The 111,198-nt window shown below is 57.4% G+C and carries 114 protein-coding genes and 3 tRNA genes (1 of these 117 only partly in view); 46 read left to right on the forward strand and 71 right to left on the reverse strand.

Annotated features, from left to right (window positions below; all coding sequences use genetic code 11):
* Positions 1-99: 99 nt before the first annotated feature.
* Positions 100-801, forward strand: coding sequence for a glucose-6-phosphate isomerase family protein (locus BP758_RS08365; RefSeq protein ID WP_292370420.1), 702 nt, complete (start codon positions 100-102; stop codon positions 799-801).
* Here BP758_RS08365 and BP758_RS08370 read toward each other — a convergent pair.
* From BP758_RS08370 to BP758_RS08380, 3 genes are read right to left on the reverse strand one after another with little or no spacing between them, the layout of a single operon-like run.
* Positions 798-1,532, reverse strand: a complete 735-nt coding sequence (locus BP758_RS08370) for an NAD+ synthase (protein ID WP_292370421.1) — start codon at positions 1,530-1,532, stop codon at positions 798-800. The genes BP758_RS08365 and BP758_RS08370 overlap by 4 nt on opposite strands.
* A 14-nt stretch (positions 1,533-1,546) precedes the next feature.
* Positions 1,547-3,310, reverse strand: coding sequence for a potassium channel family protein (locus tag BP758_RS08375; protein ID WP_292370422.1), 1,764 nt, complete (start codon positions 3,308-3,310; stop codon positions 1,547-1,549).
* Positions 3,307-4,191 (reverse strand): tRNA(Ile)-lysidine synthase, encoded by an 885-nt coding sequence (locus tag BP758_RS08380; protein WP_292370423.1) that lies wholly within the window; start codon positions 4,189-4,191, stop codon positions 3,307-3,309. The genes BP758_RS08375 and BP758_RS08380 overlap by 4 nt, the downstream gene beginning before the upstream one ends.
* Positions 4,192-4,318: 127 nt before the next feature.
* Here BP758_RS08380 and BP758_RS08385 point away from each other — a divergent pair, with 127 nt between their 5' ends.
* The 5 genes from BP758_RS08385 to BP758_RS08405 all read left to right on the forward strand — a co-directional run bounded on the left by BP758_RS08385 (position 4,319) and on the right by BP758_RS08405 (position 9,868).
* On the forward strand, positions 4,319-5,176 hold the full coding sequence (locus tag BP758_RS08385) for an RIO1 family regulatory kinase/ATPase (protein WP_292370424.1): 858 nt from the start codon (positions 4,319-4,321) through the stop codon (positions 5,174-5,176).
* Positions 5,161-7,143 (forward strand): DUF460 domain-containing protein, encoded by a 1,983-nt coding sequence (locus BP758_RS08390; RefSeq protein ID WP_292370425.1) that lies wholly within the window; start codon positions 5,161-5,163, stop codon positions 7,141-7,143. Before BP758_RS08385 ends, BP758_RS08390 begins: the two co-directional genes overlap by 16 nt.
* Complete coding sequence (gene thiL / locus BP758_RS08395) at positions 7,136-7,999, forward strand: thiamine-phosphate kinase (RefSeq protein WP_292370426.1); 864 nt, start codon at positions 7,136-7,138, stop codon at positions 7,997-7,999. The genes BP758_RS08390 and thiL overlap by 8 nt, the downstream gene beginning before the upstream one ends.
* Before the next feature lie 64 nt (positions 8,000-8,063).
* Positions 8,064-8,537 (forward strand): hypothetical protein, encoded by a 474-nt coding sequence (locus tag BP758_RS08400; protein ID WP_292370427.1) that lies wholly within the window; start codon positions 8,064-8,066, stop codon positions 8,535-8,537.
* Positions 8,538-8,767: 230 nt separating this feature from the next.
* The gene (locus tag BP758_RS08405) at positions 8,768-9,868 is read left to right on the forward strand and encodes a PDDEXK nuclease domain-containing protein (RefSeq protein WP_292370428.1); all 1,101 of its coding nucleotides are present in this window, start codon (positions 8,768-8,770) and stop codon (positions 9,866-9,868) included.
* Positions 9,869-10,030: 162 nt separating this feature from the next.
* Here BP758_RS08405 and BP758_RS08410 read toward each other — a convergent pair whose 3' ends face one another.
* The 3 genes from BP758_RS08410 to BP758_RS08420 all read right to left on the reverse strand — a co-directional run bounded on the left by BP758_RS08410 (position 10,031) and on the right by BP758_RS08420 (position 12,057).
* Entirely contained in the window at positions 10,031-10,600 is a 570-nt protein-coding gene (locus BP758_RS08410) for a diacylglycerol/polyprenol kinase family protein (RefSeq protein ID WP_292370429.1), read from the reverse strand.
* 147 nt (positions 10,601-10,747) lie between these two features.
* A tRNA-Ala gene (locus tag BP758_RS08415) sits at positions 10,748-10,819 on the reverse strand.
* 92 nt (positions 10,820-10,911) lie between these two features.
* Positions 10,912-12,057 (reverse strand): PEGA domain-containing protein, encoded by a 1,146-nt coding sequence (locus BP758_RS08420; protein ID WP_292370430.1) that lies wholly within the window; start codon positions 12,055-12,057, stop codon positions 10,912-10,914.
* Positions 12,058-12,292: 235 nt separating this feature from the next.
* On the opposite strand from BP758_RS08420, the gene BP758_RS08425 reads away from it, so the two are divergent.
* Positions 12,293-12,475: a hypothetical protein gene (locus tag BP758_RS08425; protein ID WP_292370431.1), complete on the forward strand. Its 183-nt coding sequence runs from the start codon at positions 12,293-12,295 to the stop codon at positions 12,473-12,475.
* A gap of 910 nt (positions 12,476-13,385) precedes the next feature.
* On the opposite strand, the gene BP758_RS08430 is transcribed toward BP758_RS08425, so the two are convergent.
* The 6 genes from BP758_RS08430 to BP758_RS08455 all read right to left on the reverse strand — a co-directional run bounded on the left by BP758_RS08430 (position 13,386) and on the right by BP758_RS08455 (position 16,116).
* The gene (locus BP758_RS08430; protein WP_292370432.1) at positions 13,386-13,613 is read right to left on the reverse strand and encodes a hypothetical protein; all 228 of its coding nucleotides are present in this window, start codon (positions 13,611-13,613) and stop codon (positions 13,386-13,388) included.
* A 13-nt stretch (positions 13,614-13,626) separates the two neighbouring features.
* A tRNA-Ala gene (locus BP758_RS08435) sits at positions 13,627-13,698 on the reverse strand.
* A gap of 80 nt (positions 13,699-13,778) precedes the next feature.
* Positions 13,779-14,783, reverse strand: a complete 1,005-nt coding sequence (locus BP758_RS08440) for a transcription initiation factor IIB (RefSeq protein WP_292370433.1) — start codon at positions 14,781-14,783, stop codon at positions 13,779-13,781.
* On the reverse strand, positions 14,720-15,064 hold the full coding sequence (locus BP758_RS08445; protein WP_292370434.1) for an H/ACA ribonucleoprotein complex subunit GAR1: 345 nt from the start codon (positions 15,062-15,064) through the stop codon (positions 14,720-14,722). Before BP758_RS08445 ends, BP758_RS08440 begins: the two co-directional genes overlap by 64 nt.
* A 126-nt stretch (positions 15,065-15,190) precedes the next feature.
* Positions 15,191-15,844 carry a histidinol phosphate phosphatase domain-containing protein gene (locus tag BP758_RS08450; RefSeq protein WP_292370435.1) on the reverse strand — a complete coding sequence of 218 codons (654 nt, stop codon included), beginning with the start codon at positions 15,842-15,844 and terminating at the stop codon, positions 15,191-15,193.
* Positions 15,841-16,116 carry a signal recognition particle subunit SRP19/SEC65 family protein gene (locus tag BP758_RS08455; RefSeq protein ID WP_292370436.1) on the reverse strand — a complete coding sequence of 92 codons (276 nt, stop codon included), beginning with the start codon at positions 16,114-16,116 and terminating at the stop codon, positions 15,841-15,843. The genes BP758_RS08450 and BP758_RS08455 overlap by 4 nt, the downstream gene beginning before the upstream one ends.
* Before the next feature lie 57 nt (positions 16,117-16,173).
* Here BP758_RS08455 and hypB point away from each other — a divergent pair, with 57 nt between their 5' ends.
* The 5 genes from hypB (at position 16,174) to BP758_RS08480 (ending at position 18,973) form a co-directional block, all read left to right on the forward strand.
* The gene (gene hypB / locus BP758_RS08460) at positions 16,174-16,821 is read left to right on the forward strand and encodes a hydrogenase nickel incorporation protein HypB (RefSeq protein ID WP_292370437.1); all 648 of its coding nucleotides are present in this window, start codon (positions 16,174-16,176) and stop codon (positions 16,819-16,821) included.
* Positions 16,822-16,932: 111 nt separating this feature from the next.
* Complete coding sequence (locus BP758_RS08465; protein WP_292370438.1) at positions 16,933-17,310, forward strand: 30S ribosomal protein S8e; 378 nt, start codon at positions 16,933-16,935, stop codon at positions 17,308-17,310.
* Between the two features lie 161 nt (positions 17,311-17,471).
* A complete protein-coding gene (locus BP758_RS08470; protein WP_292370439.1) occupies positions 17,472-17,894 on the forward strand; it encodes a hypothetical protein in 423 nt (140 codons plus the stop codon).
* Positions 17,891-18,352: a DUF2240 family protein gene (locus tag BP758_RS08475; protein WP_292370440.1), complete on the forward strand. Its 462-nt coding sequence runs from the start codon at positions 17,891-17,893 to the stop codon at positions 18,350-18,352. The genes BP758_RS08470 and BP758_RS08475 overlap by 4 nt, the downstream gene beginning before the upstream one ends.
* A 96-nt stretch (positions 18,353-18,448) precedes the next feature.
* Complete coding sequence (locus BP758_RS08480) at positions 18,449-18,973, forward strand: hypothetical protein (RefSeq protein ID WP_292370441.1); 525 nt, start codon at positions 18,449-18,451, stop codon at positions 18,971-18,973.
* 51 nt (positions 18,974-19,024) lie between these two features.
* Here the strand turns inward: BP758_RS08480 and BP758_RS08485 are convergent, their stop codons facing one another.
* The 7 genes from BP758_RS08485 to BP758_RS08515 form a co-directional block, all read right to left on the reverse strand.
* Positions 19,025-20,761, reverse strand: coding sequence for a bifunctional metallophosphatase/5'-nucleotidase (locus BP758_RS08485; protein WP_292370442.1), 1,737 nt, complete (start codon positions 20,759-20,761; stop codon positions 19,025-19,027).
* Between the two features lie 74 nt (positions 20,762-20,835).
* Complete coding sequence (lon, locus tag BP758_RS08490; protein ID WP_349680505.1) at positions 20,836-23,232, reverse strand: endopeptidase La; 2,397 nt, start codon at positions 23,230-23,232, stop codon at positions 20,836-20,838.
* Between the two features lie 50 nt (positions 23,233-23,282).
* The gene (locus tag BP758_RS08495; protein WP_292370444.1) at positions 23,283-23,702 is read right to left on the reverse strand and encodes a MarR family winged helix-turn-helix transcriptional regulator; all 420 of its coding nucleotides are present in this window, start codon (positions 23,700-23,702) and stop codon (positions 23,283-23,285) included.
* Between the two features lie 297 nt (positions 23,703-23,999).
* Positions 24,000-24,548: a cache domain-containing protein gene (locus BP758_RS08500; RefSeq protein WP_292370445.1), complete on the reverse strand. Its 549-nt coding sequence runs from the start codon at positions 24,546-24,548 to the stop codon at positions 24,000-24,002.
* Positions 24,549-24,610: 62 nt separating this feature from the next.
* The gene (locus BP758_RS08505; protein ID WP_292370446.1) at positions 24,611-25,195 is read right to left on the reverse strand and encodes a transglutaminase-like domain-containing protein; all 585 of its coding nucleotides are present in this window, start codon (positions 25,193-25,195) and stop codon (positions 24,611-24,613) included.
* A gap of 47 nt (positions 25,196-25,242) precedes the next feature.
* Positions 25,243-26,355 (reverse strand): CAP domain-containing protein, encoded by a 1,113-nt coding sequence (locus BP758_RS08510; protein WP_292370447.1) that lies wholly within the window; start codon positions 26,353-26,355, stop codon positions 25,243-25,245.
* Between the two features lie 125 nt (positions 26,356-26,480).
* Complete coding sequence (locus BP758_RS08515) at positions 26,481-27,080, reverse strand: nitroreductase family protein (RefSeq protein WP_292370448.1); 600 nt, start codon at positions 27,078-27,080, stop codon at positions 26,481-26,483.
* A gap of 136 nt (positions 27,081-27,216) precedes the next feature.
* Between BP758_RS08515 and BP758_RS08520 the strand changes: the two genes are divergently transcribed.
* A complete protein-coding gene (locus BP758_RS08520) occupies positions 27,217-27,585 on the forward strand; it encodes a type II toxin-antitoxin system PemK/MazF family toxin (protein ID WP_292370449.1) in 369 nt (122 codons plus the stop codon).
* A 6-nt stretch (positions 27,586-27,591) separates the two neighbouring features.
* On the opposite strand, the gene BP758_RS08525 is transcribed toward BP758_RS08520, so the two are convergent.
* The gene (locus tag BP758_RS08525; RefSeq protein ID WP_292370450.1) at positions 27,592-28,482 is read right to left on the reverse strand and encodes an ABC transporter ATP-binding protein; all 891 of its coding nucleotides are present in this window, start codon (positions 28,480-28,482) and stop codon (positions 27,592-27,594) included.
* 149 nt (positions 28,483-28,631) lie between these two features.
* Between BP758_RS08525 and BP758_RS08530 the strand changes: the two genes are divergently transcribed.
* Positions 28,632-30,440, forward strand: a complete 1,809-nt coding sequence (locus BP758_RS08530) for an ABC transporter permease (protein WP_292370451.1) — start codon at positions 28,632-28,634, stop codon at positions 30,438-30,440.
* Positions 30,437-31,522, forward strand: coding sequence for an ABC transporter permease (locus BP758_RS08535; RefSeq protein WP_292370452.1), 1,086 nt, complete (start codon positions 30,437-30,439; stop codon positions 31,520-31,522). The genes BP758_RS08530 and BP758_RS08535 overlap by 4 nt, the downstream gene beginning before the upstream one ends.
* A 14-nt stretch (positions 31,523-31,536) precedes the next feature.
* On the opposite strand, the gene BP758_RS08540 is transcribed toward BP758_RS08535, so the two are convergent.
* Positions 31,537-32,016 (reverse strand): hypothetical protein, encoded by a 480-nt coding sequence (locus tag BP758_RS08540; RefSeq protein ID WP_292370453.1) that lies wholly within the window; start codon positions 32,014-32,016, stop codon positions 31,537-31,539.
* 193 nt (positions 32,017-32,209) lie between these two features.
* On the opposite strand from BP758_RS08540, the gene BP758_RS08545 reads away from it, so the two are divergent.
* Positions 32,210-32,824, forward strand: a complete 615-nt coding sequence (locus tag BP758_RS08545; protein WP_292370454.1) for an RDD family protein — start codon at positions 32,210-32,212, stop codon at positions 32,822-32,824.
* 640 nt (positions 32,825-33,464) lie between these two features.
* On the opposite strand, the gene BP758_RS08550 is transcribed toward BP758_RS08545, so the two are convergent.
* The 5 genes from BP758_RS08550 to BP758_RS08570 form a co-directional block, all read right to left on the reverse strand.
* Positions 33,465-33,719 (reverse strand): SemiSWEET family sugar transporter, encoded by a 255-nt coding sequence (locus BP758_RS08550; protein ID WP_292370455.1) that lies wholly within the window; start codon positions 33,717-33,719, stop codon positions 33,465-33,467.
* Between the two features lie 65 nt (positions 33,720-33,784).
* Positions 33,785-34,198 carry a YybH family protein gene (locus BP758_RS08555; protein ID WP_292370456.1) on the reverse strand — a complete coding sequence of 138 codons (414 nt, stop codon included), beginning with the start codon at positions 34,196-34,198 and terminating at the stop codon, positions 33,785-33,787.
* A gap of 204 nt (positions 34,199-34,402) precedes the next feature.
* On the reverse strand, positions 34,403-35,536 hold the full coding sequence (locus BP758_RS08560; RefSeq protein ID WP_292370457.1) for an ATP-binding protein: 1,134 nt from the start codon (positions 35,534-35,536) through the stop codon (positions 34,403-34,405).
* Between the two features lie 5 nt (positions 35,537-35,541).
* Entirely contained in the window at positions 35,542-36,147 is a 606-nt protein-coding gene (locus BP758_RS08565) for a chemotaxis protein CheX (RefSeq protein WP_292370458.1), read from the reverse strand.
* Between the two features lie 5 nt (positions 36,148-36,152).
* On the reverse strand, positions 36,153-36,515 hold the full coding sequence (locus tag BP758_RS08570; protein WP_292370459.1) for a response regulator: 363 nt from the start codon (positions 36,513-36,515) through the stop codon (positions 36,153-36,155).
* A gap of 164 nt (positions 36,516-36,679) precedes the next feature.
* Here BP758_RS08570 and BP758_RS08575 point away from each other — a divergent pair, with 164 nt between their 5' ends.
* Positions 36,680-37,495 (forward strand): response regulator, encoded by an 816-nt coding sequence (locus tag BP758_RS08575; protein WP_292370460.1) that lies wholly within the window; start codon positions 36,680-36,682, stop codon positions 37,493-37,495.
* Between the two features lie 22 nt (positions 37,496-37,517).
* Here BP758_RS08575 and BP758_RS08580 read toward each other — a convergent pair whose 3' ends face one another.
* Positions 37,518-38,324 carry a class I SAM-dependent methyltransferase gene (locus tag BP758_RS08580; RefSeq protein ID WP_292370461.1) on the reverse strand — a complete coding sequence of 269 codons (807 nt, stop codon included), beginning with the start codon at positions 38,322-38,324 and terminating at the stop codon, positions 37,518-37,520.
* Between the two features lie 92 nt (positions 38,325-38,416).
* Positions 38,417-39,292, reverse strand: a complete 876-nt coding sequence (locus BP758_RS08585; protein ID WP_292370462.1) for a metal-dependent hydrolase — start codon at positions 39,290-39,292, stop codon at positions 38,417-38,419.
* Between the two features lie 109 nt (positions 39,293-39,401).
* Here BP758_RS08585 and BP758_RS08590 point away from each other — a divergent pair, with 109 nt between their 5' ends.
* From BP758_RS08590 to BP758_RS08605, 4 genes are all read left to right on the forward strand, one after another.
* A complete protein-coding gene (locus tag BP758_RS08590; protein ID WP_292370463.1) occupies positions 39,402-40,718 on the forward strand; it encodes a GntP family permease in 1,317 nt (438 codons plus the stop codon).
* 218 nt (positions 40,719-40,936) lie between these two features.
* Positions 40,937-41,650, forward strand: a complete 714-nt coding sequence (locus tag BP758_RS08595; RefSeq protein WP_292370464.1) for a hypothetical protein — start codon at positions 40,937-40,939, stop codon at positions 41,648-41,650.
* A gap of 146 nt (positions 41,651-41,796) precedes the next feature.
* The gene (locus tag BP758_RS08600) at positions 41,797-42,282 is read left to right on the forward strand and encodes a flavodoxin family protein (protein WP_292370465.1); all 486 of its coding nucleotides are present in this window, start codon (positions 41,797-41,799) and stop codon (positions 42,280-42,282) included.
* A gap of 47 nt (positions 42,283-42,329) precedes the next feature.
* A complete protein-coding gene (locus tag BP758_RS08605) occupies positions 42,330-43,412 on the forward strand; it encodes a radical SAM/SPASM domain-containing protein (RefSeq protein WP_292370466.1) in 1,083 nt (360 codons plus the stop codon).
* Between the two features lie 829 nt (positions 43,413-44,241).
* On the opposite strand, the gene BP758_RS08610 is transcribed toward BP758_RS08605, so the two are convergent.
* Positions 44,242-44,315 (reverse strand) — tRNA-His (locus tag BP758_RS08610).
* A gap of 275 nt (positions 44,316-44,590) precedes the next feature.
* Between BP758_RS08610 and infB the strand changes: the two genes are divergently transcribed.
* The 4 genes from infB (at position 44,591) to BP758_RS08630 (ending at position 48,647) form a co-directional block, all read left to right on the forward strand.
* Positions 44,591-46,369 carry a translation initiation factor IF-2 gene (gene infB, locus BP758_RS08615; protein WP_292370467.1) on the forward strand — a complete coding sequence of 593 codons (1,779 nt, stop codon included), beginning with the start codon at positions 44,591-44,593 and terminating at the stop codon, positions 46,367-46,369.
* Positions 46,370-46,532: 163 nt separating this feature from the next.
* Entirely contained in the window at positions 46,533-46,967 is a 435-nt protein-coding gene (locus BP758_RS08620; RefSeq protein WP_292370468.1) for a 30S ribosomal protein S6e, read from the forward strand.
* 158 nt (positions 46,968-47,125) lie between these two features.
* Positions 47,126-48,151, forward strand: coding sequence for a DUF1848 domain-containing protein (locus BP758_RS08625; RefSeq protein ID WP_292370469.1), 1,026 nt, complete (start codon positions 47,126-47,128; stop codon positions 48,149-48,151).
* A gap of 49 nt (positions 48,152-48,200) precedes the next feature.
* The gene (locus BP758_RS08630; protein WP_292370470.1) at positions 48,201-48,647 is read left to right on the forward strand and encodes a hypothetical protein; all 447 of its coding nucleotides are present in this window, start codon (positions 48,201-48,203) and stop codon (positions 48,645-48,647) included.
* A gap of 42 nt (positions 48,648-48,689) precedes the next feature.
* Here the strand turns inward: BP758_RS08630 and BP758_RS08635 are convergent, their stop codons facing one another.
* Positions 48,690-49,262, reverse strand: a complete 573-nt coding sequence (locus BP758_RS08635; protein WP_292370471.1) for a hypothetical protein — start codon at positions 49,260-49,262, stop codon at positions 48,690-48,692.
* A gap of 492 nt (positions 49,263-49,754) precedes the next feature.
* On the opposite strand from BP758_RS08635, the gene BP758_RS08640 reads away from it, so the two are divergent.
* The 5 genes from BP758_RS08640 to BP758_RS08660 all read left to right on the forward strand — a co-directional run bounded on the left by BP758_RS08640 (position 49,755) and on the right by BP758_RS08660 (position 53,822).
* The gene (locus BP758_RS08640) at positions 49,755-50,432 is read left to right on the forward strand and encodes an NAD(P)/FAD-dependent oxidoreductase (protein WP_292370472.1); all 678 of its coding nucleotides are present in this window, start codon (positions 49,755-49,757) and stop codon (positions 50,430-50,432) included.
* A 125-nt stretch (positions 50,433-50,557) separates the two neighbouring features.
* The gene (locus tag BP758_RS08645; protein ID WP_292370473.1) at positions 50,558-51,265 is read left to right on the forward strand and encodes a hypothetical protein; all 708 of its coding nucleotides are present in this window, start codon (positions 50,558-50,560) and stop codon (positions 51,263-51,265) included.
* Positions 51,266-51,282: 17 nt separating this feature from the next.
* A complete protein-coding gene (locus tag BP758_RS08650) occupies positions 51,283-52,344 on the forward strand; it encodes a hypothetical protein (RefSeq protein WP_292370474.1) in 1,062 nt (353 codons plus the stop codon).
* Complete coding sequence (locus BP758_RS08655; RefSeq protein WP_292370475.1) at positions 52,341-52,805, forward strand: hypothetical protein; 465 nt, start codon at positions 52,341-52,343, stop codon at positions 52,803-52,805. The genes BP758_RS08650 and BP758_RS08655 overlap by 4 nt, the downstream gene beginning before the upstream one ends.
* A 21-nt stretch (positions 52,806-52,826) precedes the next feature.
* Positions 52,827-53,822, forward strand: a complete 996-nt coding sequence (locus BP758_RS08660; protein ID WP_292370476.1) for a nuclease-related domain-containing protein — start codon at positions 52,827-52,829, stop codon at positions 53,820-53,822.
* Positions 53,823-53,881: 59 nt separating this feature from the next.
* Here BP758_RS08660 and BP758_RS08665 read toward each other — a convergent pair whose 3' ends face one another.
* From BP758_RS08665 to BP758_RS08675, 3 genes are all read right to left on the reverse strand, one after another.
* On the reverse strand, positions 53,882-54,430 hold the full coding sequence (locus BP758_RS08665) for a GNAT family N-acetyltransferase (protein WP_292370477.1): 549 nt from the start codon (positions 54,428-54,430) through the stop codon (positions 53,882-53,884).
* Positions 54,430-54,582, reverse strand: coding sequence for a hypothetical protein (locus BP758_RS08670; protein ID WP_292370478.1), 153 nt, complete (start codon positions 54,580-54,582; stop codon positions 54,430-54,432). Before BP758_RS08670 ends, BP758_RS08665 begins: the two co-directional genes overlap by 1 nt.
* Positions 54,583-54,794: 212 nt before the next feature.
* On the reverse strand, positions 54,795-55,355 hold the full coding sequence (locus tag BP758_RS08675) for an HNH endonuclease (protein ID WP_292370479.1): 561 nt from the start codon (positions 55,353-55,355) through the stop codon (positions 54,795-54,797).
* 917 nt (positions 55,356-56,272) lie between these two features.
* Here BP758_RS08675 and BP758_RS08680 point away from each other — a divergent pair.
* Positions 56,273-56,614, forward strand: a complete 342-nt coding sequence (locus BP758_RS08680) for an STAS domain-containing protein (protein ID WP_292370480.1) — start codon at positions 56,273-56,275, stop codon at positions 56,612-56,614.
* Positions 56,615-56,682: 68 nt separating this feature from the next.
* Here the strand turns inward: BP758_RS08680 and BP758_RS08685 are convergent, their stop codons facing one another.
* On the reverse strand, positions 56,683-58,434 hold the full coding sequence (locus tag BP758_RS08685; protein WP_292370481.1) for a DUF2070 family protein: 1,752 nt from the start codon (positions 58,432-58,434) through the stop codon (positions 56,683-56,685).
* A 128-nt stretch (positions 58,435-58,562) separates the two neighbouring features.
* On the opposite strand from BP758_RS08685, the gene BP758_RS08690 reads away from it, so the two are divergent.
* A complete protein-coding gene (locus BP758_RS08690; protein WP_292370482.1) occupies positions 58,563-59,228 on the forward strand; it encodes a flavodoxin family protein in 666 nt (221 codons plus the stop codon).
* A gap of 8 nt (positions 59,229-59,236) precedes the next feature.
* Here BP758_RS08690 and BP758_RS08695 read toward each other — a convergent pair whose 3' ends face one another.
* Positions 59,237-63,247 carry a PAS domain S-box protein gene (locus BP758_RS08695; RefSeq protein ID WP_292370483.1) on the reverse strand — a complete coding sequence of 1,337 codons (4,011 nt, stop codon included), beginning with the start codon at positions 63,245-63,247 and terminating at the stop codon, positions 59,237-59,239.
* A gap of 123 nt (positions 63,248-63,370) precedes the next feature.
* Positions 63,371-64,606: a tRNA(Ile)(2)-agmatinylcytidine synthase gene (locus BP758_RS08700; protein ID WP_292370484.1), complete on the reverse strand. Its 1,236-nt coding sequence runs from the start codon at positions 64,604-64,606 to the stop codon at positions 63,371-63,373.
* 43 nt (positions 64,607-64,649) lie between these two features.
* On the opposite strand from BP758_RS08700, the gene BP758_RS08705 reads away from it, so the two are divergent.
* Positions 64,650-65,591, forward strand: a complete 942-nt coding sequence (locus BP758_RS08705) for a transcriptional regulator (protein WP_292370485.1) — start codon at positions 64,650-64,652, stop codon at positions 65,589-65,591.
* 63 nt (positions 65,592-65,654) lie between these two features.
* Entirely contained in the window at positions 65,655-67,319 is a 1,665-nt protein-coding gene (gene thsA, locus BP758_RS08710; protein ID WP_292370486.1) for a thermosome subunit alpha, read from the forward strand.
* Positions 67,320-67,693: 374 nt separating this feature from the next.
* On the opposite strand, the gene BP758_RS08715 is transcribed toward thsA, so the two are convergent.
* Positions 67,694-68,257 (reverse strand): cupredoxin domain-containing protein, encoded by a 564-nt coding sequence (locus tag BP758_RS08715; RefSeq protein ID WP_292370487.1) that lies wholly within the window; start codon positions 68,255-68,257, stop codon positions 67,694-67,696.
* Positions 68,258-68,423: 166 nt separating this feature from the next.
* Between BP758_RS08715 and BP758_RS08720 the strand changes: the two genes are divergently transcribed.
* Positions 68,424-68,828 (forward strand): hypothetical protein, encoded by a 405-nt coding sequence (locus BP758_RS08720; protein WP_292370488.1) that lies wholly within the window; start codon positions 68,424-68,426, stop codon positions 68,826-68,828.
* A gap of 23 nt (positions 68,829-68,851) precedes the next feature.
* Here BP758_RS08720 and BP758_RS08725 read toward each other — a convergent pair whose 3' ends face one another.
* From BP758_RS08725 to BP758_RS08750, 6 genes are all read right to left on the reverse strand, one after another.
* Complete coding sequence (locus tag BP758_RS08725) at positions 68,852-69,574, reverse strand: hypothetical protein (protein WP_292370489.1); 723 nt, start codon at positions 69,572-69,574, stop codon at positions 68,852-68,854.
* Between the two features lie 149 nt (positions 69,575-69,723).
* Positions 69,724-69,984 carry a 4Fe-4S binding protein gene (locus BP758_RS08730; protein ID WP_292370490.1) on the reverse strand — a complete coding sequence of 87 codons (261 nt, stop codon included), beginning with the start codon at positions 69,982-69,984 and terminating at the stop codon, positions 69,724-69,726.
* Positions 69,981-70,508 carry a 2-oxoacid:acceptor oxidoreductase family protein gene (locus BP758_RS08735; protein ID WP_292370491.1) on the reverse strand — a complete coding sequence of 176 codons (528 nt, stop codon included), beginning with the start codon at positions 70,506-70,508 and terminating at the stop codon, positions 69,981-69,983. Before BP758_RS08735 ends, BP758_RS08730 begins: the two co-directional genes overlap by 4 nt.
* The gene (locus tag BP758_RS08740; protein ID WP_292370492.1) at positions 70,501-71,613 is read right to left on the reverse strand and encodes a transketolase C-terminal domain-containing protein; all 1,113 of its coding nucleotides are present in this window, start codon (positions 71,611-71,613) and stop codon (positions 70,501-70,503) included. The genes BP758_RS08735 and BP758_RS08740 overlap by 8 nt, the downstream gene beginning before the upstream one ends.
* Positions 71,610-72,491, reverse strand: a complete 882-nt coding sequence (locus BP758_RS08745; protein WP_292370701.1) for a thiamine pyrophosphate-dependent enzyme — start codon at positions 72,489-72,491, stop codon at positions 71,610-71,612. Before BP758_RS08745 ends, BP758_RS08740 begins: the two co-directional genes overlap by 4 nt.
* Positions 72,492-72,590: 99 nt before the next feature.
* Positions 72,591-75,518, reverse strand: a complete 2,928-nt coding sequence (locus tag BP758_RS08750) for a PAS domain S-box protein (RefSeq protein ID WP_292370493.1) — start codon at positions 75,516-75,518, stop codon at positions 72,591-72,593.
* A gap of 407 nt (positions 75,519-75,925) precedes the next feature.
* Here BP758_RS08750 and BP758_RS08755 point away from each other — a divergent pair, with 407 nt between their 5' ends.
* The 3 genes from BP758_RS08755 (at position 75,926) to BP758_RS08765 (ending at position 78,352) form a co-directional block, all read left to right on the forward strand.
* Positions 75,926-76,411: a cation:proton antiporter regulatory subunit gene (locus BP758_RS08755; RefSeq protein WP_292370494.1), complete on the forward strand. Its 486-nt coding sequence runs from the start codon at positions 75,926-75,928 to the stop codon at positions 76,409-76,411.
* On the forward strand, positions 76,411-77,574 hold the full coding sequence (locus tag BP758_RS08760) for a cation:proton antiporter (RefSeq protein WP_292370495.1): 1,164 nt from the start codon (positions 76,411-76,413) through the stop codon (positions 77,572-77,574). The genes BP758_RS08755 and BP758_RS08760 overlap by 1 nt, the downstream gene beginning before the upstream one ends.
* Positions 77,575-77,644: 70 nt before the next feature.
* Positions 77,645-78,352 carry a DUF5714 domain-containing protein gene (locus BP758_RS08765; protein WP_394339199.1) on the forward strand — a complete coding sequence of 236 codons (708 nt, stop codon included), beginning with the start codon at positions 77,645-77,647 and terminating at the stop codon, positions 78,350-78,352.
* On the opposite strand, the gene BP758_RS08770 is transcribed toward BP758_RS08765, so the two are convergent.
* The 14 genes from BP758_RS08770 to BP758_RS08835 all read right to left on the reverse strand — a co-directional run bounded on the left by BP758_RS08770 (position 78,337) and on the right by BP758_RS08835 (position 92,372).
* On the reverse strand, positions 78,337-78,780 hold the full coding sequence (locus tag BP758_RS08770) for an FAD synthase (RefSeq protein ID WP_292370497.1): 444 nt from the start codon (positions 78,778-78,780) through the stop codon (positions 78,337-78,339). The genes BP758_RS08765 and BP758_RS08770 overlap by 16 nt on opposite strands.
* On the reverse strand, positions 78,781-79,152 hold the full coding sequence (locus BP758_RS08775) for a Mov34/MPN/PAD-1 family protein (protein ID WP_292370498.1): 372 nt from the start codon (positions 79,150-79,152) through the stop codon (positions 78,781-78,783).
* 200 nt (positions 79,153-79,352) lie between these two features.
* A complete protein-coding gene (locus BP758_RS08780; protein ID WP_292370499.1) occupies positions 79,353-80,027 on the reverse strand; it encodes a hypothetical protein in 675 nt (224 codons plus the stop codon).
* Positions 80,028-80,540: 513 nt separating this feature from the next.
* Positions 80,541-81,356: an acetolactate decarboxylase gene (gene budA / locus BP758_RS08785; RefSeq protein WP_292370500.1), complete on the reverse strand. Its 816-nt coding sequence runs from the start codon at positions 81,354-81,356 to the stop codon at positions 80,541-80,543.
* Between the two features lie 16 nt (positions 81,357-81,372).
* Positions 81,373-81,654: a peptidylprolyl isomerase gene (locus BP758_RS08790; RefSeq protein ID WP_292370501.1), complete on the reverse strand. Its 282-nt coding sequence runs from the start codon at positions 81,652-81,654 to the stop codon at positions 81,373-81,375.
* Positions 81,655-82,915: 1,261 nt separating this feature from the next.
* Entirely contained in the window at positions 82,916-83,506 is a 591-nt protein-coding gene (locus BP758_RS08795; RefSeq protein ID WP_292370502.1) for a hypothetical protein, read from the reverse strand.
* Between the two features lie 190 nt (positions 83,507-83,696).
* Positions 83,697-85,397 carry a WD40 repeat domain-containing protein gene (locus BP758_RS08800; protein ID WP_292370503.1) on the reverse strand — a complete coding sequence of 567 codons (1,701 nt, stop codon included), beginning with the start codon at positions 85,395-85,397 and terminating at the stop codon, positions 83,697-83,699.
* A 31-nt stretch (positions 85,398-85,428) separates the two neighbouring features.
* Positions 85,429-86,004, reverse strand: a complete 576-nt coding sequence (locus tag BP758_RS08805) for a hypothetical protein (protein ID WP_292370504.1) — start codon at positions 86,002-86,004, stop codon at positions 85,429-85,431.
* The gene (locus BP758_RS08810) at positions 86,001-87,086 is read right to left on the reverse strand and encodes a hypothetical protein (RefSeq protein ID WP_292370505.1); all 1,086 of its coding nucleotides are present in this window, start codon (positions 87,084-87,086) and stop codon (positions 86,001-86,003) included. The genes BP758_RS08805 and BP758_RS08810 overlap by 4 nt, the downstream gene beginning before the upstream one ends.
* An 8-nt stretch (positions 87,087-87,094) precedes the next feature.
* Positions 87,095-89,065, reverse strand: coding sequence for a hypothetical protein (locus BP758_RS08815; protein WP_292370506.1), 1,971 nt, complete (start codon positions 89,063-89,065; stop codon positions 87,095-87,097).
* On the reverse strand, positions 89,062-89,667 hold the full coding sequence (locus BP758_RS08820) for a hypothetical protein (protein ID WP_292370507.1): 606 nt from the start codon (positions 89,665-89,667) through the stop codon (positions 89,062-89,064). The genes BP758_RS08815 and BP758_RS08820 overlap by 4 nt, the downstream gene beginning before the upstream one ends.
* Positions 89,668-90,054: 387 nt before the next feature.
* Positions 90,055-90,261, reverse strand: a complete 207-nt coding sequence (locus tag BP758_RS08825) for a hypothetical protein (protein WP_292370508.1) — start codon at positions 90,259-90,261, stop codon at positions 90,055-90,057.
* A 57-nt stretch (positions 90,262-90,318) separates the two neighbouring features.
* The gene (locus BP758_RS08830) at positions 90,319-90,897 is read right to left on the reverse strand and encodes a hypothetical protein (protein WP_292370509.1); all 579 of its coding nucleotides are present in this window, start codon (positions 90,895-90,897) and stop codon (positions 90,319-90,321) included.
* 185 nt (positions 90,898-91,082) lie between these two features.
* Positions 91,083-92,372 (reverse strand): TolB family protein, encoded by a 1,290-nt coding sequence (locus BP758_RS08835; protein ID WP_292370510.1) that lies wholly within the window; start codon positions 92,370-92,372, stop codon positions 91,083-91,085.
* A 189-nt stretch (positions 92,373-92,561) separates the two neighbouring features.
* Between BP758_RS08835 and BP758_RS08840 the strand changes: the two genes are divergently transcribed.
* Entirely contained in the window at positions 92,562-93,434 is an 873-nt protein-coding gene (locus BP758_RS08840) for a winged helix-turn-helix transcriptional regulator (RefSeq protein ID WP_292370511.1), read from the forward strand.
* A 152-nt stretch (positions 93,435-93,586) separates the two neighbouring features.
* Here BP758_RS08840 and BP758_RS08845 read toward each other — a convergent pair whose 3' ends face one another.
* Both BP758_RS08845 and BP758_RS08850 read right to left on the reverse strand, forming a co-directional pair.
* Positions 93,587-94,294, reverse strand: coding sequence for a hypothetical protein (locus BP758_RS08845; RefSeq protein WP_292370512.1), 708 nt, complete (start codon positions 94,292-94,294; stop codon positions 93,587-93,589).
* 421 nt (positions 94,295-94,715) lie between these two features.
* The gene (locus tag BP758_RS08850; RefSeq protein WP_292370513.1) at positions 94,716-95,504 is read right to left on the reverse strand and encodes a winged helix-turn-helix transcriptional regulator; all 789 of its coding nucleotides are present in this window, start codon (positions 95,502-95,504) and stop codon (positions 94,716-94,718) included.
* A gap of 213 nt (positions 95,505-95,717) precedes the next feature.
* Here BP758_RS08850 and BP758_RS08855 point away from each other — a divergent pair, with 213 nt between their 5' ends.
* From BP758_RS08855 to rmuC, 4 genes are all read left to right on the forward strand, one after another.
* Complete coding sequence (locus BP758_RS08855) at positions 95,718-97,058, forward strand: hypothetical protein (RefSeq protein ID WP_292370514.1); 1,341 nt, start codon at positions 95,718-95,720, stop codon at positions 97,056-97,058.
* Position 97,059: 1 nt separating this feature from the next.
* Positions 97,060-97,485, forward strand: coding sequence for a hypothetical protein (locus tag BP758_RS08860; protein ID WP_292370515.1), 426 nt, complete (start codon positions 97,060-97,062; stop codon positions 97,483-97,485).
* Complete coding sequence (locus BP758_RS08865) at positions 97,482-97,604, forward strand: hypothetical protein (protein ID WP_292370516.1); 123 nt, start codon at positions 97,482-97,484, stop codon at positions 97,602-97,604. Before BP758_RS08860 ends, BP758_RS08865 begins: the two co-directional genes overlap by 4 nt.
* 777 nt (positions 97,605-98,381) lie before the next feature.
* Positions 98,382-99,539: a DNA recombination protein RmuC gene (gene rmuC / locus BP758_RS08870; RefSeq protein WP_292370517.1), complete on the forward strand. Its 1,158-nt coding sequence runs from the start codon at positions 98,382-98,384 to the stop codon at positions 99,537-99,539.
* A gap of 24 nt (positions 99,540-99,563) precedes the next feature.
* Here rmuC and BP758_RS08875 read toward each other — a convergent pair whose 3' ends face one another.
* On the reverse strand, positions 99,564-100,976 hold the full coding sequence (locus tag BP758_RS08875; protein ID WP_292370518.1) for a dihydropteroate synthase-like protein: 1,413 nt from the start codon (positions 100,974-100,976) through the stop codon (positions 99,564-99,566).
* A 42-nt stretch (positions 100,977-101,018) separates the two neighbouring features.
* Between BP758_RS08875 and BP758_RS08880 the strand changes: the two genes are divergently transcribed.
* Together BP758_RS08880 and truA are read left to right on the forward strand one after the other, a co-directional pair.
* Complete coding sequence (locus BP758_RS08880; RefSeq protein ID WP_292370519.1) at positions 101,019-101,696, forward strand: PHP domain-containing protein; 678 nt, start codon at positions 101,019-101,021, stop codon at positions 101,694-101,696.
* Positions 101,651-102,493 (forward strand): tRNA pseudouridine(38-40) synthase TruA, encoded by an 843-nt coding sequence (gene truA, locus BP758_RS08885; RefSeq protein ID WP_292370520.1) that lies wholly within the window; start codon positions 101,651-101,653, stop codon positions 102,491-102,493. Before BP758_RS08880 ends, truA begins: the two co-directional genes overlap by 46 nt.
* Positions 102,494-102,732: 239 nt before the next feature.
* Here truA and BP758_RS08890 read toward each other — a convergent pair whose 3' ends face one another.
* From BP758_RS08890 to BP758_RS08930, 9 genes are all read right to left on the reverse strand, one after another.
* Positions 102,733-103,965 carry an NAD(P)-dependent malic enzyme gene (locus BP758_RS08890; protein ID WP_292370521.1) on the reverse strand — a complete coding sequence of 411 codons (1,233 nt, stop codon included), beginning with the start codon at positions 103,963-103,965 and terminating at the stop codon, positions 102,733-102,735.
* Between the two features lie 233 nt (positions 103,966-104,198).
* A complete protein-coding gene (locus tag BP758_RS08895; protein WP_292370522.1) occupies positions 104,199-105,149 on the reverse strand; it encodes a DUF4062 domain-containing protein in 951 nt (316 codons plus the stop codon).
* Positions 105,150-105,263: 114 nt separating this feature from the next.
* Positions 105,264-105,692, reverse strand: coding sequence for an arsenate reductase ArsC (locus tag BP758_RS08900; protein ID WP_292370523.1), 429 nt, complete (start codon positions 105,690-105,692; stop codon positions 105,264-105,266).
* Between the two features lie 77 nt (positions 105,693-105,769).
* A complete protein-coding gene (locus tag BP758_RS08905; protein WP_292370524.1) occupies positions 105,770-106,585 on the reverse strand; it encodes a methyltransferase domain-containing protein in 816 nt (271 codons plus the stop codon).
* A 77-nt stretch (positions 106,586-106,662) separates the two neighbouring features.
* Entirely contained in the window at positions 106,663-107,739 is a 1,077-nt protein-coding gene (gene arsB / locus BP758_RS08910; RefSeq protein WP_349680508.1) for an ACR3 family arsenite efflux transporter, read from the reverse strand.
* A gap of 16 nt (positions 107,740-107,755) precedes the next feature.
* On the reverse strand, positions 107,756-108,094 hold the full coding sequence (gene hgcB / locus BP758_RS08915) for a mercury methylation ferredoxin HgcB (RefSeq protein ID WP_292370526.1): 339 nt from the start codon (positions 108,092-108,094) through the stop codon (positions 107,756-107,758).
* On the reverse strand, positions 108,094-109,191 hold the full coding sequence (gene hgcA, locus BP758_RS08920) for a mercury methylation corrinoid protein HgcA (RefSeq protein ID WP_292370527.1): 1,098 nt from the start codon (positions 109,189-109,191) through the stop codon (positions 108,094-108,096). The genes hgcB and hgcA overlap by 1 nt, the downstream gene beginning before the upstream one ends.
* 20 nt (positions 109,192-109,211) lie before the next feature.
* The gene (locus tag BP758_RS08925) at positions 109,212-109,577 is read right to left on the reverse strand and encodes a putative zinc-binding protein (protein ID WP_292370528.1); all 366 of its coding nucleotides are present in this window, start codon (positions 109,575-109,577) and stop codon (positions 109,212-109,214) included.
* A 25-nt stretch (positions 109,578-109,602) separates the two neighbouring features.
* The gene (locus BP758_RS08930) at positions 109,603-109,983 is read right to left on the reverse strand and encodes a cupin domain-containing protein (protein WP_292370529.1); all 381 of its coding nucleotides are present in this window, start codon (positions 109,981-109,983) and stop codon (positions 109,603-109,605) included.
* A gap of 81 nt (positions 109,984-110,064) precedes the next feature.
* Here BP758_RS08930 and BP758_RS08935 point away from each other — a divergent pair, with 81 nt between their 5' ends.
* Positions 110,065-110,448 (forward strand): ArsR/SmtB family transcription factor, encoded by a 384-nt coding sequence (locus tag BP758_RS08935; protein ID WP_292370530.1) that lies wholly within the window; start codon positions 110,065-110,067, stop codon positions 110,446-110,448.
* A 12-nt stretch (positions 110,449-110,460) separates the two neighbouring features.
* On the opposite strand, the gene BP758_RS08940 is transcribed toward BP758_RS08935, so the two are convergent.
* Both BP758_RS08940 and BP758_RS08945 read right to left on the reverse strand, forming a co-directional pair.
* Entirely contained in the window at positions 110,461-110,724 is a 264-nt protein-coding gene (locus tag BP758_RS08940) for a hypothetical protein (protein WP_292370531.1), read from the reverse strand.
* Between the two features lies 1 nt (position 110,725).
* Positions 110,726-111,198, reverse strand: the final stretch of a protein-coding gene (locus BP758_RS08945) for a cobyrinate a,c-diamide synthase (RefSeq protein ID WP_292370532.1). Its footprint extends 883 nt past the window's final position; 473 of the gene's 1,356 nt are visible here — the last part of the coding sequence; its start codon lies off the right edge, out of view; its stop codon occupies positions 110,726-110,728.

The raw sequence follows: 111,198 nt of genomic DNA on the forward strand, positions 1-111,198 counted from the left end.
GCCGGCTTCCGATGCGCTCGGCACGGTGATTGCCGCGATTGTCGTTATCGGGATTATCGCCGCTCTTGCGTACTACTTCCTTGTCATGAGGAGGAAACAGTGAACGTCCCGTGGGACGGGGCGCTGCCGGCGCCCGGGATACGCACGGTCCGGGACATGAAGAGCGTGCTCGCCGATCCTGCCTGTCAGGAGACCGGCCCGCTCTATTACATGTACCGCGACGTGGCACGATCGGATGCAGACCGGCGCTGGCTTGCCGGCCACTCCCTGCGGTACGACATCACGGTCATCCCGCCGCTCGATCTCTGCGGCGAATGCGTCAAGACCAAGGGGCATTACCACCCGGCCGATCCTGCCGGCACAGGATACCCCGAACTTTACGAAGTGCTCGAAGGAGAGGCACAGTTCCTGTTACAGTCGCGGACGCTCGATGACGCCGTTCTTGTCGATGCGCCGGCCGGCTCCTGCGTGATCATCCCGCCCGGCTACGGGCATGTCACGCTCAATCCATCTCCCGATACCACGCTCGCGATGGCAAACCTCGTCTCCACGGCATTTGAGAGCGAGTACGGGGAGTACGAGACCCTCCACGGGGCGGCATACTACGTGATGAGCAGCGGGCGGATCGTGAAAAATTCCCGTTACCCTGACGTACCGGCGCTCCGGAAAATCTTCATGAAAAAAGGACCGGCGCCGGCAGGTGCAATCAAAAGCCCGATCTACGCGCTTATCGGCAACCGGGACGCCCTCGCGTTCCTGAACGAACCGGAAAAATATCCGGCGCTCTTTGGGCTCCTCTAAAGGCTGGGCGCCGCCAGACGCTTGTGGGCGTTCTTCCTGACCCGGGCAAGCACTTTTTCCTCGGCAGGATTTTCCGCCTTCCATTCGTGCGCTTCGAGGGCAACGAGTGCCGCATCGATCTCGGCATAGGAAAGCCCGATCTCGCCCTCGTCGCTCTGGCCTTCCCAGAGTCCGGCGGACGGTTTTTTTGTGAGGATCGGCTCCGGGATACCCAGCTCTTTTGCCATCTCGTACACGTCTTTTTTGTACAGGTGGACGATCGGCTGGACGTCCGCGGCATTGTCCCCGTACTTCGTGCAGTAGCCCAGCAAAAACTCGCTCTTGTTGGAGGTCCCGCAGACGAGCCGGTGGTCGCGGTTCGCATAATAATACAGGGTCGTCATCCGGATCCGGGCCATGAGGTTCCCGAGCAGGTACGGCGTTTCGGTAAATCCCGGCAGGGTCTTAAACGCCGCAAGCATGGGGTCGATGGGCACGACCCGGTGTTCCATTTTCAGGCCGGCGCAGAGTTCTTTTGCATCGAGAAGATCCTGCGGGTTGCTGACCGATGTGGGAAGGGAAAGGCCGAGCACCTTTTCCGGGCCCACCGCCCGACAGCAGAAGGCTGCGGCAAGCGCCGAGTCCACGCCTCCCGAGACTCCGACAATGATGCCCGAACAGCCGCTGTTCCAGTAGGCATACCGGATCATCTGCTCGACCTGTCCCATCCTGCACCCCAGTTCCTGCGCCATGGTATTCTCCGTAATTAGCATTGGCGGATGAATTTTTTTAACTGTTCGGTGCTGCCGGCGGCAACGATCGTATCGCCCGGGTGCACGATCTCGTCTGTGCCCGGTGCAATGATGGCGGTATCCGTCCGCTCGATCCCAAGAACCCTGACGCCGGTTGCCCGGATCTCCCCGACAGAGAGCGTCTTTTTGTGACGGACCTGGCGCAGGATCACCCGTTCGCGGTCCGGGAGGTCGACAAGGACCGTGACCGTATCGGCAAGCACAATCCGCCCGATGGTCTGGCCGCCGATCCGCGGGAGGAGTGTCACGTAGTCCGCGCCGGCCCGGTACAGTTTCTCCACGGACCCGGGCTCGTTTGCCCGGGCCAGGATCCGGATCCCCGGGTTGAGGTTCCTTGCCATGAGCGTGGTAAAGATGTTCACGTGGTCGTCGTTGACTGCCACGATGCAGAACCGTGCCTCGCCGATCCTGGCCTCCCTGAGCACATCCTCGTCCTCGGCATTTCCGATCACTTCGTCGAGATCGTGCTTTTTTGCGTCAACGACCACGCAGGAGATCCCGGAAGCGATCATCTCGGTGCATGCAGCCGAGCCCACGTCGCCATATCCTGCGATGACCGCGTGGCCGATCAGTTCGCGGTCAACCTCCAGTTCCTCGCGGACCGCCCGGCGCAGGGCTTCGGCTGTCCCGAACAAAAAGAGCGAGGTTACCGGATCGATGACCTCGGTCATTGCGGGATCGGCAATGAACTGGGGCGATGCAGCCTGCCGTTTTTCAAACGTCCCCGCTTCGGGGTTATCCGACGGGTGGGTGCGTCCCGCCCTCCACAGGAACGGGGCGGAGATGCCGTACCTGCCGAAAAGATCGAGTTCCCCGAGGGTTTTTCCCACGGCCTTGCTCTCCGGCATAACCGGGATATGGATCAGCCGGAGTTTCTTTTCGCCGGCGTCCTCGTCGCCGATGTGGAGCCGGTCGAGCCCGGGGATCGCCGGTTCGGTCTCGTCGCCGCCCGGGTTTAAGACCGCGTGCCGGGCAAGAATCCTTCCCGTGACATGCTTGGGCGAAACCACGTAATCCGCCCCGGCATACTTCAGGTACAGGTCAAAGGAGATCTTGTCCACGATGGCGATGAGCCGGGCAGCGGTCAGGGCCCGGATCCCAAGGATGATGCTTGCCGTTGTCCGCTCGTCCTCGCAGAGGATCACAAAGCCGGCATTTTTTACACCTGCCAGTTCCCAGGTATGCGGGTCGTCGTATTTACCCCACATGACAAACGCCCGGCGCCGGTATTTTTTTACCACCTGCCGTGCGGTCTCCTCGTCCCCGATAACTATCAGGATATCTTTTTCACAGAGGGCGAGGCTTTCGAGCAGGGCCCGGGTCAGTTCGCCATCGCCGACGATCACCACATGGTGCGAGAGTTTTTTGGAGATTTTTTTTGGCGGGGACGAGCGGAGGACCTCGATGAGGTAGGGGGTGAGGAGAAGGGGGATGACCATGAAAAGCATCACGACCCCGGTGAGCATGGTAACCGAGGAAAAAATGGTCATTTCGTCCGTGGTTATGGGCAGCAGGCTCCCCGTTGTCGTAAAGGTCTGGATAACGTACAGGAACGACTCCGACCAGTCGACCGGGATCCCCTCGTACAGGGGGTACAGGTCGTGGAAGATCACCGTGAAGACGAGGATCATGAGGCAGAACAGGATAAAGTAGATCAGGATACGCATTTCAGACGATGTGCGGAAGATCCGCCAGAGGATGCTTTTCTTGTCGTTCATGATCCGGGCTCCCGGGTATATTTTTTTCTGACCTCGCAGGCAAAACAGCGCCCGGCCTTTCGGGGACTGCCGCAGGCCGGGCAGCGGTCGTGCGTGGCCCGGCCCGTTCCCGCGATTCCGGTCAGGGTCGTGGCAAGGTTTGCGAGCGCAAACTTTGTCGCCGGGTGCCGGGCATCGTAGGATGCAAGTGCTGCACAGGCATCGGAATTTCCGTCCGTTCCGCACGCTCCCGCACCTTCGGGCGAGACGCCGCACAGCTCCGCGTACCGGTACACTTCCGTTGTGGGAATATCCGCAAACGGCCGGATGACCGGGACCCGTGCGGTGCCGAGCGTCTCCGAAACAAACAGGGTCTCTTCAACGGTCCCGCCCAGCAGGTCCGAAAAAAACGATAACGCCCGGTCGTCCACGGTGGTGGCAAGGGCAAGCCGCGTGATCCCGCGGGCGGCGGCGATCTCTGCGGCAAGATCGCCCGCGAGCACGTGGCAGATCCTGCCGGCGGCCTCCGGCCCTTCTGCCCGGAACAGAGCGTCCCGGGTGGTGCCGTACCGCTCCGCAAACGAACCGGAAAAAAGTTCCACGCCGAATTGTTCCGCGACAGTACGGCCTGTGTCCCCGGTCCCCTCATCGATCGCGATCGCGGAGAGCCGGACATCGCGCCGGTCTTTGGTGAGTTTGTGCAGGAAGGCGAGCAGGGCAGCCTCTGCTGCATCTCCCGTGAGCACGACCGCGGTACGGTCGCCGGGCAAAAGCCAGCGGTTCCTGCGGACGGCACGCTTCGCCTTTGCCTCGAAGTCTTTGGTAAAATGCACGGGGCAGAGGTACTTTCCCGAGTAGGGCTGGAAGACAACCGCTTCCCGACGGCACGCTGCGCACTGCATACTGATCTCCCCGGATTTCATTTCGTACTGGACAATGAGAGATGTTTAAGGTTGTGCTCCCCTGCCGGCGGTGAATGTATCGGAGACCATGATTTTATAGTCCGGGACATAACCACTCATAACAACCATGGTCGTCTCACCGGAGCGTATCCGCAGCCTGCACAAATACGAGAAGGCGATCCTTGCAGCGCTCGAGCGCCAGATGAAGCGGTACGAATGGGTGCCGCTCGAAAGCCTGGAGCAGGCGACCGGGCTCTCCGAATCCGAGGTCACCTACCGGCTCTCCCGGCTTATCGCGTGGGGCATGGTCCGGTTCAACCCCGTGCCGTACGACGGCTACGCGCTCGTCTTTGGCGGGTACGACACGCTCGCGCTTACCACGCTCACGAAAAAAGGCACGATCTCCGCGCTCGGTACAAAGATCGGCGAGGGAAAGGAATCGGTCGTGTACGAGGCGCTCGGCCTTGGGCCGGTGGCGATAAAATTCCACCGGATCGGCATGCGGTCGTTTAACACGGCCCGGGTGAACCGCGAGTACCTCCCCGAAAACGGCCACTGCCCGTGGCTGATTGCATCAAAACTCTCTGCCGAGCGCGAGTACCTGGCGCTCACCACCCTCCACCCGAAAGTCTCGGTGCCGCTTCCCGTGGGGCAGAACCGGAACGCGGTCGTGATGGCGTTAATCACCGGCCCGAGCCTCTCGCGGTGCCGGCTCGACGAACCGGACGAGATGCTCGATGCCATTCTTGAAAATGTGCGGGAAGCGTACCGCCTCGGCATGATCCACGCCGACCTCTCCGAGTACAATATCCTAATCGAGGACGGGAAGTGCGTCATCATCGACTGGCCGCAGTGGATGGAGACAAACCACCAGAACGCCGGCACCATCCTCGAACGCGACATAACAAACATCCTTGCCTTCTTTGAGCGGAAGTACAAAATCGTCCGTGAGCCCGGGGATGTACTGCGATGCGTGACCGGCTGAGCGTTTTCGGGATCGATATCGTCAAAGGGTCGGTGAGGTCACGGTCGCGCCGGCCGATGTACGCGCTGGTGCGGATTGTTGACGGCACGATCGTAAGCGAGAGTACGGTCTCGATGTTCCGGCTCTTCCGGCTCCTCTCTGAAGAGCGGCCCGACATCCTTGCGGTCGACAGCATCCAGGAGATCGCAACCGACCAGCACGAGCTCTTCTTCTTTTTGCAGGGCCTGCCCCCGCAGACAAAACTCGTGCAGGTGACCGGCGGGGAAAAGAAAGAGACGCTCGGCAAAGTTGCCGCCCGGTTCAATATCAGTTTCGACCGGTTCGACCCGTTTGCCGAGGCCCGGACCTCGGCCCGGGTGGCATCGCTCGGGGCCGGCGCCGAGGTCATCGCATTCGAGAACGAGAGCGAGGTCGTGGTAAGCCGGCACCGTTCCCCGGGCCGGGGGGGCTGGAGCCAGAACCGGTATGTCCGGAAGATCCACGGCGCCGTCCAGCTCAAAGGACGGGAGATCGAGCAGCAGCTTGCGGCGGCCGGGCTCCGGTACGGTAAAAAGGAGACAAAAGCGTTTGGCGGGTGTAGCCGGGTGGCCTTTACGGTCTTTGCCCCCCGGCGGGAAGTCCCGGTCTCCACGTACCGGGGCGCCGACGTACAGGTCAGGATCAGCGGCAAAAGGCTCGAACGGATCCGGTACCGCCCGCTCTCGGGAAAACCGCGGTACCTGATCGTGGGGATCGACCCGGGCACCACGACCGCGGTCGCGGCGCTCGATCTCGACGGGAACCTCATGCTTCTGTCCAGTTCCCGGCAGATGAACATGTCCGGGGTGATCGAGTCCCTGTACAAGACGGGAAAACCCCTTGTCGTTGCATCGGACGTGCAGGAGATGCCGTACTCGGTCGAGAAGATCCGGCGGGCGTTCTCGGCGATCCCGTATTCCCCCAAACAGGACACGAGCGTGGATGCGAAACTCGCGCTTACCGCAGACTTCCCCTACGAGAACGTGCACGAGCGGGACGCCCTCTCCGCTGCGCTCGATGCCTTCCACCAGTACGATGCCAAGTTCCGGAACCTCCTGCGGCGCGTTCCCCCGGGCCACGACCTTGACGAGGTCCGGGCCCGGGTGATCCGCGGCCAGGCTCTGGACCAGGTGCTCGGCGATCTTGCCGCCGTCCCAGCGCCGGCCCCCGCGCCGGAATCCGCTCCCGCCCCGGTTGTTGCCCGGCAGGACGAGCGGGTGCGGGTGCTCGACGGGATCGTCAAGCGCCTGCGGAGCTACACTTCCGAACTCGAAGAGACGATCAAGGCAAAGGAGTACGAGATCCACCGGCTCCAGGGCCGGCTCCGTGCGGTACATGACAAGCGGGACCTCGAACTCGCGAAAGATACCGAGATAACAAAACGCGACGCGATCATCCAGAGCCTCAAAAAACGGCTGAGAAAAGAGGAGCGCCACAGCCGGACGCTCGCAAAACGCGTGGACCGGATCAAGAGTTTTGCCGAACTCTCGCTCGATGGCGATGCCCTGCCGGTAAAAGTGATGGATGCGCTCACGAGAGAAGGCCTGCGCCGGCTCGCAGAGGATACCGGCATCCGTGAAGGGGACATTGTCTTTGTGCAGAAGAGCGACGGGTGGGGAAAGGGAATTGTAAAAGATATTGCCGATGCGAAAGTCGGCGCCCTTGTCCTCCCGGCCGCAGTCCCCGGGGGCCGCGACCTGCATATCGTGCCGGCGTTTCGTGAAGCCGGTATCCCGGTCATTGCCGCAAGCGATGCCGGCGTGCAGGTGAAGGGAAAGAAGGGCCTTGCCGCAAAGGACCAGTTCGAAGGAGCGCTTTTGCGCTGGAAGGAAGAGCAGGTGCAGTTTGTCCGCGAGAAGGAATCGAGTAAGATCGAGCACATGTTCAAGGAGTACAAGAGCGAACGCGGTAAGGAAGTAAAGAAGGGCGGGGGCCGGGACAATGGATGACCGTGAACTCTTACAGACCGTGATGGGGATTGTGGGCGAAGAGAACTGCCGCGACGACTGCGCGGTCTTTCCCTGCGGAGACCTTGCGATGGTTGCGACCACCGACATGCTCCATTCGACTACGGATTTCGTGGACGGGATGAGCGACTGGCAGATCGGCTGGATGAGCGCCGCGGTCACGATCAGCGATATCGCGAGCATGGGGGCGGAGCCGAAGTACCTGCTCATTGCGGTCGGCCTTGACAAGTGGGAGCAGCTCGCGGGCGTTATGCAGGGGGCAAAGGACTGCTGCACGCGCTTTGGCGCACAGATCATCGGCGGCGACATCGATCGTCATGGCGAGCTCACGGTCGTGACCACCGGCCTCGGGCTTGCCAAAAAAGAATTTCTCGCCCGGCGCGAAGGGGCCCGGCCCGGCGACCTTGTCTGCATCACCGGCACCCCGGGGCAGGCGCAGGCATGGCTCGACGGCTACACGCAGTTCGAGAAGTTCCTGTTCGAACCGCAGCCCCGGGTGGCGGAGGGCCGGCTTCTCGCACGCGGGGGCGTGACCGCCATGATGGACGACAGCGACGGGATCGCCCTTTCCCTGTACGATCTCATGAGCGTGAACGACTGCGGGTTCTCGATCGATTCCTCGTTTGTTCCCCGGCCCGACGAGGTCCCGGAACAGCAGGCTCGCGAGCTCGCGCTCTATGGCGGCGGGGACTACGAGCTGATCTTTACGCTCCCCCCGGGCCGTTACCCGGTAACGGGCGTTCCCTGCACGGTGATCGGCGAGGTCATACAAGAGAAATCCGTGCTCGTTGACGGTGCGCCCATGGAGAAACGCGGGTACCAGCACAGATGGGCCTGATAGGCCCGGCGCATTTCCCTTATATATCAACAATAAAAAAAGAGAATAGAGAGAAATTACCGCCATGGAATCGCTGGAGAGTAAGCTGGACCGTCTCACCCCCGGGGAGCGCCGGGAAGTGGAGGATTTTGTCGATTTTCTCATCCAGCGGGCGGAAGGGATGCGGGCCCCGGCCCCGGTAGTGCCGGCGTTCCGCGACACATCAGCGCCCGCCCGGTCGATCGCCCCGCCGCTGATCACGGCCGACCCGGTGGTGCCCGATGAACCGGTGGCCTATCCCGCGCCCGCCCCGCACGAGATCCCGGCGGCCCCGGAGCTGATCCAGCCGGCTGCCAGCCCTGCGCCCCAGCCCCCGCTTGTCCTGGAGATCGAGACCGATGACGGGTTGCTCGATTACGGCAGGTTCGAGAAGGGCGCGGCGGCAGCAAGGGCACCGCTCCCCCCGTCTCCTGCGGACGCAGCGATCCAGAAGGTAAAGCGGAAACTGATCCAGAAGAGCGAGCCGCCAAAGAACCAGATGCTCGACTGGATTGATTGAGATTTTTTTAATAACCACGCGGGGGCGATTTCGGGAACCGTCGGCTGGTTCTAGGCACGGAGCAACGCCGGGACGTGGCGGGTTTAACCGGAATGCGATCTCTCGGATATTTCATTAACTATATTTCATGCCCGGTCGAACCTCCCCATTAGCACGGCAGAATGTGCCGGGGGGAATTCCTTGTGGGTAAGAAAAAACCGGACCTTGCGATCTCTGGAGAACCGGAAGTTATGGATCTGCCATCGTTGGTCCGGAGAATTGCGGATATCCACAATCACCTGGTCGATCGCGCAACAAAGGCAGTAAACGTAAGCCTGACGTTGCGTAACTGGCTCATCGGTCTCTCGATCCAGAACTACGAGCTTGAAGGGAAAGACCGTGCCACGTACGGAGACCGGTTATTCTCCGCACTTGCCAATGATCTTACTTCACGCGGGGTGTCAAATTGCAGCCCTCGCCAGTTGTACCGGTACCGGGATTTTTACCTCGCGTATCCGCACATTGTGGGTACACTGTCCCCACAATTACGGAACCTGCTTCCGGAAAAAGGCGACTTTCGGGAAATTGTGGGTACGCTGTACCCACAATCCGGGACTGGTTCGCAGGCTCTTCTTCAGTGTCTGTCCTACAGTCATTTCCAGGAACTTGTCGCGATTGAAGATCCCCGAAAGCGAGCTTTTTACGAAGCGGAATGTGCCCGGGGGAACTGGTCTGTCCGGGAGTTACAGCGCCAGATCGCCAGCCTGTATTATGAAAGGACCGCGATGTCGAAGGATAAAAAGCGCCTCGCCAAAACGGTCCAGGGAAAAGCTGAACTCCTGAGTCCTGCACATGTCATCCGGGATCCGTATATCTTCGAGTTTCTCGGGTTGCAGCCGCACGAGGCACTCAGCGAAGCAAACCTCGAGAGTCAGCTGATCGGACGGTTGCAGGATTTTCTCCTTGAGCTCGGCCGGGGTTTCTGTTTTGAAGGGCGGCAGAAACGCATTCTTATCGGCGGAGAGCATTTCTTTGTTGACCTGGTCTTTTATCACCGGATCCTGAAGTGTCACGTCCTGATTGAGCTAAAGGTCGATGGTTTCTCTCACGAGTATCTCGGGCAGCTGAATACGTACGTGAACTGGTTTCGGCAACATGAAATGACCGGCGACGATAATCCGCCGATCGGAATCCTGCTCTGCACCAAGAAGAACGAGGCCCTTGTTGAATATGCACTTGCGGGAATGGATAACAAGTTGTTTGTCTCGAAATACCAGGTCGCACTTCCGGGAAAAGAGGAGATTCGCCGGTTTATCGAGGAGCAGATCCAAACCGAAGGGGATGTGACTTAAGGAGTTTTGAACTTCCTGACGGGGTAATCCTCCGGACCGCCCCCCGGAGTCCCGCCCACCACACCGAGGGCGGGAACCATCGGGTCCGGTCGGGGGACAGGTGGCGCAAGAGGGGGGCTGCACTTTTTTTATTCAGCGTTCTGTGTAAAGCAGATTTTTCCTTCACACCGCCGCAACCAGAACCCCCGGCATAACCGCAAGGAGCACCGCAACCGCGACCGGGATAACGAGATTGTCGTCCACCGGTGAAACAAGTTCGATAATCCCTGCGAGAACCGCTACCGCAAGCGCCCCGGGCAGGCTCATAAAGACCAGCAGCACGATGGCGGTGACAATGATGCCGGCCGCTGTCCCTTCGAACGATTTCCCGTTGTAGATCCGGTGCCGGCCAAGTGCCTGCCCCGCAACCGTTGTCACGCTGTCGAGAACCGCGAGCGTAACGATGGCAGGCACCGCGATGGAGACCGGAAAGAGGATCACGCAGACAAGGGCGCTCACGCCAAACATCAGCGCCCCCTTCCCGGGCAGTCGGTCGTTCCGGTCGAACTGCACAATCAGGTCCGAAAAGATCCAGAGCCGGTGCCCGCGAAGGATCAGGTCGACCATCACAAGGCCGATAAAAATTCCTCCCGCAAGGATCGCGGCTGCATTGGTTTTCCCGGCGGCATAGACCATCCCGGCAATGAGGAGGCCAAAGATGAGGTGGATCAGTTTGCGGAAGATTTCCTGCATGGCGGAGTATCCTGTGCTCTCCCGGTTATGTGGCATGATAAAAAAAGGGCGCTGATACGGGAGCGGTAAAACAAAAACCGTCTCTGGATTTTATTTTTGGATTTCGCGCGGCAAAAAAATCTGCCGGAAAAAAATATCAAAAACGAGTGGACTCGACGGGATTCGAACCCGTGGCCTTCACGTTGCAAACGTGACGATCTACCCCTGATCTACGAGCCCTTGTGCGGCATATACTTTTTCTGCGGCTTACTTATAGTTGTTACTGTTCCGGTCTGTAAAAAAAAAGAACCGGGACGGCCGCCGGACCGTCCTTACTTGTGTTTATGGTAGATGGTAAAGAGGGTGACAATCGCGCCGATGATCGCGGTGATGATACCAAGGACCGCTGCGATAACCGCCGGGCTTGACCAGATGGTGGATGTGGCGTCGGTCGTTGTTACAGCAACCGGTGCTGTTGTGGTCGCTGCTGCCGTTGCACTCTCCCGCGGGGCAAGCGAGCCAAACGCGGTGATGGTGCCGCCGCCCGCGACCGTGATCGTGGTGTCGTAATCATAGTGATCGTCAAGCGCGAGCTTGAGGGCGTGGCTGCCGGCAGGGATGCCGGTCAGGTTGACCGGGGCGATGCCTTTGTACACGCCGTCGATGTACACGTTCGCGTTGAGCGGCGAGGAGTAGACCGAGACGTTCCCGAGGCTGTCCCCGGCCGTAGCGGGTGCGGCGGCGGTCGTGTTCGCTGCAACGGGTGCCGTTGTAGCTTCAGCGGTTGTTGCTGCCGGTGCGACCCGCATTGCCATGAGGTGGGTGATCAGCCGTTCGTTGACGGTATCTGCGGTGGTGCTGTCAAGGTATGCGGTATCTGCGGGGGGCAGCCACGCGGCCACGTACCCGTTCCCGTACGGGACAAATGCGAGGGCCGGGTCCCCGTTCTCGAAGAGGAGGAGTGCGGTGGCGCCGTCACGGATGGTGTACTGGTCCCGGGAAGAAAGCGCCGTGGTGTTGGGGTAGCGGGAGGAGAGCCCGGCAAAGATATCCTTTGACAGGGTCGTGTTCGGGTTTGCGACCACGATAGCGAGGCTGTCCGGCGCTTTCCCGGCTTCCTTTGCCGGCAGGAGATCGGCAAACCGGGAGAGATCCTTTTCGCTTACTACCAGGATCTTGCCGCCCTTGACTGCCGCGGCGATCTTTGCCCCGGAGTCCTGGCTGAACCCGGCGTCCCCGCCCATGATGATGACATCGGTGGAGGCGTTCGTGAAGCACGCGAGAGCGCTATCGAGCTGTGCGCCGTCAGTTCCCGGTATTGTGCAGGCAACTGCGAATGTATCCGGGTGGAGTGCGGGATCGAATCCTGCGGCAGAGCCGTAGATTGCGGTATTGACCGCGGCAGCCGGCATCACCAGAAGAATGGTGGCGCAGAACACTGCCGCACATGCGAGAAGTACATCGGAGTAACGTGCCATAAATGACATCCCCTTTTTGAGCAGAGTACATCTTTGGCAGGGTACGTGTTGAGAGTTTCGCTTCCCTGTACCGGGTTTTACGACGATAGTCGTGGGGTGGATTACGGTCCGGCACAAGGAAATGCCGGGCCTGCGGTGTGCCGGTGCCGGCACATTTTATAAAACACCGGGCCCAAGAACTGATCGTATCCGGGACGACTGCCCGGTTTTTGCTCCAGAAAGGAGTTTTTGCACTATGGTGAAACTGATCATCGAACCAAAGAAGGGAAAGGACGGCCAGATCGAGTTTATTGTGACGTACCACGATGTCAAGACCGACAACCAGTTCGTGGTCACGACAACGAGCGACTTAAACGAGGCCGTGCAGCGCTTAAAAGAGACGCTCGAAAGCGAAGTCAAAGCGTCCGCGCCAAAGTGACCCGGCAAATCTTACTTTTTTAAGGAAGGGTCCGGGATCCCGGGAGGGTATGTTCCCAGGGATCGTTTCTCCGACGGAGGACCGGAACAGGGTGATCCCGTAAAACCGGTTTCCCGTGGAAATTGTGTCCACGCCCATAGAAATTCCTGATATAATCGCGTATTTCTAAAAATGCCGCGATTTTAAGGCTTTTTAAACCTGCAATTTAGCGGGCTTCCTGCGGCAGGGTTTTTGGGATCGATGGAATGGTCATCTGAGCCTGAGATCTGCCAACCGGTGCAATCTGTGAGCGTTTCTTGGATCTACGACGGGGAAATTTATCATAATGATGCAGTATCGACGGTGACTGCCTGGGGGAAATGACGCTCGTGGGGGCTCCGGCAAGCCTCCGCCCCCGCCGCTGGGGCATCCCCCCATTGCGATAGCTCTGTATTACCCGTACCGGGAGCGGTTCTGAATGCAGGTAAGTCAGAGTGCATCGCATGTGCGCCCCGTCCCCCTCGGGGGACTGGTGGCGCAAGAGGGGGGTAGCACGCAGGAAGACCGGCACGAACCGGCCAGCCACAGATTTTTCCTGCAAAATTCCCATCAGCTCCAAAATTTTCCCGGCAATTTTGTTTTTCGTCCGGATTTTTTTTGGAACTTTCAGATTTCAAACCAAAAAAAATACGGCCGGAGAAATTTCAAGCCAAACTTTTTCCGGTTTTTCAACTTTCGACCGGAAAATTTTTAGGATTTTCAACTTTCGCGGCAAAAAAAAGTCCGGGTTTTATGATCTCCGGGTCCCGGCAACCGGCAGCGATTCACGACGGTAATGCCAGTCAGTTGTAGAACTAACACCTTTTTTTCCAACTTTCGCGCCAGCTTTTTTTCTTTTTTTTAACTTTCAATCCAAAGATTTTTAGGATTTTCAACTTTCGAGCCGAAAAAAATTTGCCGGAAAAACTTTTGCGCCAAAAAAATCCGGGCGTACGAACTTTCGAACCGGAAATTTTTGCCCGATAAAACTTTCAGACCGTGCGGGCAGGAACAGATCGGCCGGAAAATCTTCGGCAACCCGCGCAATCTCAGTCGTAGACCCGGCAACAACAGCTGATATTTTTAAAATTTCGCGGGCGTTCCCGGTAAAAAATTCCAAAAAAAGAACGCGATGGACCCGGCGGGATTTGAACCCGCGGCCTCTACGTTGCGAACGTAGCGATCTACCCCTGATCTACGAGCCCAATGGTATTGTGCTTAGTACTTTTCGAGCGGCCGGGATATAGTTGTTGGCGTCCCGGGTACGTCCTGTTAAAAAAATGGTTTAGAGAATGATCTCGATGTCGAGCTTCTCTGCGAGTTCCTTGTACCGGTTCCGGATGGTAACTTCGGTAACGCCGGCCACTTCCGCGACCTCGCGCTGGGTGCGCCGCTCGCCGCCAAGGATGGAGGAGATGTAGATTGCCGCGGCCGCAACACCGGTCGGGCCCCTGCCGCTCGTGAGTTCCCGCTCGCCGGCCTGCCGGAGGATCTCGACTGCCCGGCTCTGGACCTCTCCTTTCAGGGTAAGGCCCGAGCAGAACCGGGGCACGTAGTCGATGGGCGAGGTTGGGAGGAGCTTTAACCCGAGTTCCCGGGAGATGAACCGGTAGGTCCTGCCGATCTCTTTTCTTGAGACACGGGACACTTCTGCGATCTCATCGAGCGTACGCGGGACGCTGCACTGCCGGCAGGCCGCGTAGAGCGCTGCTGCCGCAACGCCTTCAATGCTCCGGCCCCGGATCAGGTTCTTGTCCACCGCATCACGGTACACCACGGCTGCGGTCTCACGCACGTTTCGCGGGAGGCCCAGAGCCGAGGCCATACGGTCGAGCTCCGAGAGTGCGAACGCAAGGTTCCGTTCCGTTGCATTGCTGACACGGATCCGGCGCTGCCACTTGCGGAGACGGTAGAGCTGGGCGCGGTTTTTCGAGGAGATGGCACGGCCGTAGCTGTCCCGGTTTCTCCAGTCGATCATGGTCGAGAGACCCTTATCGTGGATCGTAAAGGTCATCGGTGCACCGACTCTTGACCGCTTCATGCGCTGGTCGTGGTCGAACGCACGCCACTCCGGGCCGCGGTCGATGAAATCGTCATCGATCACAAGACCGCAGTTCTGGCAGACGAGTTCTGCCCGCTCGTAATCGTGGACGAGCTGCCTGCTCCCGCACTCGGGACAGACTGTCTCGGTGTGGTTCTCGGCTTTCTTTTCCTGCTCTTTGACTTTTATACGGGATTTGAGCGCTTCGCGCTCGGTCTGAAGGAGTTTGAGTTTCTCGATTTCCTGCATCCGGCATCACCTGGTTTTCTGAATCTGGGGTACATCCCGTCCGATCGTTCACGGGAGTTTGCGGGGGATGGCGTCACGTCCCTGGCGAATACTTTTTCGCCGGGCGTGACACTGCACGGGCCGCTGGTGAAGACAAGGGCATAGGGCATCTTCACGCTCCCGAAGACATCGACGATTCTGCCAACGGGTTTTGTCCTGCGGTCCGTTACTTCGCTGTACAGTCCGGGGAGCTGGGCTGCGTCGCACTGGAGGATGAGCATCCGGCTTCCATAGGTGCTCATCGCTCGACCAACAACTTTCACGTAAACAACCCCGGGCGAGTATACAAAGTACTAAAGTGGTTTAGTAATCTATATATGTAAGACATTGGGGTATTTAATCGTTGCGTGAAAGTATAAATAGAAATATCAGGAACGGAGGAATGTATCGATATTTAAAGACATTATGCCGTCCGTTTCCGCAGCGGAGAGCCCGGCGCCCCGCGCTACCGTCTCTTTCTCCGTTTTGCCCAGCAGATCGTGGGGTGCGTGCGCATCCGAGTCTACCACCAGCTGGCAGCCGGCTTCGCGTCCGATCCGGGCAACGTGACCGTTCGTGCGGTTGTGTCCCCCGCGTGAAGTTATCTCTAGTGCAATCCCGTTCCCTTTTGCGAGCAGGGCATCCTCTAAGGTGATAAGCCCCGGGTGGGCGAGCACGTTTACGTCCGGGCAGGTGCAGGCCGCGTGGTTGGTGCCGGGCGCTACCGGCTCGACCGTGGTCTCGCCATGGACGACCACGATCTCGGCACCAGCAACCCGGGCCTTGCGGGCCACGATTGCGATCTGGGTCGGGGGCACGTGCGTGATCTCGACCCCGCACAGGAGCCGGACGCCAAAGAGCCGGGCCGATTCTTTTACATCGAGCAGGGTCTTTACGACTGATTCCGCGTTTGATGTGTCCACGTGATCGGTGATCGCGACCGTGGTGTACCCTATTACCGCCATGCGCCGGATCAGTTCCGAAGGCAGCATCTCGCCGTCCGAAAGGATCGTGTGGGTGTGGAGATCGTACAGGCCGGTCACCGTTTCACCGCCAGGTTCCTTGCAACCTTTTTAATGAGCGCCTCTTTTTTCCCGGTCCATTCGGCAACGACCCGCCCTTCGTGCCGGCCCCAGTGGCCCGGGTGGTGGTGCTCTTCGGTATGGCAGGGTATATTGAGACGTTTAAGTGCCCGTTCGAGATCGGCGGCTACCGGGCCCTTTGCGCCGATTGCCCGGGCAACCCGGCGCCCCTCCTCCCGGGTGAGGGCCGCGTTAAAATAGCAGGGATACAGGATGCACTCGCCTTTTTCCATTACAGGAAAATTATGGATCTTAAGGTATAAACACTGTCCGCTCACAATGTATTAACCATGCATCATATCGACGTCAGGATGGAAAAGGATGTATACGACGTCAACAACTCGATTGCCGACGAAAATGCAAGGCACCTGAAATCCCACGGGGTCCGTGCGTTCGACCTGCTCGGCGCGATCGGCTCCGGGAAGACCGCGCTCATCGAGCGCCTTGTCCCGCTCTTAAAGGAACGGGGTCTCCGGGCCGGCGCGATCGCCGGGGACGTGTACGGCGACGACGACTTCCAGCGGATCGTGGCGACCGGGATCCCGGCCTACAATGCAAACACCGGCAAAGAGTGCCACCTTGACGCCCATCTCGTTGAACACGCGATCGACCACCTCCCGCTCGACAAGATCGATGTCCTCTTTATCGAGAACGTGGGGAACATGGTTTGCCCGACCGACTTTAAGCTCGGGGCCGAAAAACGGATCGTGATCGTGAGCTCGACCGAAGGCGACGATGTGGTCAACAAGCACCCGATGATGTTTAGGGACTGCACGATCGGGGTCATCAACAAGGTAGACCTTGCCCCGCTCGTGGGTGCAAACATTGCCCGGATGGAGTCGGACATCCACCGGTACAACCCGAAGATGCCGGTCTTTAAGACCAACATGAAGACCGGGGAGAACATCGCGCCGCTGCTCGATGCGATCCTTGCGTAATTATCCGGGTCTTTGGAAAAGAGTATAAATAACCCGGAAGGGAATATATAGAGCACCATTTCCCGGAAACGAACAGTTTTCGGAAAACAAAAACTACAGGAGTAACACACTATGCTTTGGCAGGGAGAATCAGTCAGGAAGGTATCCGGCGGCAGGCGCCGGCCGGCACAGGGAAAGCGGAGATTTGAAGTCGGGCTCGCACCGGCGGAGACCCATATCGGCGGGGACCGTGCAAAGATCATCCGCACCATGGGCGGGAACACCAAGGTCCGGTCCATGCGTGCAGAGTTTGCAAACGTAACAAACCTTGCAAACGGCGAGACCAAGAAGGTCAAGATCGAGACCGTTGCAGAGAACGGCGCAAACCCGAACTATGTCCGGCGGAACCTTCTCACCAAGGGCGCCATCATCAAGACCGAGATCGGCAATGCCCGGATTATGAGCCGGCCCGGCCAGGACGGCGTTATCAACGCCGTGTTACTCGCATAACTTTTTAAAAATACTTTTTTCGTTTCCGGTTTTCGTTTTCATTCCCGCTACGTGCCGCTGGCGTGTACGCCAAAAATTCCCTGAACAAAAGATCGTGGATCCTTTCAGGAGGGAATAAAAGAGCAATTGATTTTTAGGTCAGGGTCTCTTATAGTGGTACTATGCGACGGATCTATTATCGTTACCCGCAACGGGTGGATCTCTCGTTTGCGATGGGGATGACGTTTCCGGAAACCCTCAGGTATATCGCAGATCTGAACGGACAGGAATCAACGAAAACCACCGGCAAGGAACTGGTCCGGGTCAAGGTCAAGGTTGAGATCGCGGTCAACCGTGCGGAGTTCGGGGATATCACCCCGGACGTCCTCCGGCCCGGCGTTGTCACCGAGGCTGCGGACATCAAGATCTCGGTACTCGCGCTCGCCCTGCGCGGGAGCGGGAAGGTGCCGGTGGCAAACGATGTCTTCTATATCCGGCTCACCGACCGGAGTACCTGCACCGATATCGACATTGCAAAGGAAGCCCCGGGCGAAGGGATCGACGCCCTCGATGTGAAAAATATTATTTTGGGAAAAGCAGAGTGACGCTCGAGATCACGGTGGCCGCACCGTTCAAACACACCCGCAAGACCGGGATGCGCAAGAACGAGCTCGTGTACTACTATGCGCTCGACCGCAAGTGGATGAGTACCGAGCAGGCTGCCGTTCTGTTGATGCGTGGCGAGGAAGCGGGCCTGCTCGGCCTGGAGAACGGCGTGTACACGATCCGCATCGACCCGTCTGCCGTGACAATCCCGATCGGGTTCAAGCCGTCCTCATCGATCTTCGAGGCAAACGATCCGGCACAGGAGCTTATCGGCAGGATCGTAAAGGCCCGGGGCGTGCCCGAGACCGAGGTCGTTGCCGAGATGAACAAGGTGATCCGGGAGCAGTTCGACAACAATCTTCTTCCCCCGGCGGCGCTTGTCCTTCTCGCAAAAAAATACGGGGTGGCGTACGAAGACCTCCGCGACGCGCTCCTGTCGTCGTTAAAAAAAGCATAAGCCGGATCTTTTTTTTCGCCCGGGAGCGGGGGCGGGGCCGGTCAACCGGATCTATTTTAAAAAAACAATATTACGCAGGAGCGGATACAGGTACATATGCATGCAGGTCCGTATGGCAGCAGGAGAAGACGTTCTCCTGATATCCCGTGGCTGCTCGTGGCTACGGTTGCCGGTATTATTGTCGTCGTAATTGTCGCGCTCCTCTTCTTCTCGGGGTTCTTTGGGGCATCGTCCTCCCCGGCATCCGGTACGGTGACGGTTAAGCCGACCTCCGCCGCATCCTCGTCCAGCCCGGCGGGGGCCACAAAGACGCCCACGATCGTGATCGCAACGACCACGCCGGTCACCGTTCCCGCGAGCGGGGTTACGATCAAGGTGGATTATATCGGCGGTTTCTCCGGGACGTATACCACAAACGGGGAAACAACGAAGATAAAGAACTCGGGAACGAAGATCTACACGGTGACCAATGCCACCGGCAGCGTGACGGCCGTTGTCCAGAAGGGCGACAATACCGCCACCCACCCGCTCACGGTGACGATCTACAAGAACGGCAACCAGGTTGCCTCCAACAGCACGAGCGCCGGGAACGGGAAAGTAACGGTTACGGCAACCGTATAAAAAACAAATTTTTCTTTTTTCTTTTTTTTATTGAATCTGCAGCGCCCGGTCTCACACGATCCTGATCCGGCCATCGGTACCCGCGACCACCGGCTGCGGCAGCGTGCCCATGTACGCGGCCAGGGCATCGACATCCAGCGGGCCCGGTTCAAGGATTGTTGCGTTGGCAAATTCTGTGTACCCGTCGCCGCCGTCAAGGAGATACGAGACAATTGCAACGCGGTAGGTTGCTGTATCGTTTTCTGTGGCGCCGCCAATTTTTATTTGAGTGACCCGGTCCCCGGCCGGCCGGTCAGGGTCAAACGAATAGGTCAGCCCCGAGACCCCGAGCCGGTAGGGTGGCCGCGGCTCGGTCCACTGCCGTTCGAGTACGTCCCGTATCTGGCGGCCGGACATTGCGACCGCATAGACCCGGTTGGAGAACGGCTGCACCGCGTAGAGATCGCCCCAGGTGACATTTCCCTTCGCGATATTGGCCCGGAGCGTGCCGATCGTGATGAATGCCGCATCGGCATGCATCGCATCGCGTTCGGAATCCACGAGCAGGTCGCCGAGTACACTTTCCCCGGCAGGGGTTTCGTCGCGGGTGATGTTTTCGGCAGCAACCGCTTCCACCGTGTCGGTTGTTTTGGAGACAACGGCGTCGGCTTCGGCGAGGAGAGCCAGGGCCTTCGGGTCGGGTGTCGTGCCCGGGTACCGGTCTGCATAGGCCGGGACGATCCGTGCGGACTTATTCACGATCTCGTCGGTTGCCGGGTCGATCTCCAGATCGATATCCGCGAACCCCCGGCTGTAACTGTAAGCCTGCGTTACGAGCACCGGCCGGTTACCCGAATTATTGAGATATGCATTGGAAAACTTATGGGTGTGGGCGGAGAGGACGACATCGACGTCCGGATCGAGCGTACTCACGATTCCTGCAATCCTTCCCGAGATCGTTGCATTGTCCCGGGTCGGGCCGGAATACGCGTCCCCGCTCCCGCCTTCGTGGATGAGGGCAACTATTGCATGGACGCCCTGCGCCTGGATCTCCGGAATGTACCGGTTGATCGCTTCGCTCTCGTTTTCAAACGCGATCCCGTTCATGTCCGTGGGGCTGGAGACCGATGGCGTCTGGGCGGTATCGGCGCCGATAAACGCAATCTTTGCCCCGCCCGCATCGCGGATAACGTACGGGGGAAAGAGGGGCGTTTTATTCCCCGTCCAGACCACGTTTGCGCAGACGTACGCGGCCTTTGATCCGGGGTAGGGATCGGCAAGGTGCGTGATACCTGTCGTGCCGTTGCCCCCCTGCACCAGCCGGAACATTGCGGGCACGCCCCGGTCGAACTCGTGGTTGCCCGGTGTTGCGATCAGGTTGCAGGAGACCGTGCAGGTGCCGGCCGTTGTGCCGCAGCACCCGGTGGCAAACTGGTTGGTAAAGAGAATGGCGGGCTCGTCGAGCAGGAGGCCGGACTCCGGGGGCGAAGCACCCACGAGATCTCCCGGGAATGCAAGGAACGTAACCGCATCCGGGCTCTCGTTTTCCGCGGCGTGCAGGTACGAGGCAAGGACCGGGGCGCTTCCCGCGGCTTTCCCGTCAAGGGTCTGGCCCGCCGGCAGCTGGCCGTGGAGATCGTTGACCGCAAGGATCTTCACGTGGACCGGTCCCTGTGGTTCCGCGAACCGGGCCGAGGGGTTCAGCACGAGAAGCGCCAGAATCAAAAGAACGATGCAGAGGACGATACCGACTGCGATATACTGCCGCGTTGAGAGATGATGCCCGGTTTTCTGGCCCGCCGGATCCATGAGGGTAACGGTTGCCGTACCACAATAAAAACCCGGCAGGTCGCCGGTCTAAAAAAAAAGAATGCGGGATCTTTTTAGCAGTTCTTTGCCGGCACGCAGAGGCTGCCGGTGCCGAGCGCCAGGGGCCGGGGCGGGAGGTCGAGACCGAGGGCCTCTTTGAAGACTTCCTCGATTGTTTCGACCTGCACGAAGGCGAGTTCGCTCCGGACATCCTCCGGCACATCCTCGAGGTCCCGGGCATTCTCCTTTGGCAGGATCACCTTTTTGATCCCGGCCCGGTGGGCGGCGATGATCTTCTCCTTTATCCCGCCAACGGGGAGCACCGCACCGCTTAAGGTGATCTCGCCGGTCATTGCGAGCTTCGGGTCGACTGCCCGTCCCGTGACAAGCGAGGCAAGGGCCGTGCAGAGCGTGATCCCGGCCGAGGGCCCGTCCTTGGGCGTTGCGCCCGAGGGCACGTGGATGTGGAGGTCGCTGGTCATGAAGTCAAAGCCGGCGGTCTCTTTGGTGAGCCGGGAACGCACGAGCGAGAGCGAGATGTTTGCCGACTCTTTCATCACGTCGCCGAGCTGGCCCGTGAGCGTGAGTTTCCCGGTCCCCGGCATGAACGTCCCCTCGATAAAGAGGATGTCGCCGCCGACCGGAGTCCACGCTAAGCCGGTCACTACGCCCGGTACCGGGTCTTTCCGCACGCTGTCCGGGTGGTTGACCTCTTTACCCAGGATCCCGGAGAGTTTTTCCGGTGTGACCGTGAAGGGGAGCGCGATATCCTCCGAGACGATCTTCTCCGATACGTGGCGGGCGGCCCGGTCCAGCTGTTTTTTGAGCCAGCGGACGCCGGCCTCGCGGGTGTACTTCTCGATCGTTTCGCGGACCGCGTCATCGGTAAAGACCAGTTTCTCCGCATCGAGCCCGTGCTCTTCGAGCGTCTTTGGGATCAGGTGGTCTTTTGCAATCGCGAACTTCTCGTTTTTCGTGTAGCCCGAGATCTCGATCATCTCCATCCGGTCGAGGAGCGGGGCGGGGATCGTGGCAAGCGAGTTTGCCGTTGCAATGAAGAACACGTCCGAGAGATCGTACGGGACTTCGAGATAGTGGTCCGAGAAGCTTGCGTTCTGTTCCGGGTCGAGGACTTCGAGCAATGCGCTTGCCGGGTCGCCGGCGTACGTAGTCGAGACCTTGTCGATCTCGTCCAGGACAAAGACCGGGTTCTTTGTCCCGGCCTGTTTGATCCCCTGGATGATCCGGCCGGGCAGCGCACCAACGTACGTCCTGCGGTGGCCGCGGATCTCCGCCTCGTCATGCACGCCGCCAAGGCTGATCCGGACGTACTTGCGGCCGAGCGCCTCGGCGATGCTTTTCCCAAGACTCGTCTTCCCGGTGCCGGGCGGCCCCGACAGGAGCAGGATCGAGCCCTGCTTCTCGTGTTTGAGCTTCATGACCGCAAGGTGCTGGACGATCCGTTTCTTGACCTCCGACAGGCCGTTGTGGTTGCGTTCGAGCACGGCCTTTGCCTCCCGGATATCGATCTCCTTTTTCTCCACGGTCTTCCACGGGAGGGCGACGAGGAGGTCGAGGTAGTTTTTGATCACCGGGGTCTCGTGGTTCTGGGGCCCGGCAGCGTCGAGCTTCCCGAGCTCTTCGAGCGCCTTTTTCTTGACCTCTTCGGGCATTCCCGCGGCCTCGATCTTCTCGCGGTAGCCGTCGCCGGCCGGCCCGGTGCCGTCGATCTTTTTGAGCTCGTCCTGGATCACGCGGAGCTGTTCGCGCAGCATTGCCTCGCGGTTTGCCTTGTTGACCTTGTCCGAGACTTTCTGCGCCACCTCGATCCGGAAATCGATGTTCTCGCGGACCCGGGCAAGGAGGGCAAGAAACGACATGGCCCGGACTTTCTCTGAAATGATCTCCAGAAGGCCCTGCTTTTCTGCCACCGGCACCGGGACAAAGGGCATGACAAAGCCCATGACCTCGTCGATGCTCTCCATCTGCTCGATGGGCGCGGTAAAGTGCCCGGAGCCTTCGAACCGGCTGCTGATCCGGCCGATGAGCTCTTTTGCCTCGGCAAGCAGCCGGCGGTGGACGTCTGCGTCGAGATCGTCCTGGTCGGGGATCCGCTCGCAGGTTGCCGTAAGCCGGCCCGGGACCGCGGTGAAGCTCTGTGCCTTTATGCGGGCAATGGCCCGGGCGTTTACAATATATCCGCCATCGGTGGGCTGGATGTTCCGGATCTCAAGCAGGTTCCCGATCGCGTACAGCGATTCGGGCGTCACATCATCGGTGGCGGCTCCCTCTTTTGCGGAAAGGCCGACCGCATACGCTGTGCCGGTCTCGTGCGTCTCGGCAATGAGCGTTGCGGCGGTATCCGTGTCCACCCGGATCTTGGTCCGGGTTTTCGGGAAGAGGACAATCTCGAAGAGCGGGAGGACCGGGTACTCGCGGTCCGTCCGGCTGGTGGGGGGTGTTTCTGTCATCGTCATCGTTTAGTTTGATTTTACCTAACAAATCGGCCGGGCAAAAAAATTTACCCGATCTTTTCCAAAAGACCGATCAGGGTGTCGATCTCTTCGTCGCTCAGCGTTTCCCGGATCCTGTCGACAAGACGGTCCAGCGCTTCTTCCTCCGCACGGGCGATCATCTCGCCCTTTTTCGTGAGGCAGATGTACTGGATCCTGCCATCGTCAGGACATGGTCTGCGGTACACACAATCCATCCGGGAGAACCGGTTGACGAGCTCGGTGATCGTGGGTTTGGAGGTCCCCGTGATCTCGGCAAGCCGGGTGAAGGTCACGTCGCGGTTCTGTTCTATGACCTGCAAATACCGGATCTGTTTTACCGTCAGGTCCGAAAGGCCGCATTCCGAGAAGATCCCGCACGAGCACTGGTGTTTGAGGGTAAAGATGCGGTCAAACGTCTCTTCGAGCTCTTCCTTTCGTCCTGCCATGGATTGTTCTTTTGTTAGTTAGGGATTACCGAATTATAAATGTTGGGATGTGGGCCGGTTATTTTTCCAAAAAACCGGAGATCTCACAGAGGCCCGGGAGTACATCGCGCTCTTTTCCGAACTGTACGAGAAACTCTTCGATACGATCCCGGGGTTCAGGCTCTAGGGTTTGCCGGGGCGGCCGGGACAGGACGGATCCCTTTTTTTTGAATTTTATCGTAGGGAGATGCCCGCTGCCGGCCAGGAATGTTGAGGAACACTAAAAAAAGATGTTCCGTGAATAAGCCCGTTACCGTATCAGGCTGAGCCCTGGTAGATCCCGGAACCGAGCCACCAGGTGTCATCAACCTTTTCCACGTACCCCAGTTTCTTTTCCACGGTCCGGTTGTGGGCGGGGTTGATGTAATAGAATTCGACAAAGCCGGTGCCGTTCTCTGCTGCGTCGCGGAGATCTTTAATGAAATAATTCCCGTGCGCATCGGTCTCGTTCAACCGGTTGATCCCGATCTTTTCCGGGTTGAACGGGTGGGCGATGGTCGTACCGTTGAAGTCGTATGCGTAGAGGTAGAGTTCTCCCCGGACAAACGAGCCGTTCGTTTTATCAAATTCGGCAAGTGCGGCCTCTTTGCCGTTTGTTTTCGCATACGCAACGGCCTCCTTGACAAATGCCACCAGCGTAGCATTCGGGGTCAGGGATCCTGCCGGGGTAATCGCGGCCTGCGTTACGGACGGGGCCGGTGACGGTGCTGCGGCAGATGGCGTACCGGTGCCTGCCTGGGTGCAGCCCATAGCAGCGACAAAGAGTACGATCATCACGAGAAAGAAAGAGAATGCTCGTGCGTTCATAAAAACCGGCAACAGTATTAGCGGTATTCAGGGATTAAGGTTCGGCGGGGCGGTCACGGCGATCAGACATCCGGCAGGTTTTCCCGCACTTGAAGGTAATCCGTGTATTTCGTGAGCACGTCAACGACTGCCGGCAGCGGGTCGGAGAAAATTCCCGTGAGGTCTTCTTCGCCCGGCTCTTGTGGGACAAACGCGAGGCACTCCTTGGGTGGCGTAAACTCTGCGTGCACGTCGTTTCGGTTGCCCCGGGCATCGGCCCGGTACCAGCCGTATTCGTTAAGCCAGACCGCGTTGAGCCCGTGGAGGTAGAATTCCGGCCCGACCGTGCCGTGGTTTTTGAGCCGCTGGTAGCAGAGCCCGGCGGGGATTTTATTTGCCCGGAGCAGTGCGGCAAGGAGGTGGCTCTTTGCAAAGCAGTAACCGGTGGTGTGTTCGAGCACCTGCGATGCGGATAGCGTCACCGGGTTTGCCTGGTAGTCCCAGCTGTGCCGGATTTCGTCGCGGACAAACGCGAAACAGTTCCGTGCAACCGCCACATCGCCAAAGGCTCCTGCGGCAAGGTCCCGGGCCTTCGCCGTTACGGCCGGGTTGTTGCAGTCGATCACCGGTGTCGCCCGGAGGAACTCTTCGAGACCGGAGTGTTTCATATGAGAAATCTGGGGCGGTGAGGGTAAAAAAGGCGGTGGTGGATCGATCAGCAGAAGTTCTCGGTGATGTAGACCTTGTCGTCCGCAGCAATCGCGACCCCTATTCCCTCGCGGTCGTAGGTCGCGGTCAGGATATTTTTCCGGTGGCCTTCGCTGTTCATCCAGCCGGTGACCGACGACCGTGCGATCTCCTCGGGCGCGGTCCAGTCGTAGGTGTACGCACCGTTTGTCTCGGTGACCGAAGTGTAGAGATTGTTCTGGAAGAGGTTCTCCGCGATCCCGATCGTGTAATAGGAGCCGTAGTCCTTTTTACAGGTGTACCCCGCGGCATTTCCCCGGTCTGCCGGGGTCTTGCCGGCAAGGTTGACGTGCGCGAAATAATTGTTGAGCGCCATGTCGTTGCTGTGCGAGAGCGCAATTGATGCAAGGGCCGGGTCGTACGCGAGCGGGGCAAGGCCGTACGACTGCCGCTCGGAATTGATCAGTTCGTGGACCCGGGCTGCGAGACCGGTTGTGGAGATCGTGTACGGGTCTTCTGAAATTTTACCGGGAACGGGTGTGACGGAGGGCGGCGGGATGGGCGTTGCCGAAACTCCTGAGACGGACAGCGTTGCGGTGGCTGCGGCCGTAGCCGTCTTCCCGTCCGCTGTTGTCTGCGTGGCGGAGACAGTCGGGCCGGTGTTCGGCCGTGTTTTGGTGGTGGTCGCGGTGGGCGTTGGCGAGGGAGTGACCGTTGTGGTGACGGTTGTTGTCGGGCCCGGGACCGTGGCCTCCGCTGCGGTCGAGGCCGGGGTTGCGTTCGCACTTCCTGCCACACCCTCATTTGCCGGCTGGACGCATCCCCCGGCAAGGACAAAGGCGATCACGAGCAGGACGATCGCGGCAACAATGACGGCTGCGATCTTCAGGTACGGGAGAGGCTTTTTTGATGGCCGGGCGTTCCGGTTCTCCGGTGCGTTTGCGTATCCCCCGCCGTACGCGCTCGCACCCCCGCTGCCGTACCGGATGCCAACGCCCGGTGCCGGGGTCTTTTTCCACTGGGCAAGGCCGGCGCACGCGTGGTTGGGCGGCAGCCGGTGCTCGTCGCAAAAGTTCCCCCCGCAGTACTGGCAGTGGAAGGGAAGCGAGACGGTTTTTCCACAGGTGTCGCAGCGGGGCATGGGATAGAGATACTCTTTCCCGCAAAAGTGATAATGGCTTTGAAAGCCGGGGGGAGAATCCCGGTCCTTTATAAAGGAAAGCGGGGTGCCGTACCGGGATATTCTCTTTCTAAAAATCCCGGATTTCAGAACACAATCTCGTCCCGCTCGTACCGGATCTTTGGCCCCTGCGTATCCGCCGCGTACCCGATCGGGCAGAGCATCACGGGCACGAGATGCCCGGGGATCTTGAGGATCCGGGTATACCCGGCCGGGTCGAATCCTCCCATCGGGCAGGAATCGAAACCGAGCGCCTTTGCGCCGTTAAGTGCGTTCCCGAGCGCAAGGTAGGTCTGGGCCTGCGACCACGCGGCCCGCTGATCTTTTGCCATGCTGCCGGCAAACATCGCTGCCATGCCGGTAACTTTTCCGATGACCTCGTCCGGAACATGGTTCTTTTTCATGAGAGCCCCGAGCCGCTGTATTAAGGTATCATAATCCGAATCGGCGCAGAATACCAAAAGATGCGAACAGGTCGTCACCTGCTCCTGATCGTTTGATACTTTCCTCAGCTCTTCTTTTGTCTTCTGATCGGTCACGATCCTGATCTTCCAGGGCTGGAGGTTCAGGGCCGAAGGCGCGAACCGCACGAGATCGAGGAGCTCGTCCACCTTTTTCTCGGGAATTTTTTTGCCGTCAAACTTTTTTGTCGCATACCGCTGCATCACGCAGTCTTTCAATTCCATGGTCGTTTTCACCTTCCCCTGTGTGCGATCATGAGCGTTCGGGTGTAAATCTTTTCCCGCCCGGCACATCCCCGCCCGGGTCATTGCACGTGCGATCAATTGCCTTATCGGGTACCGCAACGGAATTTTCCGGCAGATGGGAACCTACCGCAGGGGAGACGTGGTACTTGCCGTTGTGCCCTTCAACGGCTACGATGGCGCCAAGACCCGGCCGGCGATTGTTCTGGCGGTGCGGGAGGACGCCGGGATCGTGGTCTGCCCGGTCAGCAGCCGGCCCGCAACCGATGCCCCGTGCGTCCCGATCGGGCTTGACGATTTTAGCGAAGGCGGGCTCGATCTCTTCAGTGAAAGTTTCGCCCTTGCGACCCGCATCACCGTGATCCCGGCCGGGGCCGTGATTGCAAAAAAAGGCCGGCTCACCGTGGATGCGATCGATGCGGTTGCCGCAGAGGCGCCCCGGGACCCTGCACCGGGAAAGAACCGGAAGGGCGGCCGGCGGAAATGATATTTTTTATTTCCCGATCGTAACGAGCATCTCTTCGAGCGACGGGTACCGCGACTCGATCCGCTCCACCCGGCCGCCCGCTGCCGCAATTGCCGCAGAGATGGCGTTGAGCGACTCCATATCCGGGGCATCGCAGGCAAGCCCGGTCTCGTCCGCCCGGAACGGCACGGCCGCCCGGTCGATCCGGGCCGGGTCGGGCGCGCTAAACCAGACCGTGTACGTGATCGAGCCGAACTGTTCGCGGAGCTCGGCCATGGTGCCGTCCGCCACGATCTTCCCGCGCCGGAGGATCATCACCCGGTCGCAGATCGCCTCGACCTGGTACAGGTTGTGGGCCGAGAGCACGATCGTCTTTCCCGCAGCCTTTAATTTTTTTAAGTACTCGGCAATGAACCGCGAGGTCATCGGGTCGAGCCCGCTTGTCGGTTCGTCGTACACGAGAAATGCCGGGTCGTGGATGAGCGAGCGGGCGATCGCGGCCTTGCGTTTCATGCCTTTGGAAAATTCGCCGAGTTTCTTCCTGTCCGTTTCAAGCGAAAGGGCCGCAAAGAGCCGGCGGGTCCGGGTCGTTATCTCGTCTTTTTTGAGCCCGTAGATCTCGCCGAAGAATGCCAGGTAGTCTTCTGCGGTCATCGTCTCGTAGAGCCGGGACTCTTCGGGAAGGTAGCCGAGCGTGACCTTGAGCGCTGACGGGTCGCGGACCACATCGATCCCGTTTACCATGAGTTCGCCGGAGGTAGGGACGACAAGGCCGGCAACCATCTTCAACAGTGTCGTCTTCCCGGCGCCATTATGGCCGATGACCCCGAGGATCCCCGCGTCGGGAAACTCAAAGCTCACGCTGTCGAGCGCGGCAGAACTGTCGTAGACTTTCGTGAGGCTGCGGGCGGTTATCATGGCAGGGCCGGTCTTTTAATCTAACCTTGCAGGGAGTGCATCATATAGGTTGGGATGGGGGAGTGCCGGTACCGAACAGTATTTGACCCCGGTGCCCGAACTACTGGATATACCCGCGGGAGATCCCTGGGAAAAAAACGGGGGAGATCATGGGCGCTGCACGCGAGATTGCCACCATCGCACGCTGGGAGGTAAAAAAGACCTTCTCGGTCATGTCGCGCGGCCTCCTCCCGGTTGCCATCGTTCTTTTCCTCCTCCTTATCGCGGTCACGGGGTTTGCGGCCCAGAGCGGCCTGCACATCCAGGACGGGATGTACCGGCTCGCCACCGACGACCCGCAGGTCGCTTCCCTGTTTGCGTCCGATGCCCGGTTCGCGGTGTACGTTGTCGATCCCGCAGCCATTCCGCCGGCGATTGCGCCGTACGATCTTGCGATTGCCGGCGGCAGGGTGTACACGGCGCAGACCGAAAAAGGAAAGTCCGCGCAGAAGACGCTCGAACGCGATTACGCAAAGTACAAGGCCGCGGTCTATACCGGTGCGGACGATCTCTTTGCCGCGTACCCGCTCTGGATCGATACCCAGAGCGTTGCAAGCGAGCTCAACTTCTCTGCGCCCGAGGCCGGCCGGTTCGTGCCGGCGCCGCCCGGCCGGGGGCCGCTCGTACCTGCCGGGACAGTGGAAGATGTCCCGACGCCGTCGCCGGCGCTCGGGGTAACAAAAGAGGATATCCGGGCCGGTCTTGTCGCCTCGTCCTCGCAGAACACGCAGGTCTCGCGCTACACGGACGTGCTCTCCACCCAAAAATCCGTGATGGGCACCTTTGTCACCCCGGACCAGCTCTCGCCCCCGCTCCCGTTCGACTCGATCATCCTTGTCTTTGTCTTCATCTTCCCGCTCTACTTCACCTCGCAGTTTTTCATGATGAGCATCATGAACGAGCGGATCGAACGGCAGGGCGAGCCCCTCCTCTCCACGCCGGTAAAAACCGCGTATATCATCACCGGCAAGATGCTCCCGTACTTTTTCGGGATGCTTCTCATCTGCGCCGTGCTCACGCTCTACATCCGCGCCCCGCTCTCCATTCTCCTGCCTCTCGTCCCGGTCATTCTGTTTTTTTTGGCAAGCGCTCTTGTCATCGGGATGCTTGCCCGGAGCTTCAAGGAGCTCTCATTCATCTCGATCTTTTTCTCGACCGTGGCGACCTCGTACCTGTTCTTCCCCAGCATCTTTGCAAACGTGCACGTGATCAGCCTGATCTCGCCGCTCACGCTCATTGTCCTCACGATCGAAGGCACCGCGTGGACGGCGGCGGACTACTGCTACGCGACCGTGCTCTTCTGGCTCACGAGCGCTGTGCTCTTTTACATTGCGGCCCGGAACTTTAACGAGGAACGCCTCTTCTCGGAAAAACCGCTCCTGCCCCGGTGCCGCGAATTTTTGGCCGGCGCCATCTCCCGCGCCCACCCGTATGCCTCGCTCTTCTGCATTGCCCTTGCCACGATCCCGTTCGTCTTCATGGCGCAGATGATGGGCCTTGTCGTGCTCTTCAACCTGCCCATGCCGGTCTCGCTCGTGCTCCTCATCGTCTTTGCGGCATTTGTCGAGGAGGCGGCAAAGGCGGCCGGGATCTACACGTTCTTCCTTTTGGACCCGGCCTTTTTTACCACGAAACGGCTGGTCCTTGCCTGCGCTGCAACGGCGTTCGGGTTTCTCGTGGGCGAGAAGCTCCTGCTCTTTGCAACGCTTGCCGAGATCACCGAATCGGTCTTCGGGAACGTCCTCTTTTTGTCGCTCGGCGTGCTCTGGCTGCCCTTTTTGCTCCACTTCGCCTGCCTCCTCATTGTCGCGTTCTCCCTGAAGCGCTGGGGCCGGATCGGTGCGGCTGCCGGTCTCGTCGCCGCCGGCATCCTCCACTGCGGCTATAACCTGTACTTCCTCAAGGGGTGGCTCACATGAAGGCCCGGCACGTGAAGATCGTTGCAAAAAAAGAGCTGGGCGGCCTTTTTTCAGAAAAGACGATCCTCTTAGCCGTCCTGCTCCAGCTGTTTATCGCGCTCTTCTCGTCATTTTTGATGGTCGGGCTCTCCTCGATGTACGATCCCTCCGCTCTTGCCGGCCGCTCGCACTTCCGCTACGATATCGGCTATGCCGGGAACACGTCGCTCCTTTTGCGCGATCTCGAGAACAGCAACCTGTTCCGGGTCCACCGGGTCGATCTCTCGACCGGGGTAGAGCTCTTGAAAGAACGCCAGCTCTCCGCGGTGGTCTACGCCCCCGACACCGCGCCCGGCGCGGACGAGCCGGTCAAGATCACGCTCTACACGCTCAAGAGCGACATCATGGGCGCGGTCGCCGATGCCCGGCTCAAGAGCGTCTTTTTGAAATACGAGGGCGAGCTCCGCGAGGCCCGGATCGACCGGATCGCCGACCGGCCCGTTCCGCTCGACATCCCGGCATCTTCGGATGCCAGCGGGTACTTCGAGTTCGTGTACGGGCTTTTGATCCCGCTGCTCGTCTTTTTGCCCGGGATCATCTCGGCAGCGCTCGTGATCGATCTCATCACCGAGGAGTACCAGCACGATACGCTGGAGACGCTCGTCTCGACGCCCGTGAGTGTTGCCGAGGCGGTCTGGGGCAAGGCGCTTGCCTGCGTGGTGCTCGTGCCGGTCCAGGCCGGCGCGTGGCTCCTGCTGCTCTCGGCAAACCATATCCCGGTCGCGGACCCGGCCCTCATCCTGCTCCACGTCACGCTCGGGTCCCTTGTCCTGATCCTCATCGCGGCGCTCGTTGCGCTCCACTACCGGGAGCGGACCGCGGCGCAGTTTGTCTTCTCGACCGCGCTTGTGGTCATCATGCTCTTTGTGCTTGCCATCCCGGGGAACCCGCTCAACCTTGTCGCCCGGCTCGCGGTCGGGACCGCGGGAATAGAACAGTGGATCGTGCTTGCCGGCGCAGGTGCGGCAGCGGTCCTGCTCGGGATGGCAGTCGGGCGGTTTGCAGGAACGGCCGGCCGCCAGCTCCATACCGGGAAAAACTAAAAAAAAATGAAAAGTTACTGCATTGCGTACAGGTTCTGGTCCATGATCTTGTAGACCTTGCCTGCCGTGGTGACCCAGACCTCGCACCGGTCCCCGGTCTTTGTCCCCTGCACGATCAGCTCGTCGCCCCGTTTGGGCTGGTTGCCGCCGTCCATGAGGCTGTCGGTGACCGTGCCGTCCGGGCGCGTAACCTTCATCCGTACATTCTGGACGTAAATTTCGCCGGTCCCGCCATTGTAGAGCAGGTGGATCTTGCTCGTGGGCCGGTCCTTGTTGAGCTGGAGGTCCACGTAGATATCGGACGGGATGGGGACAACGGGATCGTACGTGGTAGTTACCGCTGTCGGCGCTGCCGTGGTTGCCACAAGGGTCGTGACCGCCGCGGTCGGCGTCTCGACCGGTTTTATCTCAGCCTGGGTCGGGCTCGTGCATCCGGCAGCGAGCGCACAGAAAAAAAGGACAAGGCCTGCGATTGCAATGATGGCCGTTTTCATGAATACACCTTCTCTGTTTACGGGCTTATTATTTTGCGCCGGATTTGTAAAAAAAACCGGGTACCGCCGGATCCGGCCCGGAATCCCGGTTTTTTCGCGATGCCGTAAGGAAAAAACCCAAAAAATCGCCGCAAAGAACAGTTAAATTAAAAAGGAGTCATGGAGTAAACTTTACGTATCAGGAGTTTGAGGAATGTACTGTCCAAAATGTGGAAAAGAGACTGATACCTCCGGACAATTCTGCCAGTGGTGTGGCACCCCGATCGAAGCCGCCCCGGCAGTGCCGGGCGTTGCTGCCGCTGAGGAGGCCGAGGAAACCCCCGATGTCGGCGTGTACGCCGGTCTCGGGCGGCGTTTTGTTGCTTTTATCGTCGATTTCATCCTTATCGCCATCTTTGGCATCATCGCCGTCTCATTCTTCAACCAGGTCAACGGGATTATGTACCTGTACTATATCGCTTTCCTGCACGCGCCCATCGCCTCCCTCACGACCGCCGGCACGCCGGCAGCGGCCCTCGCCCCCATTGTTGCGGCGCTCGGCCTCCTTGTGATCGTGGTCCCGTGGCTCTACTATGCGGGCTTTGAGTCGTCCCGCGGGCAGGCAACGCCGGGGAAAGTCCTCATGCGCCTTGAAGTGACCGACCTTGAGGGGAACCGTGTCTCCTTTGCCCGGGCAACCCTCCGGTTCTTCGGGAAATTCATCTCGCTTATCATCATCTTCATCGGTTTTGTCATGATCGGGGTCACGAAGAAGCGTCAGGGGCTTCACGACAAGATCGCCGGCTGCCTCGTACTCCTTCAGGCTTAATCTTTTTTTAACACAGATCTGTTACATCTGCCAGTGTCTGTTTACATCAACAGCGCACCCTCCCCAGATGGGGGAATCCGGCACAACACTCGCGCTCGAAAAACGAATTATTGTATTTTTAATATTAGTTTGTGTAAATATCGAGCATGGCCCTATGGCTTGAAATGATTGCCTGTCTGTGCATACTGACTGCATGCTCGGGATGTGTAAATTATTATTCTTCCTCTCAATCAGGAATAATCGCTCCAAGCACCGGAAGCGTAGAGACTGTCAGTGTAACAATGAATAGTAATGCCCCGGTTGTATCCTCGAATTTCGGATGCCCCCCCACAATTTCAAATTGCAATGTCGTGCGAGGCAGTGCAAATCAAATCGTAATTACCTGTCCTGACGGAAGACAGTACGTCCGCGGATCTGCGGGACAAATTTCAATTCAATATCCCGGGAGACAAATAAGCGAAGGAGCTGCAGGTCAGGAATCAATTCAGGGTTTTGATACTACTGAGGCACACTGTTTAGTCCAATGGCTAAAACGAATGTAATTATTTTCATGGAGACCTGTGGCCCCCACAACATCCTGCGATTTTTTAATAGTTACGATAAACTCGTGGCGATTTATCGGTTGTAATAGACGAATAAATCAGTGGTACTTCAGTTTGATCCCGAGCAGGACGAGGATCAGCACAAGCGAGACCCCGTTTGCCGCGATAACCGGCAGGGAATTTACCCAGATCCCGTACACGAGCCAGAGGGAGACCCCGGCTGCGTAGAGCACGAGCATGGAAAGGGAGAGGTCTTTTGTCTCCTTTAAGCGCCAGCTCCGGACAACCTGCGGGATGTAGGCTGCCGTGGTGAGCGTTCCGGCAATAAATCCCACGAGCGTGATGGTGTCCATACACTGGTCGTTTTCCTATTGGCCCGCCGTGCATTTATACCGGTATTCTTTTTTTTGGATCTTGGTTATCCCTGCACCGGCTCGGGCGAGAACTGGTCGGAAACCACGAGCCAGCGGCCCCGCAGTTTTACGAGCGTGAAGAGATCCCGCCCCTTCATCGCAACTTCCTGCCCGTTTGCGGAAAACCGGATCGTAAAGAAGTACGAGAGCACGGCGCAGGTGTCCCGGCAGAAGAAACTTACCCGGTGCCCGGACTCCTTCCACTCGTGGATTGTTGCGGCCTGCACAAATCCCTTCCATCCCGCCACGTACGCGTCCCGGCCTTCGAGCCGTCCCGGGGTGGTCGGGGCGACTGCGACCGCGTCCGGGTGGATGAAGCGGCCAAAGCCTTCCTCGTCCCAGGTCTCTGTCCAGAGCCGGTTCATCTCGCGGACTGCGGCAATCACGTCCTGCCTGCGTTCGTCTGAGGTAGTGTCCATGATCACCCGTGGGAACCGGTGAGGTAAAAACCACGGCCCCTGTGCAGGGTGAAAGTGCGGGTACTCCGGAAAAAAGACCGGGGACCGTAGGCCGGCATACCAACGATCCGGATTCTCTACGGGGCGCCTGTCACTCCCGCAGATTGTCCCTTATCTTGAAGAATCACCGTTTACCCTGAAACGGTCCGGGCTTGCGATATTTTGCTATCCCGTTACGCCCGGGCCGGTGCGGAAACAATCTCCGGGAATACGTAGTTCAAACCGCGTGCCCTTTCCATCCACCCCGGTTTCCCTGATGGAGATCCCGGTGATCGCAAGGAGTTCCCGCGTATGGTACAGGCTCAGTTTCGTCTTTGTCCCCAGTCCTTTCCCGAAGATATACTCTTTTTTGTCTGCGGGCACGCCCTGGCCGTTATCCTCGATGACAAGTGTTCCCGAGCTGTCTTCCGGTAAAAACGAAATTCTTACCTCTGTTGCTGTTCTGCCATGCCGTTTTGCATTGTCCAGGAAATTTGCCATTATCCGGTCAAGGAGCGGGGGGGCGTAGATCTCCAGGCCTTCAATTTCGGGGCCTTCGATCACGTCAGGGAACTGCGCCAGGAGTTTTGCCTGGTCGATCGCGTCCCGCATAGCGTACCAGCGGGGCGGCTCTTTTCCGAGCGGCTCGAAATCGAGGATCAGTGAGACATATTTCTCGATAATCTCAAGCTGCCGGTCGATCTTTGCGGAGAACATCCGGATCCTGTCGAGGTCTTCAAGGGAGTGACCGATCATGTGGTTGAATCCCCGGGCCGCCACAAGCTGGTTTCTGATATCCTGAATGGTGACATCGGAAAAAAGGCTGAGTTTTGCATTTGCTGTCCTGAGGGATTCCTCGGCTTTTTTGCGCTCGGCAAGTTCATTTTCTGCAATGACCCGCATCCTGTGGAGACCGGTGACCTGTATATTGAGATCGGTGACATCTTCTATCACCACCATCGCAAGGATTTTTCCGGCACGTTTCACCGGAAGCACCGATCCTTTCTCCACCCGCAAGCTCCCGTCAGGCAGGAGAGAGGGGATGAGGTGGGGATGAAACCGGGACGAAAAATAGACCGGCGTCTCACCGGAAAATACCTGGGGGAAGCGGGCAATAACCGATGGCTGCCTGAGCGAAGGAAATTCTTCAAGTATATTTTTTTGGAGCAACCCCTCCCGCTTTCTCCCGGTCCAGTATTCGAGGCACCGGTTCCAGAACCGGATCGTGTAGTCCTCGTCGATGATGGCGATGCCTGAGGGGAGCTGGTCAAACAGCGCAAAATCTTCAGGTTCGATTGCGGATTCAGACCCGGGTTCCATGGCAATCAGCTGTGTGTTTTCCGTATGCACTCCATAAGCCGTTCAAGCGACCCGACTTCGAAAACAAGGAGGATAGTCCCCTCAATTTTCTTCGACTCGATCAGGAACTGTGTCTTTGCGATAACTACCCAGTCGTCCTGCATTCCGCGAAACCGGTCTGTGGCAATCGTACTCAGCTGCCCCTCGAAATATACGGGAAGGGAAAATGACAGGTTCTCAGAAAGGATATTGGAGATCGATCCCATTACGGCGTTGATAATGATGTTTCCTACTTCTTTCATCGTCTCGACCTGGACTGCGTCCATGCTGTCGGTGCCGCTTTCTTCTCCTGAGAGAAGGTTCACGAGCGTGAGTGCACTGTCCGGGGGAAAGACCAGCGCCGTGACTCCGGAGAACTGCCCGTGGAATTCCTGCATGACTGTAGACAGGAGATCGGATCCAAGGACGGTTTTATTGACACCGGCAAGTTCCCCGAACGGAATAAGGTGGATCTCCGGGACGCTGAGCCGGATATTGGAGCCGGTGATCTCGTTGAGGAGACCGGCCGCCCTCCCCACCCCGATATTGATCAGTTCGGTGAGTGCATCCTGTGCATCTTCGTCGAACTCCATCGGCATCACGGGCCTGTAAGGATCTCGTTTACTGCTGCAAGCACCTCATCCCGGTTCACCGGTTTGTTGAGCACTGCGGCAGCCCCGAGACTTTTACATCTGTTCAGGGTGGTCTTCTGGATATCCGAGGTCAGGATGATCGCCGGAATGCGCAGTTCCTTTTGCATGAGTGTCTCAAGGACCTGGAATCCGTCTGTTTCGGGCATGAGGAGATCCGAAATAATGAGATCCGGCCGGGCCGCTTCTGCCAGGCCGAGACCTTCTTTCCCGTTCTTTGCAAGGGTGACCTCGTGCCCGTTTTCTTCAAGAACGGTCGATATGATCTTGCGCTGGAACGATGAGTCTTCAATTACAAGCACGTGAGCCATGACATGAACCTGTCCCGTGTTTCTCAGGGTTTCCTGATCCAATACATCTCTGTTCTCCCTGAAAAGGGTTATCCCCCCGGATGTACCGAATCCGGCCGTGAAGGTACCCGTGAGGAAAATTCATCCGAGAGAATCACCCATGCTACTAGTACACGATGTGTCCCATGTACTCCGTTCTTTTTGTAGATGACGAGCCGGATCTGCTCGACATCACCAAACTTTTCCTCGAAGCATCCGGAAAATTCCATGTGGATACCTGCGGATCGGCAGCGGATGCCCTTGCCCTGCCCGGTCTTGCCGCGTACGATGCGGTTATCACCGATTTCCAGATGCCGGTCATGAACGGTATTGAATTTTTAAAAGAGATCCGGCAGAAATTTGGCGATCTGCCGGTGCTTATCTTTACCGGCCACAGCCGCGAAGACATCGTGATCGAAGCCCTCAACAGCGGCGCGGATTTTTACGTCCAGAAAGGCGGCGATCCCGAAGCCCAGTACACGGAACTCGGGTACAAGACACTTCAGGCAATCCTCCGGCGCCGGGCTGAACAATCGGTGGATTCCTATACCAGGATCTTTGCCACGATCCCGGTCGGCCTTTTGCTGTTAAACGCAGATCTCGAGATCCGGCAGGCGTCGGAAGTCATTGCCCGCATGGTCCTGCGGGAGCCGGCCGATATCATCGGGGAGCAGGCCGGGGCCGGGCTCGGGTGCATCCACAGCCGGGAAGTACCCGAAGGCTGCGGCCATTCCCGGTACTGCCCGGATTGTCCGTTAAGAAACGGTGTCAGGAAGGTTCTTGCCAACGATATTTCTGTCCGCGATGCGATCATCCCGCTTACTCTCCTTATCGGGGGGAAACCCACGGACCGCCTGCTCCGGGTGAACGCCGGGCCGGTCATCCTTAAAAATGCCCGGTACGTGATTGTGGCAATCGATGATGTGACAAGCATTCAGGCCGGGCTTGCCGGGTCTGCCTGACCGGGCCGGATAGTCCGGGAAATTATACTGTTCCGACAGCCTTAAAAAACGTGTAGCAGAAGACGCCGTCCGGCCCGCAGGTCCGGTACAGGTCTTCTATTCCCCGCTCCCATTCGGCCGGGGTCATCATGCCCTTTTTTATCGCCTCGTCCCTGACGCCCGCGACCATCGCGGTAAAGGTCTGCTTCGTGAACCCCTCCACGAGCGCCGGCCGCGAGGCATCCACGTACACCATCCGGGGCGAGACCTGAACCGCGGAAAATCCGGCCGAGACGAGCAGCGGGTAGAGCTCCCGGCCGATGAGTGCATTGCCCCCGGCTTCCTTCTGGAGATCGACAAGGCACCGGATCGCCCGCCGGGCTGCCGTGCTGTCCGGGTGGAAGTACGCCGAACCGTGGTCGCCTTCGATCACGGTGATCGTGCCGCCGGGTTTCACGAGCGTCCTGAGCGTACAAAGCGCCCGGCCCGGATCGGGGAGGTGTTCGAGCACGAAGCAGACAAAGACATGGTCGAAGCTTCCCGGCGCAAACGGGAGGCTGAAGAGATCGGCCGCCTGGAATTTCACGTTTTTGATCCCTTCGGCTTTCGCCCGCTCCTCTGCCCGCCGGACGGATTCCGGCGAGATATCGATCGAGACGATCTCCGCATTCGGGCTGTTCTTTGCAAGAATCACGGTCTGTGCGCCGGTCCCGCAGCCTGCTTCGAGCACCCGGCACCCGGCCGGGTACCGGGTATCGTGGTGGAGGAGATCGGTCAGCGTCCGCGCCTGGTCGCCGAGCCGTTTTGCTTCGCCTGCGGAATACCCGTGGACATAGGAGTTCGCCGTCATGTGCATCTCTTGGTAAGGGTACCGGTACACCGTCCCGGCTAAAAAAAAGCACGGCCCGGCATCTGCCCGGGTTTTTCCTCTTGGCCGGATCTCTACCGCAGGATCGTAACGCGTTTGTGCTGCGGGGGATAGAAGAGCCGGCCCGATTCCCGGACCGGGTCGGCAAGGACCAGCGTGTTTCCCTCCTGTTTCGCGGTCACGATGTAGGAATTGTACACGAGTCCTTTGACCTCATCCCGGGAAGCGTACGGGGTAACGTGTGCCGGATCGGTCCCGGTGTACTTCGGGTAGCAGGCCGGATCGCCCCATCCCCTGCCGAGCACAAGATCGGCAACCCTCCAGCGGTCGCCATCATCGAAGAAGGCAAGCCACCGCCGCGGGTCCGGCTGCGGGAGAACCAAAAACGCGTCCGTGAGCGCCGGCCGCGAGAGCAGGAACGCCACGAACCGGACGAGCAGGAAGGCAAAGAAGATCGCCGCGTACGCAAGAATCCCCTGCGCGAGCGTAACAACGCCGAGCGCCATCCAGATCACAAAGAAGAGGCTCGCTGCCAGCAGGATCAGGCTCGGGCCCGGAAGGATAAAGAGCGCATATTTTTTGTCTGTCTTCGGGAAGAAGAGCGGGATGCCCGGGCTTGCCGGGAGGTCCATGGCGATGTGCAGGAATCCGCCGGCAAATACCACGGCGCAGGCTGCGGGCGTGATCGCGGCCGGGTTTACAAAACCGGCAAGGGCAGCAAGCCCGATCCCGATACATGCCGAGGCTGCCATGATGCAGACCCCGATCAGGCTGTGGGCGATCCCGCCGTGCACAAAGAGGTACAGCCGGGGCGAGTTCTTCGAGAAAAGCGAGAAGAGCACGTCCGCATCGATGATCACGGCCCCGATAACGATAAACGGGATGTACTGCGGGAAGCCGAGCACGTACGCGAGGATGGCGGCGGCAAGCGCATGGGTGAGTGAGTCCACGATCGATCCGGTTAGGGTAGAACGAGAAAAGGCTGCCCGTCCGGGCAGTCCCGCCCCCTAAAAAAACGGATCGCAATCCTTTATTGCATGGCTCCCCGACGTTCCCTGCATGGATACATTCCTGGTTTTTTTTGCCACGCTCCTCTTCATCTTCATCCTTGGCTATACGCGGAAACTCCCCCTCTTTGTCACGCTCCTGCTGGGCGGGCTCTTTTTTGGCCTGCTTGCCGGGGCGGGCCCCGATGCCACGCTCCAGTGGCTGGCCTCGGGTCTTGGCACGATGTTTGGCGCCTTTGCCATCGCCATCCTCTCCGGTATCGTGATCGTCCGGCTGCTCTCCGACCAGGGCCTCATCGAGGTCATGGCTGCCGGGATCCATGCAAAGATCAAAAACACCCGGGCAAGTTCCGGGATCCTCTCCTTTATCCTTGCCGTCCCGATCACCTGCCCGGTCGTCACGTACGCCATGCTCTCCCCGGCGCTTGAAAAGATCGAGCCCGACCGTGAACGGTCAAAGGTCCTGCTCTATGTCGCCGCGGTCAGCGGGATCGTCTCGTACATCCTGATCTTCCCGACACCGGTCACCCAGCCGCTCGTTGCCGCGTTCGCCCCGCAGGTATTCGGCGGTTCGTTGGATCTCGTTACGATCCCGCTCGCCCTCTGCCTGCTCTGCGTTGTGATCGCGGCAGCGGGCCGGTGGATCACGGGTAGCCCGGCGCTGCCCGGGTCCCCGGGCGCCGAACCCGTTCCCCGTACGGAACACGCGCCCATCCCCCTGTCCCTCCATCTCCGGGCATGGGCCCCGTTCATGGCGATCCTTGCCGCGATCCCGGTCGGCCATTTCGTCCTCGGCCTCTCGCACGCGGCGATCCTCCAGTTCATCATGCTCACGGGACTGGTCGTGGCGCTCGTCCTTGCCCCGCCAAAGATCCGGTTCGGGGGATTTTCCGGCGGGATAACGACTGCGGGGATGGTGGTCTTCGACATCTGTGCGGCCGGGGCGATCGGCACGGTCATGGTAAAATCCGGGCTTGCAAAAAGTGCGCTTGCCACGCTCATCCCCATCCTGCCGGATATCCTCATCCCGTTTATTATCGCGGTGATCCTTGCGACCGCACAGGGCTCGCGGATCGTGACTGCGGTCGTCTCTGCGCAGGTGCTGGGGGCTACGGCGCTCGTGCAGGAGATTAACCCGCTGCCCATGATCCTGATGGTCGTTGCCGGCACCTGCATCTTCTGCCACGTCACCGATCCCTTCTTCCACCTTGTGAAAAAGACGACCGGGGACGATACCCCGACCGTTCTGCGGAATTACACGATCCCGCTGGCCTGCATCGGCATTATCATCTTCATCGTTGCGCTCAGCCTCGTGGCGGTGTTCTTCCCGTACCATGAGGATGCCGCCCTTTCCCTCATGGGCGTGTGAGCCGGGCCGGTGTATTTGGGCGTTTCTTTTTTTTAGCCGGCAAAAACCCGACACCCTCGTTTTTACCGTGCCGTTTCATGGGTATAACCGCTCGGTTACATCACCGGAAACTACTTGAAAAGCCGGGCCGCAAATGATCCGGGTATCAGGGAGGAATTTATCCGGCTATGAAACAGATTTTATCGGTTCCGTTTTCCGTGCTTTGGAGGACTGGCTCCTTGGCGCTTGCGGCCCTTTGCCTGACCGCGGTGCTTGCTGCAGGATGCACGGGAACCACCACAAATTCCCCGGCGGCGCTAACCACCCTTACGCCGCTTACCGCGCCGTCGTCCGGCTCGGCCGCCGCAGTCTCTGGGCTCTCGTACGACCCGGTGGTCGGTGTCTGGCGAAGCCCGGGCGCTATCTACAAGTTCGAGATCACGTTCGATGTGAACGGGAAGACGCAGGAGAACTATGCGAGCGTCCCCAATGTCTTTTACAACGGCACGTGGGTATCGCTCGGGGACAACCAGTACCTCGTGACCCGGGACACGGGCGAGAAGTACATCTGGATCCACGACATGTCCGGCAATACCGTGTACAAAAAAGATGCGCCGTCCATTGTGTACAGCCTGTACCAGGGTGTCGGCAGGGCATCTGCCGCGCCGGGCGGCAGCACGTCGGTCTCCGGTGCCGCCCTGCTCTCGGGAACCGGGAACAGTGTCGTGCCGTTTACCGCAACCGGGTCCGGGCTCTGGGTCTTTACCCTGAATTACACGGGGGACAAGAACTTCATTGTCTGGATCACGGACAACCAGGGCAAACGGGTCGCCCTGATCGCAAACGAGATCGGCACCTACTCCGGCATGAAGCCGCAGAAGCTGGATGCCGGGAAATATTACCTTGACGTGACCGCGAGCGGCCCGTGGACGATCAAGGCTGCGCTCTCGTAACGCACATCCGCTCCCGCCTGCGACCGTTTCGCGTGCGAAAACCCCCGGCCCCGCCCGGGCCCCCGGTTACCACTATTTTTTTCCGTTAAAATTTTCTGGCGGGAAACCGGAGAGATGATAAGGACTATTATCGGGAGGGCAGAATCGTGAAGACCACCATCATCTGTGCATCGTACACGGGAACAACCTACGGGGTTGCAGAACAGGTAAGAAAAGAGACGGGCGGGGATCTTGTGGAAGTAACCTCCCGGGATCTTCTCTCCCGGTTTGTTGCCCTCATGGGCCGCCACTCGCCCGGCATGAATGTCAGAAAGAGCGGTACCGAACCGGGGCAGATCGATCTTGCCGGGTCGGATGTTGTCGTGATCGGCACGCCGGTCTGGGGAGGTCAGCCCGTCCCGGCAATAAAAAAGGCGGTTGCCGGCTTCTCCGGCTGCGCAGGAAAACCGGTGGTGCTCTTTGCCACCTGCGGGGACAAGCCGGGCGCAACGCTTGCAGACCTTGCAAAAGCGGTAACGGCAAAGGGCATGGTCGTTGCCGGGCAGTTCTCGTTTAACAAAAACGAGATCGCGGAGGGGACCGGGGTCACGGCGCTCATCGAAAAGGTCCGGAACACGGAAAAATCCGCTTAAACGGATCCTTGCCATATCCTCCATCCCCCACCGGGAAGGTACATCCAATGGAGAACGGGACTTACCGCGGGAGATTCGACCGGGCGATCAGCGAAACGCTCGCGCAGGCAGTCCGGATCATTGCCGACGACCCGGCGCTCTTCTTTTGCGGCTCTGAAATCCTCCTGCACCAGAAAAAAGCGGCCGCAGTAAGGAAGCGCCACGAGCGGGAAGGCCTGCTCGTTCCCCCGGTGATCATTGCAAGCATCACCTCGCGCTGTAACCTTGCGTGTGCCGGCTGCTACATGCACGGCCGCCACGACCGGCCCGCGGCCGAGATGAGCCCAAAGACGCTTGCCGGGATCGTGGACCAGGCGGGCCGCCTCGGGGTCTCGGTGATCGTGATTGCCGGCGGCGAGCCGCTGGTACGAAAAGACGAGATCCTCGCCCTTGCCGGAGCTCACCCGGAGATCCTGTTCCCCGTTTTCTCAAACGGCCTCTTAATCGATGCAGCGGCCGCGGCAGAACTTGCGGCACGAAAAAATATCGTCCCGCTCATCAGCTTCGAGGGGTTCTCCCGCGAGACCGATGCACGGCGCGGCAGCGGGGTCTACGACCGGCTGCTTGCCGTCCTTGTGCGCTTACAGGAGAACCGGGTCTTCTTTGGCTGTTCGGTCACGGTCTCCCGGGAGAATTTTTCCCGGGTAACAGACGAATCGTTTGTCCGTTCCCTGATCGGCCGCGGCGCCCGGGTCTTTGCCTTTGTCGAGTACGTGCCCGTGGAGCCGGGAACAGAAGACCTCGTCCTTACCCCGGAACAGAGAAAAGAACTGCAGGCCGCGTGTACGGAACTGTCCGGGAAATTCCCGGCGCTTTTCATCGGCTTTCCCGGGGACGAGGACCAGTACGGCGGGTGCCTTGCCGCAGGCCGGGGATTCGTGCACGTCAGCCCGTCCGGGAATCTCGAACCCTGTCCCGCAGCGCCGTACTCGGACGAGAACCTTGCGGAAGTGCCGCTCGAAACGGCCCTGCGGTCCCGGCTGCTCTTGCGGATCCGGGAACGCCCGGAGATCCTCACCGAGACAAACGGGGGTTGTGCGCTGCGGGCGAACCGGGCCGTGCTCGATGAGATCGTGGGAATGAGCAAGTGACAAACCAATCTCACTAGAATTTTAACCCATTCCCACAGCGGATTTACTCACGCTTTTTTTGCCGATAATACGCTTTTCTGCAGGAATCCTTATGGCAAGTCCGGGCATCACATCTCTTTGAGGTATAATGGCGATGACAAATCGGACAAATTTTTTCATGTATGAAGCCTTTTGGACGGTTTTTCAATTCCTCTTTGCAATTCAGACAAATTACCCGGGATCTCCATGTTGATGTAAAAAATTCTCGTTTACACTGTCGGCATATCTTCTTTAGTCCCAGATTGATGATGGTTGTCTCACAATAACCACCCGTTTCAAAATCTGATCCCCCTCGCCAGTCTCTTTGATAGTAGGTATTCCCGAGTTTATACCGCAGATTCAAGTTTTTTGTTATATCCATGAGAGCAGAAGTACGGGTTGCAGAAAATTTTCGTCTCTCCATCTAATATTATATTAGTGTCCGATTTAATGTAAATTTGTATTTTTAACAACCAAAATCCAATTTTGTAAGTTTTAATCCATTGTATTTGGTTATAGAGCTTCTATCAGGAGTACTTCTATGAGCAAATTCATTCGTACACGAGCCTTTGTTGGAATTGTGTTTATCATCATTCTAGTAATTCTCTCTATTCTTGCGAACATAACCGGATGGTCTGGTGGAGCAGAAAAAATACTCATAGCCTCTCTTATGTTAGTCTTTACTATCCCAAGAGGAACTTTCTTCACAGACTCCAATGAGAAAACGTGAGAATGTCCAACAGACTTGATGTCACAGAGATGATTCAAATGTGAGCGATCATCAAAAACGAAAAATCACAAAAAGCAACAAGGCCAGGGCCGAGATTTGAACCCGGGTCGAGGGATCCACAGCCCCTTAGGATAACCAGACTACCCTACCCTGGCAGATGTTCCTGTTAACTTGGTCGTGGACTCTGATTAATTTAACTCCCCTCCCGCGCCGGCCAAAAAGCCGCATTTTCCCCGTCCGGCCGCGCCGGATCCCGGGGAGTGTCCGGGAGCGATTATTAATAGGGTAGGGCGTCCATTAAGTTATCAGGTGGCCCTGACAGGATTCGTGTAGGAACAACGCTGCGGCATCTTTCTTTGTGCCGCAGGCGCGGGCAATTTTTACGTAATCCTTGTACATCGGGGCGCGTGCGAACAGGGAAGTGGGTGAGATGGCGGCAGACCCGAAGATCAGGACGCCGATCGTGTGCGTCATGGGGCATGTGGATCACGGAAAGACATCGCTCCTTGACCGGATCCGCGGGTCGTCGGTAGTCTCCTCCGAGGCCGGCGCGATCACCCAGCACATCGGCGCAACGATCGTTCCCATCGACGCGATCAGAAAGATGAGCGGCTCGATGGAGAAGATCCCGTTCAATATCCCCGGCCTGCTCTTTATCGACACCCCGGGACACCACGCGTTTACCACGCTGCGTGCACGGGGCGGGGCGCTCGCCGATATGGCGATCCTTGTCGTGGACATCAGCCAGGGATTCCAGCCCCAGACCATCGAGGCATTGCAGATCCTCCGGAACTGCAAGACGCCGTTTGTGATCGCGGCCACAAAGATCGACCGGATCCACGGCTGGCGGATCAACAAGGACGAGCCTTTCCAGTCCACGTTTGCCAAACAGAACGAGCGGGTGAGAAACGATATCGAGACAAAGACCTACGAGATCGTAGGCAACCTCTCGGACCTCGGCTTCTCCGCGGACCGGTACGACCGGGTCTCGGACTTCCAGCGCAACCTCGCCATTGTTCCCGTGAGCGCCCACACGGGCGAAGGGATCGCGGACCTCTTGATGATCATGATAGGTCTTGCCCAGCGGTACATGGGCGATGCCCTCAAGCTCTCGGTCGAGGGCCCGGGCGAGGGGACCGTGCTCGAAGTCAAAGAGGAGCGGGGCCTTGGGACAACGCTCGATGTGATCCTGTACAACGGCACGCTCAGTGTGGGCGACGAGATCGCCATGGCAACCCAGGACGATGTGGTGACGACCAAGGTCCGCTCGCTCTTAAAACCCCGGCCCATGAAGGAGATTCTTGTCGAGGACCGGTTCGAGCGCGTGAAGTCTGTTGTCGCAGCATCGGGGATCAAGGTCTCGGCCCCGAACCTCGAAAAGGTGATCGCCGGCTCGCCGCTCTTTGTGGTCCGGGGCAATATGGACGAACTTTCGGCCCGGATCAGAAAGGAGATGCAGGAGATCCACGTGAACCTCGCGGAAGAAGGGATCGTGATCAAGGCTGACACGATCGGAGCGCTCGAAGCGCTCTGCAAGGAACTGGAGGCAAAGCAGATCCCGGTGATGCGGGCGCAGGTAGGTCCGGTGAGCCGGCACGATCTCATTGAGACCGAGACAAGCAAGAACGCGATGCTCCGCGTGCTCCTCTCGTTTAACACGCCCATCCTGCCGGACGCGGCCGAGATCATCAAAGACCCGCTCTATACGCAGGTAAAAGTCTTCTCCGGCCAGGTGATCTACCAGATTATCGACCAGTACGTGGAATGGCGCGACGAGCAGAAACGGATCGCGGAGAAGGCCCAGTTCGAGCACGTGATGATGCCGGCAAAGATCCGGCTGATGCCGGACTGCGTGTTCCGGCAGAGCAACCCGGCAGTCGTGGGGGTGCGGGTGCTGGGCGGCAAGCTCCGGCCCGATGTGGATCTCGTCACGCGTGACGGGAAAAAGATGGGGCACCTAAAGACCATCCAGCTCCGGCAGGAGACGATCCGCGAAGCGGACGAGGGTCTTGAAGTTGCCGTTGCCATCGAGGGCGTGACCATCGGGCGTCAGCTCAATGTGGGCGACGATCTCTTAGTCGACCTGCCCGAGCGCCACGTGAAAGTGCTCGAACGCGAGATGATGAAGACCCTCAACGTGAGCACGCAGGAAGTGCTTGCGGAGTTTGTCGCGATCCGGCGCAGGACCGAGCCCTTCTGGGGCAAGTGATCGTACGGATCCGGGAGACGCGAGGATTTAATAGCGTACCGGTATAATTAAGTGGGTACTTCACGTGCACAGGCGTACATCATCGCCCAGGGGCCGGAGAGTGAACCGGGCCGCCCGAAAATTTTCGGGCAGTTCCCGGGATGATCCATAAGGTGAATCAAGCATGGTTGAGTTAAAAGTCGTAGTGTCAGACCCGAAAACCGGCCGCGCCTACAATGTCGACGCCGGTACCGGCGCCGCAGGCGCGATTGTTGGAAAGAACATCGGGGACGAAGTGGACGCCGGCCCGCTCGGGCTTGCAGGCTATAAGATCCTCATCACCGGCGGTTCCGACCAGACCGGTACCCCGGCACGGAGAAGCCTGCCGGGTGCAGGAAGAAAGCAGCTCCTTCTTGCGGAAGGCGTCGGGTTCCACCCGAAGATGGAAGGCGAGCGCAAGAGGAAGATGATCCGCGCCCACCAGATCACCCCCGAGTTCGTGCAGGTCAATGCACGCGTGACCGCGTACGGCGAGAAGACCCTTGACGAGCTCTTCCCCAAGGTCGAGGGCGCCGAGGGCGAGAAGAAAGACAAGAAAGAGAAGAAGACCCGGAAGTAATTCCGGGAAATACTTTTTTCGCGCTGTTGTTTTTATACCGGTTCTCCCGGGTACGCCCGCGTGTCTGTTCCGGCACGGTCCTTTGCCGGGGGTCCCGGTTCGAAAGGCTCTTGTGACGCGGTGCCGATCTTCACGCACGGCCCGGGGCAGGAGATGAGATGGTGCGCACGCGTGATGAGCGGATACGAATCACGACCGATGCCGGGGACCGGGCAGAAGCGTCAGCCCCGGTGATCGTCTCGGCGAGCCGTGCCACCGATATTCCCGCCCGCTATGCGGACTGGTTTTTTGCCCGGCTCCGGCGCGGGCATCTCGCGTGGAAAAATCCGTTCTCGGGCCGGGTGCAGTACGTATCGTTTGCAAAGACCCGGGCGATCGTATTCTGGACAAAAAATCCCGGCCCGGTGCTTCCCCTGCTGCCGCTCCCTGACGAACGCAGGATTGCGTATTATTTCCAGTTCACGCTCAACGATTACGGGCCGGAGGGTTTCGAGCCCGGCCTGCCGGCGCTCGATCAGCGGATCGCGGTGTTTCAGGAATTATCGCACCGGATCGGAAAGGAGCGGGTGGTCTGGCGTTTCGACCCGGTGGTCGCGACAGAAAACCTTGGCGTGGACGAACTCCTTCTCCGGATCCGGTACATCGGGGACCGGCTCGCGCCCTTTACGGAAAAACTGGTTGTTAGTTTCATCGATATTATGCGGTACGCGTCTGTTGCCCGGCACACCGCCCCGCACGGGATCCGGGAGCTTTCGGGCGACGAGATGGACGCGTTCGCTGCGGGACTCTCCCGGCTGAACCGGGCGTGGGGCCTTGCCCTTGCCGCCTGCGCGGAGGAGCGGGACCTGTCCGCGTACGGGATTGAGAAAAACCGGTGCATCGATGGCGGGCTTCTTGCCCGGCTTGCCCCGGATGATGCAGAGCTCGCGGCCTGTCTCCGGGCGCACCCGGGAAAAGATCCGGGGCAGCGAAGGGAGTGCGGGTGCAGTGCGGCAAAAGATATCGGGATGTACAACACGTGCCCGAACGGGTGCGTGTACTGCTATGCGAACCGGAGCCCGGTATCGGCGCGGGAAAATTTTACCCGGCACGGCCGTGCGCCGGAGGCCGAGCTGATCACCGGGGAAGTCGTGCCGGGAAAGGGTGAACGGGCGGCCGGGCCGGGGCAGGAACGGCTTTCCTGATCCGGTCCAGCCCTGCAAAATTATACTCCCCCAACGCCAACATCATCCTATGGACACCCGGTTCTGCGTGCATTACAAGGGCGACGGGTACCCGCCTTCCAACCGGTACTGCCGCGAGTGCACGGTGGCTCGTGCGGCCTGCGATGCGCTCTGGGCCCGGGTTGTCGGACTATCACAGTCAAATAATGGCGGTGCGGTCATGCTCGCCGGGACCCGGGCGGCGATGTACCCGCATCCAGAGAACCACGACTTCGTCCGCCTGAAGATCAACTGCTGCTGGAACCTGCCAAAAGAGGATTTCCTGTACTTTATTGCAACCGGCCATGCCGGGATGGGCCGGAAAGGTCACCGTGACGATCCTAAATCCTCGCCGAGCATGACCCGGCAGGAGCCGTACGTCCAGGCAATTGCCGCGGCGCTTGGCGGGGACGAATGCACAGAGATTCGGAACGTGCGGCGGGTGCAGAAAGGATTGCGGAGTATCTCCGGAACCTGAAATTGCTGCCGAAAAAAAAAATTGTGCGGCCCGTGGTCCGGCCTATGTACAGTTCCTGAACACGTAGAGCACGGTGCCGTTCCGGTACCTGATCGTATCCGTGTCGCCATAAGAAGCCGAACCTGCGCCTTCAGGGAGGTTCGTGCTGTAGTGGGTCACGATCTTTGTCACCATATTCGCCATGTATTCCGCGGTCATGATGCCGTGATACCGGAGGCTGAGTGTCGGCCCGGCATCGGGGCACCAGTCGCAGTCTTTCGGGGCATCGGGATGCGTGCTGGTGCGGCAGCGGCTGCCAAGGTAGTTTATATCATACCCAATGCCTTCGATTATCCAGCCGTCCTGTACGAGCGTCCTGACCCGGCAGGAATCCTGGAAAAGTGCTGCGGTTTCTGAGATATTTTCTTTTGTCCAGCCGCAATCGTACGCCATCTTCCACTGGTCGTCGGTGAGGATGAGCGGGATATTCGAGGTGTTGACGGCCGCGTTCATGGATGCGGTGACCGGCGCTGCATTCCCGTCATCCGGCTGCGGTGTCGTTCCCGGGGCCGTACATCCCGCGGCAAGTATGGCAAGTACGATGAGGAATCCGGCAAAGAGCATCCCGCGAGTCATGTGAGGTACTGGAACGTGCGGGATGAAAGGAGTTATTCTTTGTATTTCTTTGTTTTTTTGTTCCAGAAAACCGTTTTCCCGTTATTTTGTGCAGGAAAATTTTCACTCAACGCCACGTTTATGCCCGGCCGGTAATAACAGAAGGATCAGGCAGACCTGCATGGAAGTACCGTTAAACGGGCCTTTTATGCATGCATACCTATCCTGCCGGCACCGGACAGGGAGTCATATGGTGTTTTTCCGCGCCGGCAGGGGGTACGATCTGCTTATCGTGGAACCGGCCGGGTCCGGTACGGATCTGTCCCGGGGCAGCCGGGTTCCCTGCCCTCTCGTGTGACCGGCCGCGGGAAACCGTGCGGCCCGTTCCTGTTTTGTTACCCGTTTCTCTTTGTGGTTTTAAGCGTGGACCCGCGGTTTTTCCTTCCTGCCCGGGCGGGCATGGCGCAACAGTGATAATCCTCTGCGGTACAAGGCTTCGTAACGGAGCCTTTCATGACCGAACCACATACCGGCACCCCCCAGCGGGACGCGAACACCCGCGCCATCATCACCCGGATCCCGGCCGGGATGGTAACGCCCGACGATCTCGAAACAATAGCCCGCACGGCCCGGAAGTACCGCGTGCCGATGGTCAAGCTGACCTCGGGCCAGCGTATCCTTCTTGCCGGGATCGCGCCGGAGGATGTGCCCGCCGTTGTCCGGGAGCTCGGGCCGCTTGCCCAGCCGGAGGCGGCGCCGTGCGTGAAGTTCGTCCAGGCCTGCCCGGGCACGGAGGTCTGCCGGTTCGGGAACCAGGATGCTATCGCGCTTGCCCGGGCCATTGACGGGCAGTTCCGGCACCGGCATTTCCCGGCCAAGGTGAAGATCGGGGTCTCGGGCTGCCCCCGCTGCTGCGGGCAGAGCCACACCCGGGACTTCGGGATCGTGGGATCGAAGCAGGGCTGGGCGGTGCTCTTTGGGGGAAACGGGGGCACGAGGCCGCGGTTCGGCGACCTGATTGCGCAGGGCCTTTCGGGTTCCGAGGTCCTCGACTGCGTGCAGCGCATTGCGGAATATTACCGGGCGCACGCACAGCACCACGAGCGGACGGCGAGGTTTGTGGAGCGGGTGGGCTTAGAGAAGATCCAGGAGGATGTGGTGGCGATGATGCCGTATGTGGGGGTGGAGTAAGGGTGTATCTTAAAATATACTCTTTCATTTTTTAGAACTTGTAATAATAAGCAAATCTCTTGAGATAAAAAAGAAGATTTAATAGTAATTGATCTAAATGGAGAGATAATAATAAGGAGAATTTTATGGAGTTCAACATTCGAACATCTGAACTAAATGTCTCTCCAGAAGAGCGGGACCTCTTAACAAAATTAGGAGTAGCTTTAGATAAATTATCCGACAAAGATAAAGAAAACATAGAAAATATTCTTGCATTTAATTTAAGTTCTGCAAATAATAAAGCATTCGTGGAAGAAATTAGAAGGTCTCTTGCATCTAATTTAAGCATATATCTGGAAATCTCGTGCTCTGCAATATTTTTAAATATAATATCACAAACGTATCTGCTCGAAAATTTTTTAAATAAATTAAATGAAGAGAAAATATTGTCAAGTAAGTCAAAGCCATTTTTACTTAATTTGTCGGCGAAATATGGTATTTTTTTACGAGCAATTACACGCCAGATTGATAATCCCTTAAAATGGATGCGAATAAGAAGCAATATTCTACTTGACGATGATAATGTGTATATCCAAACAAAAATTACACGGAACGATTCTGAATTATTTATCTTTAATATTCCTCTAGAAAACACCCTTATTTTTGCAAATCATTTTGTCCAGAGAACACTTGATGTATGTAAAAAAACAGATAGAGAACATATATTAGAGATCTCTGAGGGGCAAATAAACACATTGGCAGAAAAAATTGAAGAATTAAAAATTTTTTATCAAACAGTGAAAAATGAGACAGACATCACAATAACGTCAGACAAAAATAAAAATACCGAATAATAATTTACGCGAATTCCATGACATATAATAAAGATTCAGGAGGGATTAATGGTCAAAAAGGATATTCCTACCAATCGGTATTAGCGCTATATTATTTAATTGTGAAAGAATCTCGGGAAATTGAATGGGAATGCGATGGGGAAGATTTTACTGTAATTAATGAGGAAGACTCATATAAGAGTATTAATTTCATCCAAGCAAAACATCAAAACACCGGTTCATTTTCATTAGCCCAATTTAAAAATGAAGTATTCCCCCAGTTTTGGAGAGCTTTTTTATCTGGGGTTAGGGAACATTCTGAAAAATTAATTTGTTGTACTTTAGTTACAGATATTGCACAAAACCATGATTTGAAAGTATTTGGTGATGCTGGCAAAAAAATACGGGAATCTGGATGGAGATTATCAGATGTTGAAAAATCCACACAAACCATTAAACATTATTTTCAATCAATGAGGAAAGGAAAAAAACCTGAAGACTTCAAAAGATTTTTATTTGGTTTAAAAATAATTGATAAATTTACTGCAGATCAAATGCAATTAGAAATTGCAAACTATCTTAAAGATTGTGGGGTGTCGGGACCGAAATCAAAGATCCGCGAAATGCTTCAATTTATTGTTGAAAAAGATCAAGGATTAATCACAAGAACAGAACTTGAAAATTTAGCAGGAAAACGATTATCTCGTATAATCACGGGGGAGTTATCAGCCCCACCTTCAAAAAATGAGATATCCTCTGCTTTACTGTCATTGTCAAGAATTAAACAAACATACTGTGAGACCCCCTCAACTTTCCCAGATAAAGACACGATGTATAGAGATCTCACAACATCGGTATTTACTACAACGAAAGTATTAGAGGGTGTAATAACCAATTCCTCAAAATTTAGTGTAACTCAACAAGATATAGACCAATACATTAGTATTACTGTATCTGATCGACACCATATTGAGGAAGAATCTAAAAAAATTGTTGATCTCGAAGAACAATTGTGGATTTCAAAAACAAAATTTAAACAAAGTCTCTCATCAATTGAAAAAACATTTAGTTATTTCGAGATTGAGGAAGATCAATCATGATTATTAGTATTGAACGATCTTTCCAATATCCGCAAAATATTAGGGATATAGATCAAATTTACAAACAAGTCTCTCAAAATTCAAATTATACGATCGTAAAATACTTGCCGAACAATTTTATTTCATTTCACATGAACCCTTCACAAAAGTTATTTAGATTGCATCAGGATGGGCGTATTTTTATTGAATGTGCAACAGAAAAAAATGAGTGCATTGGTAATGTAGTTGAATTATTTCAACAATTAGAGGATTTCACAAATAATAATTCCACGTTGGTAAATGAAAATCAATTAAATCCGTCTTTCATTATCAATATAATTGGAGTATCTGCAACAGCCCTTTTTTGGGAACTTCATGGGGATATTGAAAAAATCGGAAGATCTATATCGCGAAATTCAGAATTAAGAACCTATGCGAACCCAAATTTTAATTCAATCTCAATCAGAATTGAACCGAATTAATTAAGCTTGCCCTTAAATCACATGTCCCACATCCACGGCATCTCCGGCAGCACGAAATATCTCCTGAACGGCACACGGCCCGTCAACGGCAAAAGGTTTGAGACGCTCGACCAGATGCAGCACTTTTACGATCATTACGATGAGATCCTGGCCGATACGAGAAACACTGTGGCCCGGCGGGAGGACGAGACCATTGCCGGCCTTGGCCTTGAAGAGACCCGGCTTGCTGCGGAGCTCAAAGAGGGAATTACCCGGCAGACGCGGATTGTCGATAAGGAAATTGGGGAGTTCGACCACATGCGGTATGCAGCGGACGGCATCTTCTCCCGGATCGGGTTTTCCGCAAAGTACTGGATTGCGGTTGCGCTGCGAAACCATCACATCAACAGTCCGTACTCCGGGCTCTCCGTCCAGCTGGATCATGTCCGGTACGATAAACGGCATCGTGCCGAATACAGACAGGCAGCCATCGACCGGGAGTGCGGCACGGTTGTCCGCTCGTACGCGTTTTTGAAGGAAAACGAATCGTTTCTTGTTGGGGCGCAGGGAGAGGAGTACGTGATCCGCGAACTCTCGCAACTGCCGGACGAATTCCATGTGATAAACGATGTCAATCTCCGGTTCGCAAAAGCGATCTACTGGAGAAAACACAACGAGTACATCAAAACCTGCCAGATCGATCACATCGTTGCCGGCCCGACCGGGATCTTTTTGCTGGAGACAAAAAACTGGAAACGTTCCGATATCGGAACCAAATCCGACAAACTCATCCACCAGGTACAGCGGGCCGGTCTTGCCCTCTGGTACTTTACCAAGGATTACTACCGGGGAAATAATGACCGGCCCCGGGTCCGCAGTGTTGTTATCTCCCTGAAGGGTTCCAGCTCCGGCCGGTATCTCGATCAGTATATCGATATTGTTACACCGGGAAGAGCGTGCGATTATATCCGGAACCGGCAGCCGGTGCTTTCGCAGGAAGATGTCAACCGGTTTATCAGGATTCTTACCCGGTCGTAACCGCAGTCTGCCACCAGGCAGATATTGCGGGCCCGGCTTTCTGAGAGTATCCTGAACCCTTATGCATCCCGGAATTCCGATATCTGCCGTGTGCCCGGATCAGTATCCTCGAACGGATAATTCTTGTACATCGGCACGGTATCCGTGTAATGCCGTTGAGCTATTTTGAACCCGAACTTCTGGTAAAAGCCGGCCGCTTCCGGTTTTGAGTCCACGGTCATGAAACGGCACCCGACATACTCAGAAATCCGGCAGAAAATAATCAGGACCTTGAGCAGCATGTTCGTGCCGATATCCCGCCCCCGGTAAGTATCATGCGTAGCCAGCCGGGCGATCTTCATTGCCGGGTACCGGGCATAGGGGTACCCGTGATCGCTGTCCGATGCGGCAATTGCCTTTGTCTCGATGCAGTCGTTGACCAGCGTAAAAAATCCGACAACCTCATCGTTATAGATCGCGAGCCTAGTTACTGAGAGTTTCTTTTTCTGGCTCGAAAGGGCATCCTCTGTTAAAAATTCATACAGATCTGAATCCTCGCATAAAAATGATGACAGGTCGCTGCCGTCATGGAGAATTTCAAACTTCAGATCTTCAAAAGAGATATCCATTATAATCTGGTTTTTCTTGCCAGATATGCCGCCCTGCGTGCCAGTTCGCGGCCCTCAGGCGTATCGTAATGCGACGGATTTTCCATGTACCGGTGGAATTCCCGTGCATCCTCACCATCAAGGACAAGTCCCAGTTCAATCGGCTTTGCCATCTTCATCCCCCTTATTATGCGGGAAGGAAACTGCTTTACTTTCCTGCCCGGTCGGACATTGTCCGACATCTGACTCTTATTTTATCCTTTAATGATTTATAGATTATTCACTTATGACAAAAAGAACGAACTGATTATACCGTTGGACCTGAATATTTTCACCCTTATTCTCAGATATTTTTGCCATTGGCCGGGAACGCCATAACCGGTTCTCACTTCGCATGAAACCCCCCTTCCAAACAATACACCGACAACTTCTCCACCGTTCCCTCGGCCTCGCACCGGCCCCGCATGTCGCAGGCCGGGCACATCTTCTGCCCGAGATCTTTTTTGTCGATATTGAGCGTGCCCCGCTGCTCGTGGAGATCGTAGAGCAGCTTGAGGTACTTGCCCTCTGCAATTCTCGGGATCGCATCCTTTTCTGCGAGACCCTTCCACTCGTACAGCCGCTTGCCGCCTTTCTCTGAGTTGCACGACCGGCAGACCCGGATCGCGTTGTCGGCAATATCCGGGCCGCCGCAACACCGGGGCAGGATGTGCTCGGTCGTGAGCGGCATGGCGTGCGCCCCGCAGTAGATGCATGCGTCCGGGTTCTCGTGCTCATGGAGCCATTCGCGGATCGTGGACGACCACACAATCTCCCCGTCCCGGAGTTTGGTAAACCGGCTCATCTGGAAGGCCCGGGCATTGCCGAGCCCCGCGGATTTCGAGATCAGTTTTGCGTACTGCCAGAAGATCTGGTCGCGGATTGTTTTTACTGCGGGTGGCGGCATGGTTAATTTCCTGTCGTGGCGGTGGGCCGATAAAAGTATCGGAGGGTTCGGCAATAAAGCCCGTATCCTCTTTCTTTTAATATCCGCGTCCCTTCCTCTGATCCCCTCAGAGATCGTCCCTCCAAACAAGCCTAAATACGCTTGCTCCGGATCCGCAGACCTCCGGTGTAATTTTCAGAGAATAACCGGGTAATTCCCGGAAACTGACTTGCTTTTTGGCGAAACTGACTTACCGGATCCGAAAAACCGGTGATCCGGCGGGGGCCCCTCCGTCGGAGAAGTAGATCTACGAGATCGTATCTCCCTAAAGTCCGGATCGTACCCCCAAAACAGGCCTTCTTTTCATTTTCCGCGTGCCACCTTCCAATTAAAAATTACCCGGCCGTGCAAACGCTGCTATAAGCTGATATTTTGTTACGACGTGAAACTGCCCGAAAAATCACCAATTCATGTCGGTTTTGGGTCGAACGCTGTCGGATCGGGGCCTGGTGCCCGGGATCCTGCCCCCCATGCTCCGTCGGAGAATGCGGTTTGCCGGATCGTATCTCCCCCGGGGTCCAGATCATACCCCCAAAACCGCCCTTCTTTTCATTTCCCGCGGGCAAGGGTCCGTCAAACGGGAGATCCGCCGCCCAAAAGCGTACATTAGGGTTTTACAGCGCCACAATTCTCGCGTATTCTTGCAATCGGGCTGCAAATTTAGCGTATCTCCCAAACGCTGTGTAAAACTGCACCATTTTTGCCCCCTTTTTGTGGCCCGGCCTTCCTGCCCGGGGAGATTCTCCGTCGGAGAAGCACATGCCCGGAACTGCAGGCCGTATCCCGGTTTTTCGTGCCCGACAGTTTTCCCCGGTCTCTTTCCCAATCTTTAAACCCCAAAAAAAAGAAAACCGGGACATATCCGCGGGGTACCGGTCATGGGATTATGTGGAGCCAGGACAAAAAACGGGATCATCATTGTCAGCCTGCCCGAACACATCGATCATGTCGAGGCGCTGTCGCTTGAAAAAGAACTCCGGGAATATGTTGCCCGGGAACCAAAAGCCCTGCTCTGCGACATGTCCGGGACCAAGTACGTATCGAGCTCGGGGCTCCGCGTATTCCTTGCCACCGGGAAGATGGCAAAGGCCGCGGGCGTCCGGTACGGGTTTTTCGGCCTCACCAAATTTGTCGACCACATCTTTCTCATGTCCGGGTTCTGGAGCCTCTTTTCCCTGTACGATTCCGAAGAATCCGCGGTCCGGGCGCTCTCGCAATAACAGAAGAGATCTGCGGACCGCATCGTGCGGCTCCGGGGATCCGGGGCATAACGCCCGGCCCCGGTTTTTTAGTACACCAGCAGGAAGTACGCCATCGCGGTCGTGAGAAACGCACCGATCAGGAGAATGACCGCGACCGGCAACAGAAATCCCATCATCCCGTTGACCGTGAACGCGAGCTGCGAGATCCTCTGAGAACCAAAGACCACGATCCCCCGGCACCACGCGGTCACGCCGGCCGATCTCGCGGTCACGGCATCGGCAAGGGCCGCGGAGAGCGCCTCGTCCACGAACGGGTAGAATTTGTCCACGCCGACCTTAAGGCCGACCTGGTTGCGGCCCGAGACCGTATTGACCACATGGGTATCGGTCGTCATCACCTCGCACTCGTCAACGCGGGCAAGCAGCCGTTTCCGGATCTCGTCCCGGACCCCGGTCTGCATGTTGTTCCCGTCAAAGAGCACGTACGCGGTGGTCCTGCCGCCCGCAACAATCACGAGCACCTGCACGCCGAGATCGCCAAAGCCTTCCTGCCGGGAGAACGGCAGAACCCTGGCCGCATAGCCGGCCGAGAACGGCACCTGCTCGGCCTGAGCCATAATAGAGTACGCCTGCTCGGCCGCCCCGAGATATTCCATGGCAAGCTCCGTTGCCGGGTACACGCCGTCCGATACCACCTCCAGGCAGTTGTGGGCGTCCACGAATCCCGCGTGCCGGAAATATTTCTCGCCGGTCTTCATGATCGAAAAACCCACGGAAAAATCGAGGTCCTCGGTCACGAGCGGCGACCGGGTGGCAACGATGATCGCGGTGTCGCCAAACGCCTGCCCGAGCACGTCCACCGAGCCGCACCGGAACCGGGCCGGCGCCGTGCAGCCCGCGTTCCCGTACGCGGTCGGCCGGGCCGCGATGATGGTCCCGCCCAGTTTTTTAACCTCGTCCTCGTCCACCGGGTTGAAATCGTGCGAGGCCGAGCCGTGCATCACCATCGAGGCGTTCCCGAGCATCCCGTGCAGGATCTTTGGCATGTTGCTCCCGCCGACCTCCCCGAGCGGCCCGGGGTGGACGTTTGGGATCGTAATAAAGATCTCGTCCTTTCCCTCGCGGGCGAGAGCAAGCGAGACCTCGGGAACGACTACGCGCTCGCCAATGCTCCGGAAAAAGTCGTCGAGCTTCTTGCTCCCTTCCGAGAGGTGGGCGAGAAACGCGTTTGCCAGTTCGAGCGGCCCTACCTTGAAGTTCGCCTTCATCGGGCGCTCGATCACGTTGATGAAGAGGAGCACGCCGATTGCAAACGTGACGTGCAGGATGATCGAGAGCTGCACGAATGCAAGGCCCAGAAACGGTGCGGCAAGGGCGACTGCAAGGCCGGAGTGCAGGAGCGCCGGCACCATGACCCGGCGGAGGTGGAAGTCGACGACCGCGGCGAGAAGCAGCATCCGGAATGCAAAGACGAACGCGAGCGAGACCGCAAAGAAGACCGGGTAGGACGAGGCAAAGAAGAGGATGGGCGAGAGCGAGATAAAGAGCACGATCACAAGCCCGATAGCGGCAGTCAGGCCCGACCAGCCGTACGAGAGCTTCCCGCCAAAGACCCGGGCGAGCCGGGGCGTCAGGGCGAGCGCCGAGATTGCCGGGAGAAGATATGCGGCAATGGGGAAGAGGTTGGGGTGCGAAATGGACTTCCCGCTCCCGAGCATGGTCATGGCTTCCACGCAGCCCGAGAGGAGCACGATCACCGCGAACGATTTTATCCACGAGGGACTCGTTACGATATATTTCGAGAGCGCTTCGAGCCGGAGGTCCATATCACCGGACAAACAGGTCACGTCTCCTTGGGGAAAAAGCGGGCGGCGTCATTTAAGGGTATGTAGAAGGTCAGGGCATGTGAAGGTTTCCGCATCGTTTCCTCAAGCCTGATATCATCTCCCGTCCCACCCGGACTGGTATGAAGATCCTTGCCATTCACGGGAGCCCGCGGACGCTCCGGAGCACGACCCGGCAGCTTGTATCGTTTGTCCTTGCCGGGGCAGAAGATGCCGGAGCAGAGACCGAGATCATCGATCTTGCCGACCTCCGCGTGGTACCCTGCACTGGGTGCGATGCCTGTGCCATCAACGGCGTCTGCGTCAACGATGACGATCTCGCAGGTCTCGTGGCCCGGATGAAGGAGGCGGACGCAATAATTTTTGGCTCACCCGTGTACATCGACAACGTGAGCGGCCAGATGAAGGTTTTCTTCGACCGGCTCGCGGATGCCATCCATTACCAGCAGCTTGCCGGGAAATACGGATGCTCGGTTGCAACAACCGCCGAGTCCGGCGGAGACGAAGTTGTCGCGTACGAGAACCATGTCCTCAACTATCTCGGGGCCGTTTCAGTCGGCGACATGAGCATTGCGCTCGGCACAAACCCTGCGGCCCTTGCAGATGCGGAGCCTGCCGCCCGGGCGCTCGGGAAAAAACTCGTGGCAGCGGTCCGTGATGGTTTCTCCGATCCGGCGCAGGAAGCGGCAATCGCCGGCAACCGTGCGTACTTTGCCGCGATCGTACAAGAGAACCGGGACTTCCGTCCCGATGAATATGCCCGGTGGGAAAAGGCCGGCTGGCTGTAAGCGACCGTTTACGGGAAATTCCGGCTGGCACTGTTCGGGACGGCGATCTCGAACCGCGCTCCTTTTCCCTGTATGCCGGTTTCGTGGATGGATATCCCGGTTATGGCCAGGATATCCCGGGACAAAAAGAGGCCAAAGCCGGTGTTGCTGCCATAGCCTTTCTCGAAGATCTTCTCTTTCTTGTCGAGCGGGACACCGATCCCGTCGTCCTCGATCGTGATGACGATCCGGTCCTCTTCACGGGTACACCCGACCACGATCCGGGTAACCTTTTCCCCGTGGCGCTGGGCGTTCTCAAAGATATTGGAAAAGACCTTGCCGATCATCGGGTCGGCAAAGATCTCGGCCGTACCGCAGCTGCAGGTGGTGGCGATCCCGGGGAGTTCTGCACCGGCAACCAGGTCGGCGATCCGGTGCCAGGCCGGGGCCTTGATCCCGAGCTCCTGGTAGGTCCGCATGAACCCGAGCTGGTGCCGGATGGTCCGGATCGATCCCTGGACTTTGGCAAGGAAGTCCTGGACGATCGGGTCGGGCGGTCCGGTGAGGGCAAGCCTGAGGTATCCTTCCATCACGGTGAGCTGGTTTGAGACATCGTGGCGCGTGATGTTGGAAAGGAGCTGGAGTTTCTTTGAGGTCTCTTTAATCGCATCTTCCATGCGTTTGCGTTCGGTGATGTCCCGTGTGATCCCGAGCACGCCGTAGATCGCGCCACTGCTGTCCATGACCGGCAGGATACGCTCGTCAAGCCAGTACGTTCCCCCCGGGAGACTGGTCACCAGCTCCTTCTGGACCGGGACGCGTTTCTCGATAACCTCCTTAAGCATGGCAAGGCGGGGGGAAGCCTCATCTCCGAAGAGTTCGGTCAGGTGCTTTCCGATCACCTCTTCGGGTTTCCTGTGCAGCAGGGCCGCTGCCGGGGAATTGATATACCGGAAATAGCCTTGTGTGTCCACGAAAACGATGAGATCCGGGGAATTTTCCGCAATGAGGCGGTACTTCTCCTCGCTCTCTGCCTGGGAAAGCTCGGCTGTTTTATTCTGCGTGATATCGACAAGCACACCGGAGTAGACCTGTTCGTCCCCGTGACGGACCGGGCTGGCCTGTGCCTGGAACCAGATAACTTCGCCGGAGGATTTTACAAAGCGCCCCTCGAACTGCCACGTGCTGTGGTCTTTGAGCGCCGCATCGATGGATGCAACCAACTCCTTTTTGTCATCGGGATGGACATGGTCAATGAACCATGCAAGGAAGTTATCGGATGTTTCCGGGGCGCCGAAGATCTCCCGTGCACGGCCGCCATAATACGAGATGCCCCGGCTCCCGTCCGCCCGGGCGTAGAACTGGTACACCAGTCCGGGGATCGTGGCCGTGATCTCCTCGAGCTGCTGCCGGTTCTCTGCAATTTTCTTCTCGGCCTCTTTCCTCGCCGAGACATTGACCCCAAAACCGGTAAAGTATTTTTTACCGTCTATCTCAAGCGGGACTGCCGTAAAATAATACCAGGCTTTGCGTCCGTCCCGTAACGTCAGTTCGGTCTCCAGATCGGCAAATCCCTCCCGGAATGCCTGCTGGAGCTTCCCGCGGAAGACCGCTGCAAGGGACTCATCGTCCGCAAACCAGTCCATCAGGTGCATTCCGGCGAGTTTTTCATGTGGACAGCCGGTTGCAGTCTCGTAGTACCTGTTCCAGCGGACAAGCCGCAGGTCTTCGTCATAGAGGTACAGCAGGCCCGGCACGCTGTCGATCACGGCATCGGTAAAAAGCCGCTCCTCCCGGAGGGCTGCTTCGGTGCGTTTCTTTTTTACCACCTGCCAGAGGCCCTGGGCGAGCAGGAGCAGTTCCTGTGCATCCCGCTCTGTATAATCGGACTGCTTGTTTGCCACGCCGGCGACAAGCACCGCGTGACCGTCCTCGATGAGCGGGACGCCCAGGAACCGGGCGATCTGCGGGTGGCCTTCGGGCAGCCCCTTCTTTTTGGGATCGGGGGCCGGGTAATCGTTGGTGATCACGGTACGGTGGCTGCGGACCGGCTCGCCCCAGAGCCCGGCACGTGCGGTCGGATACACGAGCGGCAGGTTCCCGTTCGGGAGATTTTCCAGCGCTTTCTTTGACCCGGCAACCATCGAGATCTCGCTCTCGTCAGGACTCACGAGAGCAATGTAGCCGAGCGGGCTTGACGTGACGACGCCTGCCCCTTCGACTGCCGTTGCAAAGAGTGCCTGTTCGCTCTCATGCTCGTTCTTGTAGATCTCCAGGAGGGAGCGGAGCCGGGCCTCGCTCTCCCGGAGCCGGGCCTCGTTCTCTTCCAGTTCCCCGTACTGCCCGCGCAGTTCCTCTTCAGCTGCCGCGATCTGCTCGTACGCTCCTTTGAGTTCAACCTCTTTTTTCTTGAGGTCCGTGATATCGTGGAGGATCCCTTCGACCCCGAGCACGTTTCCTGCTTCATCGTAATACTGGTGGCTGCTGGTGGAGACCGTGATCGGCGATCCGTTTTTGTGCCGGAGTTCGATCTCGGCGTTTTTCACCAGGCCCTCTTTACGGATCCCATTAAGGAACTCCTGGCGTTTTTCCTTGTGGTAATAAAATACATCCGCCACGTTTTTCCCAAGCAGGTCATCCTGCGAATCGTACCCGAGCAATGCCACGCCGCTCGGGCTGATCATCACGAGCCGGCCCTCGTTGTTGGTCCGGTATGCCACATCCTGGAGGTTCTCGACAAGGGAGCGGTACTTTGCCTCGCTCTGGCGCAGCTCCTCTTCCCGCTGCCGTTCTTCGGTCACATCGCGGATCGTACCGATGCTGGCCGGTTTTCCCCGGTACGTGGCGAGCCCCACGTTCATCATGATCCTTCGCGTACTCCCGTCCTTTGCGAGGAACCGGCATTCGTACACCTCGGGGATATCGCCTCCCGCGAGCCGGGCGTGGTGCCAGGCAACGACCCTCTCGCGGTCCTCGGGGGCGAGAACCTGTTCTATGGGTGCGTTCACCAGTTCCCCTTCAGCGTACCCCAGGATCCCGCAAAAACCCCGGTTGCAGAACACGAACCTGGCGTTCTGCGTGATGAAGATCCCGTCCTGGCTGTGCTCCACGAGCGTCCGGTATTTCTCTTCGCTCTCCTGGATCAGGTTCTCGCTCTGCGCCAGTTCGTCGTATTGGACCTGGAGTTCCTCGGCAGACGCGGCGAGCTGGGCGTTTGCGGCCCGGAGTTCGTCGTCTGCTTTTTTCCGGTCGGTGATGTCCCGGATCGATTCGATCGCCCCGATCTGCTCGCCCCGGTCGTTAAAGAGCGCGCTTGCGGTCCCCCAGACATAGAGTGGCGGTTTGTTGCGCCGTTCGAGCACAGCTTCTGCCGTGAGCGATGTCGGTGCGTGGATGGTGTACGTGTAGTGGCCGGTCTCGAAGTTCTTGTCGGGGGTGATGATGAGGTCGATGAGCATGCGCCGGCGCTCGCCATAGAGGGCGCAGGCATACTCGTAGTTGCCTTTTCCCAGGGCCTGCGATGCGGGAACGGACGTGAGCTCCTCCATGGCCTTGTTCCATGCAATGACCGTGCCTTTGGTGTCGATCGCAAAGGTGGCGTCCGGGAGGAAGTTGATGATGTCAGCGAGCCGCTTTTCCGATGCGGCCAGCGCCATTTCGGACTGCACCCGGGCGATCGCCTGCCGGAGTTTGTGGGCGAGCTCGGCGAACTGCGCCCGGGGATCGCCGCCTTTCTGGAGGTAGAAGTCAGCGCCGTTGTTGATCGCAGCGATCACGACTTCCTCGCGGCCTTTGCCGGTGAAAAGGATGTACGGGATGGAGCCGTGCAGGGCCCGGACCTCTTTTAAAAGGCCGATGCCGTCCATTCCCGGCATCTGGTAATCGGCAACGATCGCATCGAAGTGCATGGTTTTTAGTTTTTCAAGCGCTTCTTTTGCGGAGAGGGCACAGGTGACGGTAAAATCCCCGGTCTGTTCGAGGAAGAGCTTGCCGATCTCCAAAAGTCCCGGTTCATCGTCAACATAGAGGAGAGAGTACATGTGTTAAAAGCCCCCGGGTCACCCGTGCACGTATAAAGACTGGATGAGTGGCAATTGTCCGGTGATCGTTATGAATGTTACGAGTCCGTGCAGGCATATGCCATGCAGATGCGTCCGGCCGGGTCAGCGGTCGGCCGGGATCTCCGGCGATCCCCGGCAGAGCGGTTTTGCAAGGTGCCTGCGGGCGGTGGGCGGGACCTCGTACCAGCCGGCAGTGAGGGTCCGGGGCAGTTCATGGACTTCCGGGTCCTTTGCATGTGCCCCGCACTTCCGGCACTTGTAGCCCTTGCCCCTGCCATCGCTTGTCATGCGTTTGCCGCACGCGGTACAGACCGGGGCTTTTTGTTCCGTGTCCCGGGCCGGTGCGACAAGGCAGAATTTTTCCAGATTGATGCTCCCCTTCTTGTAACTGCCGGCAACGACGACATCGTCGCCCGGGACCAGCGCCCGGACGATCTCCCGGAAATTTTTCGTGGGCTCGTAGGCCATGCACCGGATCGTTGCCTCACCGTCGCGGATCGCAAACATGACATGGCCCCCTTCCCCGGTCACCGGCCGGCCGTCCACCATGCCCCGGACACAGTACGAGAGCCCTTCCCTGAGTTCACCGCATTTCCCGATAAGGAGATGCGAATCGGTCCCCTGGTTCGTCACCCAGATCTGTTCGAGCGCCGGTTTCTCGGAGTCGATAACGGAACGGGCCGTCATCACCCAGGCCGGGCTCTCGCCCCGGATCCCAAAGAGGACCGGGTCGGGGGTATGCGGCACGCAGACCACGACCCGGTTGGCAAAGTCCACGGTGTCCCACGTGTGCGGGAAGGTCGCTTCCTCGCAGGCAAAGAGACTCTCCTTGTCCACCTCCCGCTGCGTGCCCCACCGGGCCGGATCGCGGTATGCAAGGACTTCGTACGTCCGGTCGGGAAGAACGCTTGCAACCGCGGCAGTTGCGCCAACGAGTCCCCGCCGGTTCTTCCAGCCCCGGTACCGGGCGCCTGCTGCATCGAGGATAGCGACAGCTTCTTCGATCTCGCAGAAGTCCGTGACCGCTTTCTGGTAAAACGCCGGATCGAGCCGCTGCTCTGCCACGACCACGCCGGGGTTGGTCTTTTCGCAGGAGAAGTCGGCAAGCTCTTCGACAATTTCGCACGCGAGCCCGAAACCTTTCTCCGGGTCGCCCTCTGCATCGAGACAGACTGCCGCGTTCCCCCGGGTCTTGAACGTGACGTTCGGGTTGAGCCGGACAAGGCGGGCCTCGCGGACCCGCATGTGTTCGCGAATCAGCCTCCGGACAAGGACCGCCCCGAGGTACGTGGTACACATCCCCGCCGGTGAGTCCGTGTCATCGATCCCGATCAGCATGTCTATATTAATATATGGGAGCGCTCCATCCATTTGTAACAGCATGTCCCAGGATCGCCAGCTCCAGCTGGTCACCAGCGTGATGATCTCCGCAGGCTTTGCGGTATCGGAGAAGTTTACCCTCCGCCCGCGAAGCTTCGATCTCATTGCACGCAACAACGGGACCCTGATTGTGATAAAAGTCGTCACCCACATCGACTCGGTGAGCGAAGAGGCGGCCTTTGACCTGGACGCGATCTCGCGTCACCTGGGCGGGGTGCCTTTGATCGTGGGCGAGCGGGCGCGGGAAGCGGAACTCGAACGCGGGGCGGTGTACGTCAGGTACGGGATCTACGCGATCAGCGTCTCGACCCTGTACGATTATTTTGTGGAGAAGATCCCGCCGCTCGTGTACGCGTCGCCCGGCGGGCTGTACGTGAATATCAACGGCGACGCCCTGCGCGAGCTCCGGGAGCGCCGGAACATGTCGCTTGGCGATCTCGGGCAGGTGCTCGGTGTCTCCCGGCGCACGATCAGCAAGTACGAGAGCGGGATGGGGACGACGCTCGAAGTCGCCATAAAGATCGAGGAGTACTTCAATACGGGCGTGGTCGAGTCGATCGAGATCGTGCAGCGGGAGCAAAAAGAGGCCGCGCCTGCCGCACAGGAAACAGCCGCCCCGCCGGCCCGGGGGCACGAGCCGGGCAACCCGATCGAGTTTCTGGAAGAACTCGGGATCCAGCTCCACACGCTCCGGGGCGCACCGTTCCAGGCGCTCTTGACCTTTGACCGGCACACGATCCTGACCGGCTATGGCCCGGCGCAGAAAGTGGTAAAACGGGCAGCGCTTATCAGCAACCTCTCCACCATTGCAAAGAAGCATGCGATGTGCATTGCGCCCGACTTCCACCACGAAAAGAAGATCGGGCGGACGCTCATGATTGGCGAGGAGCGCCTCCATGCAATCGAGGACGGGTTCGAGCTCCTCGACATGCTCGGAGAGTAATTTTTCAGCTAACTTTATATAGAACCACAAACCACTTTTACTGCTAAAAGTGGTGATAATTTAATGTCACAGCAACTTGGAGGACAACCTATTCTTATTCTGAAAGAAGGCACGAACCGCACCCGCGGCCGCGATGCCCAGGGTATGAACATTACCGCTGCAATGGCAGTCGCCAGTGCAGTACGGACCACGCTCGGCCCCAAGGGTATGGATAAGATGCTCGTCGACACCATCGGCGATGTCGTCATCACGAACGATGGCGTCACCATCTTAAAGGAAATGGACATCGAGCACCCGGCCGCAAAGATGATGGTCGAGGTAGCAAAGACCCAGGACGACGAGGTCGGCGATGGGACCACCACCGCAGTCGTTATCGGCGGGGAACTCTTAAAGAAGGCCGAGGCACTCCTCGAACAGGACGTTCACCCGACTATCATTGCCGCAGGATACCGGCAGGCCGCAGAGAAGGCCCAGGAATTCTTAAAGGATATCGCATTCGATGTCAAGGCGACCGACAAGGCAATGCTCAAGAAGATCGCCGAGACCGCGATGACCGGCAAGAGCGCAGAGGCAAGCAAGGACAAGCTCTGCGACCTCGTTGTAAAGGCAGTCACCATGGTCGCCGAATCCGACGGCACCGTCGACACCGACTTTATCAAGGTCGAGAAGAAGACCGGTGGCAGCATCGATGACTCCGAGATCGTCGAGGGCGTCCTCGTCGACAAGGAGCGTGTCCACCCGGCCATGCCAAAGAAGGTCACCGGCGCAAAGATCCTGCTCCTCAACGCAGCAGTCGAGTTCAAGAAGACCGAAGTCGACGCCGAGATCAACATCACCCACCCCGACCAGCTCCAGGCATTCCTTGACGAAGAGGAACGTATGGTCAAGGGCATTGTCGACAAGATCCAGAAGAGCGGCGCAAACGTCCTCTTCTGCCAGAAGGGTATCGACGACATCGCCCAGCACTACCTTGCAAAGGCCGGCATCTTTGCCGTCCGCCGTGTCAAGAAGAGCGACATGGAAAAGCTCGCCCGGGCAACCGGCGGCAGCCTCGTCTCCTCGATCGACGCAATCAGCAAGGAAGAACTCGGCAAGGCCGGCCTTGTCGAAGAGCGCAAGGTCTCCGGCGAAGAGATGACCTTTGTCGAGCAGTGCAAGAACCCGAAAGCAGTCTCGATCATTGTCCGCGGCGGCACCGAGCACGTTGTCGACGAACTCGAGCGTGCCATCAACGACGCCCTCCGCGTTGTTGCGGTCGTTGTCGAGGACAAGAAGGTCGTTGCCGGCGGCGGCGCACCCGAGACCGAGCTCTCGCTTAGGCTCCGCGAATATGCGGCAAGCGTTGGCGGCAGATCACAGCTTGCCATCGAGGCATTTGCATCTGCGCTCGAGATCATCCCGCGCACCCTTGCAGAGAACGCCGGTCTCGACCCCATCGACATGCTCGTCGAGATCCGTGCAGCCCACGAGAAGGGCAAGAAGACCTACGGCCTTAATGTCTACGAAGGCAAGGTCATCGACATGAAGGCAGCCGGCGTTGTCGAGCCGCTCCGTGTCAAGACCCAGGCAATCTCGTCCGCTGCAGAAGCAGCGATCATGATCCTCAGGATCGACGATGTGATCGCCTCCTCCAAGTCCCCAGAGCCCGCAGGCGGCGCCGGCGGCATGCCCCCGGGTATGGGCGGCATGGGTGGCATGGGCGGAATGCCCGGCATGGGCGACTACTAGAGTCACCCCCCATAATTTCCCTTTTTCTTTTTTGGTTCGTTCTTTTGGCAGATGTTCCGGATATCCTGCCAGCCCGGTTTACAGGTGTCAGGGTTTTGCCAGGTGCCGGGGAAAAAGGCGGAACGATTCAGCACGGCAGTGTTCCCCGACCCTGCGATCCGGCGCGTTCCTGTGGGTTGGCAGACCCGTCGGGGAATAACTACAATTGCAGGAAAAAAAGCCTCTCCGGGAACAGAGGTACAGGAATCCGGTAACCCGTGTGATCCGTTGGGATCTGCCACAGCGGAACCTGCTGCAGGAAAAAGCGGGTATCTGTTCCAGGTGGATTTTTTTTTAGAAAATTACTCTGAAAAAAAAGAGTTTGGATGAACGGCCTAGCAGCCGGAGAGGGTACAGGGTTTCTTTACGATAATCGTTCCCGTAACCGTCTGGTTGTCGGAAAAGGCGTAGACATATGTCCCGGTATTCTCGCTGAACGAGTACATATACGATGCACCCGGGAGGATTCCCTCGGAGGTGAACATGCCGGTGTTGTTCCCGATCATCTTGATTGCATGGGTGACATTATCGTCATTGACCCAGGTGATCCCGGTACCCGGGAGCACGACATCCGTTGCCGGGGTAAAGCCGAGTTTGGTGATGTGGATCTTCGTGATCTGGCTTGCTGCAGTCGCGGTCGGGACGGCGGTTGCCGTTGCGGTGACATTCTCGGTCACGTTCGCTGCCGGTGCCGTCACGTTTGCAACAACGGTCCCGGTGGTGGTCGGGACGGTGGTGGCGATCGTGGTTGCAACCGTTGTTGCCTCCGTGGTAACTTCAGTGGTTACCGGTGCCGTGGTCTCTGTGGTGGTCTGTGCCGAAGGTGATGCCGTCTGGGTGCAGCCGGTAATTGCTACCAGCGCAACCAGAAGGATAATGAATCCCATGAGCAGCTTCATACGGAGTACATAATGAACTGCCCGGGATTTATAAATTTACCTTATTTATGGCCATATTTTGTCCCGATCCGGGAAACGAGAGTGAATTTCCGTTTATACCTGCGATCCGGCACGCCCCCTGCGTACCAGCGACAGGTTAATGCTGCCACGGGTTTACCCGTCCTTCATGAACGACCGGTTTATCGTCACGGATTACCGCACCGACTGCTACCACTGCCGGAAGAATGCAGACCAGCATATCGTTGCCGGCCCGAACCGGGCCGACGTTGCCTGCACGTCCTGCGGGGCGACCCGGGTCTTCGTACCCCTGATGGAAGAGGTTGACGAAGAAGGCGCTTTTAAGAAAGCCGGCCGCTGGCCGGTCTGGTCTCTTACCGCGGAAGCCGCGTGCCGGCACTGCGGTTTCCTCGGTCCCCACGATCTTACGGTCAGCTGCCGGACGATCATGGTCCAGTGCCAGCACTGCCGGTTCACGCACCTGTACCGGTTCGATCTCGAGTACCTTGCAGCAGACCCTTCGGGAAAAGAGCCCGCCGGGACTATTGACAGCCATTCTGGCACCTGCCCGTAACCACCGGTACCGGCAGACGCTTTTTATCCGGCACAGTACGCAGAGAGCGCCGGGTAGGTATTGGCATAGCATTCGAGGGAATCCTTAAGCCGGCCGGCAAGTTTTGGGTTTTTCGCGAGAAGGAAAAAGACCACTTCGTTATCCGTGACGGTGACCGGGCAGGTACCGGTGATCTTTTCGAGCAGCCGGCACCGTTTTTTTACAAAACCGTCGTGGCTGACCCGGGGGAAGTGCTGGTAGATCATCAAAATCGAATTCTCGTCCATCCGGTCGTGGATCTCCGCAAGTTCCTGCACGAGCAGGTGCCCCTTGTCAGCCTTTCCTTCCGTAAGGCCGGTATCCGGGTCAAAGAAGATCAGGGCTTTTTTCGGAAACGCGTCAAAGACGCTGCCCAGGTACGAGTCCCGGCCAGCGTGCGTGAACGGTTCGCTGCCGCAGATATCGATCAGGATCTTCTCGCCGGAAAAATAGTTGCAGACTCCTTCGAGGTATTCGCAATCCGCGGAAATTTCCTGGAGCCGTGCCAGCTGTTCGCGGAGTTTCTGGTTCTGGCTGCCGGCCTTTCCCGCTCTCATGGCACCGTCGAGATCGGTCTTTACCCGGCTCTTCTTTGGTTCCCCGCCGGTTCCCGCTGTCAGCATCGGGACAAATGCAAAACCTTCCAGCTCGGGAAGCGACTTCATGACGTGGCGCACCAGGTCGAACTTGAAGAGATCCCGCGTGTCCCCGAAATACTTCCGGTTCATAGTCCCTCATCCTGACAGGGAATCTTTCGGGCACTATTATAAAAGTTTTGGAATGCATCGCAGAAAACGGGCTCACCCGGAAGAGGTATTCCGGACCGGGCACGGCCCGGCGTAAAAAAACGCTGGTAAAAAATGAAAAACCGAAAAAATTACTTCTCTTCCCGGACCATGGCAATGGCTTTTTTCGGGCACTCGTTTGCGCAGATCCCGCAGCCCTTGCAGAACCGGAGATCGACGTTTAAGTCCTCATCGATCACGCCGTCCGGGCAGTACATCGAACAGAGCCCGCACGCATTGCACTTCTCCTTGTCCACGACCGGCTTAAAGACCCGCCATGTCCCGGTCTCTCCGGCTGCGCCCTCTTTTGGCCGGCTTATGGCAAGCCGGTCCTTTTTGGTATCCGCGCTCATGCGCTCATCTCCTTATACGCAGCCTCAGCCGCCTTGACGTTTCTCTCATCGGTAAACATCCCGCGGATCGCAGACTTTGCCGAATCGGCAGAGACGATTCCCATCTTCGCGAGCGCCCCGAGCACCGGGGTGTTGAGGATCGGGCTTCCCGCAACCACGAGGTTTTCCCTGAGCGCAATGCCGGTGAGATCCACGTTATAGGTCGAGTGCCCGGCAAAGTCCGGCTTGTGGGCGCTGTTGATGAAGACCCGGCCGCCTTTCTTTAAGCCGTGGAGCACATCGACCGTATCCATCACGCTCGCGTCGAGCACGACCACGAGGTCCGGGTCCCGGATCTGGCTGTACACCTTGATCGGGCGGTCGTCGATCCGGACAAACGAGACGATCGGCGCCCCGCGCCTTTCTGCGCCGTAGAACGGGCAGGCCGTGGCATATTTCCCGTCGTGGAGCGCTGCCATGGCAAGGAGCCGGGCCGCAGTAACGCCGCCCTGCCCGCCCCGGGAGTGAATGCGGATCTCAAACATGGGCGTTCACCCCGAACCAGAACTCTGTGCCGATACGACGTTTGCGGACGAACTCCGCGATGTCGTCGTACGTGACCTCCTGGCCGCCAAGGCCGGCGATCACGCTGAAGACATCGCAGTGGCATTTGGCCATGATCTCGTGGGCGACAATACCGCCGTACCCGAACGAGTAGTCCCGGTCGATCACGACAACATCCTTACCCGTAAGGTCCAGCTTCGGGAAGGGCCGGAACCAGCGCAGGCGCATCGAGCCGGCCTTTATCCCCTCTTTTCGCAGGATATCGATCGCTACTTCCGCCTCTTTCCCGAGCGTGCCCAGGGCAATGAGGATCACGTCCGCATCTTCGCACCGGTACTCCTCGACCGGCCCGTACTTCCGGCCAAACCGTTTTGCAAAGTCCGCCTCGGTTGCCGCGATCACTTTTTCGGAATCCCGGATCGAGCGCTCGATGTCCCAGCGGAACTTAAAGTGCTGGTCGGGGCCGGTGAGTCCGCCGTACCCCGCCGGGTTTTTCACGTCGATTGCGTGCGGCAGGTGGATCGGCGGGATGAAGTTCCCGGGTTCTACCGTATCGAGCGGCTGCATGATGTGCGAGAGGACAAAGCCGTCGAGGTTGACCATCACCGGCAGGAGCACGTCGTTGTGCTCCGCGATCCGGAATGCCATCAGGGTCGTGTCGTAGGCTTCCTGCACGGTCGAGACGTACACCTGGAGCCAGCCGGTGTCGCGCTCCTGCATGGCATCGGTGTGCTCTGCCCAGATGTTCCAGCCGGGGCCGAGCGAGCGGTTCACGTTTGCCATCACGATGGGGAGGCGGGCGCCGGCCGCCCAGTTGGTCATCTCGTGCATATAGAGCAGGCCGTGGGCGCTTGTGGCCGTAAACGTCCGCACGCCCGTGATGGAAGCGCCGATGCAGGCCGCCATTGCCGAGTGTTCGCTCTCGACCGGGATGTACCGGCTCTTCATCTGGCCGCTTGTCACAAAGTCCGCGATCGTCTCCACGATCTCGGTCTGCGGGGTGATCGGGTACGCGGCGACAACATCGGGCAGCGCCTGTTTGACTGCCTTCGCAATCGCCTTGTTCCCCGTTGCAATCTCCTTCATGCCGACGCCTCCTCTTCTGCTGCAAGGTGTTTGAGATTATCGGCCAGGCGCTGTTTCAGGATCTCAATGGATTTTGGATCGATCCCCTTAAAGCGTCCCTGCGGGCCGAGATACTCTTCGAGCGGGATCGGTTTTCTCATCGCGGCCTTTGACGGGGCGCTGATCGTGAGTTTATTGTTCTCGCGCTCGTACAGCACCCACATGCCGGACTTTACCGCGAGTTTTCCCATCTCGATGGTCTTCTCGGCCGGGTAGCGCCAGCCGGGCGGGCACGGGGCGAGGATGTGGATGAAGGTCGGGCCCCGGAACGTGAGCGCCTTTGCGACTTTTTTATAGATATCCTGCGGGTAGGCGCTGCAGGCCGTTGCCATGTACGAGAGGTGGTGGGCTGCGGCAATCGCGTCGATGTCTTTCTTCTCGACCGTCTTTCCCGTAGGCGTCGTGGTGGTCCGTGCGCCAAGCGGCGTTGCACCCGAACGCTGCATGCCGGTGTTCCCGTAGGCTTCATTGTCGTAACAGATATACAGGAAATCGGTGCCCCGCTCGAATGCGCCGGACATGGACTGGATGCCGATATCGAGCGTTCCGCCGTCCCCGGCGTACACGATCACGTTCGTTTTCCTGCCAAGAGACCGGAACGCCTCGGACATTCCCGATGCGCACGCGGCGGCCGCGGCAAATGCAACGTTATAGACCGGCACATTCATGGCGGTGTTGGGGTAGATGCCCTGGATGACGCTCGTACAGCACGCGGGCACGACCAGCACGGTGTCGTGGCCGGCAGCCTTTAACACGTACCGCAGGGTCAGGGACGAACTACACCCTGCGCATGCGGACGTGCACTTTTTTAAGTACTCTTCTTTGGGGATTTCTGCGATGATGACCAACTCCCGGATATCCTGTTTTTGAGGCACAGGGCCCCTGCCGTAAAAATAATTTATCATTATTTGTCATGGACACGGAAAAAAGGTACTGTTTTATGCACCGGGCCCCGGCCGCGGCGTGATGCGGTACATCCCCCGCGGGACGGTCATCTCGAACCGGACGCCTTTCCCCGGTTCCCCGGTCTCCGCAAACCCGATCCCGGAGAGTTCGAGGATATCGTGGATGAAAAAGAGCCCGAACCGGGTTGTCGCAAAGGTCCGTACAAAGAGGTCCTGCTTGTTTTCCTCTGCAATCCCGGGGCCGTTGTCCTCGTACACGAGCACGAGGCTGTCCGCAGTCTCGCGGTACCAGATCCGGATCTCAGTTGCTGCGGGCGCATGCACGAGCGTGTTCTCGATCAGGTGCGAGAAGACCTTTTCGAGGATCGGGTCGGTGAAGATAACGAGCCCGTCGACATTCGTGGTGACCGTTACGGACCGGCTTCCTTTCAGAGCGATCACGAGCGAGAGCATCGCGTGGATGTCCACCCACTCGCTGGGCTTTGTCCCGATCTCCTGGTACTCGCGGGTATACCCGAGCTGCTGGTGGATCACCTTGAGGATCTCGTCCTCGGATCTGAGCATCTTTTTTGCGGTCTCGTCAGCCACGAGATCGCGGCTGAGCTCGATGTAGCCCCGCAGGCTGGTCACCTTGTTCTGGATGTCGTGCCAGGCCACGATGTTCATGAGCTGGAGTTTCCGGTCTGCGAGCCGGAGCGCCCGCTCTTCGTTCCTGCGGACGGTAATGTCCTCAAAGACCGTTGCAAAATGGCCTTTTTTGGGGGAATATGCCGAGATGTGGAAGTATTTTTTCAAGGGTTCGAAGTACGTCTCGAACTGCTCTGCCTCCCCGGTCAGCGCGACTTTTGCGTACCGGTCCAGGAACGGGGGGGCTTCAACGCCGTATGCCTCGCAGCTCAGCTTGCCCAGAACCGCCGACCGGCTGATGCCGATCTGTTTTTCAAAGCCCTCGTTTACGGCAAGGATCCGGTATTCTGCCGGGTTGCCGAGCGCATCGTACACCAGTTCGTGGAGTGCCAGCCCCTCGATCATATGGTCGAAAAGGGCCCGGAACCGCTCCCCGCTTTCCCGGAGCGCCACCTGGCCCCTTGCCAGCTCTTCGTAATTTTCCCTGAGTTCCTCGTCCGATGCGGTCAGCTCTTCGTAGGCTGCATGGAGGTCTTCCTCGCGTTTCCGGATCTCTTCTTCTGCTTCGTGGCGCTTGGTGATATCCCGGTTGCTGGCCCGGCGCCCGATCCAGCGGCCGCCGGCATCGTAAATCGCGTGGCAGGTGTGGCCGATCCAGCATACCCCGCCGTCTTTTCGCCGGATCCGGAACTCTTCGGCATGATGGGCCGGCGCCTCCGTGATGGTCGTTAAGTGGGTGCCGATCCGGTCCCGGTCGTCTTCGTGGACGATCTTCGAAAAGATCCCGGGATCGTTCATAAATTCGTCTGCCGTATAGCCGGTGATGCGCTCGCAGGAGGGGGAGACGTAGACAAACCGGCCCTCGGGCGAGATCCAGTACTCCCAGTCATACGCAAACTCGGCTAAAAGCCGGAACTTCTCCTCGCTTTTTTCAAGCAGGAGCCCGGCGCGTTTCCTCTCCGAGATGTCGGTGATAAACGAGTAATACTTCACCGGTCTTCCCTCCCCGTCCCGGACACTGTGGACGAAGAGTTCGACGGGGACCCGCACGGCGTCTTTTCGCAGGTACTCTTTCTCGTACCGCACGGGTTCCCCGGTACGGGCGAGCGTTTCGAGTTCCCGTGCCTCGTTCTCCCGCCACTCGGGGGGAGTGAGCACGGCCGACCAGTCGATCTTCTCCAGCTCCTCGCTTGTGTACCCGGTCAGCCTGCAGAATGCCTGGTTGTACATGGCGAGCCGCCCGTCCGGGTAGCCGACCGCAAACGGCTGGGAGGACCGGTCCAGGAGATCCGCGAGTTCGCGGTTCCGCGACTCGCTTATTTTCAGCTTTTCGTCCTGCGCTGCCAGCTCGTCGTACTGCTGCCGGAGTTCCTCGTTTGATGCCGATATCTGGTTGTACGCCGCATTCAGTTCGGTGTTCGACTGCACCAGGGACTGCTGTGCCCGGTCGAGATCGTTTCCGAGGCGTCGGGCGGTCCCTGCAATGATCGTGCCGGTCACAAGGCAGAAGACCAGGAGAACACACGCGAGGAGGAGCGCGTCGCGGATCCCGAAACATGCTGCAAGAACGGTCTGGAGGATATTCTGGAAGACCACGATGGCAACGGTGAGGGGAAGAAACGTCCGGAAGAGCCGGGCACGGAACGACTCGCCGCTCAACCAGGCAAGCGGCAGGGCATCTTTTCCCGCCAGCGCCACCAGCCCGAGCCCGGCGCAGGCCGCGGAAAGCGCGGAAGTGAGCGCGATGGGCAGGATCCCGGTCCCTTCGAGGAACGGAATCCCGTACACGTACCCCAGAACAAACGTGAGGGCCGCGAGCGTAACGCAGAGCCCGGTCAGCCCGGCGATAGTCCCGGCAATGGCCTTCTTCTCTTTCATATCGCGGGCATAGATTACCAGGATCAGACCGATCGCAGAGAGGGCAAGCAGCACCGAGGCTGCCGGAGATATCGGAATGGTCGGGTGCATAAGGACGGCATCGCCCGCCCGGACCATGACGGACTCTGCAATGAAATGCCCGCCGTTTATTCCCAGCAGGACCTCGGGGATTTCCAGTACGGCGATACCGGCACAGAGTACAGCTGCGCCGGATCGCACCGGGCCCCTAAACGGTCTGACACCCTGGATTGCGATGAGAATGCCAAGCACGATCCAGAAGAGTGCTGCGGAAAAGGCAATGGACCGGTACCCCGGGTAAATACTGGCAAGTACCGTTATTCCCCAGAAAATACCCAGCAGCCCGGCCAGACTGACAAGTGCAGCAGCAGCGCCGAAATATACGGCGCCAGGGAAGCCCGAATGGCGGCCCCCGTCTGGTGAAGTACCGGGCACCATGAATAATTTCTCCTTGGGGGGAGGGTAAATAAATGTATTGAACTATGCACGGCAATCGTGGCGGTCCAGGCGGTACCGCTGCCGCCCGTTCACTTTCACCCCGCCCGCCCGGGCTTTAAACCGCGGTTCATGTAACCAGTGATATGGGGAGGACGAAAAAAACCCTCTAAAAAATCCGTGAATCCCGGTCTACCCTTCCGGTGCTCCACGGGTCCATCCTCCCGGCCTCTAGAAAAAAACCCTTGAATGCATACCGTGTGTCTCTTTGCATGGGCGGGAACCTCTCACCCCCGTTCACGCGAAAGTCACTTTTTGTTCGTGTTTTTTTAAAATTTCCTGCCGCGGGAGACCGTCCGGCATCCCTGTTTTGCATAATATATTTCAGGAAGATCTCTCCAACCACTGTTATGGCGCTTCGATCCCTCAACCTTCCCGGCGTGGGTACCAAATACGAGTTCGAGACCGACAAGGGAGATACGGTCGCGATATTTTTCACGAAAACCGGTACCATCCAGATGTACACCCTCCAGAAGGGCTGCCACACGCCGAGCGCTGCCGAGATGACGCCGGTCGAAGCACGGCGTCTTGGAAACATTCTCACCGGCGCCATCATCGAAGCCGACCAGGAGAGCGTCGAGATCGCGTTCTCTGCGCTCGCCGATCTCCGGGTCACCATCCACACCTATATCGTCCCGCCCGCGGTTGCCGGAAAGACGATCCAGGACCTCCAGATCCGGGCAAAGACCGGGACCACGATCATCGCGGTCTCAAGAAACGAGAAGAACATCATCAACCCCCCGCCGTCGTTTGTCTTTGCGGCCGGCGATGCCGTGCTCGTGATCGGCGAGACCGACCAGCTCCGGCTCTTTGAACGAGAGATCATGGTGGATTAATGGACGGGATCCTTGCTGCGCAGGGCATTGTCGTTGCCCTTACGGTCTGTCTTGCACTTGCCCTTTTGAGCAAGTACCTGACCATCCCCGCCATCCCGTTCTACATTATTGCCGGGGTCGTGCTCGGGAAGGCCGGCCTCGGCATTGTCGCCTCCGACCAGATCAGCGGGTTCTTCTCAGACCTCGGGCTGATCTTTTTACTCTTCTTTGTGGGCCTCGGCCTCAAGGTCGACAAGATTGCCGATAACGGCAACGCGGTTCTCGTGAGCGGGATCATCGACTTAAACGTCAACATGCTCATCGGCTTTCTTGCCGCGTACCTGCTCGGCTTTACCCTGGTCGAGGCACTGATCATCGCGGCAGCCTTCTACATATCGAGCACCGCGATGGCGGTGACCTCGCTTATCGAGAACCGGAAGCTGATGATGAAGGAGTCCGAGGCGATCATCTGGCTGATGGTCTTTGAAGACCTTGCCATGATCATCGTCCTTGCCGTGCTCTCGGCAGGAAATGAGAACCTGGTCTTCTTTGTGGCAAAGATCCTCCTTGGCCTTGGCATCCTCTACCTCCTCGCCCACTATGGCAAGGAATTTTTAATCTCCATTCTCGAACGGGAGGACGAGCTGCCGGTCCTCTTTACCTTTGTCGCCGTGCTTGCCACCGCGGGATGCGCCCTGTATCTCGGGATCCCCGACACCCTGATGGTCATCGCCCTCGGCGCTGCCATTGCAACCACCGACCCGGATGCCTTCGAGCAGCACGCCCGGCCGTTCAAGGACGTCTTCATGGTGATCTTCTTTGTCTTTTTCGGGATATCGATCACCCTTTCCGGCAACATCAACCTCGGGGTCATCGCGATCATCTGCGTCCTTGCCATCGTCTCGAAACTGATCTCGGGCGTGCTTACGGGTATTGCGCTCTACGGCTCGGCAAAGTCCGGTATCGAGATATGGGTCAACACCATCGGGCGGGGAGAGTTTTCCATTGCCCTTGCGGCGCTTTACGGCTCCCCGCCGGTTGCCGCCACGATTGCCGTGATGGTGATCGTGACCTCGCTCGTGGGCTCGTTTGCGGCAAAGTACTCGGACCTCTTACGGCTCGGGCTCTCCGGCAGGAGCCGGCACCACGGCCCCCCGGCCCGGCGCAGCCATCCGGGCCGCTAGCCCGGATGATCCCGACCGACAGGATTTTGTGCCCGGGCCCCCCCATCCCTGACACAGGAGTATGAGTCTATTGACCGATCACCGCACCGGCTGCATGGTCTGCGGAAAACCGCTCCGCTACCTTGAGACGCCGGAACAGCGCGAATGCGTGTACTGCCACCAGACAAAGACCGCAGATGCCGTCTGCGAGGACGGGCATTTTGTCTGCGACAGCTGCCACCGGCTCGGGGCGGACGACGCGATCCAGCAGTACTGCACGGCAACCGAAGAGACCGACCCGGTCCGGATTGCGATCACGCTCATGCAGAACCCGGTCGTCCACATGCACGGCCCCGAGCACCATTTCCTTGTGCCGGCCGTTTTACTCGCCGCGTACTGCAATGTGACCGGCAAAAAAGAGAAAAAGGCAAAACTGATCGCAACCGCACGGGAGCGGGCCGCGGCAATCCCCGGCGGCGCCTGCGGGTTCATGGGAGACTGCGGGGCGGCAGTCGGCACCGGGATCTACATCTCGCTTGTTACCGGCGCAACGCCGCTCTCGCACCGCGAGTGGCAGCAGGCAAACCTGGTGGTGGCAGAAAGCCTCATGGAAGTTGCAAAGAACGGCGGGCCCCGCTGCTGCAAGCGCAACACGTTTCTTGCGATCCGGGGTGCCGTTGCATTTACCGCCGAACACCTTGGCGTAAAAATTCCGCTGGACCCGAAAACAACCTGCCGGTTCTTCGGCATGAACAAAGAGTGCCGGATGGCCGACTGTCCCTTTTACCCGGAGCGCTGACCGGTTCCCCGGGCCTCGATGATACGCTGGACGATGAGGCGCGAGCTCGCAAGGTCGCCGCCCTCGTACCTGCCGATCCGGGCCACCTGTGCCGGAAGGTTGCGCTCCGCGAGCTGGCTTTTCAGGTTCTCTTCATTGAAGTACTGGTTGAACCCGAGCGTGATGATATCGGGCCGGATCTCAACGATGGGCCGGAACATGTCGGCCGGGTCGCCGAGGACAGCGTGGTCGACCGGCTTAAGCGCCGCGATCATGGCCCGGCGCTGCTCCTCGGGAACAATCGGGCGGGGCTTGAACTTCACGTTTGCGTCCCGGGCAACGATCACCCAGAGTTCGTCGCCGAGTTTTTTTGATTCCTCTAAGTAGTAGAGGTGGCCCGGGTGGAGGATATCGAACGTGCCGGTGGCAACAACGCGCCGGGCGGTCATTTAGATCACCTCGAGATCGAAAGGATCGCCGTCCGCGGTAAAGCACCGCCAGCACCCCTCCTCGTACGGGGCGCCGATGATCAGGTGGTAGCGTCCCGCCCGGGGAAAGAAGTTCAAATCCGCATCCGAAGGCCGGCAGACGCCGTTCGGGTGCGAGTGGGCGCTTCCCGCCATATGGGTATCGAGCGGCATCATGTCAAAGAAGATCGAGGCCGAGGAACTGCCGGTGATCGTGCCGGGGAGGAGGTTGAGCTCGGCAATGAGCCCGCCCTCCTCTTTTAAGAGTGCCGCGAACTCGTTGGGGTGGCTGTTTTTCCCGAGTTCAAGGAGCAGCTGTAAAAGTTCTTTTTTTATCCCGCGGATGGCAGTCATGGTGGCTCTCTAAAACAGCGTCGGCTTCGCGCAAAAGTTTGTACCGATCCATTCGTGCCCGGATATGAAAAAAGGCTCGCAAAAGAACAAAAACAACGGTGGTACGATTTCCCCACGAAAGCAAACTCCGGAGGAGGCCCCGGAAAAAAAAGAGGGAAATTCCCGGGGGTGGAGTATGGGGAAGTGTATAGTTTTTGTTTTTACTTGCCGCCGTTGAGCCATGCAAGGAAGGCTGAGATCAGGTCGGCGTCTTTCTGGTTCTGCGCCGAATTCTGGCCGGATCCCTGTCCCTGCCCAAATCCTTTGTCCGCAGAATTCCCGTTCATGGCCGGGGCGCTGCCGGTATTGTTACCGTTCTCTGCCCGGACCTGGTGCTGGAACTGCCAGGTGCTGTTGTCGCCGTACTGGTGCTGGCGGGTCTCGTTTCCCCATGCCTGCGTGGCATTGCCGCTAAAGGGCTGGCACGCGGTCGTGTTGTCCCCGGTTGCAGTGCAGAACGTCGTGTTCCCCGGCCCGAACCGTTCCCCGGGCCCAAACGAGGTCATGTTCCCGAGGACCATCGGCCCGGGTCCGGTCTGGTTGCCGGTCATGTTCCCGAAGGTTCCGGGCGGCTGGCCCTGGCGCTGCGTTGTGTTCCCCATCTGGCCGCCGGATCTGGGATTTGCACCCTGGCCGTTGCCCTGCTGGTTTGGGGAACCCTGGTTGTTGTCCGGTCCCTGGGAAAATCCGCCCTGCTGTCCCTGGTTTCCTGAGCTGCCCTGCCCGTTGCCCGGCATTCCCTGTCCGGGTCCTGCTGCGGCAACTCCCGGTACGCATACCAGTGCCGCAACCAAGAGAACCGCGGCAACGAGTCCGATCTTTTTGAGTGGTATCATGGTATGATGCTCCAAAGGCAACTGCCGTTTTTGTAGTTCCCTGGCAGTTGTCCTGATCCCTGATTTTTTGGATCACTATAAAAAGTGCCACGCTCCGGGCGGTGAAATATACCACTGAGCGCTCCAATGCCAAAACCGGGCGGTTAACACAATGATCGGCCCGGTTCTGCTGCAACAATCCGGCCGGTTCCTGAGAACCCTCCCATGGTTCCGGAACGGGAAGGAACGACCGGGCAATGTTCCGGAAAGGTCCGGAACGATTGAACGTTCCGGATTTCCTGCGGTTATGGACAATTGGCGGACCGGGCCCGGCCCGGAATTTTGCACAAATCCTGTGCAGCGATCCTTACCGGCCGGACCCGCAGGAGTGAAGGCGCGCAGGTTTTTCCTGGTTGCGACTGCCGTTTTCAGGCCCGTGCCGCACCTGCCGCATCGGGAAAAAAGCAGAATGCCTGCTAGAAAAAAGGAGCGGCTATTAATCCAGTAAAAAAAAAGCGTTGGTGCCGGCAGGGGTTACTGCTCTACTGCCGCAAGCGATTTACTCAGATCGCCCGAGAGGTCGGTGCCGGCAAACGCCCCGCTTGTGGGAAGCGCCATCGTGAAGTACGGCGTCACGTCGTACTGGACGGTGCTGCCGGCCGGGATCGTGGCGTCAAGGATATGACCTCCTTCCGTATGATCGTCCGAGAGGAAGTGGAGGTGGTAGCCCTCCGCATTGAGCCCTTTTAGGAAGACCGGCGTGTAGAACCCGACAACCGTGCCGGTCACGTTTGTGTACGTGTGGACCTTCTGCTCCTGTGCGGCAGCGGTCAGGTTGGGATACGGTTTTTCCTGCGCCGGGATCGCCCGGACCGTGACCGAGGGGAAGGTGCCGTGGATCTTTACTGCATAGATCATGTTTGTGGTCGGGAGTTTTGCCGCCATGGAACGCATGAACCCGGATGCGTTCTCTTCCCGGTCAACGGTTGCCTGCCGGAGATCGGTATCGAAGTACGTGACCGTGGCAAACGGCGTTGTCTGGGAATCGGCTGCGGCAACGACCGAGCCGTCGGCCTTTGCCTGCCAGACTTTCCCGTCCAGCACGATCATCTCGCCTTCGAGTTTGTCGAACGTGCCGATCCCGAAGTCGCCGTGCTTTTTTATCTCGCCGATGGTCACGTTGCCGTCATACACGCCCTGCATCAGCGCATCGATGGTCGAGACCTGGTAGAGCGTGTCGCGGTCGGCCGTATTTGTGCCGGAATGTTTTGCATACCCGGTGTAGATCGCGGTCCCGGCAAAGACTATTGCTACCGCAAGGCCGATGCCGAGGAAAAATTTTCTGTCCATGAAGGGAACCGGCCGCTTACTTGGTGCCGGTGACCTTGATGACGTGGTACCCGAACTGGGTCTTTACCGGGCCGACAACGGCGCCCTTCTCTGCGGCAAAGGCTGCGGCTTCGAACTCGGGGACCATCTGGCCCTTCTCGAACCAGCCGAGGTCTCCGCCGTTCTTCTTTGACGGGCAGGAGGAGAAGCGCTTTGCAAGTGCGGCAAAGTCTTCGCCGTCTTTTATCCTCTTTAAGATCTTGTTTGCGTCGTCCTCGCTCGTGACAAGGATGTGGGATGCGCGAATCTGTGTGGTCATGTATAATGATGGGGGGGTTTTGGGATAAAATGGTTGATGGGCGGGTTTTGTTGCATGTCCTTTGCCCGGGCAGGTGACGGTATCTCCCGGAGGATTGGTTCTCCGACGGAGGGACGTTTCCGACCGGAGCCGTGCCGGAAGGTTCCAGTGGAAACGGTGCCAATCCACTCCACGATTATTATTTTAATCAGTTGTTTTCAAAAACCGGGCATTTTAAGGGGAAATTGACCGGCGTCTTTAGCGGGCTTCCTGCGGCCGCGGTTTTGGGATCGATAGAATGGTCAACTAAGCATGAGATCTGCCAACCGGTGCAATCTGTGAACGTTTCTCAGATCTACGACGGAGAAATTCTTATTTGAAGGATGTACCGACGGTGACTAGTAAGATGAAGACGCTCCTGGGGGCTCCGGCAAGCCTCCGCCCCCGCCGCGTGGGCGTCCCCCGGTTGCGATAGTGTTGTATTACCTGCATTGGGGTGCTGCTCCCGGTGCAGGTAATGCAGAGACATCGCATGTGCGCCCCGTCCCCCTCGGGGGACTGGTGGCGCAAGAGGGGGGCTTGCAGGGTACGGGAAAACCTGCCGGGTGCAGGCTGTCCGGGCCTCCATCCAATCAGAATCAGATTGCTCCCCCAAAATTTTTCCGGCATTTTGGATTTTCGTCCAAAAAAATCCGGCCGTACCAACTTTCGCCCGGAATTTTTTTGGGATTTTCAGATTTCGAACCGGAAAAAAACCGGCCGAAAAAATTTCAGTCCGAAATTTTTTACATTTTTCAACTTTCGACCGGAAAAATTTCCGGTTTTTAAAATTTCGCGGCCAAAAAAAGTCCGGGTTTTCCGATCCCGGTGCCGGGCCCGTATCGCATGGTTTACGCCGGAGAAGTGAGTTAGTTGTGTAACTAACACCTTTTTTTCCAACTTTCGCGCCAACTTTTTTTTCTTTTTTCAACTTTCATTCCAAAAATTTTTAGGATTTTCAATTTTCGCGCTGAAAAAAATTTGCCGGAAAAAATTTCGCGGCAAAAAAATCCGGCCGTACCAGATTTCGAACCAAAAATTTTTGGCCGGGAAAAATTTCAGACCGTGCGGGTGTGACATGATCGGCCGGAAAAATTTACGGGCAACGTACACGCTCCGTCGGACGTGTAAGCCAAAAGAGGGTTTTTTCCAATGTTCGCGGCGATCTTCTGGAAATTTTTTGGCGTGAAAGTTCGTACAAGTGCAAAACGACAAGGTACAGGGCAGGTATATTCGCTCCATTTTAGAGCGTCTCACCCCAGATCCGGGTAACCCTGCCAGCCGAAGGATCGATATCAAAGAACACCCGCAGGTCCGTGCAATTGATCCAGCGATCCGCCATCAGGGTCGGCGGCCACCGCACGGTCTCTGTCTGGTTCAGAAGTGGACGCGGCTGATCCGTGATGCCTTCGATCACTCCCCCGCTTTTGAGGAACTCCTTCACACACGGGTCGTTAAAGGCTGCATCGATGAGCGTCATCCTGTCAACTCCCGGGAAATCGACCGGGATGGCATCGATCTCTTTCTGGGTAGGATGGTCGGGATCGGCAATTGCGTGGGTTTCAGGGAGTGGCTGCATCTCCCGGGGACAAGAAAATTCGGGAGGATTTACCAGAAATGCCGGGCAGGTGTGGGGGTCTTGCTCGCGGGTGGTGGTTACATTCGCTGTTGGAAGCGGGGTTGCAGGTTCCGCTATTGGTTGTGTCGTGATCGGGGATTGTGTTCCCGTGTCATTTACCTGCTGTTGCGGCATTGGCTGGGAATTATTCACCGATGTTGTACAGCCCGCGACAAAGAGAAATAGAATAAGACAACAAAGAAGAATTTTGCTCATCGGTGATACCCTCCCCTCTTTTTACTGCCTCTGATAAGAGGTACACGATCACAAAATCTCATCGTAATTGATAACCTGCCCGGGGGCGCGGGATTGACCCCCGAGATACAGCCGCATCCGGTAATGCAGACAAGGAGCATGAGGACAACGAGCATTTTTCCCATCATCATGCAGGTCTCCGGTACGCCGTTCATTCCTTTCTGTATCTCCGTGAGGCAAGTGCGCCCAGGCCCGCAGCAGCGAGGGATACTGCCAGCGGGAGCGAAGCCGGATGGGTTGTCGGGATCTCACGCGGAGGATTCCCGATTGCAGCTGTCGTCCCCTGAGACATATTTTGCAGGAGTGCCGGGGAAGCTGTGGTATTCCGTGCGGGGATCGTTGGTTTCGGGCTCTGGCGTTCGGTAAGATTGAACTGCGTACTCACCGGCTCACCATAGTCCGGGTTGACCGGTGTGACCCTGACCCTGTAGGTAAGCGGCACCCAGCCTGCCGTATGAACCGGGCAGGACCATTCCCCGGGAGAATTTTTACCAGGCTGTACTATGACCGTTTCTGACATCCCGAGTTTCCTTGCATCACTCATAAGAAATCCCCGGGCATTTTCCGGTGAAGATGGAAGTATGTCAACGAGAATCTCTTCACCCGATGGCACATTTGCCGTACCGTGCACTACAAAGGAATCGCCAACGTAATGATCGGCGACCGGGTCAATGGTTATCGACACGTTTGCAGAACTCTCCGGGTACAGTGACCCAAAGAAATACACGGCATCCGCTATCGCCCCGGTTGCATTCCCGTTGCCGGACACGGCCACAGAAGAAACCCCTGCACCGGTCGGATAATTCCTGAGTGCGGAACCATTGCGATCAACCGTTGTGATCGAACTGCCGTTCCCGAAGACAACATAATCCCCGGTCTCGTCAATAGCAATATTCCGTGAAAGGCGGGAGGTTTTGATCGTCCAGAGAATCGTGCCGTGATTATCCAGCCCGTACACGGACCCTTCCACAGATCCTACCACAATCCGGCTGGCATCGTCCGATATCGCAAGTGACGACCCGGTCTCCGGGAACGAACGCTCACCGACAAGACCCCCGGTCCGGTTGAACAAGTAGAGATTCCCGTACCTGCCCCCGACAACGGCGATTATTGCATTGTCCCCGCTGATCGCGACGGTATCTGGTCCGCCGGTCCGGTATTTCCAGAGCGGGGATCCGTTCCGGTCGAAGAGGAAAAGATCGTTCGGGTAACTGACCGTGCCCTGTGGGGTTGTGCCGGGATTTGTTCCCGCTGCTGCGATCAGCGTGCCGTCTTTTGAGATGGTGAGCGAGTGGACCGGTGCATCGGTGCCACCTGTCCACAGGACAGAACCGTTCCGGTCAAGGCAGATCACCCGGCGTTCCTCTGTTCCCACGTATATCTGCGAAGCATCCGGTGAAATAGCAACTGCGACTGGCGGGCTCATGGTGGAATAATTCCAGAGGATCGCACCGGTCCGGTCAAAGATGATCACATGGTTTGATGTCGTGGACGTGACCGAACCCGCGCAGCAGCCCGGCACCAGTTCGGATGCCGCAATGATGCTGTTGTCCCGCGCAATGCTGATCGAAGAGATCCACGGCGGGCGTTCAGCGGTAAACTGCCTACTCCAGAGGAGTGCGCCGGTCCGGTTGAAGTACAGGAGCGAATTTTCGTCCGCCACGTACGCCGCCAGGTACTGTCCGTCATCGGAGATGGTTACCTTGTTGAGATTGCCTTCATAGGTTGCATTTGGCGACAGGGCAAACGTCCACTGGGGCTGGACCGCAAGGGCCGGGACGCACAACAGGCAGAGTGCCATGAGAGCGAGCAGGAATTGTGATGCGGTTGATATTTTTTTACCCTGAATCATGGAATCACTCCCCAATCATTTTTATTCCCTGTTATCCCCGGCTGCCGGTGATGTTAAAGAACGTATGTTTTTCTATCCCTCCGTTTCTCCCGCTCACACTCAGGAGATACCGACCGCCTTGAAGGAACCCGTGCTGCGATGTATCTACGGACCACGACCAGGTGTTGATGCTGCAATTCCCCACAGTGACGGATACATTGCCGGCAAACCCCCCGCCGCACGGATTTACCGAATCCAAACCAGAGGGGACCTTGGGACAGGGAACAAATTCCCCTGAATCTATTTTTAGCACCATGGGTTCTTCGGCTGCCAGGTTCGTGGTCCCGGTGAAGGTGATGATGTCTCCAAGATCATGATCGGGCACGGGATCGATAGCGATCTCCGGCGCGTTTGTAAGATTTTCTGCGGATGTTTGTTGCGGGCACAGGGTTATTGCCGGTGGTACGGGGCCGGTGGTGTCCGGGGAAACTGCCGGTTTGTTGATCTCCGGTACGTGGTTTGCTCCGTTCCACAGGTTCACTGTTGCATATGCCAGTGCGAGGAACAGGATGATTGCAAAGATCGCCGCGACCCGGATGAGGAGATCTTCCCGGTCCGCCGGATTCATGCGGATCCCCCGGTTTTTGTCCGGCCCAGCACTGCATATGCCCCCAGACCCGTTGCAGCGACGGAAATTGCCAGCGGGAGCGAAGCCGGGTGAGTTGTCGGCATCACCGGGGGAGGATTCGCGGTTGCAGCGATAGTTCCCTGAGACGTATTTTGCTGGAGTGCCGGAGAGTCGGGGACAGTATCCGCGAGTGTGAATGGATATACTTCCTGGTTGAACGGCCCGATGGAGAGTTCGTAGCTCCCCGGGACAGCAGCCATCCGGACCACAGTACCATTCTCGAACGATTTTTCAAACCGGGTGGTATTTACGACAAAGGACCAGGTGTTGATCTCGCCTGTCCCCCGATAAACGATAGTTGAGCCGGAAAATCTGGGCGGCAGGAGGTTCGGGCTGCCCGGGGCATAATTGGCAGAGAACGCCCCATAATCGATCTCCTGGCCGACCGGGAGATTGGTCTCCCCGGAAACCCCGAATGTTTCGCCGATATGATGAGTACCGAGGGGAAGATGGTCCACGGAGATCCAGTATCCCCGCTGGGCATGGGTGTACTGGTTGGTGTGATAGGGAGTAAGATTGGGGGTGATCACCGTACTGGTATCCGTATCTTCCGGAGACAGAACAGAAATGATCCGGGTATCCTTCGCTGAAATCCGGGGATCCAGGGAAGCAACGGTCACAACGTAATCACCCGGGACTGCACCGGGGGTGACCGTAAAACTCGGGCCAATCCCGTGTGTCTGCCAGAGACCCGGCGTTGCATTGCACGACCAGGTATTGATCCCGTTCTCCCCGGGCTCGATAGTGACGCTGGACTGGTAATCGCAACCGCTTCCTCCCGGATTGAACCAGGCGCTATAGATCTGGAGTTGGAGAGGAGAACCCGATGCTGGCAGGTTCGTTGTTCCGGTAATGTAAAATACTTCATCGACCGTGTGGTTCCCGACGGGATTGACGGTAATAAACGGAGTTGTGACGGGCGTTACATTTCTCTCATCAGCGCTCGCTAATGGGACAAGTATGAGTGCTGCAAGAACTATGGCAAACGAGGCAATGATTATTATTTTTCCGGATTTTACCATTTTGACTCCTACCAGTAGTTATGCCAATCAACAAATCCTTCTGACAGTATACTCTGGGTGTCAATATTTACGATGGCATAGGCAAGTCCGTACTCGTTTGATGACAGATTGCCCACGGGCATTGAAAGACGAATAATCCCGGTGTACGGATATGCCCATTCAATGGTTATCGGTCCATGTGAACTTTTGAGATAATCCCCAAATTTTTTATGTATTGCTCCTGCGTTGGCTGCTGATGATAGATGAGAATCCCGCGTTGAAGTCGACGCTATCATAAGTGCATCGATTTTTTGTATTCCTGTGATTGATGGTGCGTCTGAGTATCCCGTGAAGTTTTTCGAGGGACTGAAATGAACGGTTGAAATCTTTTTTGACAATTCTTCTTTTGGAATAATCCAGGCTATGATAGGGGGCGGAGACGTCCGGGATGTCGTTGGTATTGTTGTAAGTGCGGTGGTCAGAGGATCCTGTAATTGCGAACCAGACATATACCAGATATCATTACCGCTGCTGTTAGAACCGCCGATTACCCAAATCCCATTCCGGAAAACTGCAAGACCGTGCTCGGACCGGGGACTGAACCCTGCATGCTCTGTTTCAAGAGTCCAGATTTTCCCATCTGCGGACGACCAGATCTCATTAAATTCATACGCAGGGAATACAGAAGGGTTCTTGGTTTCATGTGTCGGGCCGTTCGAACCGCCGCCAACAATCCAAAGTTTGTCGCCGAAAACCGTCACCGGTGTGAATTCCATTTGCTGAAACGGGGCACTGGCATTAACCAATGTCCTGATTTTCCCATCTGTGGACGACCAGATATCATTGTTCCGGTCGCCCCCGATCACCCAGAGACGATTGTCGAATGCTGCAACTCCTTCCCCAAGACGCAGACCGAAACTTACATTTGCCGTGGCGAGTTCCCAGTTTTTCCCGTCAGCTGATGACCAGACATCGTTATTCTGGTTGCCGCCGATCACCCAGAGGCGATTGTTAAATACCACAACTCCCGGGGAATGGCGTGGATCAAAGCTCGCATTTGCCGTGACGAGTTCCCAGTTTTTCCCGTCAGTTGATGACCAGACATCGTTCATTAGCTGGTAATTTTCACCAGCCCCCCCGATGACCCAGATGCGGTTATCAAATTCTGTAACGCCCATTTTAACACGAGGACTAAAGTTTGCATGAGCCGTTTCAAGGGACCAGGTATTGCCGTCCGGAGATGACCACACGTCGTTCATGAAATTTTCTTCACGGCCCCCGATCACCCAGAGACGGTCATCAAACGTCACCGTTCCAAAGTAATTCCGCGATTCGAACGTTGCGTTGGATGTGATCTCAGTCCAGTTTCCATACGTGGACGTCGTCAGAGAAATAGGTGCAATTCCTTTGTTCTTTTCGGTTGTCTTTGTTTCCTGCGAATTGTTTTCTGAAATCATGTTGGTTGTGAAGTCCTGTGGAGAGGTTGGTTCGTTCCCGGAGGGTACGAGGAAGAACTGTTGCGTGCTTTTTGCAGTTATGTTGGGATTTAGAGATACGACCATCACGGTATATTTTCCGGGCACGGCCCCTTGTGAAGAAGGTGGAGAGCGCAAGGCGTAGGTCTCCCATTGCGATGCAGTACTATTAACAGACCAGATGCTGATCCCGTTTTTTCCCGGTTGTATGGATACGTTTGACCAGAAAAATGATCCAATTCCCCCGGGGTTGGCATTGGCCGATTCGATTTGGAGATACAGAGAATCATTTGCCACTGCCAGGTTCGTTGTTCCGGTAATGTAAAACACCTCATCGACCGTGTGGTCGCCGACAGGATTGATGGTAATATAGGGCTGTGCGGGAAGTGCCGTTATACTCTGGGCCGGGACAGATCCCGCGCTGCACCACGGTATGAGGAAAAGGAGAGCGAGAAGCACAAGACCCGGGATTTTCATCGACATCATATCGGGGCCATCGTTTTTGGTCCGTTCGTGAAGGATCATTTTTCACCAGCACCGGCATCGCAGGACGAGACCCAGCCCAGCACGGCATAATACAGGAAGGCAATGAAAAAAACTTCAAGGTAAAATGCGCAGGCCCAGAGGGTACTGTACACCGTGGAGTTGAATGCGTAGACGGCATCCTGGAGATGCAGCACGCTTGCCAGGCCGTCGAATATCCAGCCGGACAGGGGGAACGTGGAGAAAAGCGGCGGAGACGGCTGCCCCGCGAGTCTCTCTCCCATGGTTGAGAAGAAGAACAGTGCCACGCCGACAAACGACATAAGGGTAAATACCTGCCAGGGATTTTTCGCACCGATCTTTTTCTCAAAGAAAGGATAGGGGCCGATCACTGCAAGAGAGGAGAGTAAAAATATCAGGGAAAACGGCAGGAGGATGTTTTCCACGAGGCCCGGTCCTTTGAAGAGACCGCTGGACAGGTACAGGATACCGATGACCGGAATAACCGGAAGCAGGGGCAGCCAGAATGGGACAGGATCGGCAATTTTTTTCAAGGCCAGGTACAGGACGGCGGGTATGACAAAAATGAAAAGAAGGAACAGGATAATAACGGACAGGGGAAGTCCGAGAAGACCCGTTCCCATGATGATAAGGAGAACGGCAACGCCCAGAGCAACGAGAACGGCCGGGTTTTTTATTGCCGCTGGAATCCCTGATTTCGTTTCGTCAACCGTGAGTATCCCCCTCCTTTAGGGCAGATCTTTACTGAATGAACCATAGAACGATCCGGCACTTAACGTTTCTCGCCCGTTCGTTTACCGGTTCAAAAAACCGGGATGCTGACACGTCCACGCCTGCCAGTTCTGTTACGCACGTGTAACAAATTCCCGATCTCCCTACTATTTCTAAAAAAATCTTACTCATGATCAAAGGTACGAAGAGCAATGGTACCGTCTGCCGCGTTATTTATTGATCACTCTGTTGCAGGATCGAATCCTCTGCTTCCTGATGTGGCAGATGCAGGCCGATAATCATATGCCGGGATATTTCTTTGCGAGCCGATCGGTGAGGTAACACAGGAATACTCCCAGTAAAACCGAGAGAAACACCACGACCTGGCAGGTCCGGCTATCCTGTCCTGCAACGAAGTTGCCAAGCAGGATGGAAATTATATAGATTCCAAGTACGAAGATAACGGTGAAAGCCACATGAAAAATTTTGTTCGTTGTCATTTTCATCTCTGCTCCCTGCTTTTCTCATAGGATTGCATGTTTTTTCCTGACTTTGTCACATGGTTACTGCCGGCCCGTATTGGTATCCCCGGGGAAACGCCGGCCCAGCACTGCATAATACACGATCGCGATAACCAGAATCTCTAAGTAAAACCCGCACACCCAGAGCGTTCTGTACACGGGGGAGTAATATGCGTACACGAGATCCGAGGCATGCAGGAGATTTACAAGGCCGTCAAAGATCCAGCCGGTCAGGGGCAGCGAAGAGGAAAATGCCGGCCACGGCCTGCCCACGTAGATCTCGCCCAAAGTTGTCATAAGGAAAAGGGTTGCACCGATAAACGCCGCGGAGCAAAGGACTATCCAGGAATTTTTTATCCGGATCCTTTTTTCGAACGCCGGGTAAGGGCTGATCACCGCAAACGTTGAGATCAGGAGACAGAGGGTAAACAGAACCAGGTCATTTCCATAGGTATCGCTCCGTGAAAAAACACCGGTGTATATGAAATCGATGACCAGGATGGCAAAGAGCGGGAACAGCCAGAGCGGGATGGGATTGAGGATTCTTTTGAGGCCGCAGTAGAGGAGGAGCGGGATGATAAACACGAAGAGAACAAACAGGAGGATCTCTACCGGTGGCAATCCTGTAAACCACGTTGCTGTTATAAAAATGAATATTCCCAGCGCAAAAGAGAGGATCTGATGATCGGTTACCTGATTTTTTGGAATTTCGTTTTCGTCCACCACGAATCTTCCTCCGTTAAGGGCATAACCATCCTGAATGAACCATAGAACGATCCGGCACTTAACTTTTCTCGCCCGTTCGTTTACCGGTTTTTACGACCGGTGCGGTGTTTCCGGATCGCCATTACAAGACCGATACTCAGAATGATCGCCGCAAGGATTGTCGCAGGCCCGGAACCTGCGGGGGCCGGTTCCGAAAAGGTGTAGAATGCAGAGGCTGTTCTGTTCTCCGTGTGCGGGGTAGTGGCAACAGGAACCCCCGGGGTCGATTGAACCGGTGCCGGGGTATCTATCGCAAAAATGTGGACGTACCCGTCTTTGATTGTCTGGTTGTCCGGGTTTGCGTACAGGATCCGGTTATTGTTCAGACCCAGCAGCATCGGGTGCCGGGTTCCCGGTTCGAACAGCACGCTCTCGCCGGTTGCAATGTTGTAAATCACCACCTGCCGGGTTTTTTCCCGGGTATCGTCATAGAGCGCGTACATCTCCCATGCAATGTAATTTCCCGAAAGGTACGGTACGGCAGCGTAATAATTGGGATCGCTGATCCGGTATTCGGTCCCTGTTGTCAGGTTGTAGAGATAGATCTCGTGCGGGCCGTCGCGCAGGTCCGCCCAGACAACATAATTTCCCGAGACCTGCGGGTAGTGCTGGACGCCCCGAGCCGTACAGAGGGGCCGTTCCGTGTTGTTCGTTAAATCGAAAAGATAAATATCGCCGGCTCCCGGCTCGCTGCGCTTGTCCACCCAGACAACGTACGAATCGTCCATGGCGGGCATTGCCTTTTTCCCGGGATCTGTTGCAATATCCCGCAGGGTCCGGTCGGTCAGGTTGTACAGGACAATATCGGAATCTTCCGACGGGTAGAGTTTCTGCTTGGCCCAGACTACCCGGTCCCCGAAGATGAATGGATCGCGGTTCGGCCGCTGGATACTCAGATCAGCGGTGCCATCAGCAGTGAGGGGAGTAACCTTCTCCGTACGATCGTCGTACATGAAGAGATTGAAGTCATACTCTGCATTCCAGACCACCCGTCCGTCCGCAAAACCAAACGGTGTCTGGAAAAGGTACTGAAATTCCTGCGAAGGGGATGTGGCGACAATCCTTGTGGTCCCGTCCGTCAGGTTCATCAGGTAGACGGTGAGGGAAAAATTCGAACTGTTTGCCTGTCCCCAGATGAACTTCTCCCAGACCATCTGGTCACGATCGATGGCAACACCCTCCGGATAGGTATAATTTGGTTTGCCGGAGTCGTCTTCGGTGATGTAAGGGGAATAGACGGGAATATCGGTACCGGAGAGTGTAGCAGCAACGGGAGATATCACGAGGCAGAGGAGAATGATAATCCCGCACAGGTACAGGAAAATTTTCATGGGTCTTTGATCCTCCGCAGGGAATTTGTCAGCATTACCCGTGGTACAGAAATAAAAAGATCAGGACATTGAGATTTTACCCGGGTTATCTGATCCGTCATCATGGTACATCCGGTAAATTCATCTTAAAAGTTCTGTGACAGGATTTTATCAAATAGATTAAAGAGCGATATCCGGGAAAGTAAACCTATGGACGGGAAACGCGGTGCGTTCAGGATTGCGTGCCGCATTGCGTATTACGGGGTTATTCTCCTCATCGTCCTGTTCGTTCTCTATTCTTTCCTGAACTGGGTGACTATTTTTTTATGGGGGGACCCCTCCGCCCTGCGGGGCGAACCCCGTATGTTCCATCCCCCGCAGATCGTGATCCTCCACTACGCGAGCATGATCTCCCCGGAGTTCGGGCAGATCATTGTCGCGCTGCTCTTCTCGGGGTGCCTGGTCTTTGCGTACTTCGGGTACCGCCAGCTTACCCGGAAAAATTCCCTTGACCATCCCACACGCAACCATATCGCAGGTTATATCCGCTCCCATCCCGGCAGTCATTTTGGCTCGATACTGCGGGGCACCGGGATCAACCGGGGAACGCTCTTTTACCATCTCGGCCAGCTTGCCATGCTCGGTCTCGTACACGAGGTACGGGTCCGGGGCCTGACCCGGTACTTCATACAGGGAAGCGGTCTTTCGGATCTCGAAGAAAAGATCCTGATCCACCGGGACAACCGCGTACGCTGCTGGATTCTCGATATGCTCGAACAGGTACCGGCAGTATCGCGGACGGAAATGAAAAAACGCCTCGGGATCTCCGGGCCGGCGCTCTGGTACCATATGCAGCTGCTTATCCGGGACGGGATAGTACGTACAGAACAGGCAAAAGGGACGGTGGGAAAACCTGTCGGGTATTCGCTCACCCGGGAGGCTGTCGGTATCCTGGAACCCGGTGACCGGATTGCCGGTGCCGCTATGCCGGATAAACCCGGCCCTGGTTCTGCCCAATCCCTTTCGGAGGGATTTGCTGCGAAGACGAATACGGGAACCAGCGATGAGATAAAAGTTCATTAAACCGCCTGTCGCGTAAAAAAAACGGTGTCTTCAGGCCCGGCCCATTATTGACCTGCACCCTTGTGGATATCGGGAGGAGGCCGGGTGCCCGGCCGTCTTTTCTTTCTGGCAGCCGATATCGGCATAATTATCCCCGGTGGTCCCTCTCTCCCTCAACACGGGTTCGCCGGTGGCTTCGTCCACGTTCTCCGGTATTCCTGAACGTTGCCGGATACGGAATCGACAACAACGGTAAAACCATCATTCTCACAGGCCGGTTTACCGGCCCGGTCGTTTGAATACAGGAACACGTACTGGCCCGCGACACCTGAGTCCGGCATCCCCAGATCATCGTACCGCGACTGTACAAGACCGAGACGGGAATTTCCTGTGCGGTTCTGTACCTCGGCCCGGGCCGTTGTCTCGGCCGCATTCATGGACACCACCGGCTCTGCCGGCCGCCCAAAGCGTGTCGGGCCGTTCAGGGCGTACCAGTCAAGCACGCCATCATCCGGGGATAATGCACCGTGGACCAGTTCCGTATCCCCGGCATAGAGGCGGAATTCCCAGGACCGGTCGTACCGGATCCCGTCGTTGTACTTCATCTGTACCCGATCGACTGAACCCGGGGGAAACGCTGAGCGGGCCCGGGTCTTTGCCTCATCGATCGTAATGCCGGCGTTTTCCTGTGCGGGCGTATAGAGATCCCCGGTTACTGCATCCACCCATGCAGTCCGGTTGAGTGAAGATGGTGCGCCGTTTTTCGGGATAAGGGAAAATTCGTACAGGAGCTTTCCGTAAGACTGACTGGTGAGGTTGACAGCTGCAATAGAATAGTACATGGGGTAGTCTTCCATCACGAGCGCCGATGCATTTTCCACGGTTATGTTTATCCGGGGTGACGGTTGGGGTGCTTGTGTTTCTGTGACTATAGGGGTTGAAGACGGGGCTGCGGATGCCGGGGAGGAGGCTGTCGGGCCTGCCCGCGGGGGCTGTCCCTGTACGGCACCGGAAAAATAACACGCCAGGGTAACCCCTGCGATACAGCAGATGGCGGTAACAACCACAATCACATATACCTGTTTCCTTTGATCCATGTCTCTTAACTCTCCTGCAGGTACAGCCCGGCTGAAATGAGGGCTGTACACTTCCAACAACACCTTTTTTTAAAGAAATAAACGGGTTCTGTGACACAATTTTACCAACCGGAAGATCCCCCCGGGTAGAAAAGAGGGATCGATAACCTCCGCGGGATCTCCCGGACATTTCTTGAAGGTAATTCTGCCGGTCTTTCCGGAACAATTATTCGGGCCCGTCCGCACCGGTCCCGCTCTCCTGCGGGTAGTATGTGTGCAGCGCACGTACCGCATCCGGGGCTATCGAGTACTGCACCGTTCTTCCGGACTTTGTTACTTCGAGCACCCCGGCATCGCGGAGACGGTTCGTGTGCCAGGTCACGGCTGCCCCGGAGATCCCCAGCACTTTTTCGAGATCGCTCCGGGTCGTTGCCGGGTTCTGGATCAGGTACTCGCAGATGAGCCGGTCCCTGCTGTTATGCAGGAGAGCGAGGATCTTCTGCTCGGACCCGGAGAATCTCCCGGAGTTCTCGAAGTACCGGGTATCGGATCCGGTTTTTGCCACCGAAATTTTCCCGGTCATTTTCAGCAGCGCAAGATGGTACCGGAGCGTGCTCCGGGCGATCCCGGTCTGCCGGGCAAGCTCGTTGAAGAATATCCCGGGGTTTGTTGCAATTGCCTCGTAAATCCGTGAGCGCGTGGCGTTTGTGAGCACGTTTGCCATCGTGATCTTCCGGTAACCAAGGTACGCGAACATCTTGATAAAAAAGAACAGTTCGAGGGGATAGAGCAGGAGCGGCGACAGAGATAATGCAACAGCCGTCAGCATGTCCCGGGGCGGGAGGTCCCAGAACGAGATCGGCACCATTTCAAGCGGAGTGCTGTTTGCAATGTCTGCATCGGTTGCCGGCTCGACAACGTATCCGTTGCTGGCGAGACCGGACATCGGTACGGCAAAGAAGAGGACGAGCAGGCAGGCTGCCGCGATCACAATGCCGAGCCGGTCAATGTCCATGAAAGGAATATGTGCGGGGCGGGGGACTTGAGCATTATGATCCGGTTTTTCCCGGGAAAAAACACGGGTGGCGGTACGGGAATACTATGCGGTTTTGTTCTGCGCCGGTTTTCAGGGCTCGCGTACGGTAAACAAACGGGCGAGAGATCGTAAATACCATAAGGGCCCCAGAGAGTTTCATACGCGGATGCACAGGATCTGCAGGGGAATGAAATGGAGAAGAGATGGCTGATGGCGGGAATTGCCGCTATTGTCCTTGTGGGGACATTTGGACATGGGGCATCCGGATCCGCCGGGACTCATACGGTCCCGGATCTCCTGTTAGACGGGACAAATAGTACAGACGTGCCCATGACACCGCCGGATAATACGACCAACCGTACTGTGGACATACAAAACGCATCGGCTGATGCTGTAAAAGAAAACCTGGAGAGAATGATGATCCAGGGTATAGCACCTCCCTGTGAGGATATCCAGAAGAACTGCGATGTTGTGGGGCCGGTACCTGCCGAGACCTACACTCATGCTGAACTGATCGGGGCAAACACCGTGCCGGCAAAAACGGCAGAGAACATTGCCCCTGCTGCCGGTTCTTCGCATGTGAACCTGACACTGATACCCTTAAACGCTACGTGGGACCCGGCCGTTTCGCTCCCGGTCTACGTTTACGGTGAACCCGTTGTGGTAAATGCCACGCTGGTCAATAACGGTTCCGACCCGATTACCATCATGGGATACCCGCCGAAAGCCGGAATACATTACCGGAATGCCAACCCGTTCCGGACATTTGGCCGTTCGCACCAGACCCTCGTTCTGGAACCGGGGCAGTCTCTCTCATCACCGGTAACCTGGGATCAAAAAGATGCCGGGGGTTCTCCGGTCGATCCGGGGCGCTACACGGTCGCGGTATATTACCTGTTCAACGAGAGCGCGAGCGGCTCGTGGGATGAATCGCATCTGGACACCGTATCTTCTTCGACCGACGTCATGATCCTGCCCAAAGGCGGGGCATATCAGGGAACGATTGCCGTGAATGAATCGCTGACAAAGGAAAATATTACAGCGACGCTTGAATCGGTCTCGTTTTCCAATGCATCGTGGACAGCGAGCGTACTCTTCCGGTTTCCCGATAAAGAATCATATGATCTTATGTCGACCTGTAACCGTTCGTGGCTTGAGTATTGGTCTATTGCACGATATGGGGCAGATTACTCGCTTGATGCCGCGACACCCCGGACGTTTTTTGACACAAGCGCCGATTGCGGGCTGCCCGGCGCGGAACGGTTTGTTTTCACGGGAGAACCAGTACCGGCAGGCGCACAGAATATCTCCCTCAATATTACTACGGACTGGATGGATCCCTCCTGCCAGACTCTTCCCCCTCATACCTGGAACTATCGCGTGAACCTGACTGCGCCACAATCTTCCCCGGATTTAACGCCTGCATTCGCTTCCACGCGGCTCGCCACACCGCTTCCGGTTGCCCTCCCGTACCTTGCAACGGGGCTGGCGGTTGCAATGTATGCAGTTGTTCGCTCCCGCAGGAGGCCGTAGGATGGAAAAGAAACGTGTCCGGGAAATCCTGATGGGGATACTCTCCACGTACATGGCGCTCTTCCTCTTCCTTGATGTGCTGATGTTCTCATTTGCCTTTCTCATCAACTGGGAGGCATGGTTTTTCGGGATCAAACTCGACGGCTGGCCGGCCGGGCTGTACCTGGCCGCAACTGCGCTTGCCGCAACAGGTCTTATCGTCCTGCTCCTGAAATACCCGGGCCGGTCGTTTGCAATTTGCAGTGCAGCCGTCCTGTACTTCGCATTCGTGTACATCCTGCCGGTCTTTTCACGGCAGGCAAACATGAAAAGCGATCTTGGCTGGACCGTGTTCTGGGCCGAGCTGGTTCTGTATATTGTCATCCCATTAGTTTTTCTCGGGGTCGCTGCGGTACTGGGCCGGACAAAAACCGGGGAGTCTGCATGAAGCCGGCGGGTCAGGAAGATATCCTCATTCGGGTCGCTGCGATCATCGCGATCATCCTATTCCTCGTACTGACGTATGCAACGGTGATTCTGTGGACCGGGGCAAACCCGGTACCGTAGATAAAAACCGGCAGATTCCCTGGACCGGGAGACATCAGGTCCCGGAGGATCGGTTCTCCGACGGAGGGACAGAACAGAGTAACCCCCCGAAATTGGTTTCCAGTGGAAACGGTGTCCACGCCATTCGAAAAGTTTTATTTAATCGCGTATTTTCCTGAAATTTCCATTTTAATCGGGATTTTTACCTGCAAAATAGCGGGCTTCTGTTGGCAGGGTTTTTGGAGAGGTCCGGATGGTCAGCTGAGCCTGAGATCTGCCAACCGGTGCAATCTGTGAGCGTTTTTTGGATCTACGACGGAGAAATTCCTTATATGAAGGATGTACCGACGGTGACTAGTAAGATGAAGACGCTCCCGGGGGCTCCGGCAAGCCTCCGCCCCCGCCGCGTGGGCGTCCCCCGCTTAGCGATAGTGCTGTATTACCTGTACCGGGAGCAGTTCTGAATGCAGGTAATAGGGGCACTATCGTATTCGCCCCCGCCCCCCTTTGGAGGGCAGGGATGGCGCAAGGGGGGGCTACATGTACGAGAGACCTCTATCTCCGTACTTTTTTCCGGCATTTTGGATTTTTGTCCGGAAAAATCCGGCCGTCCAGACTTTCACCCGGACTTTTTTTGGGATTTTCAGATTTCGAACCGGAAAAAATTCGGCCGGACATTTCTTCAAACCGCGTTGACGGTTGCTTCAAAGTTTAATGATTATTAAAATATTATCGAAAGAACTATGGTGTTCATAGTATGAATTCAGAAATAAGTACAATCACATATTGGAGTATAAAATGGACTTTACGTCTTTGCTAGTCGGGCTCATCATAGGGGCTGTTATTGGGGGGATTCTTGGTTATGTTATTGGAAAACTAAAATCCGCACAACCTATCGATCTTTCCGGCCAATCTGGATTACTTTCCTCCCTGAATTCTCAGGTTGCAGAGATGAAAGGGAAATTTCTCGAAATGGAAAAAGCTCGGCAACAGATTGATCAGCAGCGGGCCCAGTATGATGCCCAACGAGAGCAACGATTAAAAGAGTGGATAGAAAACACTCAAAAATTATTCACCGAGCAGGCAGACAAAGGAAAACAAGTGGATGAGGCAAAAGATAAACGGATTCAAGATTGGATGGAATCAACGAAAAAATTTTTTGAAGAGCAAAAATCCGCAAATACCACATTCCTTGAACAACAGGGAAAATCCCGCGAAGAAATTGAGACAAAGCGTGATGCCCAACTCAAGGACATGTCCGTCATGATCCAACAGGTCACACGTACAATTCATGGTACTAAACAGCGGGGAATTGTCGGAGAAGATCAGCTCCGCGAAGTTCTTTCTCACTGTATTCAAGCGTGTGTTGTTGTATCTGATCTGAAAACCGACAGTGGAATAGTCGAATTCGCATGGAACTTAGAAGACGGCAAATTTATCCCGATTGATTGTAAACTACCCGACGTCTTCGAACTTCTTGATCAATACGATAAATCCGAGGATATTACCGAGCAGAAAAATCTCAAAAGTGAGATTATCAAAAAAATTGAGAAAGAAATTAAGGAAATTCAAAAGTATCGGAATCAGACCAATACAATTGATTCCTGCATTCTCGTTGTACCCGAAGGTGTTCTTGAGATGGTCCCTGAAATCGTCGGTTCTGGCAGGGAAACAAATGTCTTCGTATGCAGTTATAAAGAGGTTTTCCCGGTTTCTTACCTTATTCAGGAAAAATATCGGCATAATAAAGAATTGGGCGATATCGGGGAATATCGAGAAATAATTACCACGCTGCTCCAGATATTTGATTCGATAAATAAACTAACAGACACGATAAACCGTGGGCTCGTTATGATTACAAATGCAAATAATTCGATTAAACAACAGATCCTTCTTGCAAAACAGAAGCCAAAAGGAATTCCTATTGTCGAGATAAAAGAAGAGAAGTCAGAATAATTTTTTAAATCATTGGGCGAGTTTTCAAAACTCCCCGTCCTGCTCAAAACTTCTCCCGTACCGGATCGCAAGCTCCGCCTTGTAGAGTTCCCTCCCAAGATACCCGGCATGATCGAGCAGGGAAACATCCCCCCGGGCAATGAGCGTGTGCAGGACATCCTGCCAGCGCTCGCCTTTGATGGCCTTCCCGTGGATCACCGCCACGATCAGCCCGTCCTCGATCCCGATCCGGAAATTTCCCTTCGGATCGTACGCGATCTCGTCCGGCATCCGCTCTGCTGCGATTGCACGCTCGTATTCGAGCGGCGGTTCGCGCCGGCGCCGCTTCTCCTTGAGCACGAGAAGATCGATCCCGAGATCCTTTGCATACGGCCGGTCCCGGGCAAGCACCATCATCTCCGTTGCCTTCCGCATCTCCTTGATCGAGCCCCGGGTCTTGTCCGAGTGCTCGCTTGAAAAAATAATTGCGGCCCCGGCCTCCATCGCCATCCCGGCAAGGAGCGCGTTAATGCCTACAGAATCCGCATCGAGGAGCTCCGCAACATTTCCCGCACCAAAAAAGAGCGGGCAGCCGTAGTCCTTAAACCCGGCAAGCGATCGAACAAGGCCCGAACCCGCCGGCTGGAGCAGGGGGTCGGCCACGATGCAGCCGATCCCGGCCCGGCGGGCCCGTGCTATGTTGCCTTTCAGGGTTTTTTCGCCCGGCACCACGACCGCCGCCGCCCCGGCCGCTGCCACCTCCTTTCCCACGACCGGGATATTCTTCTCCTGGAGCGAGAGGACGATGTCGGCCCGGAAGAGTGCCGCTCTGATGAGTGCCGGGTCCTGCGAGTCGATGGCGAGCGGCCCGTCAAGGTCTTCGAGTCTGGAAAAGACCATTTTTACGTCCGCCGGCGTTGCATCGAACCCGAACCCGAGGTCCACGATATCCGCCCCGTCCGCAAAGTACCGTTCGGCAGTCTCCCGGATATGCATCCGTTTGTGGGCGTCCATGATCTCGGCGAGCACCTTCATCCGCGCATCGCCGCCGATCTTTACCCCCCGGATCACGCACTCCGGCTCCGCTGCCGCTTCTGATGCCGCGATCTTCTCGGCCGCGTCCTTTGCCCGTCCCGCCGCGAGGAAGTCCTCCGCGGGAATGGTGGGCGAGAGCGGCACCTTTCCCACGAGCGGGAGCACCCACGCAAGATCGGCCGCGTGCCGGGGGCCGCGGTAGACCGGGATACCGGTATCGCGCTCAATGGTTTCGAACGAGACCGTGCACATCCCCGAGACCACCACGGCATCGTACGCGCCTTTTTGTAAGAGGTCGCGGAGCGCCCGGGGCGTAAGAAACGAGGCGATCTTTCCCGTCACCACCACGTCCGCGTCGAAACCGGCCGCTGCCTTTTTCACGAGCCCGGCGGTCGCGGAGCCGGTGGGAAGGAGGATTCGCATAAATCTCCTTAATACCAGAGAGGTAAAAACACTAGTGATCAGATGCTGACCTGCGACCTGCACGTACATACCAGTTTCTCAAAAGACGGGGAGAGCAGTGTCGAAGATATTCTCCGGCAGGCAGAGGCGGTGGGCCTTGACGCAATCGCCATCACCGACCACGACTGCGTTGACGGCGCAAAGCTCGCGCTGTCCATTAAGACCCCGGTCCTTGTCATCCCGGGGATCGAGATCTCGACCAAGCAGGGACACCTGCTGGTGCTCGGGGTGACCGAGGTGATCCCCGCGGGCCTCGATGTCCGCGACACGGTTGCGATTGCAAAGCGCATGGGAGCGCTCGTGATCCTCCCCCACCCGTACCACATGTGGCGCCACGGGGTTGCCCGGAAGATCCGGGCCGCGATGAACATCGTGGACGCGGTCGAGGCGTTCAACAGCCGGTACATTGTCGGCTCGGCCAACCGGAAGGCCGGCCGGGTCGCGGCCCGGCTCGAAAAGCCCTGCGTGGGCGGGAGCGATGCGCACAATGCACGCTTTGTCGGGTACGGGAGAACGTTTGTGGAAGCAGAACCGGAGATGCAGGCGATCTTTGCTGCTATCCGTGCGGGAAAGGTCGATTACGGCGGACGCCAGACTCCGCTGCGGACCTACACCCGCCAGTCGCTCAACAACACATGGAGAAAGATAAAGAGGCTGACCCGGCGGTTCCGCGTCCGGTGAGGCTTGCGGTCCGGGTCTCGTACCTGGGCACCCGGTTCTACGGTTCGCAGCAGCAGGAGTCGGAGCGGACGGTCGAAGGGGAGTTCATTGCCGCGTGCCAGCGCACGAGCCTTTTTTCCGACTGGCGGGCTGCGGGGTTCTGTTCTGCCGGCCGGACCGACCGGGGCGTGCATGCCTGCGGACAGGTGATCGCGTTCTCGACGGCGTACCCGGACCGGGCAAGGGAGGCGCTCAACCGGCAGCTGCCGCCCGATCTCTGGTGCACGGCAACGGCCGTTGTCGCGGAACTGTTCCACCCGCGGTTCGATGCACGGTCGCGGACGTACCGGTATTATTTTTCGGATGCCCCGGAGAATCCGGCAGCGATGGAGACGGCCGCACGGGAATTTTTAGGCGAGCACAATTTTACGAACTTTGCCCGGGTGGGGGACAAGAACCCGTACCGGAAGATCCTTGCGATCCGGGTCGGGACTGATGGCCGGTTTTCGTTTCTTGAAGTGACGGCGGAAAGTTTTCTCTGGCACCAGGTGCGGTGCATGGCGGCGGCACTCTTTTCAGCAGGGAACGGCGAGCTGGACGCTGACGGGATCCGGCTGATGCTCGAAGGCCCGGCGGCCCGGTCGGTCCAGCCGGCGCCGGCCGAGGGGCTCATTCTCTGGGACACGGACTGCGGCCTCGCGTGGGATCCGATCCCGTCAGCGGACCGGAGCGCCACGTACTGCACCGAGCTCCTCCGGCACCACGCGCTCATGGAGCAGGTGTGCCGGGTGGTCAGGCCGGGGCCTCTTTGCGAATAAGAGCAGAATCCCGTTTTTTGTTGTATGAGTTGAGACGCTCTCGGGGGCTGCCGCCCCCGCCGCTGTGGCACCCCCCGGTTGCGATAGCTCTGCCTTGCCTGTTCGCAGGCATGAGCCCGTACAGGTAATACCGGGGCATCGTAATGCGCCCCGTCCCACTCGGGGGACTGGCGGCGCAAGAGGGGGGCTGCATGACAGTCCCATTTTCCTAAAATACAACGAAAGGAAACGCTGCGTAATCACCCGGCAGCCGGTACCTCGTTGAAATTCCTCGCACACCCGCTCTTTTTTGCCGCCTCGCTCACGGCCCCGGCAACGGCTTTGACCACGCCACGGTTTAAGACCTTGGGCAGGATGCGGTCCCGCCGGGGCTGCTTCACGTAATTTGCGAGTGCGTGGGCTGCGGCATATTTCATCTCGTCCGAAATCCGGGTGGCACAGACATCGAGAGCGCCCCGGAAGATGCCGGGGAACGCGAGCGCGTAGTTGATCTGGTTGGGGTAATCGCTCCGTGCGGTCCCGACCACAGCCGCTCCCGAAAGGAGGGCGTCCCGGGGGAGGATCTCCGGCACCGGGCTTGCAAGTGCAAAGACGATCGGGTCGTCCGCCATGCTCCGGACCATGGCCGGCGTCACGATTCCCGGCCCGGAGACGCCGATACAGACATCGGCGCCTTCCAGCGCATCCGCGAGCGTGCCGGTCCGTTCGCCCCGGTTGGTCTCGCCGGCGATGATGAACTTGTACTTGTTTGCGTACAGCCCTTCGCGGTCGCGGTGGATGATCCCCTGCCGGTCGCAGACAATGATGTCGTTTACGGCCGGGAAAAGTTTCGGGTCGTAGCCGATGTGCCGGAGCATCCGGGCGATCGCAACGCCGGCCGCTCCCGCCCCGCAGATGACTACGTTCAATTCCCCGAACTCTTTTTTCGTGACCGCACAGGCATTGAGGAGCGCTGCGAGCACCACGACCGCCGTCCCGTGCTGGTCGTCGTGCATCACCGGGATCCCGATGCCCTGCAGCGCCTCTTCGATCTCAAAGCATCTCGGCGCTGCAATGTCTTCGAGCGCGATCCCGCCAAAGACCGGGGCGATGTTTTTGATATCCTGGGCAAGGGCCGGGTGGGACCGGGCAAAGCAGACCGGGAAGGCGTCGATGTTTGCGAGTTTTTTAAAGAGGAGCGCCTTTCCCTCCATCGCGGGGATCGCGGCAGAGCCCCCGATGTTCCCGAGCGAGAGCACCCGTGAGCCGTCGGTCACGATCGCTATGGTGTTGGCCTTGATCGTGTACTTCCAGGCCAGTTCCTTGTCGTGTGCGATCTCCTTTGAGACCGCCCCGACCCCCGGGGTGTAGGCAAGCGAGAGGTCGTGCCGGTTTTTGATCCGGACCTTGGAGCGGACCTCGATTTTGCCGTGGTACTTCTCGTGGAATGCAACCGATTCCGCGTAGATGTTCTCCCGCTTTGGTCTGGTCATTACGGCCGCGTCCTGAATAGTTCAATGGTGGGAGCGGGGCATGATGAAGATTTGGTATATAATACACTGTTGATTATCTATCAAACAAAAAAATAATTAGTTCAATCCTATTGGGGCATAACACGTTTCAAGTCCAGATCTTTTCGAAAAAGATTATTTTGGTGAGTAATTATTATTTTCAAAAGTTAAAAGCCTTAACTTTAGCGAGCTGTAACTGTTTAAAGCCTTGGATTTTAGAGAAAATATTTTTCCTTTAATGAATCAAATTCGTTTTCAGCCTCGTGAACGCTTCCCCCTTTTATAAAGGCTTCATATTCATTATCTATATTCATCTTATGACAAAATTCCCGCAAATTTTTTGCTTTTTCAAATATGTGGAAAACTTCTAATTCGTCCAATTTTTTATTGTCCGGATAACTCTTAAGAATAAAATGAATTAATCCTTCCCTTAAAAACCTTGAAGCACTCTTGAGTTGAATTTTCCTTTGTTCTGAAGTAATTATCTGATCGTAATCTTCAGGTTGAATTTTCTTCATTATCGATTCAGTGTATCCTTTTAATGATTCGGTTATCTCTTTTAATTCCGATATTCTTTGTTCTAATTCAATTAACTCTCTCTCCTTTTTTCGTTTAGAGAGAAAATCTGCAAAAAGCCCTGCAAATTGTTCTCTTAAGAACTCTGAAATATCCTCAAAATTTTCGAAAGGCTGAATAAAAATACTACGTTGTTTTGCCAAAATTTCATCCAATAATTTGAAGATATTTATACTGTCTACATGAGCATATTGGATACCATCAGCTGTTCGGTTTTTTTTATAGGTTTGAAATTCGGTATTGACCGCTTTATCTACAAAAATAAAAATCGGGATTTTTAATTTCAATGCCTTTTCAAACTCGCTTTTTGTTACCGAATTATAAAATTCAAAAGGACCACTCCCCATTTTATTTATATCCTCGGAAGTTGGGTTTCCGTAATGTCCACCAATAATTAAAATAAGCATATGACAATTCGTAATTTCCTCATAGCACGATTCATCCAAAGGTGTATCCGGGGAATATGGGATATCCCCCCGCTCAAATAAAACCGGGTCAAATCCCATATCCTCTAAAAATGCTTGAAGATAGTTGCGAATATGCCTCAAATCGTAATAGGTGGAACTAACGAATACTCTCGGTCGGACCATTATCAATCATGAGTTTATAAAATTATTGAAAGTATTAATCTATCGTTAATGGTGGGCCCGAATTCAATTTTTATCTTTTCCCAGCTTTTTGAATAAAAAAGTGTTGCCCGATACCTATCCCATTATCCCGACCCCGAGCGTCCGGTCGATCCATGCCGTGATCATGTCCCGGGCCCTGCGGTAGCCGTCAAGGATCTCGTCATCGGTGCCGGGCGTTAAGTGCGGGTCCGGGACGCTGAAGTGGATCGTCTTTTTTGCGGAGGGAACGACCGGGCAGACCGCACGGGCGTTATCGCAGAGCGTGATGGCGAGATCGAGCGGGACGCCGTCGAACGTTGCAAGGGATTTGGGCTGGTGGCCGGAGATATCGATCCCGATCTCCTTCATTGCCGTGATGGCCCGGCTGCTCACCCGGCCGGCGGGGCGGAAGCCGGCCGAGAATGCCTCGTATTTATCGCCGTACTTTGCCCGCAGGTAGCCCTCCGCCATCTGGGAGCGGGCTGCGTTTGCGGTGCAGACAAAGAGGATGCGGGGACGGTCCATAGTCACTATTCTCTCCAAGGACCGATGCCCTAAAAAGAGTTTCTCCCGGGTGCCCGGGAAAAAACAGGAGGACCGGATCAGGCCCGCCTGGTGCCGGTTACCAGGTAAAACGTGAGCGAGGAAAAGAACCGCCCGGCTGCTGCGGCCTGCGCCTGCTCTCGGGCCCAGGATTCTGCCTCCCGGGAATCAAGGATGCCGGCCCGGACCGAAAGCGAGAGGGTTGTGTCGAGATCAAAGACCTTCTTTGCCAGCGCGAGATCGGTGATGACAAGGCATGAGGGCGTGACGGCGACCCCTTCGAGCCCCGCGTCATGGAACGCTGCAGGAAGCGTGCGGCCGGCCCAGCCGTTCGGGATATGATCGCACCAGAAGTTCAGGATCTTCCGGGTAGCCTCCCGCTCCCCGGGCCAGAGGACAAACGTCTCCCAGTCGGGCTCGAACGCCACCACTTTTCCGGCGGGCCGGGTCACCCGGGCCATCTCTTTTGTGACGGCAAAGATATCTGTCGTATGCTGGAGCACCCGGTCTGTCCGGACCGCATCGAACGAGGCATCCGCAAACGGGAGGTGTGCCGCGTCGCTCATCGCGTAGCCGGGAGAGGGGTGTCCCCCGGTGGTTCTCCCCTGCGCCGAGGCAAGCATGGTGCGGCTGACATCGATCCCGATCACATTTCCGCCGGCTCCCACCATGCCTGCAAGAATTGTCGCATCGACGCCGTTCCCGCAGCCGATCTCAAGCACCGCTGCGCCCGGCCGGATTCCCATCTCCACAAAACTGCGGCGCTTGCACTCCCTGAAAAACGGCATTGAATGGATGAGGTCGAGGTAGGTCACAAAGGAGTTCGCGTCCCCTGCCGCATCCACACCGGCAAATCCTGAAGCAAATGAGTCCATGGTATTCACGGGAAATTATTTCGTCGTTATCTGTTGTCGTTTCACGCATTTTAAAAAATTGGATTTTTTCACGTGCCTTACGGCGCTTCGCATCCGCAGGCATCGTTGCGGCCATTATACCAGCGCTCTTTAAGCCAGAATGCCACGTGGACAAGCCCGATCATCACCGGGACTTCCACGAGCGGCCCGATCACGGTTGCAAACGCAACAGCCGACCCGATCCCGAAGACCCCGATGGCAACCGCAATCGCGAGCTCGAAGTTGTTGGACGCAGCGGTAAACGAGAGGCTCGTGGCTTTCTTGTAACTCACGCCGAGTTTGAATGCCATCCAGAAGCTCACGAAGAACATGACGAGGAAATAGCAGACCAGCGGGATCGCGACCCGGACGACATCGAGCGGGACGGTCACGATGTATTCGCCTTTGAGCGCGAACATGACAATGATCGTAAAGAGCAGGGCGACAAGGGTTATTGGCGAGATCTTCGGGATGAAATCCTGCTCGTACCATTCGCGGGATTTTACCCGGAGGAGAGCGTACCGCGTGATAAGCCCGGCAAGGAACGGGATGCCGAGGTAGACAAACACGCTCACCGCGATCTCTGCCATGGTCACGTTCACCACGGTGCCGGAAGCGACGCCGAGGACTGCAGGGAGCAGCGTGATGAAGAAGTACGCGTACACCGCGTAGAAGAAGACCTGGAAGAGCGAGTTGAGGCCGACGATTGCCGCACAGTACTCGCAGTCGCCGCCGGCGAGATCGTTCCAGACGATCACCATCGCGATGCAGCGTGCGATCCCGACAAGGATGAGCCCGTACATCAAAAGAGGCTGGTCGCGCAAGAAGATCACGGCGAGCGCGAACATGAGCACCGGCCCGACGATCCAGTTCTGCACGAGCGAGAGGCCGAGCACTTTTGTATCCCGGAACACGTTTCTTAATTCCTCGTACCGGACTTTTGCAAGCGGCGGGTACATCATCAGGATAAGGCCGATGGCGATCGGGATCGAGGTGGTCCCGACCGAGAGGCCGGTGATCGCCGCCGGCACAGCGGGGAGGAAGTACCCGAGCGCGATCCCCGCGACCATCGCAAGGAAGATCCAGAGCGTGAGGTATGTGTCCAAAAAGGAGAGGCGTTTTGGTTCAGCCGTCATCATCGTTCATTCCCCGTTATTTTTCTTCGCAGGAGCACGGCTCTTCTTCGTGCGTCCCGCAGCAGGAACCGTCCGGCCCCCCGCAGGAGCATTCGCCGCTGTCCATGTCCTTTCCCCGGATGGCCGCGCCGATCATCGCCCATGCGCAGCCAACGCCGCTCTCTACTTCGATGGCCTGCACCGGGCAGTTCTTCGCGCACGCCCCGCATTCCATGCAGGCCCGGGGGTTTGCGAGCTCCGCGTGGTCTTTTCCTTCGGCAAAGACCCGGTGGGGGCAGACCTGCGTGCAGCGCCGGCAGTTGATGCATTTTTCCGGGAAATACTGAAGGGTGTTTTCCGCATAACAGTCTGCCATCACGCCACCCCCGCGAGCCGGAGTACGCCAAGCGCGATCCCGAGGACCGTCCCGAGGCCGGCGAGCACGACCATGGCCGGGACGTACCGGAAGATCTCTTTTTTCACTCCCGTCCGCGAGGTAAACGTGGTAGATCCCGTGAAGTTAAGCCCAAGGTACGCGACCACGGCCGGGATGATGAGGAACGGGACGAGTCCCGCGATGAGCTGTGCGGTGCCGGAGAGGCCGGGCGCCCGGACAAATGCGGCGGCAAACGGGATCGCGACAACGGCCCCGAGGATAAACCCTTTGAGGGAGAAATCTCTGGAGGGCAGGAACGGGAGCAGCGCCGGGAAGAGCACGGTTCCCGCGAGTACCGCGGCGATTGCTGCAAGCGCCGCCACCGGGCCGGCAAGGAAGAAGAGTACGGCTGCGGCAACGATCCCGTACAGGCCGAAGTGCACGAGCTCCATGGGGCAGAGCACGAGCCGGTCCAGAAGACCGAACCGGACGGTGCGCATCTCCGTGGTTGCCGTATGGGTGGCAAGGTACGCCGGGAGGTCGGCGGCCCGGACCGGGCCGTACTCGACCGAGAAGCCCGAGTACCGGGCAACTTCGTGGGCCGATATCCCGGGTGCGCCGAGCTGGGGCACGATGATTTTGCGGTACGCAACAACATCGGAAAGCCCGGTCACCGCGATCCGGCGGATCAGTTCGCCGGTCCCGAACGTGCCTTTCCCGGCAGCGCACCAGACATTGATGCCTTTGGTGTCAATGACAAGGATCCACGCGTCCCTCTCGGCAAGTGCCGAGCGGAGCGCATCGAAGCTGAGCGTGTAGTTCGCGGACGCAAAGACCGGGGAATTTTTGTCCGGGTTCCCGAGCCGGTACAGGCCCGGCGTGACGATATGGCCCGCCCGGTTGACGCCCCACCGGGCAAGGAAGTGGTCCCACCGGTTCCGGGCCGTGATCTCCGATGTTGTCTGCCGGATAACCGGTGCCGGGTGGTTGTCTCCCGGCCCTGAGCAGCAGCATGGTTTGGCAGGCGTATCCGGTTTTTTTGGGCCGGTCCCGCAGCAGGAACCGGCCGGTTGTGAAGATGGTAGGTTGTCGTTCATGGTATCACACGTTTTTTAATTCACCGTGACGGCCCGGTCTGCGGAAGGTTTTCCGCATCCCTTACCGCGTCGGCAAGGATCCCGATCTCAGGGAACTGCACGTCGGCCATCCCGTTTTTCTCGATCCCGTGATCTGTGGCAATGACATGGACTGGTTTTACCGCGGGAGATTCCGGCATTTTTTTCATGGCACAGCACTCGCTGCACCCGTCAATGACAATGATCCTGTCGGCATACGCGAGTTCGGCTTCGAGTGTTGCGGCAGACTGTTTTGCATCCACCCTGAGATAGTGCCCGGGCCGGCGCTGCATCAGCGCGAGTGCGGCCTGGGTCGTCAGTTTCCCGGTATTCGAGACACCGGAGCAGGTGACAAGTACGCAGGTCATAGCGGCATCACGGGGTTTCACCCGCTTATACAAGCCCGGGCGAGAATGTTGCAAGGAGCAGCAGCCCGTCTTTCCCCGCGACCACGCGGTGCACGGTGTCGGCCGGCATCACGCCGATCACTCCCGGCACGTACCGGATCTCTTTGGTGCCGACCGTGCAGGATCCCCCGCCCGCGAGCACTTCGTGAATCTCAACCTGCCCGGCATGGGCGTGGTCGCCGATGGCACAGCCGGGATCGATCCTCACGTGGTGGACGCTCAGGGCGCCCCCGGTATCGTTCCCGGTGATCAGATGTTTCATGGCAACCCCGGCAAATTTTGCGTGCGGGTTCCATGCGAGGCGGTCGGCAGTGCGGTCTTCTGCAATCAGCGCCACGAGATCGTGGCCGGGATTTTTCTGTATCATGCCAGTGCCTTCATTTCAAATTTTATTGAAATACTGGTGCAGGGCAACCGTATATACCTTGGCATTTCATAATAATTTGAAATGAAATCTTCCGGACGATCCTGCTGCGGTACGGGAAAACCCGCGAATAAAAACCGGGCCGCACGCTCCGATACCGGCCTTGCGGAGATCGAGCGCCTTGGCGGCGAGAAAGTGCTCTCCCGGGCAGTGCCGGAGGAAGCCGAGCTTGCCGCACAGAGCAAACGCTACCATGCCCTCTCCGATCCCCTGAGGCTCTCGATCCTCTACATCCTCAAAGACCAGCCGCTCTGCGTCTGCGTGATCAACCGGTTCATGCGGATCTCCGGTTCGAAACTTTCCTACCATCTCTCCATCTTAAAAGAGAGCGGGCTTATCGATGGCGAGTGCCAGGGCAACTGGATCATCTACTCGATCACGGAGACCGGGAAAAAATACGTGCAGTAACTCCCTGGCCTCTTATCTGTGGGAAGACACCTTTTTGTACTCGGCAAGCAGGGCCGCGGCATATTCCCCGGCAAGCGCCGGCGGGATGTAGTTCTCCTCTTCCACCTTTCGCATGAGTTCGGCCGTAATATCTGCATCGCGTGTCAGCTTTTTTGCGTCCACCGCGGCAAATGCGGCAGGAAGCCCGTTGATCCCGACCGGTTTTCCCGCAACCGTGATCTTTTTGATCCCAAAGAGGGCGTTTGCCTGGCAGGGGCAGAGGGTATCGTGGTCCATGTTACTTCTTCTCCCGTGCGTTCCGGTACGCCGCTGCTGCTGCAATGATTTTTTTACAAAATGCATCGCTGAAGTACGCGTGGGTGTACGTCCCGATCGCGGCGTTCTCGAAAAGCCCGTCGTTCCCGTTCCCGATGCCGGCCCCGCTTGTGAGCCGGAGCGCAAAGCGTGCATCGCGGTCGCACTCGACATGCGAGTAATGGAACTCGTGGCCCCGGACCGCGACCGTGCCCGGCCAGAGGCCGGCGCTCCCGGAGAATGCGCCTTTCACGTACCCGAGGGCTGCAAGCCGTTTTGTCATGACCGCCCGGCCGGGCAGGATCCCGGTCATTTTGTACTCCTTCCCTTCGGATTCGAGCGAGCCGCAGAGGTACATGAGCCCGCCGCACTCGCCGTATATTGGCATCCCGTCTTCCGCGAGCGTGCGGATCGCTTTGGTGGACCTCGATCGTGCGAGCGCCGCTGCGTGGAGCT

The organism is Methanoregula sp. UBA64 (assembly GCF_002502735.1).
In the GTDB taxonomy this organism is placed as follows: Archaea; Halobacteriota; Methanomicrobia; order Methanomicrobiales; family Methanospirillaceae; genus Methanoregula.

What these genes read in the sequence shown, in the direction of transcription:
- BP758_RS08370 (WP_292370421.1), bottom strand. Translation starts at nt 1,532, where the DNA reads ATGGCGCAGGAACTGGGGTGCAGGATGGGACAGGTCGAGCAGATGATC.
- BP758_RS08375 (WP_292370422.1), bottom strand. Translation starts at nt 3,310, where the DNA reads ATGAACGACAAGAAAAGCATCCTCTGGCGGATCTTCCGCACATCGTCT.
- BP758_RS08380 (WP_292370423.1), bottom strand. Translation starts at nt 4,191, where the DNA reads ATGCAGTGCGCAGCGTGCCGTCGGGAAGCGGTTGTCTTCCAGCCCTAC.
- BP758_RS08385 (WP_292370424.1), top strand. Translation starts at nt 4,319, where the DNA reads ATGGTCGTCTCACCGGAGCGTATCCGCAGCCTGCACAAATACGAGAAG.
- BP758_RS08390 (WP_292370425.1), top strand. Translation starts at nt 5,161, where the DNA reads ATGCGTGACCGGCTGAGCGTTTTCGGGATCGATATCGTCAAAGGGTCG.
- thiL (WP_292370426.1), top strand. Translation starts at nt 7,136, where the DNA reads ATGGATGACCGTGAACTCTTACAGACCGTGATGGGGATTGTGGGCGAA.
- BP758_RS08400 (WP_292370427.1), top strand. Translation starts at nt 8,064, where the DNA reads ATGGAATCGCTGGAGAGTAAGCTGGACCGTCTCACCCCCGGGGAGCGC.
- BP758_RS08405 (WP_292370428.1), top strand. Translation starts at nt 8,768, where the DNA reads ATGGATCTGCCATCGTTGGTCCGGAGAATTGCGGATATCCACAATCAC.
- BP758_RS08410 (WP_292370429.1), bottom strand. Translation starts at nt 10,600, where the DNA reads ATGCAGGAAATCTTCCGCAAACTGATCCACCTCATCTTTGGCCTCCTC.
- BP758_RS08420 (WP_292370430.1), bottom strand. Translation starts at nt 12,057, where the DNA reads ATGGCACGTTACTCCGATGTACTTCTCGCATGTGCGGCAGTGTTCTGC.
- BP758_RS08425 (WP_292370431.1), top strand. Translation starts at nt 12,293, where the DNA reads ATGGTGAAACTGATCATCGAACCAAAGAAGGGAAAGGACGGCCAGATC.
- BP758_RS08440 (WP_292370433.1), bottom strand. Translation starts at nt 14,783, where the DNA reads ATGCAGGAAATCGAGAAACTCAAACTCCTTCAGACCGAGCGCGAAGCG.
- BP758_RS08445 (WP_292370434.1), bottom strand. Translation starts at nt 15,064, where the DNA reads ATGAGCACCTATGGAAGCCGGATGCTCATCCTCCAGTGCGACGCAGCC.
- BP758_RS08455 (WP_292370436.1), bottom strand. Translation starts at nt 16,116, where the DNA reads ATGGAAAAAGGCGAGTGCATCCTGTATCCCTGCTATTTTAACGCGGCC.
- hypB (WP_292370437.1), top strand. Translation starts at nt 16,174, where the DNA reads ATGCATCATATCGACGTCAGGATGGAAAAGGATGTATACGACGTCAAC.
- BP758_RS08465 (WP_292370438.1), top strand. Translation starts at nt 16,933, where the DNA reads ATGCTTTGGCAGGGAGAATCAGTCAGGAAGGTATCCGGCGGCAGGCGC.
- BP758_RS08470 (WP_292370439.1), top strand. Translation starts at nt 17,472, where the DNA reads ATGCGACGGATCTATTATCGTTACCCGCAACGGGTGGATCTCTCGTTT.
- BP758_RS08480 (WP_292370441.1), top strand. Translation starts at nt 18,449, where the DNA reads ATGCATGCAGGTCCGTATGGCAGCAGGAGAAGACGTTCTCCTGATATC.
- BP758_RS08485 (WP_292370442.1), bottom strand. Translation starts at nt 20,761, where the DNA reads ATGGATCCGGCGGGCCAGAAAACCGGGCATCATCTCTCAACGCGGCAG.
- lon (WP_349680505.1), bottom strand. Translation starts at nt 23,232, where the DNA reads ATGACAGAAACACCCCCCACCAGCCGGACGGACCGCGAGTACCCGGTC.
- BP758_RS08495 (WP_292370444.1), bottom strand. Translation starts at nt 23,702, where the DNA reads ATGGCAGGACGAAAGGAAGAGCTCGAAGAGACGTTTGACCGCATCTTT.
- BP758_RS08500 (WP_292370445.1), bottom strand. Translation starts at nt 24,548, where the DNA reads ATGAACGCACGAGCATTCTCTTTCTTTCTCGTGATGATCGTACTCTTT.
- BP758_RS08505 (WP_292370446.1), bottom strand. Translation starts at nt 25,195, where the DNA reads ATGAAACACTCCGGTCTCGAAGAGTTCCTCCGGGCGACACCGGTGATC.
- BP758_RS08510 (WP_292370447.1), bottom strand. Translation starts at nt 26,355, where the DNA reads ATGCCCCGCTGCGACACCTGTGGAAAAACCGTCTCGCTTCCCTTCCAC.
- BP758_RS08515 (WP_292370448.1), bottom strand. Translation starts at nt 27,080, where the DNA reads ATGGAATTGAAAGACTGCGTGATGCAGCGGTATGCGACAAAAAAGTTT.
- BP758_RS08520 (WP_292370449.1), top strand. Translation starts at nt 27,217, where the DNA reads ATGGGAACCTACCGCAGGGGAGACGTGGTACTTGCCGTTGTGCCCTTC.
- BP758_RS08525 (WP_292370450.1), bottom strand. Translation starts at nt 28,482, where the DNA reads ATGATAACCGCCCGCAGCCTCACGAAAGTCTACGACAGTTCTGCCGCG.
- BP758_RS08530 (WP_292370451.1), top strand. Translation starts at nt 28,632, where the DNA reads ATGGGCGCTGCACGCGAGATTGCCACCATCGCACGCTGGGAGGTAAAA.
- BP758_RS08535 (WP_292370452.1), top strand. Translation starts at nt 30,437, where the DNA reads ATGAAGGCCCGGCACGTGAAGATCGTTGCAAAAAAAGAGCTGGGCGGC.
- BP758_RS08540 (WP_292370453.1), bottom strand. Translation starts at nt 32,016, where the DNA reads ATGAAAACGGCCATCATTGCAATCGCAGGCCTTGTCCTTTTTTTCTGT.
- BP758_RS08545 (WP_292370454.1), top strand. Translation starts at nt 32,210, where the DNA reads ATGTACTGTCCAAAATGTGGAAAAGAGACTGATACCTCCGGACAATTC.
- BP758_RS08550 (WP_292370455.1), bottom strand. Translation starts at nt 33,719, where the DNA reads ATGGACACCATCACGCTCGTGGGATTTATTGCCGGAACGCTCACCACG.
- BP758_RS08555 (WP_292370456.1), bottom strand. Translation starts at nt 34,198, where the DNA reads ATGGACACTACCTCAGACGAACGCAGGCAGGACGTGATTGCCGCAGTC.
- BP758_RS08560 (WP_292370457.1), bottom strand. Translation starts at nt 35,536, where the DNA reads ATGGAACCCGGGTCTGAATCCGCAATCGAACCTGAAGATTTTGCGCTG.
- BP758_RS08565 (WP_292370458.1), bottom strand. Translation starts at nt 36,147, where the DNA reads ATGGAGTTCGACGAAGATGCACAGGATGCACTCACCGAACTGATCAAT.
- BP758_RS08570 (WP_292370459.1), bottom strand. Translation starts at nt 36,515, where the DNA reads ATGGCTCACGTGCTTGTAATTGAAGACTCATCGTTCCAGCGCAAGATC.
- BP758_RS08575 (WP_292370460.1), top strand. Translation starts at nt 36,680, where the DNA reads ATGTACTCCGTTCTTTTTGTAGATGACGAGCCGGATCTGCTCGACATC.
- BP758_RS08580 (WP_292370461.1), bottom strand. Translation starts at nt 38,324, where the DNA reads ATGACGGCGAACTCCTATGTCCACGGGTATTCCGCAGGCGAAGCAAAA.
- BP758_RS08590 (WP_292370463.1), top strand. Translation starts at nt 39,402, where the DNA reads ATGGATACATTCCTGGTTTTTTTTGCCACGCTCCTCTTCATCTTCATC.
- BP758_RS08605 (WP_292370466.1), top strand. Translation starts at nt 42,330, where the DNA reads ATGGAGAACGGGACTTACCGCGGGAGATTCGACCGGGCGATCAGCGAA.
- infB (WP_292370467.1), top strand. Translation starts at nt 44,591, where the DNA reads ATGGCGGCAGACCCGAAGATCAGGACGCCGATCGTGTGCGTCATGGGG.
- BP758_RS08620 (WP_292370468.1), top strand. Translation starts at nt 46,533, where the DNA reads ATGGTTGAGTTAAAAGTCGTAGTGTCAGACCCGAAAACCGGCCGCGCC.
- BP758_RS08625 (WP_292370469.1), top strand. Translation starts at nt 47,126, where the DNA reads ATGGTGCGCACGCGTGATGAGCGGATACGAATCACGACCGATGCCGGG.
- BP758_RS08630 (WP_292370470.1), top strand. Translation starts at nt 48,201, where the DNA reads ATGGACACCCGGTTCTGCGTGCATTACAAGGGCGACGGGTACCCGCCT.
- BP758_RS08635 (WP_292370471.1), bottom strand. Translation starts at nt 49,262, where the DNA reads ATGACTCGCGGGATGCTCTTTGCCGGATTCCTCATCGTACTTGCCATA.
- BP758_RS08640 (WP_292370472.1), top strand. Translation starts at nt 49,755, where the DNA reads ATGACCGAACCACATACCGGCACCCCCCAGCGGGACGCGAACACCCGC.
- BP758_RS08645 (WP_292370473.1), top strand. Translation starts at nt 50,558, where the DNA reads ATGGAGTTCAACATTCGAACATCTGAACTAAATGTCTCTCCAGAAGAG.
- BP758_RS08650 (WP_292370474.1), top strand. Translation starts at nt 51,283, where the DNA reads ATGACATATAATAAAGATTCAGGAGGGATTAATGGTCAAAAAGGATAT.
- BP758_RS08655 (WP_292370475.1), top strand. Translation starts at nt 52,341, where the DNA reads ATGATTATTAGTATTGAACGATCTTTCCAATATCCGCAAAATATTAGG.
- BP758_RS08660 (WP_292370476.1), top strand. Translation starts at nt 52,827, where the DNA reads ATGTCCCACATCCACGGCATCTCCGGCAGCACGAAATATCTCCTGAAC.
- BP758_RS08665 (WP_292370477.1), bottom strand. Translation starts at nt 54,430, where the DNA reads ATGGATATCTCTTTTGAAGATCTGAAGTTTGAAATTCTCCATGACGGC.
- BP758_RS08670 (WP_292370478.1), bottom strand. Translation starts at nt 54,582, where the DNA reads ATGGCAAAGCCGATTGAACTGGGACTTGTCCTTGATGGTGAGGATGCA.
- BP758_RS08675 (WP_292370479.1), bottom strand. Translation starts at nt 55,355, where the DNA reads ATGCCGCCACCCGCAGTAAAAACAATCCGCGACCAGATCTTCTGGCAG.
- BP758_RS08680 (WP_292370480.1), top strand. Translation starts at nt 56,273, where the DNA reads ATGGGATTATGTGGAGCCAGGACAAAAAACGGGATCATCATTGTCAGC.
- BP758_RS08690 (WP_292370482.1), top strand. Translation starts at nt 58,563, where the DNA reads ATGAAGATCCTTGCCATTCACGGGAGCCCGCGGACGCTCCGGAGCACG.
- BP758_RS08695 (WP_292370483.1), bottom strand. Translation starts at nt 63,247, where the DNA reads ATGTACTCTCTCCTCTATGTTGACGATGAACCGGGACTTTTGGAGATC.
- BP758_RS08700 (WP_292370484.1), bottom strand. Translation starts at nt 64,606, where the DNA reads ATGCTGATCGGGATCGATGACACGGACTCACCGGCGGGGATGTGTACC.
- BP758_RS08705 (WP_292370485.1), top strand. Translation starts at nt 64,650, where the DNA reads ATGTCCCAGGATCGCCAGCTCCAGCTGGTCACCAGCGTGATGATCTCC.
- thsA (WP_292370486.1), top strand. Translation starts at nt 65,655, where the DNA reads ATGTCACAGCAACTTGGAGGACAACCTATTCTTATTCTGAAAGAAGGC.
- BP758_RS08715 (WP_292370487.1), bottom strand. Translation starts at nt 68,257, where the DNA reads ATGAAGCTGCTCATGGGATTCATTATCCTTCTGGTTGCGCTGGTAGCA.
- BP758_RS08720 (WP_292370488.1), top strand. Translation starts at nt 68,424, where the DNA reads ATGAACGACCGGTTTATCGTCACGGATTACCGCACCGACTGCTACCAC.
- BP758_RS08725 (WP_292370489.1), bottom strand. Translation starts at nt 69,574, where the DNA reads ATGAACCGGAAGTATTTCGGGGACACGCGGGATCTCTTCAAGTTCGAC.
- BP758_RS08730 (WP_292370490.1), bottom strand. Translation starts at nt 69,984, where the DNA reads ATGAGCGCGGATACCAAAAAGGACCGGCTTGCCATAAGCCGGCCAAAA.
- BP758_RS08735 (WP_292370491.1), bottom strand. Translation starts at nt 70,508, where the DNA reads ATGTTTGAGATCCGCATTCACTCCCGGGGCGGGCAGGGCGGCGTTACT.
- BP758_RS08740 (WP_292370492.1), bottom strand. Translation starts at nt 71,613, where the DNA reads ATGAAGGAGATTGCAACGGGGAACAAGGCGATTGCGAAGGCAGTCAAA.
- BP758_RS08750 (WP_292370493.1), bottom strand. Translation starts at nt 75,518, where the DNA reads ATGGTGCCCGGTACTTCACCAGACGGGGGCCGCCATTCGGGCTTCCCT.
- BP758_RS08755 (WP_292370494.1), top strand. Translation starts at nt 75,926, where the DNA reads ATGGCGCTTCGATCCCTCAACCTTCCCGGCGTGGGTACCAAATACGAG.
- BP758_RS08760 (WP_292370495.1), top strand. Translation starts at nt 76,411, where the DNA reads ATGGACGGGATCCTTGCTGCGCAGGGCATTGTCGTTGCCCTTACGGTC.
- BP758_RS08770 (WP_292370497.1), bottom strand. Translation starts at nt 78,780, where the DNA reads ATGACCGCCCGGCGCGTTGTTGCCACCGGCACGTTCGATATCCTCCAC.
- BP758_RS08775 (WP_292370498.1), bottom strand. Translation starts at nt 79,152, where the DNA reads ATGACTGCCATCCGCGGGATAAAAAAAGAACTTTTACAGCTGCTCCTT.
- BP758_RS08780 (WP_292370499.1), bottom strand. Translation starts at nt 80,027, where the DNA reads ATGATACCACTCAAAAAGATCGGACTCGTTGCCGCGGTTCTCTTGGTT.
- budA (WP_292370500.1), bottom strand. Translation starts at nt 81,356, where the DNA reads ATGGACAGAAAATTTTTCCTCGGCATCGGCCTTGCGGTAGCAATAGTC.
- BP758_RS08790 (WP_292370501.1), bottom strand. Translation starts at nt 81,654, where the DNA reads ATGACCACACAGATTCGCGCATCCCACATCCTTGTCACGAGCGAGGAC.
- BP758_RS08795 (WP_292370502.1), bottom strand. Translation starts at nt 83,506, where the DNA reads ATGAGCAAAATTCTTCTTTGTTGTCTTATTCTATTTCTCTTTGTCGCG.
- BP758_RS08800 (WP_292370503.1), bottom strand. Translation starts at nt 85,397, where the DNA reads ATGATTCAGGGTAAAAAAATATCAACCGCATCACAATTCCTGCTCGCT.
- BP758_RS08805 (WP_292370504.1), bottom strand. Translation starts at nt 86,004, where the DNA reads ATGAATCCGGCGGACCGGGAAGATCTCCTCATCCGGGTCGCGGCGATC.
- BP758_RS08810 (WP_292370505.1), bottom strand. Translation starts at nt 87,086, where the DNA reads ATGGTAAAATCCGGAAAAATAATAATCATTGCCTCGTTTGCCATAGTT.
- BP758_RS08815 (WP_292370506.1), bottom strand. Translation starts at nt 89,065, where the DNA reads ATGATCCTTCACGAACGGACCAAAAACGATGGCCCCGATATGATGTCG.
- BP758_RS08820 (WP_292370507.1), bottom strand. Translation starts at nt 89,667, where the DNA reads ATGGGAACGGGTCTTCTCGGACTTCCCCTGTCCGTTATTATCCTGTTC.
- BP758_RS08825 (WP_292370508.1), bottom strand. Translation starts at nt 90,261, where the DNA reads ATGAAAATGACAACGAACAAAATTTTTCATGTGGCTTTCACCGTTATC.
- BP758_RS08835 (WP_292370510.1), bottom strand. Translation starts at nt 92,372, where the DNA reads ATGAAAATTTTCCTGTACCTGTGCGGGATTATCATTCTCCTCTGCCTC.
- BP758_RS08840 (WP_292370511.1), top strand. Translation starts at nt 92,562, where the DNA reads ATGGACGGGAAACGCGGTGCGTTCAGGATTGCGTGCCGCATTGCGTAT.
- BP758_RS08850 (WP_292370513.1), bottom strand. Translation starts at nt 95,504, where the DNA reads ATGGACATTGACCGGCTCGGCATTGTGATCGCGGCAGCCTGCCTGCTC.
- BP758_RS08855 (WP_292370514.1), top strand. Translation starts at nt 95,718, where the DNA reads ATGGAGAAGAGATGGCTGATGGCGGGAATTGCCGCTATTGTCCTTGTG.
- BP758_RS08860 (WP_292370515.1), top strand. Translation starts at nt 97,060, where the DNA reads ATGGAAAAGAAACGTGTCCGGGAAATCCTGATGGGGATACTCTCCACG.
- BP758_RS08865 (WP_292370516.1), top strand. Translation starts at nt 97,482, where the DNA reads ATGAAGCCGGCGGGTCAGGAAGATATCCTCATTCGGGTCGCTGCGATC.
- rmuC (WP_292370517.1), top strand. Translation starts at nt 98,382, where the DNA reads ATGGACTTTACGTCTTTGCTAGTCGGGCTCATCATAGGGGCTGTTATT.
- BP758_RS08875 (WP_292370518.1), bottom strand. Translation starts at nt 100,976, where the DNA reads ATGCGAATCCTCCTTCCCACCGGCTCCGCGACCGCCGGGCTCGTGAAA.
- BP758_RS08880 (WP_292370519.1), top strand. Translation starts at nt 101,019, where the DNA reads ATGCTGACCTGCGACCTGCACGTACATACCAGTTTCTCAAAAGACGGG.
- truA (WP_292370520.1), top strand. Translation starts at nt 101,651, where the DNA reads ATGGAGAAAGATAAAGAGGCTGACCCGGCGGTTCCGCGTCCGGTGAGG.
- BP758_RS08890 (WP_292370521.1), bottom strand. Translation starts at nt 103,965, where the DNA reads ATGACCAGACCAAAGCGGGAGAACATCTACGCGGAATCGGTTGCATTC.
- BP758_RS08895 (WP_292370522.1), bottom strand. Translation starts at nt 105,149, where the DNA reads ATGGTCCGACCGAGAGTATTCGTTAGTTCCACCTATTACGATTTGAGG.
- BP758_RS08900 (WP_292370523.1), bottom strand. Translation starts at nt 105,692, where the DNA reads ATGGACCGTCCCCGCATCCTCTTTGTCTGCACCGCAAACGCAGCCCGC.
- BP758_RS08905 (WP_292370524.1), bottom strand. Translation starts at nt 106,585, where the DNA reads ATGGACTCATTTGCTTCAGGATTTGCCGGTGTGGATGCGGCAGGGGAC.
- arsB (WP_349680508.1), bottom strand. Translation starts at nt 107,739, where the DNA reads ATGACGGCTGAACCAAAACGCCTCTCCTTTTTGGACACATACCTCACG.
- hgcB (WP_292370526.1), bottom strand. Translation starts at nt 108,094, where the DNA reads ATGGCAGACTGTTATGCGGAAAACACCCTTCAGTATTTCCCGGAAAAA.
- hgcA (WP_292370527.1), bottom strand. Translation starts at nt 109,191, where the DNA reads ATGAACGACAACCTACCATCTTCACAACCGGCCGGTTCCTGCTGCGGG.
- BP758_RS08925 (WP_292370528.1), bottom strand. Translation starts at nt 109,577, where the DNA reads ATGACCTGCGTACTTGTCACCTGCTCCGGTGTCTCGAATACCGGGAAA.
- BP758_RS08930 (WP_292370529.1), bottom strand. Translation starts at nt 109,983, where the DNA reads ATGATACAGAAAAATCCCGGCCACGATCTCGTGGCGCTGATTGCAGAA.
- BP758_RS08935 (WP_292370530.1), top strand. Translation starts at nt 110,065, where the DNA reads ATGAAATCTTCCGGACGATCCTGCTGCGGTACGGGAAAACCCGCGAAT.
- BP758_RS08940 (WP_292370531.1), bottom strand. Translation starts at nt 110,724, where the DNA reads ATGGACCACGATACCCTCTGCCCCTGCCAGGCAAACGCCCTCTTTGGG.